Consider the following 102,547-nt stretch of genomic DNA (forward strand, 5'->3'; position numbering starts at 1 on the left):
CCTTTATATTTCACGGCCGCTTTATCAGCCAAAGGATATACTGCCGAAACTACCTCCCCACTTTCACATTGATAGGTATGTAAATTGTATTTCATCGTTTTAGAGGCTTGACCTTGTTTAAGGTTTACGCAGCCAACAAGGAGCACTGTGGGCACTAAGGTAAAAAGCAACAAAAACTTCAAAGGAACCTCAATTTAATTAAACAATGAAAATTAAACCAGTTATGAAATCTGATTTAAAAAGGGGGGTTACCCACCATTAAATTTCAATTGACTACTAGTCACTCACTACATATTTCAGAATTTCTACTACCTGTTCAGGAGTTGTTGCCCAGGCAAGCGCAGCTGCATCAACTTCTTTTAAAGGATGGATAACATCTTCGCTATGTAGAGTAATGTAGGGAGTACCTAATGCGGCGCAATACCCTGCATCAAATGCAGCGTTCCATTGTTTGTATTTATCACCAAACCTAATAATGGCGATATCGCATTGCTCAACAAAGGTTTTTGTTCGAATAGCATTAACTTTGGCAGACTTATGATCACGCCAAAAGCTTTTTTCTTCTTTACCTAATAAATCACCTGCGGCATCACTGGCTTCATGATTGGTCACTGCTGATGTGAAATGAAAGCCGCTACCTTCACAGCCTGAAATAATTTGCTCGCGCCAATCTGTATGTATTTCACCAGATAAGTAAATATTTAAACTCATGATCGTTCCAAAATTTCGAAAAGGATTCATAAACAACTATACGCATAATTCACTGTTTTTTCTCTAGCGTATTACGAACTCTAGATTTCAGCCTTGGCAAAACATCTGCCTCAAACCAGGGGTTTCGTGTTAGCCAGCGGTTATTCCTAGGGCTAGGATGCGGTAGGGGTACGATTTTTGGCCAGTATTCTTCCCAAGATTTGACATGCTCTGTAACTGAACGATTAGTATTGGGAAGGTGATAATCTAAGGCATATCTGCCAATAACAACAATGAACTCTAAAGAAGGTAATTGCGCGAGTAATTGTTCTCGCCATGCTGGAGCACATTCAGGACTAGGCGGTAAATCACCAGATGGACCGGTACCCGGAAAACAAAACCCTATTGGCAAAATAGCTATTTTAGATGGGTTGTAGAATTCGTCACTTGTTATGCCTAACCAACTACGCAGCCGATTACCACTAACATCATCAAAAGGAATGCCCGATTCATGTACTTTTCGTCCGGGTGCTTGACCAGCAATTAATATTCGAGAGTCAGGTGCTAACTGAATAATGGGTCGCGGACCAAGTGGTAGACTTTGCTTGCAAAGCTCGCATGCACGCACACGGTTAAGCAACAATTCAAAAGAACTCATAACCCCTCCCCGTTTAGCAGAGTTTGGCGAGCGATTTGGCCTTAATTTTATGTATTTTTGACCAAAGCTTGGTTTGCTTGCTCTAAATCATGCTGACTAAATACTTTTATTCCGTGCTCTCTCAAAAGTGCAGTGGTTACACCTACACCTTCTATTGTTTTTCCAGTAAAGCTTCCATCGTAAATTTTTGAACTTCCACATGAAGGGCTGCCTTCTGCAAGCACAGCTACCTTTAGATTGTGCAGCTTGCAAAGCTCTAACGCAATCTGTGCACCCTTAACAAAATAACCTGTAACGTCCTTGCCTGTGATGTCTTTGACTTGCGAAATACTATTCCAAACACCTAAGCCGTCTCCTTTAGAAATTTCTGCAGGCGCTCTAGGAATGGTCATTCCGCTATCAAACTCTGGGCATGTTGAAACCACCCTCCCCTCATTTAACCACTGTTTCAATACACTCGAATCAGATTGCAATGAACCACCATCATAGCGAACCTCTTTTCCTAATAGACACGCACTTACTAAAACTTTTTCCATTTTATTTCCATGGTCTAAGAAACCAACCCTCATACAAATAACTTTAAAGGATACATATATAGAATCTAATCAGAGGATGCATCATTTTCAAAGCTGCCTTCTAACACAACCTCAGGGGACTGAGTTATAGCTTTTGCAAGTGCTGGATATTGTTTCTTATAAGTCAGGATTATTTCTCGTAGCGGTAGATCATCAAATTCGCCGCGAACCTTAATATATTCCATATGTTTATTGCCTGCTTGATCAAACTCATGAAAAATTGAGTCAGTTCTACCGTCAAACTCCAGTGGCTTAATGCCAGCCTTATCACACAGGGATTTATTAAAAGCAGGTGTCGATTTTACCCATTTGTTATTCAGGTAAAACTCTGTATATCCATGCCAAAAAAATATGTCGGACTGCATGATTTGTTTTAATTTTTCAGAACTCAAGTGATTTCTAACATCGGCAAAACCTAAACGAGAGGGTATTCCAACTGAGCGCCCGAGGGCTACTAGTAATAAGGCTTTTGTAACACAGTAACCGTATCCTTGGTTAAGAATCGAACTGGCTTTTAAATCAATTGCTGTAAACCTAATTCGATACGGGTCGTAACGAATATTGTCACGCACCGCATAATAGAGCTTTATCGCTTGTTTGCCTTGGTCGTGCTCTTCACCAATGAACTGCTCAGCATATTCAATGATGGTTGAATTGCCAGAATCAATAAATTCCGTTGGTGTAAGGTATTTATTGATATTCATAGTCATCGCCTAACCAATTAATGATAGAAAAACCAAATTTGAAGCCACTAATAGCTATGCAATCCGATAGCGGACAAAAATATATATTTCCATGCCCATTCCAAACCTTCGTTTAATTTGACGCATAGATTAAGCAACAATGGTCGGTCCAGTAGCATGCAGCAATTCAGACTAAACCGCTCCTTTAGCTGTCAGTTTATAAAGAATAACGTTTAACCCCAGAGATTGTCTATAGTTTCGAGATCACATGACAGGTCATAAAGTTTATTGTGTTTTTTCGGGTAGGAAATTCCATTTTGTAGATATAAAAGTAACAGGCACAAAAAAGGCCACCTAATGGCAGCCTCTCTTTAACAACTTGGCAATTAGATAGCCATGATGTTTTCAGCTTGAGGTCCTTTCTGACCTTGAGTTACTACGAACTCAACTTTTTGGCCTTCAGCCAAAGTCTTGAAGCCAGAACCTTCAATTGCAGAGAAATGTGCGAAAACGTCAGGGCCAGACTCTTGCTCGATGAAGCCAAAGCCTTTAGTTTCGTTGAACCATTTAACGGTACCAGTAGTTTTGTTAGACATGATATATATCCTGTATTAATTAATTTTGCTCTAGAGAGCGTTTTTTTAGTAAAAACGAATCTCCTACTGACTTATTTGCACTACAGGACGTAATTTAACAATAAACAACGAAGTGGAGCCGATAAACAATAGACGTTCTTTTCTAACTGGCGATCACTTTATAGAGATTATTATTTATGTCAACGATTTATTTCAATTAAATGATCACAACGGAGCCGGAAATGCACATAGGCACCCTTGGATCAAAGGCATGCGGTTTTGCACTATTGCGTCATTTGAACTACACTAATTAAAATTTGCTTAAGAGGTAACTACTATGGGTGATTTTGCTCAACAACCTTCTTCAAAGTATTATTCAACACCCAGTGTAGCTGAGCTTAGTAGTGAACACGCCGCAGCTAGCATTCGATGGATGAAAAATGTCGCCATGGTGCAATTTGAGCTAAATGTCGATGAAACTTTAGATCTGCTAGGTGGTATAAAGCGACGAACTTGGTTTGAACTCGTTAAAAAAGCCGAAGCACATCAAGGTGTGTCGATAAGTCGTGATGTTATGGAACGCTTCTCACTACTTATAGGCATTTATAAAGCCATGAAGTTAAGCATTCCCGATGCACCTAGCGCTTTAGCACATTTTTTTAATAAACCTGCATCCGCCAATATCTTTCGAGGGCTATCTGTTAAGAGCTACTTGCTGGAGCACGGTTCTATGGCAGCACTCTACAATGTGAGGCGTTATTTTGATGCAAAGCGAGGCTAGTACTAGCACCCCACTCTGTCGCCCAATGTGGCAGCATTTTCGGGTCGTTCATTCACGTTTTCCGCCTAAAAACGTCTTTGATACCAATGATCACGATGCTTTTTTGTTGGCACAAGTCGAGTCCAGCACTAATGATAGGCTTTTTAACTGGTCGAGCTACATCGAGGTTGAAGACTTTCACCATGGAGATGGTTGGGGTGCGCTAATGGCTTCGTTCTGTTACCCAAGACGTGGTCGATTTAGTAGCGATGAACGAGGCGCCTACTATTGCTCAAAGAACATTGAAACAGCCATTATTGAATGGTCTTTCCATACAGCTAGGTTTTGGCAAGAGCATGGCTGGACCGATGAAGTCAGCGCAGTTGTGCGCAGTTATACCGGCAGAATAGTAGAAGACTTACTCGACGTTCGAAATGATGAATCATTACACCACCGAGATGATTACCAAAAATCTATAGCATTTGCAGATATAGCTTATAAAAATAAGGCCTATGGAATTATGTATCGGTCCGTTCGCAACTCCGGCAGTGAATGCTTGGCACTGTTACGCCCTGTCGCCTCTACTCCGGTAAAACAATCGGCACATTACACACTCATATTTAATGGCCAAAACTTCGAAAGCTACGCTAAATTAGGTGATTTAAAGAAAATTTAACGCCAAATACGTGGTTCCATCTCTAAGTGCACACCAAAATGCTCAAACACCCGCTGTTTAACCGTTTCGGCCCAGTCGAGTATTGCGTCGCCATTTGCGCGCTTCGGGTTCACGACAACTAAAGCTTGTTTTTCATAGCAACCAACACCTTGGTCATTAACTCGCCCTTTTAATCCTGCTTGATCTATTAACCAACCTGCCGCTAGCTTAACCTGATCACCCGCTGGGTAATGAACAAGATCGGGAAATAATTCCAAGACACCCTTAAACTGAGCAGTAGATAAAATCGGGTTTTTAAAGAAACTACCCGCATTAGGAATAACCTTAGGGTCGGGTAGTTTTTCAGTCCGAATGGCGATCACAGCTTCATAAATATGTTTAACTGTTAAATGTTCATTTTGTTCAAGTATTTTTAAAGGACCGTAGCTTAGGTTAGGCTTCAGCTCGCGGTTCAGTTTTAGCTCTACCGAGGTGATTACATAACGCCCTTCATGGTCTTTGAATAAGCTGTCTCTATATCGAAATTGACACTCTTCGTTTGGTATACAAATAAACTTTTCTTCTACTAAATCGTAAGCATTGACCTGTGTGACCAGGGTGGCAATTTCGACACCATAAGCACCAATATTTTGCACTGGCGCAGCACCCATTGTACCGGGTATCAATGCTAAATTTTCTAACCCGGAATAGTTTTGCGCCACACACCAGGTTACAAACTTATGCCAGTTTTCACCTGCACCTACACGCAATGTAACGTTCTTATCAGTTTTAGATAATTGTTCAATCCCTTTAATAGTATTACGAACAACAACACTATTTATTTTGGGTGTCAAAACCAAATTACTACCGCCACCTAACACCAGAAGTGGTAATCCTAATTCTTTTGTAGAGGCAACGACAAAAGGTATGTCATCTTTATAGCTGAGTTCAAAATAACACTGAGCTGTTGATGGGCAGGCTAATGTCGAGCATAAAGATAAGTCTTTATTTGGTTCTAATTTAATCATGAGCTATTTTACTGGCAATATTTTTAGTGGCTTGTACACATAAATCCAGCACCTTCTCAAACCCGTCACCTGCGCCATAATAAGGGTCAGGTACCTCAGGTACAGCTAAGCCAGCAAACTCTAGATAAAGCTCAAGCTGAGCAATGCTGTCGCTTGGCTGCATTGCCTTAAGATCTGCTAAGTTGTTACGGTCCATTGCAAAGATGTAATCAAAATTATAAAAATCTTCAATGCTGACTTGTCTTGCACGTTGATCACTAAAATCAAGGCCGCGATTTAATGCCGCAGCCAAGGTTCGGCTATCGGGTAGTTTACCAATATGATAATTAGCTGTCCCCGCAGAATCTATCAACAAACCAAGGTTTCTCTGTTCATTCTCATGTGCCATCATGCCATGAGCGGTGGGGGAACGGCAGATATTCCCAAGACAGACAAATAGAAGTTTTTTCATGAAGCTAAGTCTCTAAAAATTGAGATAACATTCTCAAGGTCTTCTTGTGTATCTACGCCAATCGGAATATTGACTAGTGCTTTTTGGGCAATAATTTTATGTCCGTTCTCTAAAAATCGCAGCTGTTCAAGTTTTTCTAACGATTCCAAACTACTTTCAGGATAACTCACAAATGCATCTAGAGCAGATTTACGATACGCATAAATCCCTACATGGCGCTTTAATTTTTCACTAGGATTTCTTTGATTGTCACGATCAAAGGGGATGTTCGCGCGCGAGAAATATAACACCTCATTTGAATAACTTTGAACGAGCTTAACCATATTTGGGTTATCTAGCCCTTGCTCAACACTGATTTCTTCATACAAGGTTGAAACCGCCATACTCGGATTATGTTCAAGCAAGTCACTAACTTGCATTAAATTTTCAGTCGGCATTAATGGCTCGTCACCTTGTAAATTTATGACGATATCTTCAGCTTCGAGTCCGAGTTTATTAGCCGCCTCTTGTAAGCGATCGGTTCCGCAAATATGATCTGACCGTGTCATAATTGCCTGAAAACCATAAGCAGTTACGACCTCGGCAATACGAACATCATCGGTTGCAACAGCCACAATATCGACATGATCACCCTGCACCGATTCACACACACGCACAATCATGGGTTTACCAAGAATGTCTTTCAACGGTTTGCCTGGCAAACGTGTTGAGCTAAATCTAGCTGGAATAATGACTGCTTTTTTCATTGATCTTTTCTCGAATCAGCGTGAGCAATTGCTCATCGAATTTTTGAGGTAACCTAAACTCTAAAGGTGCGACATAAACATTAGGGTATCGAGTTAAATCTAGTTTCACTGCGTCCTTTTCGGTGATTACAATTGGCAAATTACCACTCAACGATGTAGGTGGGATAACCGCATGGTCTGTTAAAAAGGTTGATTTTGTTACTTGATAACCTAATTGCTCGATCGAGTTCAAGAAGCTTTTACCGTAGCCTATTGCTGTCACTAACTCAATCTCATCGGTTTTTAGTAAGGTTTGATTGTGTACGTTTTTAGGTGGTTGAACCTGTAGAGTGGTTTGCGCATTAACTGTTACTTCTGTGTTCGAGACGCCCTTACTGACAATAAAGTTTACATCACTCAAGCGTGTCGCAGTTTCCCTAAGTGGACCTGCTGGCAATAAGTTGCCATTTCCTAATCCTCGCTCGCCATCCAGCATGACCAACTCGATGTCACGTGCCATATTATAATGCTGCAAACCATCATCACTAACAATAATATCGACGTCAAAATGTTCAATAAGATGATTGACTGCAGCATGTCGGTCGGGTGCGACGACAACAGGCACCTTCAAGCTATTACAAAGCAGCTTGGGTTCATCACCACAAGCCAGAGCTAAAGTCTCTGCAGTTACAATTAAGGGGTATTCATTACTTTTGCCGCCATAACCACGACTGACAATACCTATTCTGAGGTCATTTTGACCACAAAGCTTGGCAATATATTGAATCATCGGGGTTTTACCCGTGCCGCCTACGGTTATATTGCCCACAATTAAGACAGGGACTGAATAGCCTTCAAGTCTTCTTCGTTGTCGTTTTTTTTCCGTAATAATACGCACGAGTATAGAAAACGGTAGTAAGAAAAAGGTGTACCATGGTAATTTTTTACGATACCAAAATTCCATAATGCCACCCTTTTAGGTATTTATTCACTACTTTGCGCTTGCGTGGTAATGCTAACTTTATTAAAGCCCTGCTGAGCTACAGCATCTAACGCATGAATAAAGGCTTGATGAGGTGCTTGTGCATCGGCAGTGATCACAATGGCTCTATCAACATCTCCATCTGAAACCGTTTTAAGCGCTTGTTTTAACGATTCGATATCGTGCTTTATTAGTACTTGGCCGTTGACTGCATAAGTACCTGTGCGGTCAACTAACACTTCAATTAGGCTTGAGTTTTCAGCCGCAGCTTCAGACTGGCTGTCGGGAAGCGTTATTTGCAACTGAGTTTCACGCGTAAAGGTTGTAGTAACCATGAAGAAGATCAATAACAAAAACACCACATCAATCAAGGGTGTTAAGTTAACCGTTACCTCTTCTTGTCGTGATCGTCTAAATCTCATTTTTTGTCTTTCGCTGTTTCTGAATGTATGGCATCTACTAATTTAGTACTGTCTTGCTCCATTAAGACTAATAACTCATCGACCTTGCGCGTTAACGAACGATGAAAAGCAACAGCGGGTATCGCTACTGAGAGCCCAGCAGCAGTTGTAATGAGGGCCTTTGAAATACCGCCAGCCAAAACAGCTGTATTACCCGTACCTTGAAGCATGATATCTGAGAACACATCGACCATCCCCAATACTGTACCGAGCAAACCCATTAAAGGCGAAATAGCCGCGATGGTGCCTAAGGTGCTGAGAAACTTTTCCATTTCATGCGCTGCGTGATTACCTGCTTCTTGGATCGCGTCTTTCATGGCTTCACGGCCATGCTTAGAAGTGCGTAGACCCGCGGCTAAAACGAATCCAAATAAACTGCTTTGTGCGAGCTCTTTTATTTTAGATGAGTCTAATTCATGATTTTTGATCCACATCCAAACCTGAGGTAACTGGTCTTTAGGACGAACCTTTGAAACTCTTAACGTCCAGTAACGTTCAACAATTATAGCCATGGCAATAACCGAACTTAGCAAAATCGGCAGCATTAATAACCCGCCGGCCTTTATAATTTCAAACACAATGAATATCTCCTTTAAAGTGCGCCTACTTTACCATAGGAAATTTCAAAAAAAGTATAAAAATCAATAAATAAGGCGTTTTCTAAAGGCCGATTCGTAAGATTTTAGGCGAATATCTACTTGTGTCACAAAAATGTCTATTGTGCCTCGCTTTGCGGTATTTTCTAGCGCGAGCTCTTGCTGCTTAAACCACTGTGTAATCCGTTTTGATGGCCAATGACCACGAGCTATATCCGCCCCACTGTTGACAAACAAGGCATCTTTATTAAGGTTTAACCACTGACCCGAGCTGCTTGAGTCACTGCCATGGTGGCCCAATACAACAATGTCAAATGGGAATAGCTCGGGGTAAGTTTGTAATAAGTAGTATTCTAACTTTCGACTGGCATCGCCGGTGAATATCATCGAAAACTGCTCATTTCGTAACACCAAAATACAAGAATTGTCATTGTCGTTCAGTTGTAGTGTTCTGGGAATAGGGATAAAAAACATAAAGTCAGAATCAATTGAATTGGAATGGCAATTTATAGCAGGTGTCGTTAAAAGTTCAGGCTGGCCGGCATACACTATGGCTTTTGGAAACTGGCTGACCACCTCTGCAGCACCGGCCGAGTGATCTGAATCGGAGTGAGACACAATAAGTGCAGACAGGTCAGGTACTAAACCTGATAGTTTTCGCCCATAAATACTCTCTACCTTCCCTATTTTGCCCCCGGTATCGTATAAATATGCTTTATCTTGGGTTTTAATCAGGGCTGAAATGCCATGGCCTACGTCAAACAACCGGATATACAGCTCGTTCTTCTGCAATAAGGGTGAATCTGGTCGGTCTAAATACCACGAACTTGTACCAAAAAATACAAACACAAAAACCCAACCAAATAGAACCCTTCGCTGAGGAAGCCACATTAAAAATAACACCAACACGCCTGTACATAAAACAACCAACACCAATGAAACATTGCCTTCAACACCCAATTGCGCGGTGAGTTCAATTAGGGTTAAACAATATCGCGCAACCCATTCGAATAGAGCGACTAATGGATTAGGCAATAGAATTACAAGTAGTGCTAGAGGAAAAATTATAAATGTAATCACCGGACTGGCGATCAAGTTGATCACAAAACCTAAAACGTTAAACGAAAGTCCATAGAAATAGCTCCAAAACAGTGACAATAAACTCATTAGAAGTTGAAAGGCCAGCACTGCCGCAATCTTCGAAAGTCTTGAAAAAAATTGCCATCGATAGGCCATTACTATCATTAATACGGAACCAAAGCTAAGCCAATTACCGATACTTAACCAGGTCTCAGGAAAACAAAGTAAAACAACCAACGCAGAGATTAAGATAGATTTATAGGGGTGCAGTTTTAACCGAAGCAGAATGCTCAACAAGGGCACCCCAGCCATTATCAAAGCTCGTAATGCAGGGATAGGCCAACCAATAAAACCAACATAAAAAGAAGTGACTATTAATACCGCACTGTAGCGAAGTGCGATATTTAAACGGTAGATAGGCGCAAGCACCATGGCGATGCCATAAAAAATTATGTTCACCATCAACGCAATCAAACCGATATGGAACCCACTCACAACAAACATGTGAGCTAATTGGTTTTTAGCAAGCAAAGCTTTCAATTCACTACTCATGCCTGAAGACCAGCCCAATACCAGCGCTGCCCAGAGCTGCCGATGGGTCAGATGTTGAAAATAATCTGCAACAGAGCCGTAAAGTTCGAATATCAGGGTGTTTTTCGGAAATGAACTATTCAAAGAAACCAAAGTGACTTTGGCGTCTATTTGTTGGGAAAAGTAGTATTGATCAACATTGAATTGCTTTGGTAATAAGGTACCAAAGGGTTGCTTAACTCGAAACACGCCTGTTAAACACAAACCTGGAGTGTTTTCTAAATTAAATTTGTTCGGCAGTGCTGCAGATACTGCTCGCAAATTAAGTGAACTGGGCTGATCAGTTACTAATGCCGTACCTAACAGAACATCATCGTATTGCTTAAATAACGGATCAGCACAAATAGTCAGCGGGAAAAGTTGGTGTTGTAGAGAAAAAGGCAATGTATGTCGAGTTTGAAATTCAAGATAACCCAGTACAAGCAAGCCAATGAGCAATACAAACAAGAAGCGCCAATAAAGAAAAGGCGCTGCGAATAGCGACACTAAAACGATATAACTAAAAGCAATGTTAATGCCCCAAGCAAACCATAACCAGGGCACTAACAACAGGCCAGCAAATGCAAACATCCATGTTCACCTTAGCGTGTTGATTTAAACTAGGATACTTTTTCTAAGTGCCCTTTCGATAATTTAAATTGTATCGGTATATGGTTTGCCCAGTCTTGGTTGTGGGTCACAATTACAAAACTCGATTTAAACTGATAATTCAATGATTCTATAAGCTTTTGAGCTTGTTCTGAACTGTCTTCATCGAGGTTGCCGGTAGGCTCGTCCATGAGGACAACTGCAGGCTTATTGATCAACGCTCGCGCGATAGCCACGCGTTGCCGTTCTCCTCCAGATAGCTCACCTGGCCGATGGCGCATTCTGTCTCCTAAGCCCACACTGCTCAACAACGACTTACCGTATTCAATAGATTCATCAGTGACTTTCCCGACAATACGACAAGGCATAATAACGTTATCGAGCGCTGAGAACTCAGGCAATAAATGATGAAACTGAAAAACAAAACCCATGTGTTTGTTGCGTGCTCTTGCTCTATCTTTATCGGCCAGCTTGGCCAGGTTTTGGCCGGCCATCAACACATCACCTACTGTTGGTTCATCTAATCCAGCCAGTAAATTTAATAGCGTTGTTTTACCAGAACCGCTGGTGCCGACAATACTGGCCATTTCACCTACTGAGATATCAAAAGAAATATCTTTTAATACATCTATTGATTCGTGCCCCAACTTAAAAGATCGGGAGACCGATTGACAGGATAAAACTGAATTAGGATTCATAACGTAACACCTCCGCTGGTGAAATACGTGAAGCTCGCCACGCGGGATAAATTGTAGCCAAAACAGCAATAACAAATGCACTGATCGATACGGTATAGATATCAGCCCATTGTAATTGAGAGGGTATATCGCTGATGAAATAAACATTGGCGTTTAAAAATTCGATATTAAAGAAGCTCTCAATGCCAGAAATAATATCAGCAATGGTCAACGCACCTAAAACACCTAACAATGTCCCTACAAGGATACCCAGTGCACCAATTACGGTCCCTTGAACAATAAAAATACCCATCACTTGTCCACGTGTTGCACCTAAGGTTCTTAGTACGGCAATTTCACCTTGTTTATCGGTGACTAACATGACCAAGCTAGAGACAATGTTAAAGCCTGCAACGGCAATGACCATAAACAACAACAAACCAACCATTCTTTTTTCCATTTGAATGGCTTGAAACAAGTTACCTTGCGTAGCTGTCCAATCGGAAACGCTGTAAAAGCCTTCAATTGTTTGGCCTGCTTCTTTGGCAATGGTTCTCGCCATAAAAAGATCGTCTACTTTTAACTGAACACCATCTACTGCATCTCCGTACTGAAGTACCTTTCCTAGATCATTTAAATTAAACACGGCTAACGTTTGATCAACCTCTGCTCCGACTTTAAAAACACCAGTCACATTAAAGCGTTTAAAGCGCGGTTGAATACCCGCAATATTCACTGATAGTTGCGGAACAATTACAGTGATTTTATCACCGACATAAGCGCCAATTGAACGGGCGAGGATATCGCCAAGAATGACATTAAATTCACCTTCTACGAGATCGCTAATATCACCATCCAGTAAATGATTCGGTAAAATTGATACAGAAGATATTGTATCGGGGTTAACGCCACTTAAAATGGCGCCCTTGGTTTGTCTACTGCCTACTATCATGCCTTGGGTTTGCACATAGGCAGACGCCCCTAAGACCCTTGGGTGCTCTAGTACTATTGATCGCACTTCGTCAGAATTAGTCATCTCCCCTACTTTTGAAATAGTCGCGTGCGGTACCATCCCTAGTATGCGGGTTCGCAATTCACGATCGAATCCATTCATAACAGATAAGACAATAATAAGTACCGCAACCCCTAAGGTTAGCCCTATCATTGAAACAGCTGAGATAAATGAAATGAAATGATTTCGACGTTTAGCTCGAATATAGCGCAAACCTATATACAGCGGTAAGCTTTGAAACATACTGTTATCCATTATTTACGGCAAGACGCCACTATATTGACTACACTGGCATAATTAGATTCATTTTACATAACAATGACAACGGGTCCAATATGCCAAATAATACCCAAGAACGACGTGATTCATTTCGTGTTGACATGAACGCCATTGTACAACTAAAGCCAGTCACTGCCGAAGTGGTTAATGGTGCAGAGTGCTTTCCAGAGCTAAACACCTACTCCATAATGTCCGAAGCCGTAAAACTTGATGCTGAAATCGCACTGCTGAGCGATCGCATTAAAGATTTAGCGGTGCAAAAAACCTTGAAGCTACTTCAGAAGAAAATAGATTTAACACTAAAAGCCCAAGAAATTGAAAAAATACAGCAATTTAAGTTAAAAACTCAAACAATCAATATTGGTGAAGGCGGCTGCTCTTTGGTATCCGACCAAAGCGTTGCCGTTGGTGATAGAGTGGCACTCGCAGTGATACAAAGCAGCCATTATTTTACTTTTTTTCCCACAGCTCGCATTGTAGAATTAACTCCAACAGAAAACCTAACTCAAATACATCTAACCTTTGAGTCGTTAACAGAAGCTGAAAACACCACATTGATGCAGCATTTGTTTAAAATTCAAACCGCCCAAGCGCGACAAACCTAAACACCATAGGCCTCATTAATGATTCGATTTTTACCTGAATGGCATCCCCAAGATGCTATTTTGCTCACTTGGCCGCACCGTGAAAGTGCTTGGCAGCTAACTTTAAACCAAGTTGAAAATACTTATATAGATCTTGTTGCGGTTATTTCCCACCACCAGGCATGTCTGGTTCAACTGCATCCCAGTGTCGATATCACTGTTCTGGCGCGTAAACTCGCGGACGCAGGTACAAATTTAAGTCGTTGTTATTTCGTAGCGTGTGAGAGCAATGACACCTGGGCTCGCGACCATGGTCCAATTTCTATTCAAACGGGTGAAACCAGCCAGTTACTTAACTTCCAGTTTAATGGCTGGGGTAATAAATTCGAGCATGCTTTAGATAACCAATTAAATCAGTACATGTCAGACCAAGGCGTATTCACGGTTCCAATGGAATCATCTACTTGGGTCTTGGAAGGAGGTAGCCTAGAAGTTGATGAATTCGGCACCCTACTGACAACTGAACAATGCTTGCTAAATAAGAACCGTAATCCTCAGGCGAACAAAGCTAACATCGAGAGCTATTTGAAAGAAAGCTTAGGCGTTAAACGAGTTTTATGGCTATCTGAAGGTGAGCTTGACGGTGATGACACAGACGCACACATTGACACCTTAGCTCGCTTTGGGCCAAACAATCAGATAATTTTCCAAGGTTGCCAAGACGAAACTGATGTTCATTTCACATCGTTAAATGCGATGCACCAGCAGCTAGCTAGTTTTCGCAATGAGCAAGGCGAACCATACCATTTAATTGAGTTGCCCTTCCCTAAAGCAATATATGCAGAAGATGGTCATCGCCTACCCGCCACCTATGCTAACTTTCTAATTACTAATGACTTGGTCATTGTTCCTAGTTATGCAGATAGCGCCGATATTTTAGCCGTTGAAAAAGTTCAATTAGCGTTTCCGAGCCACCGAGTCGTGAGCATCGATGCTCGCCCGCTAATTGAAGAACACGGGTCAATACATTGCATTAGTATGCAACTTACCCAACACACGGTGAATTTTGACTACCCTTTCGTAAGAGCCTAGATAACTAGGCTTTTATCACTGCTGTCCCATAGTTAAAAAGCGGGCTTTTATAAATGTTTATGAGCGTTTCGGTGCTTCTATTTCCCATTTATAATTGGGTAACGACCGTATGACACTTTTGCCATAGCGCTTTTCGACAATTCGGCGATCCATAAACCAGATAGTACCTGTGTCATTCTCATTTCTGACTAATCGTCCACATGCTTGCACTAACCGGATAATAGCCGAAGGCAAGGTAACTAATTGGAACGGATTTAACCGCTTTTGTTCAAGCCATTGAGAAAGAGTAGCCGTAATCGGGTCATCGGGCGTTCCAAATGGCAACTTTGCTATTACAAGGTGAGTTAAGTAGTTACCCGGTAAATCAACTCCTTCTGCCAAGCTCGCTAAACCAAACAGCGTCGAACCCGCACCGCCTTCCATTCTGTCTTTGTGGTGACCAATTAACATAGATTTCGGCAAATCGTCCTGCAAGGTCACAATAGCTTGCCACTTTTGGCTTAAACCTTCATAGGTCTCGTACATTTGAGCACGAGATGAAAATAGCACTAAATTACCCGTTTCTTCTGGCAAATTATTTTCAATCAGCTCAATTAAGGAAGTGGTATGCTCGGATTTTTTGGCCGCATCGACAGCAAAAGCAGGTATTTTTGCGATTACAGCTTGTTGGTAATCAAAAGGACTGTCCACGCGAAGCACATCAGAATCGTGTTTGAGACCGGCTTGATTCAAGAAACGATCAAACTTTCCTTCAATGGTGAGCGTCGCTGAAGTGACGATGGCCGCACTGCACCGATTCCACAAGTAACTCCTTAATACATGGTTAGCCGAAACGGGACTAGTGTTTAAAATTAGGTCTTGTGATTCTGGCGTATCGACTCGCTCAATCCATCGAGCCATGGGCGCATAATCGGGTGAATCTTCTTGTAACCAGTTTGTCACTAACCCCTTCGCGGGTTCCATACGTTGCAACCAACGGCCAATAACTGGCAGTGCATTTTGTAAATGGTCTTTCTCTTCAATGTCTTGAGCAGAAGAGAGCCGCTTACGAACGCTTTCGTCTAAGGCAATTATCGCTAAAAACAATTGAGTGAAAGGCTGATGCAAGGGTTCCAATATGGCAGAAAACTCTTCAATTTGTTCAGGTTGCAACAAAGTTAAGGTGTTGTTGTCGCCATCTAACCTATGGTACCAAGGCTGCAACGCCTGCCAAGCAAACGACAAGTGCTGTTGAGATGCATTCAAATTATCAACAACTTGATCCATTAAATATTCAGATTTTTCGCCATAAGCTAGTTCAAGGCGTAACTTAGGTATTTGCTTCTTCCATTGTTCAAATTGATTGAGCATATACTTTGCCGTTAACTGGCTGGCAAAATGCATTAAAGCTTTATCTGGTAAGTGATGACCTTCATCGAATACGTAAATAGTATCTTCTGGGGCCGGTAAAATAGCGCCTCCACCCAGTGATAAATCGGCCATTACTAAATCGTGGTTTGCAATAATGACATTCGCTTCTTCCAGTTCATTTCTGGCTTCAAAAAACGGACAATTTTGGAAGTGAGGGCAACGCCTGTTAAGGCATTCACGATGAGTTGACGTTAAAGTCTGCCAGAGTTTATCATCGACTTTCTCAGCTAATTGATCCCTATCTCCACTCCACTCGCCCCGCCCGAAATCAGTCATCAACTCATTATAGATATTTAAAGTGGCCTCATCGGCAGCCATTGTTTCTTCAAAAAGCGACATGGCGACCACCGTACCGCTGTAAAACTGTATTAGCTGCTCTAGTTTATGGGTACATAAATATCGACCTCGACCTTTCGCCAAAACAGCTTTAAAGGTGAGATTGGTGTTTTTAATGATATCGGGGATATCTTTATTAACGACCTGTTCTTGCAGAGCAACCGTGGCAGTTGCAATAACCAATTTTTTATTGAACGCCTGAGCCATTGGGATAGCGCTTAATGCGTATCCAACAGTCTTACCCGTACCGGTACCCGCTTCAATTACTGCGATGGGCGCTTCGCCAATCTTTTTGCCTTCGTCATCTACTTGCATACGCGACAAACTGCGGGCAATTTGGGCCAGCATATGTTTTTGTCCGTATCGAGATTTTAGTTCTCTAGCGTCAAGATAGTGTGAATATGCGGATTGAATGGTCGTTTTTACGGTATCAGATAACATTTAAATTTGGTTTCGATGAGAAGGCGGCTACAATAGCCTACTTTCTAATTAAGAGGAATATTTGATGCAACAACGAGTCGTTTCAATTGGTGATATAGCCTGTGGCAATGATAAACCTTTTACCCTATTTGGTGGAATCAATGTTCTCGAAAGTCGCGATTTAGCGCTACGTGCTGCAGAATCTTACGTTAAAGTGACCGAAGCGTTAAATATACCTTACGTTTTTAAAGCCAGCTTTGATAAAGCAAACCGCAGCTCTATCAATAGTTTTCGTGGTCCTGGGTTAGAAGAAGGTCTAAAAATTCTTCAAGAGGTTAAAGAAACCTACAATGTCCCCATTATTACAGATATTCATGAGCCCTACCAAGCTGAGCCTGCAGCTGAAGTAGCTGACATTATTCAGTTGCCCGCATTTTTATCTCGCCAGACTGATTTAGTCGCGGCAATGGCAAAAACCAAAGCCATTATCAACATTAAAAAAGCACAGTTTTTAGCGCCTCATGAAATGCAACATATACTTAATAAGTTCCAAGAAGCAGGTAATGACAAGCTAATTTTATGTGAACGCGGCAGCAGTTTTGGGTATAACAACTTAGTTGTAGACATGCTGGGTTTTGGCATCATGAAAGAAACGGGCTTCCCGGTTATTTTTGATGTGACTCATTCATTGCAAAAGCCAGGCGGACGCTTGGACTCAGCTGATGGACGTCGAGGCCAAGTTACCGACTTAGCAAGAGCAGGCATTTCTCAGAAAATAGCAGGTTTATTTTTGGAAGCTCACCCTGACCCATCTAAAGCAATGTGCGATGGTCCATCGGCACTACCCTTAGATATGTTAAAGCCGTTCTTAGAGCAAATGAAGGCTGTTGATGATGTTGTTAAATCATTACCAGAAATAGTCACTGGATAATTTCTAACTTGAGCTAGATCACTGCTGTCCCATAGTTGAGAAGCGGTCCATTGCTTGGAATTCGGGTGTTTGAAACATGGATGTTTCAATCAAGCCCCCATGGAAGGGTTTACGGCGACCGAAATTTCAAGCAATGGGCCGCTGAACCTCGCGTATTCACTAAGGTATTTATGGGACAGCAGTGGAGCTATAAATAAAAACCAACGAATTTAAAGGTGGTTTTTTTGAGTTTTAGAAGAGTTACGATTGTCTATTACGCTCAAACTCTTTTTTCATGCTTCTTTCATAAGCTTTTTGATAGACATTTTGTGACTTTAGAATCAAATCGCAAACATACCGAGCAACACCCATACCGCCGCCAACTGGAACAACATGGTCGACACCTTTGCTAACATACTCGTAAGCATCGTTAGGACACATAGACACACCTACAGCTAACATGGCTGGCACATCCACCATGTCATCGCCAACAAAAACCGTTTGGGCTAAGGAAATTGACAGAGATTTTGCTAGTTTTGTGACCGTTTCTTTTTTGTCTTTGATGCCTGCATAATAATGACGAATACCAAGCTCCTGCATTCTTTTGGCAACCATTACAGAGTTTTTAGCGGTAACAATCGCCACTGCAATACCCATATCACTCAAAAGCTTTAACCCGACACCATCTCGAACATGAAACACTTTAGTTGTTTCACCCGATTCTGAATAATAAAGTTGTCCATTTGTTAAGACACCATCAACATCGAATACAACTAGCTTTGTGTTACTTAATTTTTGTTCCAAAGTTTCTAATGACTGCATAGCGTTTATCCAAATAAATCGAAATTAGGGCCATTTGAATTTGTTTCTGAGTTTAACCAATTGGCAGGCTTACTGAATGTTTGCTCTATTTGGCGTTGTAAACTAGATGTGAGTTTTTTAGAGCCCTGACAATAGGCTATCGCATGCACTTCACTAATACCCATACAATTCGCAAACTCTTCGGTGTTGATTAGGTTTTCTTTAAGTATTTGATTTAACTTTTCAGTTTGTTCGGACATTGACTGACCTCCAATGAAAAAGGCTGCATTCGCAGCCTTTTATAAACAGAAGATGTTAATGCTATCTACTGACGAATTTTAATATCAGCTGACAAACGAGCACTATTGAACACAATCTGATATTGACTGTTGCTCGACATTTGGTTTAACCATGCTTGTGCATTGCTTAAGTCTGACTCTTCGACAGAAACATCATTCACTTTAGTAACCGCTACCGCATAAGCCTGAGTATCTAAATTGCTTGACCCAACACTAACGCTAGTTGGTTTAGGCAACGCAAAAGCTGTCTTCACTACATCAGCAGGTAACGTAGACTCTGTACGGGTAATACCTTCGGCCAGTGTCCATTGTGTAATATCAGCACCGTTTACAGCCGTTTTTTCTACCGCTGCGGTCATTAACTCAATAGATTTTTCAGTTGTTAAATTTGCAACAATAAAGCTTTTCACATCATTAAGTGGTTCTACTTGCTCAGGTAAGTAATCCCTCTTTTGAACGACAACTAAGTCACCGTTTGCCATTTTAGCAACGTCGCTGTTCACACCGTCGTTAATAACTTGCTCAGAGAATGCCACTGCTTGAAATGCACTGTCTGCCATCAATGGATTCATTGTTGAACGTGTCAACCAATCTGTTGCTTGAACCTCGACAAAGAATGCTTCTGCAACATCGTTAATGCTGTCAGTTGCGTATGCTTCATCCGCTAATTGAGTCTCGATTATAATAAGTTCATCACGAGCTTTTCTATCACGAATATCAACTTCTAAATCTGCTTGCTTTAGTTCGAAAGGAACAGCTTCCTGCTTATTAATAGAATCTAAGCGGATAATATGAGTTCCATATTGAGTTTCGACTAAACCAGATATTTGCCCTACTTCAGTAAGCTCTGCGGCGGCGGTGTTAAACTCTGCAACATACACACCTTCAACTAGTTTACCTAATGATCCACCAAACTCTGCACTGCCTGGATCTTCTGAAAGCTCTTTCGCTAAAACAGCAAAGTCTTCACCGGCATTCAGTCTATCTAATGCTTTTTGCGCTGCTGCTGTATTATCTTCTTGGCTGGTAATTAAAATGTGAGATATTTCACGTTCTGAACTGGTACTAACCGAAGTAATATAAGACTCATACGCTGTTTGTAAGTCTTCTTCGGTAACGATAGCTTGCTCAGCAATTTCTTCCTTAGAAATAACAAGGTAAGACAATTTAACCTTTTCTTCACTCATAAACTGGCTACTGTTTTCATCGTAGTAAGCCTGAATTTCTTCATCAGAAACTTGTACATCTGCTTCAAAATCTGCAGCGTTGAAAGCCAAGTATGCAACATCGCGCTGCTGACTATCTAATTGAGCCAAAGTCTGAACTGACTTTTTAATATTGAAGGCACTGCCAAATATACCAGCCTGCAATTGGCTTAATGCATTTTTCTTTTTCTCACCAGCAACGAAGGTCTGGTGAGTATACCCTGCACTAGAAAGTACACGTAAATAAGTGTTTTGATCAAATACGCCATTAACTTGGAAGGCCGCAACATTTGCTATTGACTCAAGTATTTGCTGCTCTGATATTTCAAATCCCATCTCTACTGCCAATTGAGACTGAACCGCTTCATTTACTAAACTATTAACAACTTCGTTACGTAAAAAGGGTGAGTTGCTAAGCTGTAATGCCGCTTCTGCGCCATATTCTTGCGCCAATTCTTGCTGACGACGATTGAGCAGAATTTGATAGTCGTATTCTGAAATATCTTGCCCATTAACAGTTGCAGGAGATGAATTGCCTGCGATCGACATTATCGATTCGGCACCGAACAATACAAAAGTGATTACAATGAGACCGACAATAATTTTACCGGGAGTTCCCTTTGCGGAGTTACGAAAGGTATCGAGCATTTAATTTCCAACCTGGCTCTGAAGCTTGAAGTAAATAAACAAAAAAAAGCGTATCTCGCGATACGCTGCTATCCAATAATTTGGAATGGCGAGCACTGTGCTCGCCGAACAAACTTAGTTAACTGCGTCTTTTAATGCTTTACCCGCTTTGAAGCTAGGTACTGTTGCAGCAGCAATTTGGATTGGGTCCCCTGTTTGTGGGTTACGGCCAGTACGTGCAGCACGCTCTTTCACAGAAAATGTACCAAAACCAACCAAGACAACTTGATCACCTTCTTTCAACGCGCCAGTGATTGATTCAACCATCGCATCTAACGCACGACCAGCAGCAGCTTTTGAAAGATCCGCAGACGCAGCAACTGCATCAATTAATTCAGACTTATTCACACTATTCCCCTTTACTTTGTTTTATTAATATCAAAGTGATTAATAGACTAAAAATATTTCTATTTTTAGTCGTACTAACCCTTTGTAAATGTTTTTTGTAACATTGCACTAAAACCAACGTCAATTTATACCAGTCCGCAAAAACTAAAGTCAAGCCGCTTAGTGCGTACTTATACTGGTTTCGGGGTGGTTTTTGGCTTTTTGCTTAGAAATTGCCGTTGCAACCTCATCATCGGTCAATGGTTTGGGTTTAGACTCTAACGCAATGTCTAAAACTTGATCAATCCACGATACCGGTCTGATGTCTAATTCGTTCTTAATGTTATCAGGTATTTCCTTCAAATCGCGAACGTTTTCTTCAGGAATTATTACCGTGGTAATACCACCCCGATGCGCAGCTAATAGTTTTTCTTTCAAACCGCCAATAGGCAATACTTGTCCGCGTAAAGCAATCTCACCCGTCATTGCAACATCTGCACGCACAGGAATGCGTGTTAACACTGATACGAGGGCTGTACACATGCCAACCCCAGCAGAAGGCCCATCTTTTGGTGTTGCGCCCTCTGGGACGTGTATATGGATGTCTTGAGTTTCATGAAAGTTTGGTAAGATACCCAAAACTTGAGCGCGAGAACGTACTACAGTCATTGCTGCTTGGATCGATTCTTTCATAACATCACCTAAAGAACCGGTTCTTAGTACGACACCTTTACCTGAAACTGCACTTGCTTCCAGGTTTAGAAGCTCTCCACCGACTGAAGTCCAGGCTAATCCGGTTACCATACCGATCTGATTTTCCTTATCAGCCATCCCGTATTTGAATTTTATAACTCCTGAATAAGGCTCTAAAGTCTCTAACGTGATGCTCGATTTCGACTTTTTCTTATCCAATAAGTTTTCCATGACTACTTTACGACATATTTTCGCTAATTCACGTTCTAAACCACGCACCCCTGCTTCACGAGTGTAGTGCCGAATCAGCCCCAGAATGGCTTCATCGGATACTTCAAGTTCATTTTCTTTTAGTCCATTGGCTTCTACTTGCTTAGGCAATAAGTAACGCTTTGCAATATTAAGCTTTTCATCTTCTGTGTAACCAGGAATACGGATAACTTCCATCCGGTCTAACAATGGGCCAGGAATATTCATACTGTTCGAAGTACAGACGAACATGACATCAGATAAGTCGTAATCAACTTCTAAATAATGGTCGTTAAACGTATGGTTTTGCTCTGGGTCTAATACTTCTAACAAAGCCGAAGCAGGATCACCGCGATGATCCATCCCCATCTTGTCGATTTCGTCTAGTAAGAATAAAGGATTTTTTACACCCGCTTTACTCAATTTCTGAACGACTTTACCCGGCATTGAGCCGATATAAGTGCGGCGATGACCACGAATCTCAGATTCATCACGTACGCCACCTAATGCCATGCGAACATATTTACGGTTGGTTGCTTTAGCAATTGACTGCCCCAATGATGTTTTTCCAACACCCGGTGGGCCGACAAGGCACAAAACAGGGCCTTTAACCTTTTTAACGCGCTGCTGCACGGCTAGGTATTCTAATATTCGTTCTTTTACTTCTTCTAGTCCGTAATGATCGGACTCAAGTACCTCTTTTGCCTTGCTTAAATCGTGACGGACACGTGAACGCTTAGACCAAGGTACACCCAGCATCCAATCTAGATAGTTACGCACAACGGAAGCTTCTGCAGACATCGGCGACATCATTTTAAGCTTGTTTAATTCGCTTAATGTTTTGTCTTTTGCTTCTTTAGGCATACCTGACTCGTCAATTTTGCGGGTCAGATCTTCAACTTCATTGGCGTTACTTTCATCTAAGTCGCCCAATTCTTTTTGAATGGCTTTGATTTGCTCATTGAGATAGTACTCGCGCTGAGATTTTTCCATCTGCTTCTTAACGCGACCGCGAATACGCTTTTCTACTTCTAGCAAGTCTATTTCAGCTTCGAGCAACGATAACAAATGTTCGATGCGAGCCCGCTCAGAAGCGACCTCTAAAACTTTTTGCTTCTCATCAACTTTTAGCGACAAATGCGAAGCGATGGTATCGGCTAAGCGACCAGGCTCTTCAATGTTGTTCAAAGAAGTTGAGACTTCTGTGGGTACTTTTTTGCTTAGCTGTACATATTTATCAAACTGAGCAAGTAAAATACGAACCAAAGATTCTTGTTCTCGATCTGATAAGGCGTTAGTTTCGATGCTATCGGCTTTAGCCGACAAATAGGCACCATTATCATCGATATTGCTGATGGATACACGATGCTGGCCTTCGACCAAAACTTTCACCGTGCCATCAGGAAGCCTTAATAGCTGCAACACGGTTGCCAGCGTGCCAATTTCGTATAGATCGGCATTTAGGGGATCGTCGTCTTTTGCGTTTTTCTGGGCCACTAATAGAATTTTCTTGTCGGTATCCATTGCTACTTGCAATGCTTCAATCGACTTTTGGCGGCCCACAAACAATGGAATGACCATATGCGGGTACACGACAACATCGCGTAATGGCAATAATGGAAGCTCCGTTGTATCTGAAAGCTGTACGTCTTCGTGCGCCATGTAAACCTCAAACAGTTACTAGTCCACCACTGTATTGCGGCAAACCTAAATATATCAATAGCTTAGAATAAAAAAAACGGGCTTAAGCCCGTTTAATCTGCTGCACCGCTTGCAGATTTGGGTGCTTCTTGTGTTTCGTATATGAGTAAGGGTTCTGATTCACCGTTTATAACCGATTCATCAATAACCACCTTAGTTACTCCCTTCTCTGAAGGAACACGGTACATAGTGTCTAGCAAAACGTTTTCAATGATCGAACGTAAGCCACGAGCACCAGTATTGCGCTCCATTGCCTTTTGAGCAACCGCTTTTAAGGCGCTTTCACGGAAATCTAACTCAACCGACTCCATTTCGAAAAGCTTTTGATACTGCTTCACGAGTGAGTTTTTTGGCTTAGTTAAAATTTGCATCAATGCATCTTCATCAAGCTCTTTCAGTGTCGCAATAACCGGTAATCGACCGATAAACTCAGGAATTAGACCATATTTAACTAAATCTTCCGGCTCTACATCTGAAATAATCGAACCCAATTTACGCTCATCTTTGCTCTTTACCGATGCATTAAAGCCAATGCCGCCCTTTTCAGCCCGCTGACTAATAACTTTATCTAGGCCAGAGAACGCGCCACCACAAATAAACAATACATTAGAGGTGTCTACCTGTAAAAACTCCTGTTGTGGGTGCTTTCTACCACCTTGAGGAGGAACTGAAGCGACTGTACCTTCAATAAGCTTTAGCAGCGCTTGTTGTACGCCCTCGCCTGAGACATCACGTGTTATAGACGGGTTATCTGATTTACGAGAGATTTTGTCGATTTCGTCAATGTATACAATACCGCGTTGGGCTTTATCTACATCGTAATCACACTTTTGCAGTAATTTCTGAATAATATTCTCAACATCTTCACCCACATAACCCGCTTCGGTTAGCGTTGTGGCATCGGCAATGGTGAAAGGCACATTCAATAATCGCGCTAAAGTGTCTGCTAACAGTGTTTTACCGCTACCTGTTGGGCCAATCAATAAGATATTAGACTTACTGAGTTCTATCTCTGAATTACCTTCACCGTAATGCAATCGCTTGTAATGATTATAAACTGCAACTGACAAAACAACTTTTGCCCGGTCTTGACCTATCACATATTCATCTAAAGTTTCACGCAATTCAGATGGTGTTGGCAAAGTAGCGCTTTCGTTCTTAGGCGCCGCATCCTGTAGTTCTTCTCGTATAATGTCGTTGCATAAATCAACGCATTCATCACATATAAAAACCGAAGGTCCTGCAATTAACTTGCGAACTTCGTGCTGGCTTTTACCACAAAAAGAACAATACAATAATTTGCCATCATCGCCCTTTCTGGTTTTATCCTCAGCCATCTAATTACTCCAATACCTATTTCTTAAAATTAAAGATGTATTCACCTTCAAATAAAAGCAAGTTTTTCGTGACACTTTTATGTGCTCTTTCGTTAACTCGCTAGTGTTATTAATTTCTGTCTGTTATCACTTTATCAATTAAACCATAGTCAACAGCTTGGTTAGCGGTTAAAAAGTTATCACGATCGGTGTCTTTTTCAACTTCTTCCAATGGACGACCTGTATGATAGGCCATAATTTCGTTCAAACGCTGTTTCATGGATAGTATTTCTTTAGCGTGAATCTCGATATCGGTCGCTTGACCTTGATAGCCACCCAACGGCTGGTGAATCATCATACGAGAGTTAGGCAAGCAATAACGCTTACCTTTAGCTCCGCCTGCGAGCAATAACGCTCCCATACTAGCAGCTTGGCCAATACACATTGTACTGACATCGGGCTTAATAAACTGCATGGTGTCGTAAATGGCCATGCCTGCAGTCACTGAACCACCCGGTGAGTTGATATACAAATGAATATCTTTATCAGGGTTTTCGCTTTCAAGGAACAATAATTGGGCAACGATAAGATTAGCCATATAGTCTTCAACTTGGCCAACAATAAAAATAACGTTTTCTTTAAGTAAACGCGAATATATGTCAAATGAGCGTTCACCACGAGAAGTCTGCTCAATGACCATAGGCACGAGGCCACCCGCATTTTGAATCTCGCTTGCTAATCCTGTTTTAGGATCAAAAGACATTGTCTGACTCCTTGATTTTTCATTAGAACAAAAAAAAGCTGGCCTTCTTCACGAAGCGCCAACTTTAATTGTAGTCGTTAAAATCGAATACTGTTACACAATTTAACTAAAAATTAGCCTTGCGCCGCATTTGATTTAATAGCTTCTTCGTAACCGACTTTAACTTCAGTTACCTTTGATTCAGCCAATATATGGTCAATTGCAGCGTTTTCAACCACAACAGCCTTAACTTGGTTCAACATCTCTGGATTGGTATTGTAATATTCAATAACTTGCGCAGGATCTTGGTATACAGAAGCTTGCTCTTCGATATATGCCTTTACAGCGGCATCGTCAGCTTTAATTTCTGACTTAGTCACGATTTCGTTCATGATTAGGCCAACTTTAGTTCTACGCTCAGCTTGGTCTTGAAACAATTCATTAGGTAGTGTATTCGGATCCATGTCCGCACCGCCGCCAAACTGTTGCATAGCCTGCTGCTTTAGACGACCAATTTCATCGGCAACCAGTGCCTTTGGTACATCTAGCGTATTAACTTCTAATAATTTCTCGATAACGTCATTCTTCAATTTACCTTGAAGTGCGTTTTTCGCTTCACGCTCCATGTTTGAACGAACTTCCACACGGAAAGCGTCTACGTCTTTAACGTCAGCACCAAAGGCCGCAAAGAATGCTTCGTCCATTTCTGGCAGCTCAGCTTCAGCAACTTCATATACAGTAATATCGAACTTAGCTTCTTTACCCGCTAGCTCTTTATTGCCGTAATCTTCAGGGAACGTTACGTCGATTGTTTTAGTTTCGCCAGTTTTCATACCCACGATGCCTGATTCAAAACCAGGGATCATTTGACCAGAACCTAAAGTAACTGCTTGGTCTTCAGCACTGCCGCCGTCAAACAACTCGCCATCTACTTTGCCTGCGAAATCTATCTTAACTCGATCGCCGTCTTTGCTCTTGCGCTTAACTTCTTTGAAGTTTGCGCGTTGCTTTTGAAGATTCTCAAGCATGGTTTCAACATCAGCGTCGGTAATATCAGCGACTGATTTATCGAATGCAAAGCCGTCATAGCCCGCCAGTTCGATTTCTGGGAATACTTCAAATGTTGCCACAAACTCAACATCTTCACCGGCTACATCTTTAGTGAACTCGATGTTTGGGTTGCCCGCTGGCATAACTTTTTCTTCTGTAATAGCTTTAAAGTAATGGTTACGAACCACTTCTTCTAATACTTCTGCACGTATACCCGCGCCAAAACGCTGCTTTACAACAGACACAGGTACTTTACCTGGTCGAAAGCCATCGATACGAACGCGACGAGCGGTTTCATTTACTTTCGTGTTTACGGCTGTGTCGACTTCGCTCGCTGGTACACCGACGGTCATGCGGCGTTCAAGACCACTTGTCGTCTCGATAGAAACTTGCATGAGGCTTCCTCTTAACTCTAAATTAATGGTGAAAAATTGGGGCTGATACTCTAAGGATGGAACACCTTATAATCAAGCCCTAAAGCGTCTATTGATCTAATATTGGTCAAAAAACCAAAAAAAAAGGCCGTCAAGACGGCCTTTTTAAAAATATGGGGTGGACGATGGGGATCGAACCCACGACCACCGGAATCACAATCCGGGGCTCTACCAACTGAGCTACGCCCACCATATTAATACGTTGCAGGATACTGGTACGCCCGGCAGGACTCGAACCTGCAACCACTCCCTTAGAAGGGGAGTGCTCTATCCAGTTGAGCTACGAGCGCAAACCTAGCCCGCCCTACGAGCCACCTTGCGAATTGGTCGGAGCAGAGGGATTCGAACCCCCGACCCTCTGGTCCCAAACCAGATGCGCTACCAAACTGCGCTATGCTCCGTTCGCTACGTGTCCGTCAACGTGGCGCGCATATTAATGATACCCTACCAATACGTCAAACACTTTTTTAAAAAAATGTTAAAAAACAAGGCGATAGCTCACTTTATTATCAGCTTACGCTGTTTTATTAAACAAATTGAATCTATGCCTGAGTAATTAAGCTCGATTAGTTGCCGTACCACGGCTCGCATGCGAGAATTCGCGCTAATTTTACCTCTATTCTTATTATCTTAACAAAGGTGGCAACCGTGTCGGCCAAAATAATTGATGGCAAAGCCATTTCCATTGCTATTCAAGCGCAAATTAAAAAAGACGTATTGACGATGACCAGCCAAGGCCATCGGCCACCTGGCTTAGCCGTAATACTAGTCGGAACCGATTTCGCGTCGCAAAAGTACGTAGCCAGTAAAGTTAAAGCCTGTGAAGATGTTGGCTTTAAATCGATTAGCCACAACCTTGATGAGTCTGTTAAGGAAGCTGAATTGCTGGCTTTAATAGATGAACTAAATGAAGACGCCTCTATAGACGGTATTTTAGTGCAAATGCCTATTCCACAGCATATAAACGCTCATACAGTTTTAGAGCACATTAAAGTCGACAAAGATGTAGACGGCTTTCATCCGTTTAATATTGGTCGTCTTGCTCAACGTCGTCCATTACTCGAAAGCTGCACGCCAAAAGGTATTATGACACTGCTACACTCAACCGGCGAAACCATCCGTGGTAAAGACGCCGTTGTGGTCGGTGCTTCAAATCATGTTGGTCGCCCTATGTCTTTAGAGCTTCTTCTAGCGGGCTGTACAGTTACAACAACACACCGATTTACTCAAGATTTAGAAAAACATGTTCGCAACGCCGATATTGTCGTGGTCGCTGCAGGTAAGTCTGACTTAGTAAAAGGTGATTGGATTAAAAAAGGCGCAATTGTCATAGATGTCGGTATTAACCGCGATATCAACAATAAGATCGTTGGCGACGTTGAATTCGCCAAAGCCGCAGAAAATGCCAGCTGGATTACACCCGTGCCAGGCGGAGTTGGTCCGATGACCGTTGCCTCGCTGATGCAAAACACATTGATCGCAGCCAAACAGTTGCATCTTGGAATTACCAATTAATTGTAAGGAATTAAACAATGAATGTACTTATGAAAACCTCGATGGGTGACATCACCATCAAACTTAATGTAGAAAAAGCACCAAAGTCAGCTGAAAACTTTAAGAGCTATGTTGAAAAAGGCTTCTACGATGGTTTAGTTTTTCACCGTGTTATTAATGGCTTTATGGTCCAAGGTGGTGGTTTTGAGCCTGGCATGAAGCAGCGTGAAACCGATGCACCAATTGATAACGAAGCTAACAACGGCCTTAAGAACACAAAGTATACGCTAGCGATGGCTCGTACCATGGACCCTCATTCTGCAACCGGTCAGTTCTTCATTAACGTTTCTGACAATAGCTTTTTAGATCACAAATCTGAAACAGTCGATGGTTGGGGTTACGCTGTATTCGGTGAAGTTACGGAAGGCACTGACGTAGTTGAGCGTATTAAAGCGGTCCCTACTACCATGAAGAGCGGTCACCAAGATGTACCAACAGAAGACGTAATCATTGAAAAAGCGACCATGGTCGATTAATGAGAGCTTCCTATAGCAACGCTCTGTTTATATCAGACTTGCACTTAAGTGAAGAGCGCCCGGCATGCAGCCAGGCGTTTTTTTCTTTTTTAGAATCGATAACGCCCTCTTCCGAAGCCTTGTTTATTTTAGGTGATTTTTTCGATTATTGGGTAGGTGATGACATCCAAACAGATTTAGCAAAATCTGTCGCCAGCGCTTTAACGTTTTGCGCATCCAAAAACTCGTTAGATATCTATTTCTTAGCAGGCAATAGAGACTTTGCTGTCGGCCAGAAGTTTTGTCAAAGCTCAAGCATGACACTGCTTAAAGAAGAAGCCTTATTCACTATTGCCGATAAAACAGTGGCAGTCTCACATGGTGATATTTATTGTACTGATGACGTTGGTTATCAGCGATATCGACGCGTTATCCGCAACCCAATCGTTTTAAACGCCCTTTTACTACTACCAAAAAAAGCGCGCATCCGCATTGCGCAAAAGCTCCGCTTAGCGTCAAAAGAGAAATTTAACCGCTCACCTTCTTATATTGATGTCACTCAAGATGCGATTGTTCGAGCTGTCACAAAGCTAGATTGCGACATACTTATTCATGGCCATACCCACATGGCAGACATTCACTTTATTCATGAACCCGATGCCTACCCAAAACGCATTGTACTGGGTGATTGGCATAAAGTTGGCTGGTATGCTGAGTTTTCAGATCAAGGCCAGCACTTGCACAGATTTAGTATCGACAACCCTGTTTTTTCACTCAACGGCTAAGCCGCTGTGGGAACGCCACTGTGAAAACGCATTTCATCATCAGTTGACTCAATTAACACTTTCTCAGCCTGAAGAAACTCGTTCAGGCGTGCCTCTATAGGCCCATCGGCATATTTTTCAGCCAACAAAATATAGTGTTGATAATGCCTTGCTTCACTGCGCAGCAAAGAAGAGTAAAATTTAGCCAGTTCATCATCAAGATGTGGCACCAGTTTCGCGAATCTCTCGCACGATCGAGCTTCTACTATCGCGCCTAAAATGCACTTATCGATAAGTAGCTGAGGCTCTTCTTTAACGACCATTTTAAACAATTTAGCCGCATAGCGCCCTGCACTGACATGCTCATAAGCAATACCGCGGTTCTTCATAATTTTTAACACTTGATCAAAGTGGACTAACTCTTCACGGGCCAATTTACTCATTTTTGCTAAAAGTTCTGGCCGGTCGATATACTTGTACATTAACGACATAGCAGTTGATGCGGCTTTTTTCTCGCAATTAGCGTGATCTATCAACAAAGTGGGTAAATCTTGTATCGCAGCTTGAACCCAAGCGTCAGGTGTTTCGCAAGCTAGAAAGCCACGAATATCAACCAACAACTCATCAATTTCAGCTTTTTGCATTAGGCTATACCCTACTGTCTATAAAAAATTAAGACGCGGATTATAAGCAGCCAACCTCCGTGTACAATAGGCATATATCAATAATACGACTATTTTAACGGTATAAACTGGATAACCCTTAGAATATCAATACAATTCCCCGCCTGATTTTGAGCGAGATACCGAATGCCGTTTCCTTTTGCACCTGAACAATATGAAGATCAACTCACAGAAAAGTCAAATCGACTGACTGAACTGCTGACTGACTGGGAACACCCTGAACTAGAGGTGTTTCGTTCTGAAACGCATTACTACCGCATGAGAGCTGAATTTCGCTATTGGCATGAGGGCGACCGTTCTTTCTATGCCATGTTCGCACCTGAAGACCGCCGTAAACCAATAGAAGTTACAACCTTCCCTGTTGCATCAAAACTAATAAACGAGCTAATGACAAAAGTTAACGATGCCGTACACCAAGATGAAGAATTGCGTAATAAGCTATTCCAAGTTGAGTTTTTAACAACGACATCAGGCGATGCACTCATCACCCTTATTTACCATCGTCAGTTGGGTGATGAATGGCAAGAACGCGCTAAATACTGGCAGGAACAATGGGGCTTTCCGGTAATTGGCCGCGCACGTAAGCTACGCTTGGTAATGGATCGTGACTATGTTCAAGAATCTCTGACCATAGCTGGGCAGCCTTTTAAGTTTCGACAGTATGAAAATGGCTTTACTCAACCCAATGCCGGCGTTTGCCAGTATATGGTCAGCTGGGCGGTTAATCATACCCAAGGCACGTCCGATAAAGACCTAATGGAAATGTACTGCGGCAATGGTAACTTCTCTATTCCGATGGCGCAGAATTTTAGAAAAGCCTTGGGTACCGAAATCTCTCGAACATCCGTTAACAGTGCTCAAGAAAATATTGAATTAAACCAAGTTCCAAATTTGAAAATTGCCCGCATGGCCAGTGAAGATTTATCAAATTGCTGGCTAAAAGGCCAAAAAAGCCGACGCTTTGATGAGTTTGAAATAGACAGCTACGACTTTGATACGGTTTTAGTAGACCCACCGCGTGCCGGTTTAGATGACACAACCGTCGAATTACTCAAACGATTCCGTCGTATCGTTTATGTGTCATGTAACCCAGAAACCATGATTGAAAACATTGCCGCACTCAAAGATGACTACAAAATATCAGCCTGCGCATTGTTTGATCAATTCCCTTATACCCACCACATGGAAGCAGGTGTGGTTTTAGAAAGAATCGAATCATGAATTTAGATAATGCTCGTTTAAATCGCGTACCAAAAGACAATAGGTTGCAAGCGTGGAGCGCCGCTGATGCGTTAATGTTATCACGCATATCTCAATTGAATTTAGACAAAACACTTTTAGTTAACGATAGCTTTGGTGCCCTTTCACTAGGACTTTCAGAAGTTGACCATGATTGGTGGAATGATTCAGCCATGTCACTTCAAGCCTTAAAAGAAAACTGCCTCAACAACGATGTAGCCTTACCCAACATTATTGACTCTGTTAACCAAAGCTACGATGTCGTTGCGATACACATCCCTAAATCTTTAAAATTATTTGAGTGGCAGTTGCTATCGATATTTGAACATTGTCACGCTGATACGGCTTTTTATGCTGCAGGCATGGTTAAACACCTAAGCTCAGGTCATATTAAAGTGATGAACCGATTATTTGCTTCGGTAAAGCCCGGCAAAGCGGAAAAAAAGGCACGCGTTGTAGAATTACAGCAACCAAACCCCGGCCTTGTTGAGCAAATAGGTAAGTTAACCGATCAATACGATGTCGATTATCTAGACCGACCTATCGTAAATCTACCTGGTTGTTTTGCTCAGAGCACAATCGACCCAGGTGCGCGCGCCTTTTTAAATTCATTCTCAGAATTGCCCGAAGCAAACAAGGTGGTTGATCTCGGCAGTGGTAATGGCATTTTAGCCGCAGCGTATCTGCAACAATTTCCAGACACAGAAGAATTCCATTGTATCGATGACAGTCGCCAAGCCATAGAATCTTCAAAACGAAACTTAATTGGATTCAATCAAGTTCAATACTGGCACAACAACAGTTTTAATGGGTTACCTGAAGCGGCAGAGGCGAATCTAATTTTGTGCAACCCACCCTTTCATCAGAGCACCAGCATCACGGAAACCATCGCGAAAAAAATGTTTCAAGATGCAGCCCGAGCCTTAGCAGTTGGCGGAGAACTTTGGATCGTGGCAAATAGACACTTGGTCTATCAACCGATATTAAGGTCACTATTTGATCGAGTAGAAATGAAATCAAAAGACCCGAAATTCATGATCCTTCGCTGCATTAAATAATGCTTAGATGGTCGTTACACAACTACGACGGAGGCGAGGTGCTGTAAAAATAGGACGTTCATTGGCATGGATGCCAATGACGAGCCCCCAAGGACGGGTTCACGGCGCTCCTAGTTTTACAGCACCTCGCCTCAGCCCCCCTATCTCAAGTTCAACAACGCCCTTAGTCTTCTTTGTGACGAATCTCAAAACAAACATGAGGTTGCTTACGTTTGTAATCGGCAGGCACTGAATGAGCACTGATATCACGTACATCAAACTTGTTAACAACTTTGTCTGATATTTTGAACTGACGATAGTTGTTCGAAAATAGCAATAATCCACCTTCGTTTAAGTGTTTCATCGCGAACGATACTAAAAAGCTGTGATCACGCTGAATATCAAGTGTCTCACTCATTCGAGCTGAATTACTGAAAGTCGGTGGGTCCATAACGATTAAGTCGAACATTTCATCCGTTTCTTTTAACCACTTCATGACATCAGCGTGAACAAACTGATGATTTGGCCCAGCGCGGCCACCGTTTAATTCCAAGTTATCTTCAGCCCACTTCAAATAGGTTTTAGACAAATCAACACTGACTGTTTTTTTAGCCCCGCCCTTAAAAGCATGCGAGGTAAAACTGCCGGTGTAACAGAATAAGTTCAAAAACGAAATATCTTCCGCGTTTTCTTGAACCCACTGCCGTGAAGGCCGGTGATCTAAAAATAAACCAGAATCTAGGTAATCGTGTAAGTTAACCTTTAACTTTACGCCCTGTTCTAAAATGGTAAAAGAGCGATCTGTTTGGCCTTTTTTCTCATACTGGTTTGTCCCACGTTGACGTTCGCGGCGCTTAACCACCACTTGCGAGACCGGTATTTCAAAATAAGTCGCTAACGCTTCAACCGCGTTAAGAAGGCGTGCTTGTGCTTTTTCTTCAGGAATAGTTTTAGGTGGCGCATATTCTTGCACATGCAGCCAATCGCCGTATTTATCGACAGCTATGGCAAACTCAGGGATATCAGCATCGTAAACACGATAGGCTTCAAGTTGATCTTTTTTGATCAGTTTCTTTAATTGCTTTAAATTCTTAGCTACACGGTTGGTTAACGCCTGAGTTTGTTCCGACTGGTTAACATCGACGGTATTTACTGCCCGTGTTTCATTGGCTTCATACGAATAAAAGATGGCTTCAATTGGGCCATTATAAAAATTACGTTTTAAAGCCGGACGCAAGCCAATCTCACGCGCTAAAATATCATCTGAGGTCAACATACCTATAGACCACTGTGACAGCTGTGAGCGGGCTATATCGCCTACGGTGCGATAAAAGCGCATTAACGTTGGTTTGTCACCTAAACGTTCACCATAAGGTGGGTTAGAGACCCAAAGCCCGGGCTTTAGCGACCAATGTGTCGGTAATGTCCATTCATCCAGATTCTTTTGATAGCATCGAGCATGCTTACTAACACCTAAAGACACCAATGTTTCATTGGCTTTCTCAATAACACCGCCATCAGCATCGTAACCTAGAACCGAAGGCATATTTTCTAAACCAACTGTCCGCCTCTCGCGAGCCTCTTTAATTAGGTTATTCCACAATATCGCATCATGTAATAACCAACGTTCAAACGCATATTCTTGTCTTAGCAAGCCTGGCGCATAATCGGCTGCCATTAACGCGGCTTCAATCACAATAGTGCCCGAACCACACATTAAATCTAAAAACGATTCACCTTGCTTGGCACGGTCTGACCAGTCTTTACTAAACAAGAGTGCCGCAGCTAAGTTTTCTTTAATCGGTGCTGGACCTGTTGCTTGGCGATAACCTCGTTTGTGCAAAGAGTCACCGGTGAGTTCAACACCTAAAAACATGCGCTTTTTAGCAATCTGCACATAAATAGTTAAATCGGGTGTGTTATCAACACTTGGGCGCGTTCCATGTTTATCGCGAAATTGATCAACAACCCAGTCTTTTACTTTTTGTGCGCCAAAACGACTGTCGCGTATTTCCGGTAAACGACCACCAAAAGACACCTTGAGCGTACCGGTGGGACGAACATGCTCATCCCAATCGACGGCCTGTATCATTGATTGCAGAGACTCATAAGAAACATTCACCGTGTCGTTCAAACCTAGAAAAACTCGGTTAGCGAGGCGAGACCAAAGGCAAACTCGATACCCTGCTTCTAAAGGGCCAACAAATTGCACACCTTTGTTCCAATCACCTGCAACTATGCCGGTGATGGCTTCTATTTCTTTCTTCAGTAGCCCATGAACACCCTGAGGGCAAGTCATCCAGAATGTAAAAGTTTGTTCAGCAGTCATTTTTAGACGGTTTCTCTATTAAAATTCATTTTTATATAGTTATTAACTATATAGTGCGTAGATTAGATAGTATTGAACTTTGCTCTAACCCACTCGGGTGGCACGTATGCCAGTTTACCATTTTTTTAATCACATGAAGTCATATTAAAATGATTTTTAGATCATATAGATCATCGACAACCCTGCGCTTAATTAGGTACAACAGTAGCACAGGTTTTACTTCATCTTAGTAAAGTTTGTATAGCTCATAAGAGCCAAAAAGTTATGAAAAAACGAATAAGCGAGGATCAATATTAATGAAAAGACAAAAGAGAGATCGTTTAGAACGTGCATTTCAGAAAGGTTACATGGCAGGCGTCGAAGGAAAATCCAAAGATTTATGCCCTAAAGATGAAGGTCCAGAGCACCAACAATGGATGAATGGCTGGCGAGAAGGACGCGGCGACAATTGGGATGGCTATACCGGAGTGAGCGGAATACACCGCGTAAATGAAGTAGTAATTCACCACTAATTCACATTTAAACTAAATTTAGGAGAGGCTGAATATTTATTCAGCCTTTTTGCTTTCTGGCACTATTAGTTTTTCAATCAGGTCAGTTAGCTTTCTGATATCACTGTCAGAGCAAGGCTTTTGCGCTTTTTTTAGCAACATGACGAGATCTATTTGTTGCTTGGCTGATAAATTTGCCAAAAGCTGCTCTTTTTGATCTTGCTGAAGTGTCAGGACATTTCTTTGAGCATGTTGCCTCGAGTTCACCTGCTTTAAGTACGACACCGCCCTGCCAAGCAATACAAAAGCAAACTGAAGATCCGTAATAGGCCCAAACTGAAATTTCTTACCGGCAACGGGCACGCCTTTCACTTTTAAAGTATCTGGTTTCAACGTTGCCCAAGCTGCCGTCGCTGCAGATGCAATCCCGCCTACTGCTGCTCCCAACATCAACGAACTACCACCTACGCCAATGTCGATCAAAACACCCGTGGCCGCACCCGCAGAGCCTGCAAGTCCAACTAATTTAGATCGACTTAGACCAAACAGGTACCAATACTGTTCATCGAATACATCGGGGTAATCTAGCTCTAGGCCTTGCTCATTGATTTCTAAGTGAAAATGCGTATAAAGCTGCGCAATTTGAACATGAAAATTGGACTCTTGTTTACGGATATAGGTTTTATATTGCAGATCTAAGGCTTTGATTGTCGCTGCCGAAAGAGTCTCTGAGATTTCGGGCGCAGAAACCGTATAGCAAATTATATCGTTTAAATAAATCGCCATTAGCTGTGAGGATTGGATAGTCCGTTTATGGCTAAGTTGGTCCAATTTATTAGCGCTGTCTAACAATGATTCACGCCATTGAGAAAATATTTCTGCGACCGAACGGAGAATAGATTGTTGCTTCTCCTTATTATCGGTCATGGGGTTAAATACCCTGACTAAGCTGAAATATTGACCTAAGGCAGCGGTCCATTCGTCTACATACTGCTCACCACCAATAGGATTTATTAACGAAATCCGCGGTTGCCCTGTCCATTGTAATACAGACATTTCTGCTTCAAACTGCGATGAAAACGGCACTGAGCCATCTACAACGTAGATAATTGCTGCACCTGAGATGATAGGTATTAGTAGCTCTACCTCACTTTTAAAACGATTAGCCTCTTCTGTGCCTGGCGAAAACGTTTGTACGAATTGAGCGACTGTTTGTTGCCTTTTCGCAGCCGAATCGCAGTGTGATTCTAACCAATCAATTACTTGTCGGGGGCGTTGAAACCCTGGGGTATCGACAAGATGGAACAGAACTTCACCATCAATTATTAAGGAGTGCTGGCTAGATTCTAGCGTGGTGCCGGACTCTTCAGATATGCCAATGGAGTCTTGCTGAATCAACGTTGAGACAATACTCGACTTACCCTGGTTAGGGTGACCCACAATTGCGAAGATGGGCTCTTTCATTTCATGGCCTCAGAAAAGCGAGCAAAAGTTAGTTGACGATGTTTTTGGGCAAACTGTTGCCAAGTTGCATCAAAGCGCTGTTGGGTTGAGGTATCTTCTGCGCCACTATAAATGCCTAACTTTACGACTAACAATGGCTTAACCTTGTTAATTTGCTCTACTAAATCTATCAGCTCAATCACAGGTGTCTGGTACACATTAACCAAAATTAACGCATCAACACCCTCTTCTGGCCAAGTAAACTGGGCTAGCCAATCAAGATCGGTCTGCCAGGTTTGTACTCCGAAGTTGTATTCCACCTTAAGTCTCGGATGATTAAACTGCCAGCCGAGTAACAAATGGCTAGTTAGATTTGTTGTATCACCCGTAAATAGGTTCGTAGACTCAGCCTGCACTGGAACTAAAGGCGCAAACACAGATGTACGTTCTGCCTGTTTAGATTTAAACCGCTCAACCACTCTTGTTGTGCGAATATCGGCGACAATGGCGCGTTTTAGTCGATAATACTTCCATATCAATAAAATAAGTCTACTCATGAAACCATAAAGGAAAATACAAAATAAAACGTAAGGCCACCACAGTCTCAATAAAACAGCCTCTTGAGTGGGGTTATAGCGTGTTAATAGACTCGCGTTAATTAGCTCTGAAGACGGTACGCCTAGTAGCCAATGAGCAGGCCAGGTAATGGCCTTTATTAAGGGCTCCATCCATTGTTGGCTATTTGCCAAGGTAGAAGACCACCCAAAAGAGATATCCCAAAAAGCAATAATCACAAAAAAACCAATTAGAGAACCCGCAACAAAGCCAATAGAAAATAGCTGCCAGCGCCAAGACAGCCACTTTAGTATCAATTGCGTATTTGAATTGGAGGTAAATGTAGACGAAGGGAAGTTTTGGCTGCGCTTAACCCAACTTAATAAGACCTGGAGAATAATCGAAGTACGTCGGCGTTTATCTACAATAAAGCTTAAAATAGCAGTTAACAGCGGCCAACCAGCAAATAAAGCCAGTACAAACCAGATATTTGCAGGCTGTATATTTGAGTAGCCAACAATGCTCGAAACAGCGACAAAACCAAACAACAAGCCGAACATGGCTAATATTAGGCCAATGTGGCTAACCAACGTAGGTTCGGTAAACAAATTATCGACTTTAGAGGCCAACGTATCGCTGGGCTCTGAGCCACTATGTACAATAGTTTGGTCAATGGATTGGCTCAACTTGAGCCAAACTAATAAATTTGTTGTGAGATCCGCTTGAAAAAACCGCTTCTCATCTGAAGACATTCCAGCCAAAAGTAGCCCCAACCTGTTAATTATCGTTAAAGTGTAACAGCTTGTTGGGGTGGGTTCGTACTACTTTGCTAAGCGCTCAATAGACTTTTTAATGAGGCTCGGGCCTTCATAGATTAATCCAGAGTAAATCTGCACTAAATCTGCACCTAGTTGTATTTTCTCTTCGGCCTCATCGGGTGAAAAGACACCACCTACACCAATGATAGGAGTTGATTCATCAAGCTGCTCACGAAACAGCTTCAACACATGGTTAGCTTGCTCTCGAACCGGAGAACCGCTTAGCCCACCCACTTCCTTGCCATGTTTATAACCTTCAACGGCATCACGAGATACAGTGGTATTGGTTGCGACGACACCTTCAACCTTCTCTTCATTAAAGGTTTTGGCTAACTGTTTTACTTCGTCATCGCTTAAATCTGGCGCGATTTTAATCAAGATTGGGGTGTGTTCATGCTCTTTATCAAGCTCATTCTGACGCTGCTTGAGTGCCTTTATTAACTGAACCAATGGCTCACCGAATTGTAAGTTACGTAAACCCGGGGTGTTCGGAGAAGATAGATTTACAACGATGTAATCGGCTACCTCGTAGACTTTATTAAGGCAGTAAAGGTAATCATTAACGGCTTCTTCTTCTGGTGTGACTTTGTTTTTGCCAATATTAACGCCAATAAGGCCTTCGTACTTAGTACGCTTAATTCGCTCAACTAAGTAATCGACGCCTTTATTGTTGAAGCCCATTCTATTAATAATGGCGTCTTTTTCCGGGATTCTAAATAAGCGGGGTTTAGGATTACCCTCTTGTGGTTTCGGCGTCACCGTCCCTACTTCAATGAACCCAAAACCAAATGCGCCTAAGGCATCTATATAGTCACCATTTTTATCTAATCCTGCCGCAAGCCCTACTGCGTTTGGAAACTCAAGACCAAACACACTGACCGGTTTTTGAGCAGTTGGCTTTGGCATAAGTTTCATTAAACCAAGGCGAGCTAACGCACTAGACCCATCCATTGAAAGTTCATGAGCCGTTTCTGGGGTTAAACAAAACAGGGCTTTCTTAAGTATTGAGTACATTCTTGGTCCTTTGCGGGTTTAAGCGCCGGCATTATACGATAATTTGGAACTGTAACGCGAAGCCATATCAATATTTATAAGCGCTCTATGCGCTCAAACTTATGGTAGCGATCAAAGTGAATGATAAAAGAACCCTGAATTCCCGCTAAACTGACGAAAGGTTGCAATATTCGGGTAGGAAATTGAACCCGTTTGCCCTCTCGAGAAACGCAACTGACGGTATGAACAGACCCTTGATAATGCTGTAGATACTCTTCAGCAGAGATATTTAGGTCAACCGTTAATGAACTTGAATTCATAGAATAGGCTTTAATGTGAAGATCAAGCGATTATAACTATCTTGAGTTTAAAGAGAAGCGTCTAAATAATCTGCACTTAAAACCTTCGAGGTAGGTATTATTAGCCCATTCAATTCAGAAATACATGATCCACAATTAGTTCCACACTTTAAAACTTTACCGAGTTCTATCACGCTCTTTGCGCCGTTAACGATTGCTTCGTTTACTTGCTTCTCTCCAATATTAAAACACGAACAAATGATTTTTCCTTTATCGACAGAATTTGATGGCTGGCCTGCTAATAAAGCAATTCTGTCTATTTCTGTGATAACTTTACCCGCCTCAAGCATCGTGATTAGCCATTGGGTATCTGGCAATGTTGGATTAGGTGAAAAATAAAAAACGGCTTGTAACTTATGTTCCATTAAATATGAGATACGAATTGTCTGATTAATCGGATTTCTGTATTCAATGCACTCACCCAACTCAATATTTACACCATTGCTTGTTAAGGCTTTATTAACCAAGTTAATTATGCCTCCGTCATTTTGAGTTGTTGTAAGTTGGGAATCTGACATTGCAAATTCGTAGTATTTGCCTTCAGAAATAGTGATGTTACACCAGTAATCAAGCGCATCCGTTGCAATATCATTTGCCACTACTGCAAAACCATAAAGTAAATTAGTCTGCGGTATTAACTGTACACAAGTATATTTTGATTCAGGCTGACCCGATAGCGGGTCTACAGCTTGGGGAATTAAGTTGGACACTACCGCATCACTGGCGAATTGTTTTGTCCAATGTATAGGGGCAAATATCTGACCTTTTTTCTGCGCGTTACTTATTTTAACCCGCAGGTAGGCGGAACCAAGAACTGAGTCTAGCTTTATAAGTTGCTTTTCTTGCACTGCAAGCTCGATCGCATCTAGAGGTGACATTTCAACATAGGGTTGATCAATATGGCCTAGCAACTTTGCTGCTTTACCCGTTCGCGTCATGGTATGCCATTGATCACGTATACGCCCAGTATTAAGAATGAAAGGGTAATCCTTATTCGCCTTTATAGCGGGGAATCTAGGCTCAATGGCAATAAATTGTGCACGTTGGTTTTCAGTATAAAAGCGCCCATTACTGAACATACGCGCAGTACCAAATGGGTTGGTGTTGGTCACTGGCCATTGGACCGGTAAAAGGTCTTCATAACCTTGCTGATTAATTTGACTATAGAAACTAATATCAAAGTCACGTTTGCCTTCATTCTCAAAGCCAGATAGATCCGCATGCTCTGCAAAAATTTCAAATACCTGCTTATAATCAAAGCCAGTTGTAAATCCCATGGCTTTGGCAACTTCACAAATGGCTTGCCAATCATGATGCGCTTCACCAGGAGGCGGTAGTAAACCTCGTTGACGGGAAATACGTCGTTCAGAATTCGTAACCGTACCATCCTTTTCACTCCAACTTGTAGCCGGAATTAATACATCTGCAAAGACAGTGGTGTCTGTGATGGTATTGCAATCGCTAACGACAACCAGTTCGCATTTTTCTAATGCTCGTTGAACTTGAGCGGTATCCGGTAAACTTACCATCGGATTGGTCGACATTATCCAAACCGCTTTCACTGTGCCCTGCTCTATAGCCTGAAACAAATCAACGGCTTTTAGGCCATCCTTAGTGGCCATGTTCGGGGCTTGCCAAAACCGTTGTACCAAATCAATAGCGCCTTCAGTAGTAAAATCCATGTGTGCTGCAAGTTGATTGGCTAAGCCGCCAACTTCACGTCCACCCATGGCATTAGGCTGTCCAGTAATAGAGAACGGACCCATACCTTCCTTGCCAATACGACCAGTGGCAAGATGACAATTAATGATAGCGTTAGCTTTGTCTACGCCGGTAGCAGACTGATTGACGCCCTGTGAAAAGAATGAAACGGCTTTTTCTTTACTGCACCACCAATCGGCCAGTTGCTGTAAAATTGATTCGTTAATATCACAAAAGGATGCCACCTCCTTTTTACTGGCAAGGGTTGCTTGGGCCTGAAATAAGGCAGCTTCAAAACCATCGGTGTTGTTGGCAATAAAATTTTGATCTAAGCAGTTTTGTCGTACCGATTCTGTTAGTAAATAGTTAAAAATTGCAGCATCACTGCCTGGAGCAATGGCGAGATGCAAGTCGGCAATGTCACAAGTCGCGGTTCGTCTTGGATCGATCACCACAACTTTCATATTGGGTCGATTTTTCTTCGCTTCGACTATTCGTTGGTACAATATAGGATGCGTCCATGCCGCATTTGACCCGACCATGATCAATAGATCACATTTTTCGAGATCTTCGTAATTACAAGGTACGGTATCAGAACCAAAGGCACGTTTATAACCTGCCACGGCTGATGCCATACACAGGCGCGAATTAGTATCAATATTGGCAGTACCAATAAAGCCTTTCGCGAGTTTATTGGCGACATAATAATCTTCGGTTAGTATTTGCCCAGAAAGGTAAAAAGCAAATGCGTCGGGTCCATGTTCATCAATTATAGTTTTAATACGTTCGGCTACAGTCGATATCGCATCATCCCAATGGGTTTCTATTCCATCGACAACAGGTTGTAACAGCCGGCCATCTGAAGATAATGTTTCGGATAAGTGACTGCCTTTAACACAAAGTTTACCAAAGTTAGCTGGGTGATTCTCATCACCACAAACAGGCCCAATAACGCTGGTTCTATCTGGCGACAAGGGTACTTTTACCCCGCAACCTACGCCACAGTATGGGCAGGTCGTTTTTCCTGTTTGCGCTTGCATGTTAGATTCCTGTTGTCCAATTTACCGATGACTAAGTAAGCGACAACTGAACGTCACCATTCACTAATTGAGCTTGCCAGCAAGGAACCTCTACTGCCTCCTCAATACATTTTCCTGTATCGAGCTCAAAGTGTTGTTTATAGATTGGACTTGAGACCACTAATTTTTCACCAATATCACCTAGCAACCCTCTAGACATGACATTTGCCTTACTAAATGGATCCCAGTTAGAAAGTGCGTATACTTTTTTTTCTGTTTTAGGCATATAAAATAACGCTACTTGCTGACCTTCGAACATGGCAGCCACGCCAACATTCGGGATAAGGTCTGTTTCTTTACAAATGGTTTTCCACTGCATGATAATTTCCTTTTAGTTCGCTTTTGCAATTAGGTTTGATTTTTCAATGTCTGTAGCAGGCCGAATTTGATTTCGCTCTTCAATAAAGATAATATTTTCATCTTTGTCCGCGGCATTTACAAAAGGTCTAAAAGCTTTAACCGCTTCTGGATCTTCTAATGTAGTTTTCCACTCACACTGGAATGTATCCACAATAAGGTCCATTTGCGCTTCCAGTTCAGCACCTAGCCCTAAACTATCGGCAATGACGACTTCTTTTAAATATTCAAGACCACCTTCTAAGTTATCCATCCATACTGAGGTTCTTTGCAAGCGATCAGCAGTTTTTACGTAAAACATAAGTATTCGATCAATATATTGAATAAGCGTTTGATCATTTAAATCGGTTGCGAATAGATCTGCATGACGGGGCTTCATACCGCCATTTCCGCAAACGTAGAGATTCCATCCGCCTTCGGTAGCAATAACACCAATGTCTTTGCTTTGCGCTTCTGCGCATTCGCGTGTACAACCAGAAACCGCAAATTTTAATTTGTGAGGAGAACGTAATCCTTTGTATCGATTTTCAATATCAATCGCCATTTTCATACTGTCTTTAACACCGTAACGACACCATGAACTACCTACGCAAGATTTTACCGTTCTTACCGATTTACCATAGGCTTGACCCGTCTCAAAACCAGCTTCAATAAGTTTGCCCCAGATAACTGGCAACTGATCTAGAGTGGCACCAAATAGATCAATGCGCTGCCCACCAGTAATTTTAGTATAGAGCTTGTACTCTTTTGCGACTTCACCCAAGACGATTAGCTTATCTGGGGTAATTTCACCGCCAGCAATACGTGGAACAATCGAATAAGTTCCATCTTTTTGTATATTGGCCAAGAACCTATCGTTTGTGTCTTGCAAGGATACATGAGGTTTCTTCAACACAAACTCATTCCAAATACTGGCCAACATACTGCCCACTAGTGGTCGACAAACTAAGCAACCGTGGCCTTTACCATGCTTATCGAGTAGCTCATCAAACTCCTTTATTTCTCCAATCTTAATGAGGTTATAAAGATCTTGGCGGGTATAGGGAAAGTGCTCGCATATATCAGTACTGACTTCGACACCGAGCACAGTTAACTCACTGTCTACGACTTTTTTAAGTAGCGCAGCGCAACCACCACAGCCTGTACTGGCTTTAGTCGCGGTTTTCACCTCACCTACTGACATAGCACCAGCAGCAACAGCAGAAGCAATATCGCCTTTGGTTACGTTAAGACAACTACAGATTGATGCGCTTGCGGGTAATGCATCGACACCTAATACCGGTGTGGCGCCTGAACGTTCAGGCAAAATCAAACCAGCCGGTTGCTTAGGTAATGCAATAGCATTGAGGTAGTATTGCAACAAACTATCATATGTACTGTTATCGCCGACTAGAACGGCACCTAACAATTTCGTACCGTCCTCCGAGACGACTATCTTTCTGTAACTACCCTCAAAACCATCGTGATAAACAAATACTTTCGCACCAGGTGTCTTACCGTGAGCATCGCCAATTGAGCCAACGTCACAACCTAACAATTTAAGCTTGGTGCTCATGTCGGCCCCCGTAAAGGATTGACCATCGGTAGTCAAGATGTGAGCGACCGCGGCTTTAGCCATGTTGTAACCTGGCGCCACTAAACCAAATATCCGCCCATTCCATAAAACGCATTCACCAATGGCGTAGATATCTTTATCGCTAGTTACACAATGGTTATCGACTTCGATTCCGCCACGCTCACCAACATTGAGCCCAGCAGTACGAGCAAGAGCATCCTGAGGTCGGATACCAGCAGAAAACAAAATAAGATCTGTTTCAATGAATTTTTCTTCATCATTATGGCTGGCGAAATTCATTCGATGAACGCACTTACTACCATCGACAATATCGGTTGTTGTCGTTGCGGTATGAACGGTGACACCTAAATCTTCAATCATTTCTTTAAGTACGGCCCCCCCTTTCTCGTCTAATTGCACCGGCATAAGTTGCGGCGCAAATTCAACGACGCTGGTTTCCAAACCAAGATTCTTGAGTGCATTCGCTGCCTCTAGCCCTAACAGACCACCACCGATTACGGTGCCAAATTTTACTTTTTCGGCACAGGCTTTAATTTCATCTAAATCTTCTAAGGTACGATAGACGAATGTATTGGGTCTATCGTTCCCTGGAATGGGTGGTACAAATGGATATGAACCTGTTGCTAACACTAATTTGTCATAGTAAACCTTAATGCCATCCGCTGTTAAAACATGCTTACTTTTGGTATCAATATGCGTTATTCGGCTATCGGTAAAATAACGAATGCCATTTTTGTCGTATAAAGACCCATCCGTTAAGGCTAAATCAAGAGTACCTTTACCAGTAAAATATTCACTGAGATGAACACGGTCATAGGCTAAATGAGGCTCCTCTCCAAATACACTTACTTGAAAAGTTTCGTGACCTTGATTTTCAATTAACTGCTCGACAAAGTGATGGCCGACCATACCGTTTCCGACCACAACAAGCTGTGGTTTTACATTTGATGTAGTATTCATTGTTTCAATTTCTCCTCGAAACGATGTATTAAGCAACCAGAGCCATATCTTTGTTACTTGAACAATAGGCTTCGCCAAAAATAATTAGGTCTAATTTATCTGAAATATATGTTTGATTTTGTATTAGCTCGAAATACCAATTTCCATCAGATACGTCTCCATACAATATGACGGCTTTCAAAAGGCCATTTACGACAAATAGCTTTCTGTAATTTTGATGTGTTCGATCAATTAAAGTTATGCATTTAGATTCATCTTGGCTATTGATATCCCCTACCGAAAACAAATTTATACCCGATACTTTTAGCTTGGTAGGAACGGGCTTTATCGTAAAATTATTTACAGTGTCGAACGATTTACATTTAGATGTTTCTTTCAGTACAGCGACTAGCGTATCGAGCTGCTGCCAAATTGGTGCGACTAAACCAAAGGTTTTGTTTTCAAACTCGGTACATTCACCTAAGGCATAGATATGTTCATCCGAAGTTTCCATCAATGAGTTCACGATAATTGCCTTATTAACATCTAGACCCACTCGATTGGCTAGATTGACTTCTGGCGTTATCCCTGTTGCAACAATCACAAGTTCGGTCGCTATTAATAATCCTGATTCTAACTCAACAGAATTAACTGTTTTAGATTGCCTATTTAATGCACCATCCAAATAATTAAGTTTTTTCGGAGCAGAACCTAAACAGAATTGAATCCCCATCCCAGCCAATGTTTCTTCTAACATTGCTGCGGCAGTTATATCCAATTGACGATTCAAAATATGGCTAGAGCGATGAATGAGCGTAACTTTATGGCCCCGCTTAACAAGGCCTACTGCGGCTTCTAAACCTAATAAACCACCACCGATCACACAGACGTTGGTAAGCGCTGGTAAGCTATCTATTTTGCTTATGTCTTGTAAGTTACGAAAACTCATTACATTGCCGGCGTCGCTATCAATACCCGGTAAAACACTGGCACGTGAGCCCGTCGCAAAGACTAATTTATCGTAGCTGATTTTCTTCTGGCTTGTTAAGGTAAGCTGTTTAGCCTTAATGCATATATCAATTACTGCATCGCCAGTTATCAACATTAAGCCAGCTAGTTTTAGCGCATTGATGTCAACAAATTGCATTTCATTAAAAGAGAGTTCATTCGCCAATAACGATGACAACATTATGCGGTTGTATCCGGCTTGAATTTCCTCACCTATTAACGTGATGTCATAACTATTTTTAGCTTTCGCCATCAAAGTGCTTGCTAGTTTACTGCCAGCCATGCCAGCTCCAATGATCACTAGTTTTTGACGCTTCGCTGAAGAAGCCATAATTAACTCGCCTCCTTATTCACACAGATGTCTATTAGAGAAGGTTTGGCGGGTGCAATAGATTCGACCTTACGTTGTTTTTCATAAAGAAAGGTTAATACTTGTGCTCGGTAATCAATATATTCAGCGTTGTTCGCCAACGCTAGGCGATCTCGTGGCCGTTCTAAGTCAACTTTTAATATTTCACCAATTGTCGCCTCAGGTCCGTTCGTCATCATCACAATTCGATCCGATAGTAATACTGCTTCATCTACATCATGCGTAATCATAATGACTGTGTTGTTTAAACTTTTCTGTATTTCCATTAACGAATCCTGCAAGTGGGCCCTTGTCAAAGCATCAAGCGCACCAAAGGGTTCGTCCATCAACAACACGCTAGGCTCCATTGCTAAAGCCCGAGCGATACCAACCCGCTGCTTCATACCCCCCGACAATTCATCTGGTCGCTTATCTTTGGCATGACCCATATGCACTAATTCTAAGTTGTGATTAATCCATTGAGTCATCTCAGTTTTACTTTTTTTACCACCAAATACTTGTTTTACCGCTAATTCAACATTTTGATATGCGGTCAGCCAAGGCAAGAGCGAATGGTTTTGGAACACTACGGCCCGTTCAGGTCCTGGTCCGCTAATTTCCTTACCGTCGAGTATCACCCCGCCATTTGTGGCATCGTACAAACCAGCAACAATATTTAATACAGTTGACTTACCGCAACCGGAATGTCCAATCAGGGAAACAAATTCTCCTTTATTAATTTTTAATGAGACTTTATCTAAGGCTTTAAACGGTCCCTTAGGTGTTGGAAACTCAATGGAAACTTGGCTGATATCTAAATGTGCAGACACAATAATTGACCTCTTATCTAAGAACCTGAGATTTATCCCAAGAAACAAAACGTTGCAGCACCAACATAGCGCGATCTAATAGAAAACCAATAAATCCAATGACGAGCACTGCAACCATAATGCGCCCTAACGAATTGGAACTTCCATTTTGAAATTCATCCCATACAAACTTTCCTAACCCAGGATTTTGCGCCAACATCTCTGCGGCAATCAGGACCATCCATGCAATACCCAGTGAAAGTCGCAAACCGGTAAACATCATTGGAATAGAAGTTGGGATCACAATTTTAGTGATGTGAGTTAACCAATTTAGCCTTAAAACTTTTGATACATTCAGAAGGTCTTTATCAATTGCCGCTACGCCTACTGCGGTATTTATAAGCGTCGGCCACATACAACATAAGGTCACCGTAAACATCGAGGTTAGAAATGATTTCGAAAACATAGGATCATCAGATACGTAGGTAGCACTGACCACCATAGTCACTAGCGGCAACCAAGCCAGCGGAGAGACGGGCTTAAATATTTGGATAATAGGGTTTAATGCGCTATATACAGAACTATTTAGGCCAATCAAAATACCTAATGGAATTGCAATGAATGATGCCAAAGCAAAACCAGCTAACACGGTATACAGGCTGGTAAAAATTTGATCAAAGAAAGTTGGTTTACCCGTATAAGCTCGAATCTTAACTTCATAGGTTGGATCTTGCGCTAATCTTTGTTCGTTTCTATCTTCTTGACGTTGATTAAACGAGACTTCTTTTTCACGTTCTCGGCTGTGCTCTGCAATCAAACCTTGCCATTGTTCGAATACAACAATCGGCCCAGGAAACTCACCCAATGATGTTTCGACTTTCGCGGCGCCCGCCTGCCAAAAGATTAAAAATAAAAGCGTTCCTAATAGGGGAAAGATAATATTTTTTATCCAGCCGACTAACAAATTGATGCTAAAGGCGCTTAGATCTAATTTCTTAAATTGGTGAATTTTTGCAATTGCTGAGCTAATCATCGAAATATGCCTTCATGTTATGGGTCTTCTTCAAATCTCAATACAACGAGGCAAGGTAACTTAACTGATGCTAACTTGCCGTTACGTAATTAAGGTGACTCTTGTCCTTTTAGGCCTATGCTAAAACTTTCTAGATATTTATTAGGGTATCGTCCGTCGTACATTACGCTGTCAATAAACTCATTCAATGGGGGTTTGAAACCCGTTTCGATTGAAAAATCGGGAAACTCAGAAGCATCTATGCTTCCATCTGCAATGAGCGCTTGCGCTGCCAATGCGTATATATCAGGGCGATATACTTTTTTCGCTACATCCATGTACCAATCATCAGATTTATATTCGCTAATTTGTCCCCAACGACGCATTTGAGTTAGGTACCAAATCGCATCACTGTAATAGGGGTATGTTGCGTTGTGACGGAAAAATACGTTGAAGTCAGGTGCAGGACGCTTATCTCCTTTTTCGTATTCAAAGGTTCCCACCATACTATTGGCAATAACATCAAAGTCTGCACCGACATATTCACTACGAGAGAGAATTTCAACACTTTCTGCACGGTTTGCATTGTTATTTTCATCTAACCAATTAGCTGCTCGTAGAAGGGCTTTAACGACTCGGATGTGCGTGTTTGGGTATTTCTCTGCCCACTCTTCATTCACACCAAATACTTTTTCAGGATTGTTTTTCCAAATATCGTAATCGGTAATCACAGGCACACCGATTCCCTTAAAGACTGCTTGTTGATTCCACGGTTCACCAACACAGTAACCGTCGATTGTTCCGGCTTCCATTGTTGAAGGCATTTGAGGTGGAGGTGTAACGGACAACAAGACATCTGCTGACAATTGGCCGCTCGTATCACCATCTAAAGGTGCATAGTAACCAGGATGAATTCCGCCTGCTGCTAACCAATATCTCAATTCATAGTTGTGCGTAGATACAGGAAAAACCATCCCCATTTTGAAAGATTTTCCATTATCGTTAAAGCTCTCGATTACCGGCTTAAGTGCACTTGCATTGATAGGATGAATCGTTTTTCCATCTGCCGACTTAGGGATATTGGGTTTCATTTGATCCCAAACAGAATTTGAAACGGTTATCGCATTACCATTTAAATCCATACTGAATGCTGTAATTATGTCGGATTTAGTACCATAACCAATGGTGGCTGCTAGTGGTTGACCAGCTAACATATGCGCCCCATCCAATTCACCGTCAATCACTCGATCAAGTAATACTTTCCAATTGGCCTGCGCCTCTAGCGTTACATAAAGACCTTCATCTTCGAAGTAACCTTTCTCGTAAGCTATAGCAAGTGGCGCCATATCGGTTAGTTTGATAAAACCAAAAGTAAGATCTTCTTTTTCTGGATACCCTACTTCTGAATGTACTAGAGCACTTAGAGTAACAGCACTTGTAAATGCTAAGATTCGGCTTGGCTTACTCAAAAATATTTCTACTACCTGACTAACACTCATATAGCTGACTCCGTGAGGAAGTTTTTAAAATCCAAAAAAAAGGCACCTAAAGGCGAACGTTTGTTCGTCTTTAGGCGCCTTTGCCTTATTATTCAATACCAGCTTTGGTATGAACTCTGATTGTTAGCTTACGGAATTAAGTAAGCCTTGTATCAGTAATAGAGCATTTTGCGTGCCACATAGTTAATAGCTTGATTTATCTAGGGTTGTGAGCAAGTTCCATTTGAAATATTAATATTTAAGACATAAAGCGCACCAATAGAGAGAATCGATCACTATGATACGCACCAAAATAAAACAATTATTCTTTAATAAAGATACCGCTTACGATCCCATCTTTATGAATAACTATTTGTCCATTAGTTACTGCATCTAACCATACCAATTCATTAAAGTTTGTTGAGTCCATAACACAAGGAAAATGATCTGCTGTTTGACCAAGCGCTAAACAATAAACATCTTGTCGATAAACATTATTGATCAGTGCAACAATTTCTACAGGCCGAGCGAGCTGTTGCCAACGCCACATCTGACTAACGATCCACAAAGCATAGTTAGCCGATGGATAGTTGGTCATTGGACCTGAAAACACATGATTAGCACCGATAGGCCAATCGTAACCACCTTTGGGCTTAACATCACTAAAACCGTATCGCAATTGATCAACTGTGCAATTTAGATATTCTGAGTCACTTAAAATAGAGAGCAATTCATTGCGATTATCTAGATCTTGAACCCAACAACAAGCCTGGTCGAGAGCTCGTATCACCTGTTGATGAACGGCTGGGTTTTGTTCAGCCCACTTTTGATTTACGCCAAAAACTTTTTCTGGTGTATTACCCCAAACATCATAGCCAGTGACCAACATTTGGCCTATACCCTGCTCTACCGCTAAGCTATTCCAGGGTTCACCGACACAATAACCATCGATTTCCCCCTGTTGTAAATAGGTCATCATTTGAGTGGGCGGTACCACAATAATTTGAACATCTCTATCAGGATTAATGCCTGCTAAATCTAACCAATCACGTAGTAAATAGTTATGCGATGAATAAGGATAAACAATGGCAAAACGCAAAGTCCTTTTGTCATTCTGCTCAATCACACGCTTTAGCGCTTTACCACTTCGCAACTCATCGGTGTCACTTGCACAGGCTTGCATGCGCGCAAATAGATTTTTACCCACCGTTATCCCGTTACCATTGTGACTTACCGTAAAGCTGGTTTGCATTGCCGAACGTACCGTACCTAAACCTAGCGAGGCCGCGAGTGGCATTGATGCCAACATATGTGCGCCATCGAGTAAATTAAAAGCAACCTTATCTCGAATACTCGCCCAAGATGCTTCTTTATTTAGTTGAACATTAACACCCTGCTCAAGAAAAAAGCCTTTTTCTTGAGCAATAACAAAAGGAGCGCAATCAATTAGGGGTATAAAACCCAACTTTACGACTGGATTATTAGTCACCGACAGGCTATCAAACTGGCTCATTTCTTGTCTCCCATCAATTCCATTACTGATATTACATCTGTTGCGACGTCAATCATGCGTTGACTTCTGTCCATTGCTAGCTTTCGCAATGCTTTATAAGCAGCCGACTCATCACAGGACTGATGTTTCATAATTAGTCCTTTTGCTTTCTCAATGAGTTTTCGATCTTCTAACTGCAGCTTTACTGTTTCTAGTTCTGTACGTAGAGCCTGAAATTCACGAAACCTAGCCACCGCAACTTGTAGGATAGGTTTAACTCGACTCGGATGCATACCATCGACAATATAGGCGCTCACACCGGCTCTAATAGCGGCTTCAATATGTGTAGCATCATCTTCTTCAGCAAACATTACGATGGGTCTTGGATTATCTTTTGATAGCCGTGACATGTTTTCTAACATATCACGATCAGGAGATTCGATATCAATAATTACAATATCGGGCTGGCACTCATTTACGGCAACAGTTAAATGCTTTGCACTTTCTAATCGTCGAATGACCCTATAGCCATTATCTAGCATAGCTTGTTCTACAATGGCAGCCCTAGCAGGCACATTGTCTACTAACATTACCGTTAACTCGGTCAATCCATTATTCCTTCTCATTCGAATGTCTTAGAATAGGTCGTGTACATTAAAATGGTATTTTGTTTATCCACTTCAACTTAGACAAAGCAAAAGATACGTTTGATTCAAGTAAATGTTACTGAGACATAAATAACAAGGAATATTTTCCGGTCTAACTAGTCAAATATAAAGATATTCCTAGGAGCTAATTATACTTTAGGTTCTCTTCAGTCGAAAAATAAAGATCAAGTGATAGTGAGTTTAACTACTAGAATAGATTTTAGACTTGGTGATGGAGGGGTTATAACTACCTTTGTCGTAAATTATATTTGAACGTATAGATTGTTAAATGTTAACTGTGACTTTTACCTGCCATACTAATCAACACAGATCGCATATTCAGCAATGCCCGCCTCCACAGCTTGAAAGCATCCACAAGGGTTATTATCTGCGCTACAAAATCCGGAGGTTTCAGTATTGGCCTCTATAAACTGACCTTCTACCCTGCAATCACCAAGGCATTCTGAACTATCAGTACAGGTTTTCCCTGCATCGGAATAACTTTGGATGCAAAATAGTTGATTCTGCATGCATACATTTTCAACAGTACCACCCTGGGATTCGCACGTTAGTGCATCAAAATTAGTTTTATTTTTGTCTTCAATTTCTTTCGGTGCTGCTGCGTCCACTGCTTCTTCGATTAAACCCGAACAGCTAGCAAGGGAAATAGTCAATATTAATATCAACAATTTTAAAGTGTTCTTAAAAGGTCTAACTGGCTGCTTCATACCTATCTCAGTTTATTATGTTTGTCTAAACAATATTTATGTTCCGATACTAATGGTAGCCAGTCGAGATGTATGTTCGACTTGTTACCATTAGCGTTTCATCCACGTGAAGTACTTCGTTTAACCCTCAGTTTTTCGGATGGATAGGCTTAAATCGGAATGCTACTAGAACTAATGCAATTAACATTGGTAGTAGCGATAATGAACCACCAAAAGTTGGAATGATTTTGATAACTGAACGATAAGTCGCTGTTACTGTAGTATTGACTGAATTAACAGTAACAGTGGTATTCATACTCGCTTTTGAGTTGATTGTTGCCTCTCCTGCACTGACTATCCATTGGTCAAACTCCTGACCACTTGGAGGTGCATCAGCAACAATAGTTACCGATGTTTTCATTAAATAACTGCCACCGCCGGAACCCCCGATTACAGTGAGAGCTGATAAGTCAGCGTAAGTTGCTGTAATTGTAGAATCTTCTGACCCTATCCATACTCGGGTGCTTTGATCAGTTGGTGAGTCTATTGTTGCGTCACCTGAGCTCACTACCCATTGATCAAAGACTTGTCCTGCTAATGGAGAGTTGGCGATAATCTCGGCTGAGCTACCCGGTGAATAGCGTCCATCTCCGATTCCAAAATCTACCGTTAAAGTTGGTAAATCTAAGTAGGTTGCTGAAATTCTAGCATCTGATGACTCAATTAAAACAGTAGTGCTTGAACTGGTTGGTGATGCTATGGTCGCCGACCCTGAGTTCAATACCCATTTGTCAAATTCTTGGCCACTTGGAGCGGTGTCGGCAATGATACCCACCGTTGCGCCGGCTGTGTAATTGCCATCACCGGTGCCGTTTTCAATTGTTAGTTCAAAATATTTTTGGGCTGTATCTTTTATCGTGACTGATACGTCAGCGTAGGTAACATTATTCGTATCTACTATGAAATTTCCAACTGAGATAACTAGGTCTAAGTTTTCATCTTGAAAGTCAGGAATAGTATAACTTTCTCCAGAGTTAAGTTTCGCAATAAGATTAGATTCTGAATAGCCTGTAGGTTCAGCAGATTTAACGACCAACACTTGATTACCCGCCTCTTTTGTACCTTTGTTTATGCCTTCTTTCCGATTATAGCCAATGTCTATTGATCCCATATCTGAAGATTGACCATCCTCAACATGCAGAATTACTTTTTGGTCTTCAGTTGAATTGGCGTAGTCTGATAAGCCAATCAGTTTACCTTTCCAAGTGTCAGTAATGGTAATTTTTTTATCACCATACCAACCAAAACGGGAGTTTTTTGAAGCATTAAAGCACTGAACTGGGGTGTCATCTTCACTGTAGGAAAAACCCATCATTCCAGATTGATCACCGTAATTAACATTGCCTTCGTTAGAATGCGCTCTGCCTAAATTATGACCAACCTCATGCATTTGAGCACTAACGTATGTCGCCCAATTGTCGTTATACACTGACTTCCAACTGTTTATATTAGCGTAAGCTATCCAACCACCCTGGGTTCCAGCTGGCACGGCGAACATTACATAGTCATAGAGTTTACTTGCCTCAACACCGAGCTTTTGATTAACCGCGGCAATGGCTTTGTTAACAACGATGCCGTTTTCCACACCGTTTACGGTTTGATCAATGGTTACTTGGATGACACCGTCTACAATACTCGCTCCTGCTGCGGGTACAAAGGTTTGAGCATTGTATGAACAAGCAGCATACTGAGACGCAAGATTGACGGGATCACCATGGGTGCCAAATACCGAATCACTCAATCGACTTGGAGATGCAGACGTACTGAAATCGTTAGCGGTAATATGCACAATGAGAACTGAGCTAACCTTTGTACCACTATTAGCAGAGCTCATCCTAGCTGATATTGATTCGAGATCTGGTGGCGAATTGGTCATAGACCAATCGGTATCATCAGTCAGAATGATAGTATCTTGAATGCGATAATAAGATCTGGCGTTTAGAGTAATTTTGTTCTGGCTTGAGTTGGCATTTTTACCCATGACAACACGTGAGTCATTTTGATCAATATTACTTACCTTTGACTTAGCCTCGAACTGAGTTAAGAAATTAGATTGAGCACTTTCTAATGAATATACCTTTCCGCTCATATTTTCTTCAAAGCACTCATACTTTGTTTCATGTACACCAGATTCATACTGTATGGCGACTTCAACAACTGTACATTCAATGAATTCATTAGAATATTCTGCTTTTCCAAGATCAGCCGCGATAGCCATTTGGAATGCTAGAAGCATGGGTGTTAAAAAGGTTACTAAATTGAGCTTCTTCATTTAACGTAGCATCTTCGATATATTTAATTCACCACATTTTATATCAACTACGCATTTCACTAATGCGACACCGTTTGCATAACCATGAAAAACAATACTCTAGGTGAAATGGAAACAACTTAATTACCCTACTTTTGCCGAAGTACATAGCAGAAGGTCTAGCAAACTATACTTGACACAAAATTACCCACATAGCTCCTTTAATAAAAGGTGCAGTCTGTTAACACACTACCGCTTTTTAAGCAGACAAAAAAACGCACCATTAAAGGTGCGTTTTCAGTTTAATTCCCTTTATCCCTGCCTACTTGCTAGCGCGGAGGGTCAGGCACTCTAATCAGTGCTAACAGATTTTACTGCTCTGGCAAAGTTGCCTGTGATAAATCAAGTAATTCACGGGTTGCCACGCTGTACATACTGAATTCAGGCTCCCCTACTGCGCGAATTTCGTTCATCATCTTCAGCCACCGCTCGATCAGTATATTGTTATCAACCAACCATTGCTCTACCGTTGCTTCTAGCTGACCCTTTTCACCCATTTGGAAGAATAAACCTTGAGTGATGCGACGTTGCTGCCATTCTAAATCATCTCGGAAACTTTCACGGGCCATTGCTTGCCAATGAGAGAACACTTTTAAGTCGTTCACTTGGCGTGCAAACTGCTCTAAGCCGAGAGAGTCACCTACCATGAAGTAACCTTGGGCAACCTCTAGCACATCACGTTCAATACCTTGTGATACACCTACAATACCTAAGGCGGTGTAAAGTATATCGGATGAAGCTACTTTTAGTGCCAGCTCTTTTGGTACACCCGCAGCTTCCATTTTTTCAGCATCTGCCATCCAGGCTTCGTGCGCTTCCTTAGGCAACAAGGTGTCTAGTTTGCCAGACAACTGCTGCAGAGGCGCTGCATAATGGCTTACAACCTGCTCCATGTTGATGCCCATACGGTAATTTTTAATTAACCAACGGCTTGCGCGTCTTACCATGCGTAAGGACCGGCGCATCATGTTGCTTTGCAAATCACATGGAATTTTATGATCTAGCGCTTCTATGTCATCAAATATTTGGTGTAAGCCAAAAATATCACGAGCGGCAATGTATGCTTTCGCTGCTTCCACTGCTGAAGCACCCGTGCTTTCTTGTAACCGGTTGAAATAGGTAATGCCCATGTAGTTGGTCATGTCGTTAGCAACCTGCGTAGCGACAATCTCTTTTTTAAGTCGGTGCTGATGTATCGCGGCGCCAAACTTTTTCACCATCGGTTTAGGGAACTCTGTTTCAACGGCTTTAGCAATATAAAGATCATCAGCTAAGTTCATGTCTGCTAATTGTTCTTTTAAATCACCTTTCACGTACGAAATCAAAATTGCTAATTCTGGACGGGTTAAACTTAAACCATTTGCTTTGCGTTCGCTCAGCGCCTCATCGGAAGGCAGGTTTTCTAGTTCACGGTTGAGTTTTCCATCTGCTTCAAAACGGTTAATTAATCGACGGTACTCTTCAAACCGTGAGCTCGATTCGGTTATGGCTACCCCTAACGCCTGCGTTTGACGGTAGTTGTTGCGCAATACTAAAGCGGATACGTCATCGGTTAAGCCTTGCAACGTTACGTTACGTTGTTTAACTGTCATATCACCTGCGGTTACCATGTCGTCTAACAATATTTTCATGTTAACTTCATGGTCAGAACAGTCTACTCCGCCTGCGTTATCAATAAAGTCTGTAAAGCAGCGGCCGCCGTTAAGGTTATACTCAATGCGTCCTTGTTGGCTGAAGCCTAAGTTACCGCCTTCGCCTATGACTCGGGTTCGTAAATCGGCACCGTTCACACGAACGGGATCATTAGCTTTATCACCTACATCTGCATGGCTTTCTTTGCTTGATTTAACATAGGTGCCAATGCCGCCATTCCAAATTAAATCTACAGGTGCCTTTAACATGGCCGAGATTAACTCGGTTGGCGATAGTTTGGATGCTGTTATACCAAGCACTTCTTTCATCTCTTTGCTGATCGCAATAGATTTTGCACTACGACTAAAGATACCACCGCCTTTGGAAATTAAATCTGCATTGTAGTCTTCCCAAGTTGAGCGCGGCAGTTTGAACAATCGAGCGCGCTCTTTGTAGCTTGCTTCCGGGTTCGGACTAGGATCAACAAATATATGCATATGGTTAAAAGCACCTACCATTTTGATTTTTTCTGAGCGCAAGAGACCATTACCAAATACATCACCGGCCATATCACCGATTCCGATAACTGAAATGGATTCAGTCTGGACGTTGATATCTAGTTCTCGGAAGTGTCGCTGAACACTGACCCATGCGCCACGTGCGGTGATGCCCATACCTTTATGGTCGTAACCAAAAGAGCCACCAGAGGCAAACGCATCACCTAACCAAAATCCATATTCATTAGCCACTTCGTTGGCAATGTCTGAGAAGGTTGCGGTTCCTTTATCGGCAGCAACAACCATGTATGGATCATCATTGTCATGTCTTACCACTTGCTTAGGTGGCACAACGACAGAGTCTACTAAGTTATCGGTTAAATCTAACAACCCTCGAATGAAGGTCTTATAGCACGCTATGCCTTCCGCAAAAAATGCATCACGGTTTGAAGCTGGGGGTAATTGTTTGGCAACAAAACCACCCTTTGCACCCACCGGTACAATAACGGCATTCTTAACTTGCTGTGCTTTAACCAAACCTAGTACTTCGGTTCGGAAGTCTTCATTGCGATCTGACCAACGCAATCCACCACGGGCAACATTACCTCCGCGTAAATGAACACCTTCTACTTTTGGTGAGTAAACAAAAATCTCATACATTGGTTTGGGCAATGGTAAATCAGTAACCTTTGAAGGATCTAGTTTGATACTAATATATTCTTTACGTTGCCCTAGCTCATCTTCTTGATAAAAGTTAGTTCGTAATGTCGCTAAAATAAGCTCCATGTAGCGACGCATAATTTTATCTTCGTTGATGTTATTGACGTTCTCTAATAATGCTTCAATTTTCTCAACCCAGTTTTGACTAGCAGTTTTGTTCTTTTGCTTTTCAGGGTTAAAGCGTGCAGAGAACAATTCCGTTAGGTGATCGGTCAACTGGGTATATTGAATCAAGGTTTCTGCAATGTATTCTTGACTTAAGCTAAACTGAGTTTGCTTCATATATTTAGCGTAGCCACGCAACATAGCTACTTCACGCCAAGTTAGTTTTGCTCGTAGAACCAATTGGTTGTACAAGTCATTTTCAGAGCGACCATTCCAAATATTTAGGAAGGCTTTTGAGAATAAATCTCGGTATTCTGCCGGGTCTAATTCTGAGTCTGGCTCGTACACTAAATTAAAGTCATAAATCCAAGTACAGCCATTGACAGGATGAACAATATCAAATGGAAATTCATCCACCACTTTCAGGCCTAGGTTTTCTAACACAGGGATTAAATCGGACAACATTAATTCATTGCCCTTGTTGAATATTTTAAGTTTTAGAACACTACCGGTTGGCTCCATAGATCTAAAAAAGCTAAGCGCGATTTTATCGGTCTTATGTTTTTGTAGGCTTTCTATGCGTTGAATATCTGCAACGGCAACTCGCGCGCTGTATTCTTCAACATATCCTGGTGGGAATGAATTTTCATACTGTTGATATAGTCGAATACCTTTTTCTTCACCAAAGGCTTCGACTAATGCCTGTTGAAGTTCATCAGTCCAACGTCGTGCCAATTGAACAATTTTATTCTCCAGCCGCTGTATATCAGGCATCTCGTCAATTGGCTTTGCCAATTTAAATACAAAGCGAGTACGCGCTAATACGGATTCACTAAAATAAGAAGTAAAATCTGAACCCTCTACATCAAAATTTTCAGCAAGTAAGTTGTGAACTTTAATACGTAATTCTGTGTTAAAAATATCACGAGGCATGTAAACAATGGCATTTAAGAACTTTCCATACGCATCTTTACGTAAGAATAAACGAATTTGCTTGCGCTCTTGAATAGATAAAATTTCATTGGTGACATTTAATAGTTGGTCATTGCTACTCTGAATTAGTTCATCGCGAGGCAAGGTATACAGAATGGCGGAGAATTCTTTATAGGCGTGAGAGCCTTCGCTGTAGCCACTGTTTTTAATAACTTCAGAAATCTTAGTACGAACCACTGGGATATCTTTGGCTGTTTCGTTATATACAGATGAGGTGTACAACCCTAAGAAGCGGTATCCGCCAATGACCTTACCGTTTTTATCGAATTTTTTAACTAAAACATAGTCTGAATAAGCGGGACGATGTACAGAAGAACGGCGCCCTGATTTCGAGAAAATCATCAATTCTTGTTTGAAAACATGTTCTTTACGATGCTCAGTCATTTCTGAAATAACTTCTTCACGTCGCTTGCTTGTCTTCTTAAATAGCCCAAGTGCTGTTCCCTTCACTTGTTTTACTACATCACCATCAATTTCATATTCGTCGAAAGCTAAAAAACTAAAGTGGTTTTCAGCCATCCATTCCATGAACACTGTTGCTTCATCCATAACTTTTTTGTCAAACGGATAATGGTCACTCTTAAATGCTTGCTTAACCATATTTGTTTTTTCTAGCATGGCTGGAAAGTCTTCAACGACATAGCCCACATCTTCAAGCACTTCAAATAACGATGTCTCTACCTGTTGACGCTGTTCTTGTACGGTTGTACGGTCCATCTCAAGGCACAACAAGAGTTCTTTATTGCCCTGGTCTGAGAACTTAACAAAATTACCTTGTTTATCGCGCTCTATATTGAAGCTACCGTAAAAAATTGCATGAATATTGATATCTAAGCTAGTTAGAGCAAGGCGTGCTGAATCTATGACAAAAGGCGCTTCGTCGTTTAAAATGGTCACAATAGAATGAGCGCTCTGCCATTCATGCTCTTCTACACTCGGGTTTATGACTTCAACATTAGCCTTCTTGATGCTTTTATTCTGCAGCGTGCGCCACAGAGTCACTACCATTCCTGCTAAATCCGGTAGTTCATAACTGGATAAATCGCGCATCGAAGCGTGCTTAAATAGCTGCTCGATAAGCGTTTTTAAATCGACATGATGCTTCTTGGGGAAATTTGATAATAAACGCTGGTATAAAGTTTCCAATAATTCTTTACGATTGGAGGCAACCGAATTTGTCATATAGACCTCTATTGTTTTTTTTGCTGCGAAATTGGGCAGATAGTTAATATGCTAGTCCAATATCTAGTATTCTCTAGTAATAAACCAGCTCTAGCATGGTACATTTATGTAATAGAGTGAAAACTGTCGCAACTAAGGCTCTTTTGTCGCATTTTTGAAAGGTGTAAGAAATGAATGAAGTAGAAAAAGTTAACAAGCCCACAGTATGGCGTGTTTTTAAAAGCGTGCTTTCTGCTGCTATAGGGGTACAGAGTGAGAAAAACCGAATCGAAGATTTTCAAAGTACTAGTATTTGGCCATTTATAATTGGCGGGATTATATTTACGGCTGCTTTTGTAGGCGGGCTTATACTCTTGGTAACGATCGTAACTTAATATACCAGTTGCCAGACAGACAAAAGGCGGTAAAACCGCCTTTTGTTTAAACTTGATCACTTGACCACTTATTATACGGTCGCTACCCAAAACACTGCTGTAGCAACAACGGTTAGAACGACAACAACCGCTGCAATTGCATCGGCCTGTGAATCGGTAAAACGAGACTTTCCAGAAGCCATACCCTCTCCTAAATCTTTTTTGTATTGTTATTAAGTTAGTCAATCATTGACTAATCAGGACATTTAATCGGCTTTTGTGGCTGGGTGCAACCCAATGCATATAACAGTATGGAATAAAATCATGAATATATAATCATTCATAGTATAAGACACCTTAGGTATAGTGATCCTCTTATTAAAATCTCACTATTCGAGGAAGACTCATGTACGTGTATGATTCGTATGATCAGCAATTGGTTGATCAGCGTGTCGAGCAGTTTCGGGACCAAACTAACCGATTCCTTGCAGGACAGCTAAAGCCTGATGAATTCCTGCCATTAAGGTTACAAAATGGCCTATATATTCAGCGGCACGCGCCTATGTTACGAATAGCCGTACCGTATGGGCTTATTAACACAAAGCAACTGCGTAAAATTGCTCATATCACCCGTGTATACGACAAAGGCTACGCCCATTTTACTACGCGTCAGAACATTCAATTAAACTGGCCTGAGTTAAAAGACGTACCGGATATATTGGGCGAATTAGCCGAAGTACAGATGCATAATATTCAAACTTCGGGTAACTGCATTCGAAACACCACAACTGACCAATTTGCCGGAGTAGTCGCAGATGAAGTTGCCGATTCTCGTCCTTGGTGTGAACTTATTCGCCAATGGTCAACACTTCATCCTGAGTTTGCTTACTTACCCCGTAAATTTAAAATTGCCGTAAATGGCAGCCCTAATGTAGATCGTGCAACCATTCGTTTCCACGACATTGGTTTGCAGCTGGTTAAAAATGAGCTAGATGAAGTTGGTTTTCAAGTATTCGTTGGCGGCGGTCTAGGCCGTACCCCTGTGGTAGGTCAAGAGATCAAGTCATTTTTGCCAAAGCATGACTTACTGACTTACTTGAACGCAATTTTAAGGGTTTACAACTTAAAAGGCCGGCGCGATAACAAATACAAGGCTCGTATCAAAATTTTGGTCAAGGCAATGGGCGTAGAAGCTTTCCAGGCAGCGGTTGAAAACGAATGGCAGCCTATTATAGCCAGCCAAGATCGATTAACCGATGAAGAAATAGAGCGTGTTAGTCAGCATTTTATAGATCCTAGCTATGAGCAACTTCAAGACGAGACCAGCGCCCTTGCGCAATTACGCTTTGAACATAAAGAGTTCGATAACTGGCTAAGCCACAACATTGAAGCCCATAAAAAACCTGGCTATGCCGCGGTCACAGTATCAGTCAAAAAACCAGGCCATGCACCAGGTGATATCACCTCAACTCAACTAGACAGTCTTGCTGACATCGCTGATCAGTTTTCATTTGGTGAACTCAGAGTCAGTCACCAACAAAATGCTATTTTAGCCGACGTCAGACAGCAAGATTTATTCACGCTTTGGCAGCAACTTGAAGCATTAGGTTTCGCAGACCCTACTGTAGATACCCTATTAGATGTTATTTGCTGCCCAGGAGGAGACTATTGCGCTCTAGCCAATGCAAAGTCACTGCCCATTGCCGAAGCCATCAAGCGGCAGTTTGACGATTTAGATTATATTTATGATTTGGGCGATTTGGACTTAAATATTTCAGGCTGTATGAATGCTTGTGGTCACCATCATATTGGCCATATTGGTATTTTAGGCGTTGACAAAAAAGGGACTGAGTTTTATCAAGTTTCTTTAGGCGGAGATAGCGGCCAAAACGCGCGCATAGGTAAAATACTCGGGCCTTCATTTAGAGCAGATGAAGTTCCTTCGGTTATTCAAAAGATAATCGATGTTTATGTTGAAAGTCGTGAGCCTGAAGAGCCCTTTATAGATTTTGTACATCGTGTTGAAGTTGCGACTTTTAAGGAGCGCGTATATGCAGCATCTCATTAAGTTAGAACAGGCAATAAATATCAACCCCGACAACTTGATTCCTCTAGCACAATGGCTGTCTAATAACGCTGATACAAAGGTACATTCTGACCCTGTCGGTATTTTAATTAAAGAAAATGAATCAGTTTTAGAGGCGAACTTAAATTTAGACCAGCTAGATATCATTGCTTTTAACTTCTCAAAATTTACAGATGGCCGCGCTTTTTCTGAAGCGCGCAACCTGCGTGATACTTTGGGCTATAAAGGGGATATACGCGCTATGGGAGACTTCATTCCCGACCAAGTGGCCTTCCTAACTCGCTGTGGATTTAGTTCGTTCGCGTGTCGCAGTGAAGAAGACAAAGACATAGCAATGAATATAAGCGAGGCAATGACAAATAAGTATCAGTCTGATTCCATTGAAAAGCGCCCATACTTTCGTAGACGCTAGTTAAATAAAAGCCCGTTTCCAAAATTGGGCTTTTATAAATTTCACCGCTTTGACCTAGGTATTGTAGGCAAGCTTGCAACGCAAACAGTACAAACAGCCCAAATAACCAGCAACATGATTCTAAGTTTATTTATATCAACAACAAAAATTGATACAGAAAATGTAATACAAATTATGATTAAGGCGCGCAATTTTGTATTGGGTTCTATAAATCGCTCAGAATTCCAATTGTTGATTAGGGGTCCAAAAACTTTATTCGTCAAAAGCCAATAGTGAAAACGCGGGGATGATTTAGCAAAGCAAGCCGCCGCCAATATCATAAAGGGTGTCGTCGGCAAAACTGGCATAACTACTCCGATTGCACCCAATAAAACGAACAAGCAGCCCAAAATCAAAAGTAATACTTTCAACTAAATATCAACTTTTATAGCTATTTCAGGTAAACGTGACGAGCGTGTATTCGATATAGGTCTGTTTACTGCATCATGATAAGTAAAAACCATAGAAAACTTTACTTCGGTGGAACTATTACGCGAAGCTTGATGTAACAAGCGACTATCAAAGAACAATACATCACCAGCCTCCAGCTTTAATTGCTCGGCTTTATTTATCCAAAGTAAGTTCGCTTTTACCCCTGATTTAAAGAACTTGTGAGCATCAAACTGATCAGCTTCAAATATTACCCTGTGACTTCCAGGGATAACCTGAAGAGCCCCGTTATTGGCATTTTCATCACCTAGCGCAAGCCAAGCACTAATTAAATTCGGACTTTCAAAATTCCAATAGCGAACATCCTGATGCCAGTGAGTGTCGCTGCTAAAACTGGGAGCTTTAGTCATTAAACAATTATGGTGACTTTGATTCAACGAAACAGGGGTTTTACCTTCAAAAAGCTGCTCTAACGCAGCTGCGATAGCGCCACCCGTTGCCAAATGCTCAATATGAGGGTCTCTAGAAACAATAGACAGTATCCGCCGAATAGTTTGGCCTCCTTTGCTCCCTATTGACTCTGGTGCGCCAGGATAGCCAACAACCGCTTCTAACTCTAACGGCTCTGACTGCTTGGTGAACCACTCTTGACCTAACTGCTTAGCTTTTAGAAGCGCATCAGAACCGATCAATTGTTTTTTCACTACGTAACCATTAAGGCGAAATTGCTCTAACTCTTGAACACTGAGCGGGAAATTATCGTACAAAAAGAATGTCCTTTTTAAAAAAGATCTTTGACAACAAACGAAACACTGTATATAAATACACCTACTGGATAAACAAACAGTAGTAAGGTAACTATTATGACAACACAACTAGTACAAAGCCAATATCTGACGCAAATCGTTCAGGCACCTAAACCTCGCCGTGCGTTAAGGTTTTTTGACTACTGTTCGCCTCTGCTTAATCAATTTCACTATTTGGTAGAGGGTATTCGTCATGTTACAAACTCAGGCCTTTGGATTACATTAATAGATCCGCCTTTTTTACCCAATAAACACCATTTAACTAAAATTGGGCTTGGCCACTATGCCGTTCGGGTTGTGCGTCTTAATGGTAAATCGGCTGCGCTTAAACAGCAATGTATTGAACAATGTGTTCTCAATGGTAAAAGCGGCTTAGTGGCTATTTGGTCAACTCATCACACGGAAGTACCCAGTATTTTAAAAGACGATGACTTAGAGACTCCTTTATGCCAAACACTGGTGTTTGAAAAAAGAACAACCTCTAGTGAGCAATTAGAAATGAGTTTTTAGTGGGTGTTACCAGCCAATTTGGCAAAAAGGCTGGTTTGACGTGAAGCTAATTATATTTCAGCGTTGTGAAATACGTTTTGAACATCATCTAAGAAGTTCAGCATATCTATGAATTTATCAAACAGCTCCAGTTCTTCACCTTCAACCTTTGTTAACATTTGAGGTACGAATTGCACTTCTTCAACATCAAACTCAATACCTTCGTATGCATCTTTTAACGCTTGGCGTACTTTTGCGTATTCTGTATTAGGTGCAAAAACAGTTATTTTGTCGTCTTCAACTTCAATGTCAGATACATCAACATCTGCTTCCATCAGCACTTCTAGCACTGCTTCTTCATCTTCACCCGCAAACGAAAAAATAGCACTGTGGTCAAACATATGACTTACGGACCCCTGCCCGCCTAGTTTTGTTTTAGCTTTGTTAAAGCAAGTTCGAACATCACCAAAGGTGCGGTTTGGGTTGTCTGTTAGGCAATCTACAATGACCATTGTATTGCCGGGACCGAAGCCTTCGTAACGGGCTACTGCAAAGTCTTCACCGCCCCCGCCTGCGGCTTTATCTATCGCCTTATCAATAACGTGTGCTGGTACCTGTTCTTTTTTAGCTCGGTCTATTAAAGAAGCCAAGGTCAAATTGCCGGTAAGTTCAGTACCGCCCGTTTTAGCACACATATATATTTCACGACTGTAACGGCTATATATTTTAGCCTTCATATCAGACGTTTTAGCCATCGACTCTTTGCGGTTTTGGTAGGCTCTGCCCATGAAATTGCACCATAAAATAAGTTAATCGCGCGATTTTATAAAACTTAACGGCATCACACTAGCGGTTTCTACATTAAACTTAAGATTAAACTGTGCTCAGCCATAATAAAAAGGCACTTATTAGTCACTGCTGTCCCACAAATATCTTAGTGAATACGCGGAGTTCAGCGACCTATTACTTGAAATTTCGGTCGCCGTAAACCCTTCCATGGGGGCTTGATTGAAACATCCATGTTTCAAACACCCAAATTCCAAGCAATGGGCCGCTTCTCAACTATGGGACAGCAGTAACTTACTAGTCTTTCCAGCGCTCTTTAATTTCTAAAATTTCTTCTAGTTGGCTTGTAAATATATCAACTAGATGTGGGTCAAAGTGTTTGCCTTTCTCGTTGTGTATAAGCTCCATTGCCCTTTCTACCGTCCATGCTTCTTTATAGGGCCTTATGCTGGTTAGCGCATCAAATACATCCGCCAATGCAACAATTCGACCTTCAATGGGGATATTTTCACCCACTAGTTGGTTTGGATACCCTGAGCCATCGTATTTTTCATGGTGCGTCATTGAGACTATCTTTGCTAAGGCAATTAAGTCGGAATCTGACTCACCCAAGATTTCAGCTCCAATTTCAGGGTGAGTTTTCATAACTGCAAATTCTTCTTGGGTGAGCTTACCCGGTTTGAGCATTATTGCATCTGGGATACCTATTTTACCGATATCGTGCATTGGAGCAGCGTTAAACAAATTGTCCGCTGCTTCATCTGAAAAACCTAGCTTTAAAGCTATGACTTTAGCGTAATAACTCATTCGCATTACGTGCATGCCCGTTTCATTGTCTTTATATTCTGATGCTCTACCGAGGCGTTGAATAACTTGTAGACGTGTTTTTCTAAGTTCATCTGCATCGACTAATGATAGGTGCGTTTTAACCCGTGCTTTAACCACAGCAGGTGAGATGGGTTTAGAAATATAGTCAACTGCACCTAGCTCCAAGCCTTTGGCTTCATCACCTGGATCATTTAAGGCTGTAATGAATATGACCGGTATCGCTTTAAGGTCACTATCTTTCTTTAGCTGCTCACATACATCGTAGCCGGTTAGATCAGGCATCATCACATCTAGCAAAATTAAATTTGGGCGATCTTTCTCAACCAGTCGCAAAGCTTCTTTACCACTTTTGGCAAATATTAATTTATAGTGATCACTTAATAATTGATTTAGTACTCGTAGATTAGTTGGTTCATCATCAACTACTAATATTTTTTTCCTAGAGTCCTGCACTGTAAACTCCTAATTTTTCATAGCTCAGTTTGTTTTAGTCGTGTTAATAAGGCATCAACTCGTTCAGTAGCCTGTTCGAACTCAAAGTTATTACATAAATCTACAATGGCATTAATTTCAAGAGGGCTAACGGGCGCTAGGTTTTGCAACTTGTCTAAAAGTTCATCATTAAATTCATTATTACTCACAAAGCGACTCAGCATTTGTAACACATCAATCACTTCATTAACGGACGATTTACTTATATCGTCATTTTGTTCTGAATACCCAGAAATGCTCTCACTACGGGTACTTAAACAATTTTTCACAGCATTAAATTCAGAGATTACTTTATCAATATTCTCTGCGCACAATTCGAAATCTCGAGCTCTACTTGATTCGTCTAACACATTTAAGGCTTCCAGCAATCGATTTAAGGCTAAGTTCCCCGCCCCACCTTTATATTGGTGTGCGAGTTGCTCTAGCTTTTGAAAATCATTTGCCTTGAGAGCTTCATGCAAATTGAATAATTCTTTTTCCGCTTGATTCGTAAACCGGACAACCTCTGTATAAAGGCTAGTCTTGGAACCCCACAGTTGAATCCCTTGCTCAACATTCACAATCAGAGCAGTTTTATCTATTTGCTCTGGTTCAATTTGTAAATGCTCTGTCAAATTAAATACTTTTCCAATTTCATTATTCAGCTGACGCATGTCAATAGGTTTATTTGCAAAACCATCCATACCTGCCTGCTCTGCTGATACTCGGTCTTGAGGTAACACGCTAGCGGTTAACGCAATAATCGGTAATCTAGCTAATGCGTTACTTGTTTCATAAAGTCGTCTCTCCCTAGCGGCAGTCAAACCATCCATAATTGGCATTTGAATGTCCATTAAAACGAGGTCAAGGACGTGCTTTCGCATTTCAATTAACGCTTTTTTTCCATCCATTGCAGAAAAAACTGTATGTCCATCTCGTTCCAGTAGCAGTGTTAGCAAGTCTATATTTTGCTCAATATCATCTACGATTAGTATTTTCAACGCAGGCAATTGGAAAGCACTAAGGCTTGGCGTAGTTGCTTTGGTGGCTTCTACGGGTTGAAGTGGTAAATAGAATGTGAACACCGAGCCCTTAGCTTCAACACTGGTTGCATGAATATAGCCTCCCATCAACTCGACAAGCTGCTTACTAATAGTCGTACCTAAGCCAGTGCCACCAAATCGTCGACTCATGGACTCATCGGCTTGTGAAAAGGCATCAAATATCGTCTCTAATTGTGCAGGGGTCATTCCAATACCGCTGTCGCTTATTTCAAAAGAAACAAAACCATCAGGCAATACTTTTATCTCGATGCTAACCTTACCTTGCTCAGTAAACTTGATCGCGTTTCCAATTAAATTTGTTAAAACTTGGCGTATGCGGTCTGGCGCACCATTAAAATGGCCCTGAACTTCTGGGTGCATGTTTAATTCTAATTCCAAATTTTTACTGTGTGCTTGTAGCCACAATGTCGACACAACGGTATCAACTTCTTGTACCAAGAAGAAATCTCGATACTCAAGTTCAAACTTACCCTTGTCTAACTTGGCACTGTCTAATACATCATTGAGTATATGCAGTAAAGATCTTGCTGATTGATTAATCGTATTAAGATGTTTTCGTTGACTTGCACTTAGATCGTCATCTAACAAAATATCGCTGAAGCCAATAACAGCATTCATAGGAGTGCGTATTTCGTGGCTCATATTCGCTAAAAAGGATGAACGCGACTCTGCCGCTTGTTCAGCAATTTCTTTTGCCGAAACAAGTTCCACTTCCATTTGCTTTCTATCACTAATATCCATAATAAAGCCATCGAGAAAATATGTATCTGACCCTTCAGCTTTAGTCGCCCGACCATAACCTAGCATCCACTTAACATTTTTGAATCGATCAATCAGTCTAAACTCTATCTGATAACCTTCTGGATGACGTAAGTCTGTAGCTTCTATAATATGAACGTCTTCAGGATGTACGAACTCGTTAATACTGCGTATGGGGTTGGGTAATAAAAAATCTTCTTTGGGGTAACCAATAATATTTTCTACTTCATCATTTATAAAAATATTCGGCCATCCAGGGCTATCAATACACCGATAGGCGATACCAGGGATATTGGTTAGTAAAGCATTAATTTGAGTTTCATTTTTTCTGATTTCAGCTTCCATTTTTCGACGTTCTCGAAGGTCAGATAAAAATGCAACGAATAAAAGCTCCTCATTCAGTTCAACCTGACCGATACTCAGTCTCACGGGGATTCTATCACCTGACTTTGCTAACGCTTCAACTTCTCTACCTGTTCCAATAATTTTAGGAACACGGGAGTCAACGTAATTTTTAATATATTGGTCATGACCGTGATGGTATGGATCTGGAACAATCATATTTACATTGCAACCTAGCAACTCATTTTCTTGCCAGTCCAGAATATCGGTTACGGCCTTATTCACACTAATAATAATGCCATTTACATCAATGGTAATTATTCCATCAGCTGCAGTATCCATTGTTGCAGTAAGTCGTTTTTCATTTCGTCGAGCAATAGCAGACTTATCTTTATAACCAAAGACCATATTTGCCGCTAAAACTAAACCAATTATTGATACCGTTAAAGCAGTAATACCTAAGGCTAAATACAGTGATATCTGGCTTGTTTGCTGCGAAAGCTCAAGCCCTGGAGGTAAAACGAACCGTGCCGCAACCATGCCTGTATAATGCATGCCTGAAATAGCGGCGCCCATAACAACGCTTGATATTAAAATTTTGGTACTTCGGCGAAGGCTTATATTTCCGAATTTATCTAACCCAAAGCTTATCCAAAGTGCCAAGATCGCTAAAATGACTGCAACTAAAATAGAGGCAAGAAACATGAGTAGGTTGTATCTCAAATATACCGCCATTTCCATTGCAGCCATACCCACGTAATGCATAGTGCCTATTCCTGCACCAACCAATACGCCACCAATGACAAGCTGAAATAGTTTAATATTATCTTTAGTAATTATATTTAAGGCGACCCATGATGCAGCGATGGCCGGGAATACCGATATAACAGTAATATCGAATCGATAAGACACATCTGTACAAATATCTAGGGCTAACATACCGATAAAGTGCATTGACCAAACACCACCGCCCAGTGCAAAACTACCTACTAAAAGTGAGATATGCTTACGAAACCCATTCGCAGCAGCAGCCTGACTGGCAACTTGAAAACCCATGAATGAAGCTAAGATGGCTATTGAAATTGAAAGTATCACTAGCCATGGATCATATGTTGAGACTGCAAATAAACTACTGTTTGAATATTTGAATAACTCGATAAATTGGTTAATCATTCTACCTCTGCACCTGAAATATACATTTTAAATCGAGCTATAAGCAATTAGCCATAAGCTGAATATCTAGAATAGTCTTAAAACAATGCACCAGAAATAAAGTAGCAAAATTTTCGCTGACACAATGAGTACTCTTTAATCTAAAGCATAGTTAAAGAATGCTCATAATGTCAGAAACATCATCAATTCTTGCTAATATTCACCGGGATTGACTTAAACGCGGGGGTTTTACTACGTGGGTCATTCGCAATACTGATCAAAGGGTTTACTTCTGGGTAGTATCCTAATACCCCTCCTTCAGCGACCTCAAACGCTTGAACTTTAAACTTCTCAAGTTCGCCAACAGCCGATTCTAATTTAATTTCATCATTTGCTTTCAAGCCAAGTTTTTGCATATCTAATTGATTCATTAAAATAGTGTAACGGTCTGCGTTATTTCGATAACTGTCCGTATCTTCATAAATAATACTGTTAAATTGGCCTTCACTGCGAACACTGGATAGCAAGAACTCGAACCCATTTGGTGAGAAATCTGGCAACTCACACACAACAAAGTTAGCTTTTTTATTATTGGTATAGAATTCTGGCTGGTGTTTTATTCTATTTTCTATATGAAACTCTACTTTGCTGTTGCCTATATCGGCAATGCTCTTCATACCAGGAACAGTTAGGGACATATCTTGGCGAATTTTATTGTTATCTTCGTAGCCTTTCCATTGCTCAACATCTAACAGTTGCTGAGCGAAGCGAGCCAGCACCTCAACTTCTGCTAACGGACCGTCTAAACGGGATATCCCGCCATCACTCAAACGCACATAGTTAAACATAGACTCTTGTGTGGTGGCTTGCGGCTCTTCATCTCTAGCCAACACAGGTAAAACTAAGCATTCACTGTCTTCAACACCGTAAATATGGCCTTGATTTAATGTAGTCGTTAAATAGACCTTAAAGCCAATACGGTTCATGGCTGTTTGTGTCCATACAGAATTAGGCGATGCTGAGAATAGGTTCCCGCCCATTAACATTGCGCAATCCATTTTACCTTTATGCGCAGCTTCTAGTGTTGCCACGGTGTCTAACCCTGGAGGTAGATCAAATTTCCTGCCCATATTTTCTTCAAGCGCACTCAACATCTCTGCTGGCAAATAGGGTTTTACGCCAACAGTACCAATTCCTTGAACGTTGCTATGGCCCCGAAGAGGCAATAAACCTGCGCCTTGTTTACCTACCATTCCTCGCAGTATGGCTAAATTGGCAATATATTCTACATTGTCGCTACCGTTTTTATGGTGAGTAATACCCATACCCCATGCAAAAACCGCCTTCTCTGAAACACCATAAATTTCTGCGCACTCGATGATTTTAGTTTTTGCCAAACCCGTTTGGGTTTCTATGGTTTGCCAGGATGTATTATTTATATCGCTCAAAAACTCAGTGTAATTCTCACAATACTCTTTAATAAATGCACTGTCTTCAAACCCAAGTTCAATGGTCGCTTTAGCAAGCCCTTTAAGTAAAGCCAAATCAGAGCCCACTTTCGGCTGTAGGTAGAAAGAAGCAATGTCAGTTCCTCCTGCCATCATTGATTTAGGGCTCTTCGGTACTGCAAACTTGACCAAACCAGGCTCTTTCGCTGGGTTAATGATGATCACTTTACCGCCTCGATCACGAATACCCTTAAGTTGATGAATTAATCGCGGGTGATTAGAAGATGGGTTTGCGCCTATGATAAAAATGGTATCGCATAAACTCAGGTCGTTAAGTTCAACAGTTGAAGTGCCTGTGCCTATTGTTGATGCTAAGCCAACGCCGGTTGCCTGGTGGCAATAATAGGAGCAGTTTGTAATGTTATTGGTACCATAACTTCGAGCTACAAGCTGTAGTAAATAACCCGCTTCCATAGAAGAGCGCCCTGATGTATAAAAGAAGGACTTTTCAGGCTGAGCTTGCTTAAACTTCTCTGCACAATGATCAATAGCCCATTGCCAAGTCACTTCAGTATATTTGTTGCTGTTTTCCGCTTTGTAAATTGGTTTTGATAAACGACCTAAACGCTCTACTTCTTGAGCACTCAGTTCTTTTAAGTCGGCTAAGGTGTGGTTGAATACTTCAGAGGGGATCGGCAGCTGAATGTCGGTTGATTGTGCTTGGATACTTTTATTACATACCGATGGAAACTCACCTTTTTCGTTGGTCATTCCGCCTTGCTGTCCACCCATACCTAATCCACAGGCTTTACAGGCATTTTTTGCCATCAACGCTTTTGCCGAATCTTTTAGACCAATGCGGCGTACCGTATTTAATGTGTACAAAACCTTTTTAGGTCCACCACCAACAATCTGTTTCATTCTTATAATTTCCTAACCAAATGGTTCAATTCAACTCTAAATAGAGTCTAGCTAATTAAAATGACACTAACAATTAGACGAAGGCATAATTTAATACAAAAACCAAGCTAGAAATTCAACTTTAAATGCTTAATCTGTATAAAAACACACTAACTCTTTAGGTCACCAACCAGTAGAATATCGCCTCTTTTTACGGCTTCTACTAATAGGATAAATTCATGGGTTTTTCGACCGATCGGTCTAATAATGTCGTTATTGTCAGTAACTCTTCAGATAATCCATTCGCCATTGATGTAGCTTACGCAATGGGCCAGCATGAAGATATTGCTGACTTGATCAGTATGAAACATTTTATGAATTCTGAGTTTTGCCCACGTTTTATTTCAGATGAAAATGATATGGAAAACATCGGTCGAAACTTAAAAGACAAAACCGTGGTTATTGTCAGCACCAGTAGCCATGTAAAGTCTCGCCAAGAATTAGCCATGTCTAACCTAGTTATTGCGCGCTCTGCCAAAGAAAATGGCGCTGATCGAGTGGTATTAGTCGAACCTGACCTGTTTTTTAGTGCACAAGACCGCGGCCCAAGCGATGACTTAGGTGAAACCTTATTCGAACGTGATATTCATGACATCAAGAAATTCGATGGTCAGGCTTTTACTTCTAAGCTATATGCTCAACTACTCAAAGTTTCCGGTGTAGATGCCGTTTTAACCATACACAACCACTCGTATTCCGTACAAAAGATATTCTCTGATGTCTTTGAAGGTGATTTCCATAACTTAATCCCTTATGAAATATATTCTCACTATCTTCTGAACTCAAACATACTGAACTATGGCCCTCAAGGCGAAGGCTTGGTTTTATGTGCTCCCGATAAAGGTGCTCGTGACTTTGTTAAAGTCATGTTTGACACCATTGGCCTCACGAAAGCTAAGTTCATCATGCTTGATAAAGTGCGCACCAATGAGCGTAAAGTAGAAATCACGCTGCATAAAGAAAGTGAACATACCTTTGAAGGCCTAGACGGTTGCAGTATTGTTTTATTCGACGATATGGTTAGAACCGGCTCAACCGTAGTTCGTTCTTGTCAGTTCTTAAAACAGATTAACCCAGAGCGCATGGTTTTTGCGGTATCGCACTTTTATGCAAGTGATGAAGGTCGCGAGCGTATGGCACACCCCGCCATTGGTGAAATATTAACCTTAAATACCCTACCAACCATCTTAAACCGTGACGAGCAAGGCCGCCTTCGTAAGAAGATGGTCGTGTTAAAGGTAGAAAAGTGGATCGCTCAAGAGCTCAGTAACATTTTAGGCTTGCCACAAAGCGATGATGATAGCCCGTACAAAATTGATATGTCATCTAAAAACCCACGCTTTAAACGCAAAATTTGGTTCAGTGATCAACTCGTTGATTTAAACGAAGAAACGTAACTTCTGGATTAATTACAAAAAGGCGCTTTTAAAGCGCCTTTTTTGATATTGTAAACTGACTATAGATTACTACTTTATTGAGCAACTATAGTTGCAACATTGTTAAAAGTAATGGTCATCTGAGTGCAGGAATCATAAGTTACAAGCAGTACATCGGTACTAGAACTGTCTCGTACGGTTATGCTTCCGCTGCTAAAACCACCATCGTTACATTGAACAAGGTTAGAGCCAATAATCTCAACATAACCATATGTTTCATGATAGATCTTAGCCGATACATTATATCCCGTCGATGAATTACCTGTAACGGACACATCAGCAACTCGATAACTTACACCACCATATGAAAAATCATTGTTATAGCTGCAATTAAGTTCTGCGTCACAAGCATAGGTGCCAGTAACGGAGTAGCTATCTGCTCCATAAGATACGGACAAATTATATGTGTATGAGAATGAACCGTCTTCGCTAGTAACCCAAGTTGACTCTCCATCAATAATTGTTGTCTCGCCCTCATAGGTATATTTACAGTTATCATAGGTGATGGAAAATGTACCGTAACCAGAAGTGTTATTTTCATCGTAATTGTATCCCGCAGTGCCGCCTGCATTGCAAACACTACTTGATAAATCTATATATGTTCGGCTTCCAACACGCAGCTGTCTTTGAGCTATTATCGCTTCTGAGCTTTTCTCTAGTAAATACGTAATAGGATCGTCAGCACGTTGTCCTAATGCTCTTGGTGCTGAACTCGACTCGATAGATTTTTGAGCACCAATAGAGGCAGCTATGGACAACTCGTCCTTATTCTCTTCATCTACAGTAGCGGCAAACTTACTACCACTATAACCACTCTTTTTTGATTCATCCCCGCCTCCATCGCACCCGGCTAGAGCAAGGCAAGTAATCGCAACGATAAGAATATTTTTAAGTTCCATTTTGTACCTCCTTTTTTTCTTATTTTGCATTATAGACGTTGATGTAGTCGATAAATAATCAACAATTTATGCTTACATGTGATTGACTTTACCGCCATTGTGAGGCAAGCATCACAATTTAAAAATAAAGTTTAGCTTGATCCTATAAACTCTCCCAAACTTCGTTTAATTATGAGCGTTACTTTTGTTAGATAGTCGCAACATAAAAACAACTCACCAAGGCTGGCAAACTAACCAATGCCTAATCAACTGTCGAATGGATTAACTTTTAGCTAACTGTGGAAACTGGAAGCTCATTCGGTAGCCCCGTTTTATTGGTAAATATACGCGAAAATTCACTAAGATTTGCCACCTTCACGGACCCAAAACGCTCCCACTTGCTAGCATCAGCCAATAGCCAGTTTTGGCGGGCGTTGGTTATAATGGCTTTAGAAATTTCTGCTTCTTGGGGTTCATGTTCCATGGCCGTGTGGTTAGAGGTTACGGAACTACAGCCTACCAACCCAATATCAGCTTCAAAATCTGCAAAAAACTTGAGTGTAGTTTGCCCTACTACGTCTTGATGGTCGCAGCGGACAAGCCCACCCGATAAATAGACTTCTATATTTGGTGAGTTTTCTAGGGTTTTCGCTACTTGTAGATTATTGGTAATCACCCGTAACTCTGTAAAGCCAGCAAGGAAATGGGCTACATAAGCCATTGACGTGCCAATGCCCATCATGACAGTTGAACCCACAGGGATTTGTCTAGCAACCGCTTGGGCAATGGCCATTTTGGCATCACATTCAATTTCTCGACGAAACTGATAGGACGAATTCGTTAAATTCGCAGGCAAACTTAAACCGCCGTGAATACGACGAGCTAAACCTTGCTCGCAGAGCAGGTTTACATCACGCCGTATCGTTTGTGTGGTAACTTCAAACAAAGTCGCTAAATGTTCAATCTGAACTTCGCTGTGCTCTTTAAGGTAGCTGATAATGGCTAGATTACGCGGACTTAGCTCCATTGTAGTTCCTTGTGGCAAAAAGACATGAGCCTACCTATATTGATAACGTTTACCTTCATGACAGTTTTTAGCTAGCATTGACATGTTGTTGTCACAATTCGCTAGCATAATTACTCAAATTGGAGATATCATCAAAATGTTCAAATGAATATCTGGATATTCATATGAATCTTCAATAGATTTAGTATATGGTAAATTGGCCAAAGAACAAAACATGAACAATCGTTCAACTACGAGCATTAATAACAAGAAAACAACCCAACTAACAAAAGGTTAATATAATGAAGAAGCTACTCTTAGGCTCCGTATTAACGGCAGCGACTATGTTCGGATTTGCAGCTACAGCAAGTGCAGATAAGGTAAACATCAACATGAGCTTAGTTTTCACTCAAAACGAGCTATTAACGCAAGAATTAATAAAAGTAACCGACAAAATCCGCACCCGAACCGATGGCGATGTAAACATTAAGGTTTTCCCAGGCGGCCAGTTACCCGTATACAAAGATAACCTAGAGCAAGTTGTTAACGGCGCAGATTGGATTGCCGTAGAAGATTTAAGTTACCTAGGTGATTTTGTACCAGATTTCGCAGCATTGGCAGGCCCGAGCCTATATAACTCTTACGATGAGTATTTGGCATTAATGAAGTCGGATATGGTTGCCGATTTAACGGCGCAAGTAGAGAAGAAAGGCATTAAAGTACTAACGGCTGACTATGTTTTCGGTTTCCGTCACATGATAACCAACAAAGAAATTAAGACGCCAGCCGATATGAAAGGCATGCGTATTCGCGTTCCTGGAAGCCAGTTGTTCATTAGCACCCTACAAGCAATGGGCGCTTCTCCAGCCGCTATCCCATTTCCTGAAACCTACTCTGGTGTTCAGCAAGGCGTTGTAGACGGTTTTGAAGGTTCAATCTTAACCATGTACGGAACAAAAATGTACGAAGTGACTAAGAATATGTCTTTTACTAAGCATTTCTTAGGCTCTGTTGGTTTATACATCTCTCCTAAGGTTTGGGATAAGTTAAGTGCCGATCAACAGAAAATAGTCATGGAAGAACTTGAAGCCGGTGCCATTTCTAACACCAATGAAGTGGTTAAGTTAGACGCGGAGTACAAGCAAAAGCTTGAAGAGCTTGGTGTTACTTTCAACGAAGTAGACAACGCTGCTTTTGGTAAATTGACTGCTGAAGTTTACAACCAGTTCCCTGCCTGGAGCGAAGGTATTCACGGCAAGATCAATGCTGAATTGGATAAAATCCGCGCAGCTATGTAAATAGAAGTTAGACGTCTAGCGGTACCTACACTTGCTATAGTGTGGGTGCCGCGATTAGCGTTTTGAACGCAGAATTATGGAGTCCTTATGCGTTTTATAAAAAACTTTGAAGAGATCTTTGCCTCCCTCGCTATTTCAGTGACGGTTTTAATGGTCATCATTAACGTTATTCTACGTTACGTCTTCGGTTTTGTTGTTCCCTGGAGTGAAGAGCTTTCTGTTATTTGTTTTATCTGGGCCACCTACTTTGGTATTAGCTCATGTTACAAACATAAGTTACATATGGGCGTAGACGTCATCATCACGTTATTGCCAGAACATGCAAAGCGTATATTCCGTTTAGTAATTTTCACCTTTTTACTCATACTAAACGTTGTTTTAGCTTACCTAAGTTTCGATTACACCATGTTATCAACCAAAGTAACCCCAGTTATGGGCATGTCTTATTTTACAATTAACGGCGTATTGGTTGTATGTTTTTCATTAATGGCGATTCATACCCTCATATTTATCAAAGATGAATATAAAAACACTAATGAAAATTCATTAACGCAAACTCACTAGGAAACCGAAGTGGAAATTTATATACCGATTATCCTGCTATTTGTTTTATTTCTTGTGAATGTACCGATCGCATTTTCACTCATTGCGTCTTCTTTGGTGTACTTCCTTTTTATCAATAACTCTATTCCGGTTAGTTTGGTGATGCAGCGATTTATTTCTTCTGCCTCTTCCTTCCCACTATTAGCCATACCCTTTTTTATTATGGTCGGGTCCATAATGAATTACGCCGGGATAAGTCGAAGTTTATTGTCCTTCGCTGATTCAATTATTGGTCACAAAATTGGTGGCCTTGCACATGTAAACGTACTCCTAAGTACGCTCATGGGTGGTATCTCTGGTTCGGCCAATGCCGATGCGGCAATGCAGTCGAAAATTTTAGCACCAGAAATGACTAAACGTGGCTATGACCTGCCCTTTACCGCCGCAGTAACAGCATCCTCATCTACAATTAGTCCAATAATCCCCCCTGGCATTAACCTTATTATTTTTGCATTACTAGCAAATGTATCAGTTCATTCGATGTTTATTGCGGGTTATGTTCCTGCATTGCTAATGGCGGTTGCGTTAATGATCACCATTTCATTTATTTCAAAAAAACGCGGCTACAAACCTTCACGTTCAGAACCTGCGCCAGCTAAAGAGCGAGTTCACTTTTTTGTTAAAGCGATTCCCGCCTTGTTTATACCCTTTGGAATTATCTTAGGTATGCGCTTTGGTCTGTTTACCCCTACCGAGGCTGGCGCAATAGCGGTGCTACTTTGTACCATCATTGGGGCGTTTATTTATCGCGAATTAAAGCTAAAACATGCTGCGATTATTTTGCGAGAAACTATTCAAGGCACCAGCGCGGTTATGTTTATCATTATCGGCGCGATGGTATTTGGTTATTATATGACGTTAGAGCAAATACCACATCAAGTTGCTGCCGCTCTAATTGACCTTACCGATAATAAACTAGCCTTGTTACTTCTAATCAACCTACTACTACTGGTAGTCGGTATGTTTATCGAAGGTGGTGCAGCGATGATTATATTAACACCCTTGTTGCTGCCAGCCGTTCTTAATTTAGGTATCAACCCTGTACACTTTGGTGTCATCGTTATTGTGAACATTATGATTGGGGGTGTAACTCCGCCATTTGGTTCGATGATGTTTACAGTATGCTCTATCTTGAAAGTACGAATGGTCGATTTTGTCCGTGAAGTTGCCCCGCTTTTGGGCGCACTTTTAGCCGTACTAATGTTGCTGACCTACTCTGAAGGGTTAGTGATGTTCTTGCCGAATTTGTTAAAGTAAATTGAGATACTAAACATGATATCGGTACCGAACAAACTAACGGAAGATTGGAAATCAGTTGACTGGGTGTTAACAGACGTAGATGACACTCTAACTTGGAATGGCAAATTGCCTCCTGAGAGCCTCATTGCTTTAAATGATTTACAGCAGGCTGGAATTAAAGTTGTCGCTGTAACCGGCGCCTGTGCGGGCTGGTGTGATCATATTGCTCAGCTATGGCCGGTTGATGCCGTACTCGGTGAGAATGGCGCCTTCATTCTAGAGAAAAAAGATGGCTACCTCACTCTTCAAGCAAATTTACCACTTGATAGTTTAAAACAACAGCAAGACAAGCTTAAACTAGAAGTGTTGGAAATATTAGAAGACTACCCTGATCTGAAATTAACACTTGATCAATCGTATCGCCTTTGTGAAGTTTCTATTGATATTGGTCAGAATCGCCCAAAAGTAAATGACGATATTGTTGACGAAATAACCAACAAGATACAAGAGTTAGGCGCTCACGCCACAGCCAGCTCAATACATATAAATGCTTGGTACGGAGAGCACTCCAAAAAGGCAACCTCCTTGCGCTACCTTAAAGAGAATGGGCTTACAGATGCAGAAATTGTAACTCGTTGCTGTTACGTTGGTGATTCGTTGAATGATCAATATATGTTTGCAACATTGCCTAAAAGCGTCGGTGTCGCCAACATTGCACATTACTGGGAAAAACTAAGCACTCCTCCCCCGTTTGTTATGTCCAAACCCGGCGGTTATGGTTTTTCAGAGTTTGCGAAACAATTGTTACAAATTAAAGGTCGCAATTAAAAAATATTATTTTGTGGTAGTATTGGAACTTTTTTTCTCTTTAACAGAGTTTATTAAAGAGTAATTCCTGTAATTCAAGCGTTTATATATTTCAATCGGAGAGAATAAATGGTCCATTTTCGACTACTCGATAAATTTCATTTTGAAATTGAATCAAAAATTAGTCGGCAAAGTTCAGATTCAAACCTGCAAATATATTTTTTCTTGCCAGATCAATTAGGTGTTAACTCGTATACCTATTCAAAAGACATGTTCTACCAAAGCATGGTAACAGAACAAGGTTATTTTTATGGTAATCCAAACTTAACCAAATCGCACTTGCAGCTTGTTAAATTAGGCCGCATACCAACTGATAACAAAGACAATCATCAAGCCTACTGGAAACAAGTAAGTTTGCTTAGCGTACAGTGGCGCAAGGCCATAAAAGCAACATTTCGAGATATTAAAAAAAATGAAGATATCACCCTACTTAATGACAGCTTTCAATTAATTCAAGACCTATTTAAATCGTTACGTGAAATTGAACCAAAAAAGGAACATGCTCGATTTTTTCGTACATTCCAGTTTTTAGATAGCCACTTAAGCTGGTATTTACAACAAAAACTATTGTTGCTATCGACGGAACTTAAAAAATCTGAAACGCTGACTAAAGACGACTGGCATGACCGTTTATTCGAACTTCTCAACTTTGAGAAAGCATATTACAAATCTAGAAGCTTTCGCGAATATGAGCCAACAGAAGAAGGTGCAGATAAGCTGCTTTGGCGTATGAAGCAAGTACAACGCTACTTAGACCTCCCCATTCTACTTAACACCAGTAGAAAACCTGTTGGCATAATAACTGAGCAAATGGTCTTTGGTCTTGCGGCGGCTGCATCTATGTCATTTGCTACTGGCATCGCCTTTTATATGCAAAAGCAATATGGAAATTTTAGTACGACATTTTTTTATGCCCTAGTTGTTTCCTATATTTTGAAAGACCGGCTAAAAGACCTCAGTCGAAATTTTATTTACGGTGTATTAAGCAGAAAGTTTTATACATTTAGCTATGCGGTACGCACTAAAGACAACAACACACGTATCGCGATGATTAGAGATACGTGCGAGTTCCTTAAAAAAGACACAATTCCAGAAAATATACGGGAAATTAGAGAAAAGAACATGCTCACCAGCCGTAAGGCAGATGAACCGCATGTATTTGTATATAAAAAGTCATTCAAGCTTTCGTCGTCTTCTTTTACCTCTGAACATGACAAAATGTACGACAATATCAAAATAAACTTATCTCGAATGATTCGTAACTTCCCAGACGAACGTAAAGATATTTATTTTTATGAAGATGGGAAAACCAAAAAACTAGTGGGCCGGCAACGCTTCTCTATCAACGTTTGTATACGCTTTTCATCAAGTACGAATGACATATTAAAGTATTATCGATTGCTGATTAACAAGAAAGGTGTTTATCGAGTTGAAGAAATCAAGTAAGCGGTATAAGAATTAGAATGCCTCATCATCGCTAAATACACTCACTGTAAGGTCACCATCCATTGTTTCGGTAACTACAAAATTAATCGGTTTACAGCAAACCTGGCAATCTTCAATATATTGTTGCCCTGCATCAACAGGGTCAATTAGAACCTCCAGTGTTTCACCACAATATGGGCACTCTATCGTTTTTTCGGATAATTGGTTCAAAACATGATCCTTGACTAAATATTTAACAAGCTAGATTCATAATCAAAAAGGCATGGGCTCAATTCTTTCAATTTCATAATCAAACAACTGAAACTCATTGTCGAGTGAAACCAGTATCCCATCACCACCTGAACTCATATCTTTAGGCCCAATATAAATTTGATAACCCGTTTCTAGTTTAGTAATGGTTACGGTGCTGTATCTTATATCAATATTTTCGCTAACCAATCCGTTAGGTAGGCTATATATCCACCCTATTGAGTCTATGTGCTCTTTAAAATCATACAGCTCTATATCCATTCCAATTCCTTATAAAACTGTTTTGCTCTCACCGCTAATGATCTGCTTAATCAGCATCACTGCTGTATAAATTGATAACTCGTTCATGATTTCTAATTTTTAAACGCTTATCAATTATTTTTTTAAATTTAGACGGAACCCCGGGGGAGTCTAGTGCTAACTTGTCCATCATACTTTTAAATTCAATCAGCTTTTCTGACATTTCTTCGCTTGTGACAGGAGGAATGGTTTTTAAAAGTTCAAGATCACGTCTTAATGCTCCATACAGAGCCCCCGTATTCTTATGGTTTGCAGTTTTTTCGGCGTAATTTAGAAAAGTTTGCAGGGCTGCTAATGTCGCAGCGGTGACGCTCAACATACCTAGCAATATTCTTACACTTTCCGAATTAGCTGAGGACTCCCAATAACTGAAAACGGCTGTACCCACAATGGTTGAAAACACCATAGATAAACAGCCAAATGTAATATGTCTTTTGCTTAATTTACTGGCATATTCATAATGTACCATCTGACTTTCTCTACAGCGTCTAAACCAGTCTTTCACTAACGAATCAATCTCATCTGTATAGGTTGTCATGATATTTTCTCCGATGCCTATAAATTAAGTAAAGTGGCTAACTTAGCTTGAGCACTATTTACTTATTTTGATTACTTACTATTTGGAGCTAGTCATCTAGCTAGAACTTTCTTAAGCGTATCGACAAAGTAATCAATTTCTTCATCCGTATTAAAATAATGGACAGAAGCCCTGACGACCTCTTTAATTCCCCTATCCTGAAACGAGACTAAACTACCCGAACCTTTAGAGGTGGATATGTTAATTTTCAAAGCAGATAATGCTTGTTTGATCGCCGCAGGGTTCAATTGTTCTGCCGTAAAAGTAATGATGCCGCACTTCTCAATGCCTTCATCAGTTGAATGAATGCCGTCTATTGTTGATAACTTGGCTCTGAAATGATCAGCAAGTGAATATACCCTTTGCTGTATTTCATGTAAGCCCCAGGACATTGCATAATCAATCGCGACTCCCAATGCAAATTTACCAGCGCAGTACTGCTCCCAGTTTTCAAAGCGCTTACTGTCTGGGCGAATTAAAAACTCAGAGGGGGATATTAATTCAGCAGCATGTTGGTCAAGCATTGGTGGTTCTAAATGCGGTAACAGAGAGCTTCTAACATACAATAAGCCAGTTCCCCGTGGGCCTCTTAGGAATTTTCTACCCGTAATACAAAGTATATCGCAACCAATGTCCTCAACATCAATCGGCATTTGCCCTACACTCTGACAAGAATCTAAGATGTAAGGTATTCCAGCGGCATTAGCGACCTTCCCTACTGCTTTAGCAGGGTTAACAAGGCCTCCCCCTGTAGGAATATGGGTGATCGAAATAAGCTTTACTTTATCATCAATCAAATTAGACAAAGCATTAACGTCTATTTGACCAAATTCATCATTCGGTACAAATACAATTTCAACACCAAAGCGTTTAGCTTGCTGAAGGTAAGCAACAACATTGCTGCCGTATTCAGCGAAGGTAGTTAATATTTTGTCACCCGGGTTAAACTTAAATGAATAGAAAGCCATATCCCATGCACGCGTAGCATTTTCAACAAAAGCAATTTCATCTGGCGAACAATTCAGCAGCTTAGCAGCAGATTTATAAATACCATTTAACGACTCTTTGTATAACGCTTCCGTTTCATAGCCACCTATTCGCTCTTCTTTATTTAGGTATTCATGCAGAGCCCTACTGACCGGCGTAGGCATTAACGATGCACCCGCATTATTGAAATGGATAAGGTCCTTGCAAGCTAACGTTTCTTGTCTAGCACGCTTAATATCGTAAGTACTATTCATAGCTATTGGGTGCTCTGTTAGGGTTTGACTATTACGCTTACAACATTAACGAGTTTACGGGCTCAAAGCCCGCATGTGAACCTAGTTTTTGGCGGCCTTGAACATAATTTGTTCTATAAAAAATACTCAAAGCGTAAAAAATTACATTTAGAGGCATCGATGGGCTTGGTAGTTATATTTTCTCTACGATTGAGTACAAGCGCCTGCTATTAATTTTTCGAAGGAACGCAAAAAATCCTGACAATCAAATGATTTCAGAATAAAACGTTATAAAACAAGGAGTTAGAAATGGTGCGGGTGGCCGGACTTGAACCGGCACGACCGTTAAGTCGCAAGATTTTAAGAAAAACGCGCTCTTCTTTGACATTCTTTTACAAACTTTTATTTTCTTTTAAAATCAATAGGTTAATTACCATATTACTCATATTGACTTGTACACTTATTGCCCTTCTATTCCATTTTTGGACATAATCTGCCTACTATACGCCTACTATGGGAAATCGCAGGATTTTTTACCTCATTTGATTTTGGCAAAAATAGGCCTGCCTACTATAGATTGGGATAGATCAAAACGAATCGCTTTTGGCCTATATCAAACCAAAAATGAGTTTAACGCTCTTAAGCAGGTTTATTTAGACTCAAAAGAATGTACGTCGATGTAATCCTGAATTAATAAAGGATGCCTACTATAAGCCGGTCGACGAAATCGAAAGATATTTTCAGGGCGATTCGATCACAAAATGGCAGGCTGCCTACTATGAGGAAAACTAGGCAATTATGGATAAACTGACTAAAACCTTTGTAGACCGGATATCTCCGCCATCAACTAAGCCGGACGGTAGCGCTACACAGACATTTTATCGGGACTCAGCCCTACTCGGCTTTGGGCTTCGAGTGGGTTCTGGTGGCACAAAAACCTTTTTTGTCGAAAAACGCGTCAATGGTCGAAATATTCGTTCGACTATCGGCAAGTATGGCCAACTAACCCCAGAACAAGCCCGTCGCGAAGCAACTCGACGTTTGGGTGAAATGTCGACGGGTGCAGAACCCAATCTAGAAAAGCGTCAACGGCAATTAAAACAAATTACACTGAAAGAAGTGTTTGCCGATTTCCTAAATACCCGTAAAGACCTTAAGCCAGGAACGGTCAAAACTTACGAGATTCTATTCAAAGGCAGTATTTCAGATTGGATGAATAAACGCATGATCGATATAACGAAGGATATGATCGAAAAGCGTCATCGTGAAATCGGTCAAAAAACACCCGCTCAAGCCAATAATGTCATGCGCACGCTTAGAGCCATTTTTAACTATGCCATTGAGGTTTACGAAGATCCAAACGGCAACCCGATCATTAGCCAGAACCCGATTGATCGACTCTCTCGCTCGAAAGCTTGGTATCACGTTGGCCGAAGACAATCGATCCTTAAGCCCCATCAAATCAAGGCTTGGTGGCAAGCCACTTTAGAACTGAATACAGAAGTTACTCGCGATTACCTTCAATTCTTATTGTTTACCGGTCTTAGAAAAATGGAAGCCGCGACCTTATCGTGGGACAACGTCGATTTTCAGGATGATACGTTTCTAATACCCGATACAAAAAACAAGCTACCGCACGTTTTACCAATCACCCCTATGACTAAGGAAATTTTGTTGAGGCGGCAAACTCAATCTACAACAAACTGGGTATTTCGGGGCAAACGTCCAGAAGACCACATAAAGGAACCTAGAACCGCAGTAAAAGTAGTTGGTGAGAAAAGTGGAGTGCCCTTTTCACTTCACGATCTACGCCGTACTTTTATCACTACCGCTGAAGGCCTAGATATACCGGCTTATGCATTAAAAAAGCTGTTGAATCACAAAGATCCCAATGATGTAACGCAGGGGTACATTATTAACGATGCTGGGAGATTACGAATCCCAATGAAACGAATTGAACAAGCACTAATAACGGTAATACATCATGACTCAACTTTATAACCCAAAATTATTTTCTCAAATTACGGATGATATTCACACTTCATTAAAACTAGGGAATGAGGCTCTAGTCTGCCAAAAAGCCTTAATTGATTGGATTGATCGACCAAGCGAAATGAACTGCCTTTTAAAAGACTTGGTGAAATATTTACTTGATCAATTCTACCCAACCGAAAAGTTCGGTATTCAGGACTTTATAAATAAGCCAGATCTGTTAATGCCAACTCTATTAACCGGTTTTTACTTAGTTGAGAATACAGAAACCGACCTTTCAAAGGTGACACAACTACCGATTGATTTGGTTACAATGTATGGTGCTTTGCTGTATCTGTATTTAAGTCAGGCCAATGCATTACAAACCAATCAGGGCGACTACACAGATTATAAAACGGCAATGATGTTTTTATGTACAGTCATTTGGTATGAAAACAATGAAATAACCACGCTTTATTCCAAGTCACTCCGTAGCAAAAGAGTGGCAGCAGCAAATCAAAAGAATGCAGCATCTAATGAATTTAAAGAAGAGTTCATCCGATGGTATCTTGAAAATGAAGATAAAGGAGTGTTTACCAGTCGAAATCAAGCAGCAGGCAAATTTATGAAACTCAAAAGTATCGAACATCCCCGTTTACCAGTCAGTACGCCGGCTACTCTGTTGAATGCACTGAGGAAATATTTGCAAAATAAAAATTAATTTCAGTTTGAAGCATGAGAATAGCGATAATACCATTCTACTTTTTCCCTTTGGTTTGCCATCTCTTTGCACTCAAATTCGCTGTATGTTAACAGAAGATCTTTTAGATTTTTGACGTTACGATCAATCATAAGTTCATCGAGCAATTTAGAATTTAACTGGCGAAGCGCTCTTCCAGCTAAACTCAAAGGAACCCAATTGTCTAACTCTATACTTCCTAATGAGAGCTCAGCCAAATGTACGAGCGGTTCATTAAATAGCGCCGACTTAATAAATGTATCGAGCATACGTTTGTCTTGAAAAAAAGACTTCCAGCTAGAAGTTACAATATCAATGTATTCACTCAATTCTCTATTTACTTTATCGATTCGCGTAAATTGCTCATCCAGCATGCTCAGTAGCGATTTAGTATTTCCTGATAGCTCTATTAACTCAGGAATAAAGTGATGAACAAGCCCATTGCGTTCGTCCACCAACGTTTTCATGTCTCTTATTAAAGCGGGTCGTTTCTCTTGCAATTCAGACGAATCACCAACCGAAATAGTAAAAAAGAACTCGGCGGGTTCGTCTTTACTTTCAAACCTATCAATAAACGAATTAACAAGCATACCCAATGTGCTCATTTGAATTTGTCCTGCTTTATCAAAAACGGCCAAAGTTTCCATACTTTTACCATGTAAGCATAGTGAGTAGCGCCCTAAATATGTTTTTAGGTTGCGTTCCATCATTTGAAATCGCAACACATTACGACCGTATCTAGCCTCAATCTCGTGGTCTATCTCTAGTTTTGCCAAATCCAACCCCCTCTATGGCTTAAAAAGTGTCAGCTACAAAGTTACTTCTGCACTGCAGACGCAATAGTTCAGCACTGCAGAAGTAACGATTTTATTAGAATAACACGGCAAAGTTTATCCATCGAAAATTTATGAGGACGTTACAGATGAATACACAATTGCTAACCACCAAACAAGCAGCCGAATACCTTGGGCTTAGTGCAGCCTTTCTCGAAAAAGATCGCTGGGCAGGCGCCAAAGTACCATTCGTTAAACTGGGTAGCCGTTCAATACGATACCGCATAGCAGATTTAGAAACATACATAGAAAGCCGTGTATTTTTATCAACTTCTCAATACAAGGGGGCTTGATATGTGTACCAAGCGACAAAAACAAAAACTTTTGAGCCAACCTATCACCAAATCTAATTCCTTTTGGGTTGGGGTTATGTACGTGATATTGCTGGGGTTTACTGTCACAAACACAATCTGTTCAATCATTTTGCTCTTCGTACCCTTGGTTTCTTCAGGGGTACAGGGTTTAGAGGCTAGTACCTCGTACATCTATTTTTTGCAATTACTTCCTCATAATCCCTTGGTTTAAAGTATGAATAATTCAGAACTAAAAGATTTCCACAACCGGCAAGAGCCGGTTTTTTTGGTTTCGGGTTTACGAGGGCAAAGCCCCGAGGAAGCCCATAGGCTAGTCAAGGCGCCGAAACCTGCGACACGGCTACCAGCCCCAGATTTAGCCGCTCTGGAACTAGAACAAAAGAAATTAGAATCCATTTTTCAACGTCACTTCGTTTCGGTTGGTGGTATTGAAAATCAAACCAAAATGCTAACTGAAGCGCAGAATGCTCGCGCGGTATACGAAGCGAGCAAACCAAGTCCACTAGAAAAAGCTTTTCTGGAACAAGAACGAGCAGATGCACAATTCTACAAAAACCATGCTTCTAATTTCGGATCTGTGAAAGAACCAATTGGTGAGCCACTAACCGAATACGAAATTCAAAACAGAGTTAAGACTAACGATAGCTTTCAATGCACCCAAACTGAAAATCATATGGGCGCTGGGCGCTATGCAATTATCGAGAACCGTTGGTGGTCGGATGAGTTTCGTATAAGAACACAAGCAGACAAACTATCTTCAATGCCAACACCAGAAAACACTGGTGACCGAGTGACTAAAACGCTTTCATTGCGTGGCGCTCGTACTATTTCAGATTCATGTGAATTCATGGCGGCACAACACGGTGGCTATACGACATTCCTCACCCTCACCTTTTCAGATGACGCGCGAGCAAGGGTTGCCGCTGGAGAAGTCACTATTCAGAAAGAAGTAAAGCGCTTCTTTGATGGTCTTAACCAAGTTTTTAAACGCGGTTTTCAGTACGTAAACGATAAAGGTATCAAGGTCGAAGTAGAACCTTTCCACGGAGCCCCAAAAAACTGGAAAGACGACAATGACCAACACATGCCCCTCCCCTATTGTTGGGTAGTAGAAATTCCAAAAAACGAAAACGGTGATGACAACCCACACCTTCATGTGCTCTTGGGTTGGCGTGTTGCTTTCCGTCATTTTGATGCATGGTCTAAACGAGTAGAAAGCTTATGGGGTCAAGGTTTTGCACACCTTGAGAAAATAAAAGAAGCTGAACATGCCGGTGCATATCTGGCAAAGGCAGCAGGTTACCTCAGCAAAGCCCAAGGAGCCGAAGATCAAGGAGAAGTACATGGAAATCGATATTGGATCAGCAAACCAAGTCGAGCTGATGGCTGGGAGTGTATAGGTAAACACCAAGCTGGCGAAATGGGCGGTCTAATCCGTGACGTTTATCGATTTATGCAATTCAAATATGGCTACGTTTTTCAAAAGCGAGCGGTATTCAGCAACAAATTGGCAGCGATACGTAAAGCAGAAAAGAACGGTAATGTTATTCCTACCGGCAGAAAGAAAGCAATTGGTAATGCGCTGACTAAATGTCGCTCATTCATAAAAGAGCTACCAGCACGAGCAACAAAGTACAGCTTAATTATTAAAGGTGAACACAATTTAGGTACCTTTCTAAATTGGTCTGCGCGTCCATATGACAAAAACGTTGCGCCTATGAGATTACATAATGATGGTGAACTGAAAGCCTTTTGGCTCCCTGTTACCTTTGGGAAACGACGCGGCTGGCAATGCGAAGATGCTCCCGAGACCGCTTACTACAAAAACCTTAAACAAGAGCGGGCTTACCATAAACGGGTAAGAAATCGCCCTAATAATCTGTTTGATATGAATATCGGCGGAATCAAATCCATTCTGAAAAGCGAAACAAAACAATCAGCTTATGCTGAAGCACTTGCCAGCAGCTAGAAACTGGTGAAAATTTTTAATTGAAATAGGAAGAAAGATTATGGCAAAAGTAAACAGAGGTGTAATTGGAACAATGCACTGTGTCTTCTGCGGTGGATTACGAACTGTTCACGAAACAGCAAAAGGACCACGTAAAGGTTATTTGTATACCCGTTGCATAAGCTGCACTGAGACTCGATTTAAGTGCATTCAAAAAGCAGACCCTCAGTCTCAGGCAGATATACGAAACCAGACTGACTTTAGAGATAGTTTTGAACTGGATAATGGCCCTGCTAAACCATTAATAAACGAGCCCAAACCTCAAGAAACCCTAAATACCCCAAAAACCTCAGTGAATTCAAGAGGTTCAAGCAAGTCAGCACCCCAAAATGAAACCCCAATACGGTCAGGGTCTCGACCTATTAGGTCGGGGTTGATAATTGTCACTGGATTTATTGGAACCTTATTATTGATTACTGGGGCTATAATGAAATGAATAAAATTGCATGGGAACCGCGACTAGGTTATCGACTGCATCAAAGGTGGCTATCTCTTCGCCACCCTTGAAATAATGGCAATATGTGTAAAAACTAATAAGAAATACAGTGAATTCTGTGTTTCCAAATTAATTTTGACCATATATAAATATGATAAGTACGGTTCTTGGTTAGTTAACTTTTACAATTGCCCGGCATTTAGGGAAAGTGGAACAACCCCAAAACTGATCCCCTGCATTAGAACCTTTTTTAGCAACTTTTAGTAACATTTCTGAGCCGCATTTAGGGCATAAACTCTCACTCAAATCACTCTCCTTTGCTTCTACAATAGCTTTAACATGAGCGGTATGCCTAATATTTGTTTTTAAACCCCGTTGAAGTCTACCCGATTCAATTTTTTCTATTACCTCTAGAACTTCTTGATGAGAAAGCCGCTCATCCTTTAGAGACTTAATGTACCGTATACAACCCCCTGCATAAGTTACATTTTTAGGTACTTTGGTTTTAAAAGTACTATCACCAATAAAAACAATTACAGAAAATATAGACTCCGGATCTATACCTAAACAATCCTCTAAGGTTTTAGTATGTTTGTAGTTTTGGTGCAATGGGTTTTGAAACTTGTAAGACCGCTTAAATATTTTTTGTGTCCATTGCTTTTGATTTTGTGAGCCGAATATCCAACCTTTCATGTTCTTTGTTTCAACGACAAAAATTCCATACGTTGATACAACTATATGGTCAATTTGCGTGGTACCATCCGCCGTTGGAATAGTTGCATTTTTTATCAGATGATATTTTTCTTTTGAAAGGAATAGCTTTAGTAATAGATTGACTTTAAATTCACCTACAACACCTTTAAACCAAGAGCTTTTCAATATTCCAGCCAATACAAAAATCGGCAGTAAATACCATAGTGAGCCAATAAATTGGTCAATTATTGGTGAGTAATCCATAACCTAATGTTACCTTTTTCACTAATTGTTTTAAAATACTTCAGGCGCTTTGCATCGACAGCAATATTTGACTTATTACATACCGTTTTCTTGATTGTCTTTGAATGTTTTTCCATGCTCATCAAGCCATCTAATTGGCCCGGGAGATTGAGCGCCTAATATTGTTGACGAAGCCGCACTAGGAGAAGAAAAAAGAACATCCTCTAGAAATACACCAATCTCTCCTGTTGTATCAACTAACCCTTCGTCCATCAACTTCGCTCTAAGTTTTTTCCAACCTTCTGCGATTGAGTCAGTTTCCTCGAGAGAAAATTGGCTGCCAGACCGAACTAAATAGCCCTCGGAAACTTCAACCATAGTTGCTTCCAGCCTGTTGCTCTTTAAACTATATAACGTTCCAGCTTCTGATTTCGATTTAGTTTCCTGGCTTGCCACAGAGCTTATTAGTGACCTAACCCCTGCGACGGGAAGAACTAATGTAATCTGATCGATAAAATACTCCATATCCGAAATATCTGCTTCAGACAACTTTGAAAGTGTTGGTTGATTTGAGTTTAAAACTTCAGAGCTTTTTGCTTCTTTTGCAATCGTTACGAGTCTCGATTCAAGGTACTTTATGTGTGCCTTTGTAAGCATATCGTCTTTCGAGAAAAAGCAGATAAAAGAATCAAAATCTTTTTCGCCTGATAAATGCTGTTTGATCCTTACTCCCAATGATTCAGCCTCACCTATATAGATTGCATCGTCATAATCTGAAGACCCCGCTGTAGAACGAAGTATATAAATACCAGCGTTTTCAAATTCTTCTCGAAGAAGTATCGTTTTAGCATTAGAGCGCGGACATGAAATCGCTTTACCAGACCAATTTCCAATCTCATAGGTTTTAGCGCCTTCAGGTACTCCATCAACCATATAAATTGTGATTTTTTTACCCACACTTAATCCTCGTATATATTTAGCAGCGAATGAAACTACGAATCGCTAATTATTAGAAGTTTTAATGCTTTCTCCCTTGTAAATAACTTGTTTGCTATTTATGAATATTAGAGGTCGTAATTTTTTACCATATTTAAGTCGGTTGTTTTCCATCACCTTTAGAATACCCTTTTAGGTCAATTAATTTTCTGAAAAAATTAAAAATCTAGGAATACTGGAAAAAAGTACGGAAAAACAATCACCATTTAGGATTCGCTATAAGTTGGAAGGTGCCGGCCAAAATACCCGATACAAATAGTGTGTGTACTATAATTTGGTAATATATGCATTCTCTTATAGTTTTCAAAATTTTTAACATGTAACTCAAAAACCTCAAGACCTGATTCAGGATGTAAGAACTCCCTTTTACGCGCAAACTTTTTTTTCGTCATAGTCATTGTGCTTTCACCGGAAATAGTCAGACCGGCAGTTGAAATGAGATCGATATTAGAATTAGCATGTTCAATTGCAGAATCAAGTTTCGACAGCACATTTAATACTTGAGAGGATTCCGATGGAGTATTTATATAATTCTGAAAGTCCCTTAGAACTGATTCACAAAATACCAATCGAGGAAAATCAACATTCCCGGAAACGTTTAGTTTAGAAAGAAAGTCAATTTCAGACCTTTTGGAGCTAGAGAATTCAGAAATCACATGACCTAAACCAACTAAATCAAAAACATTCCTCGCTTCTATTGTTAAATCACTTTCGCTAACCTTGGTTACTAGAATTGTGTCTTTCTTCCACATTTCACTACTAGAAAAACTTACACCAACAGAGCCTGATTCTGCTGCTAACCCTAACCCCTTTGTCTCTATATCTTGATTCTCACCTAAACAATATATGGATTCAGATTCAATAGCTGCTAGATTTTTGTCCACAGACAAAATACTTGGGCATTTACAGTCTCTAAGTACAGCTTTTACTACCTGTCGAAGTTCGTTATTCTCCATATGTGCAAGCCATTCGCCCAAGGAAAAACCAAGAGAAAACTCTAACTCACTCCATTTTTCATCTTCAGATGAATAGAACGCATTATTCGTTTTGTGTATTTTTGAAATCATTCTAAAAAATACTGGTAGTAATTTATGGCAGTCAGTTACAGTGTTAAATGGTAATGATGCCTCATTTAAAATAAATGCATGCCCCACTTATAAATCGCCATCAAGTAGACTATCTAAACTTTTTTCCCACTGATCAAAAAAGAAATCAGGCCAATGATCAATTCTCCCTAACTTATCAATTCTGATTTCCTGAATATTAACTCCTGAGTCTCTGGATTTTGGTCGTCCTAAAAAATAAACACAAACATCTTCAGGTTTTATATGCTGCTTCCTGACAGCAATTCTGACTCCATTTAGGAAATGATCACTGTGAGTTTCGACAATTATTTGTACTCCAGCACTGGAAGCAAGGGCAACAAGGTTTGCTAATGCAGCTTGTCCCGCTGGATGTAGGTGAGACTCTGGGTTTTCCACAATAATCAGGTCACCTACTTTTGAGCTCAATATGGCAGTCAGAACCGGAAGGACATAAGTGAGTCCGAAACCAGTATTCTGGGGTCGAATTTGAGGGGTTAACCCATTGTCTTCTTCAAACTGGTAATGAAGACTGGCTTGGTTTATTTCGGGAATTAACTTTGCAACAACACGAGCCCCAGGAGAAATATTCGACATCCAAGCATTTACATTATCTATTAAGCTCTTGCTCTTAGATTCTGGATGAACCAAGCTCGTAACTTCAATTAAAATATCACCATGTTCAGCAAGGAAATGCGCGGTATACTCTCCACTTTTTCCAAGGGAACGCCTCTGATTTACTGCAAAATCAGATACTTCATAAGAACTTTTAGGGGATATTCTGTCAGCAGATAGATATTGAAATGATTCGGTGAACAACGACTCTAAATAAACATTTTTAGAATCTAATTGATCTCCAAATACTATCGATTTCTTAGGCAATAAATCTGAACGTTCACGATATTCAAATATACCCTCAAACCTAGATTCCTCCCACTCCACATTTATTTCGATTTCGTCCAGTTCACTATTACTATACAAAACATCACGACCTACACCTAAATTTGAATATTCACCAGTAAGTGAAAGGCCTTCAGCTTCTAAAATATGCTTTTCTTTTGATTGGCGCAAAAGAAGTAGGGATTGAAGAACTGAGGATTTCCCCACTCCATTTAGACCGCTAAATAGTGTTAATGGTTCTACATTAAATTCAGCATATCCTATCGATTTAAAATTCCTTAATAAAATAAACTCAATCATATAAATCCTTATAGGTACCAATCAACGATTTTTTGAAACTCTTTAAACCTAAGTAATACTCTGTCCGTATTAGAAGTTGAACGGCTAATTGAATCGTTAAAATTTTGATCCAACAATAATTCTCTAAAATCTGAAACAAATGACTCTGTATTTTCATATAGAGTATCAATATGATCATCCCTTATATTCGAAAAAACTACAGAAATACAATCAAACAAAGGCTTATTGACTACCTTTTTATGATCTGGCTCGATCAGAGATTTTTTGAATGCGTGATCACCAAATAGATGCAACGCAAGCTCTAGAGACTTTAAGAGCTCAGTTTTATAAAAATTACGTTCGTCTTCGGTAATTTTTCCTAGTTTATTCATCGTCAAGTCGAGAAAATTAGGGAGTGAAGATTTATACTCATTTGGACCATATATTTTAAAAGCCATATGCCGTAGAGCTAGCTCTTCATGGGACATTCGATTGTTCTTGTTGCCTACTACCTGTGAAAATATCTCGGTATTCACAATTCCACTTAAAAACTTACTTGCAGCCCCTTTATTTACAGACTGACTCAATGCGTGTCTCATTTCTTGAGGTTTAAGCTTTAGTCCACCTGTATTAATTCGATTAAAGAGAGAGTATTTAAGTAAAAGAGGAGTACCTGGTTTTATGAGGTATACGGAAGTTTGAAACTCATCTATGCGCCGCGTAAGTGGACGAGGTAGATCGTCATAGTAGCATCCCTCATATTCCTTCAAAAACTCAAGTTTTGTAAGAGGAAGCTTCTTCTCGATAACGAAATTTTTAATCGCCGTGAGGCGCTGAAGACCATCAACAACCTGCCACTTCTCATCAGATATAGCATCGAAATAAAATGCTGGAATCGGTAGCCGTATGAGCAGTGATTCAATCAGTCTACTTTGTGCCTGCTTACTCCATAAATCTTTAGATCTTTGAAAGTCAGGAAAAAGATCTATTTCGCCATGTTCAAGCCTCTTTATCAATGCTCCCATGTTTGGAGTATTAATGCTTACATCTACTTTCCTAGGATCAAAAGGTTTTTCCTGAGTAAATTCATGACTTTCCTCATTGTCAGATTCTAGCTCAAAGCCATCATCTCCAATTTCCAGAATATGGGAAGAAATGTGTGTCATCACGCAGCCTGCCTTTAAAGTTAACCCAATGATATAGCTAAATTGCCCTACTCTTCCATATTTGTTTATCTTAATTACGGATCAGCACTCTAATATATAATCGATAAGCTTAAATAGGAGTATAACCATCGCATGCAGAAGGTTTGATAGTACTAGATAGACGCAAAGTGGGCTTGTGAGTCTATTAAGTGGCATGTGGTAATTTGTCGAAGGTGTCCCTACAAATTACAAATATTTTTAATACCTAATATTTTTCACAGCCTGCCTACTATATGCCTACTATGGCTTTTCGACGCAACGCAAAAAAATCCTGAGAATCAAATGATTTCAGAATAAAACGTTATAAAACAAGGGGTTAGAAATGGTGCGGGTGGCCGGACTTGAACCGGCACGACCGTTAAGTCGCAAGATTTTAAGTCTTGTGTGTCTACCGATTCCACCACACCCGCTAAAAGACTCGGACGTCTCCGTCCTTTACTGCTGTACATCTACTCTAATTAGCCACTGAGTAAGTAGTGGAGGCGCGGGTCGGAATTGAACCGGCGTACACGGAGTTGCAGTCCGCTGCATGACCCCTCTGCCACCGCGCCTAATTGCATAGTTTTAACAGCTTGCCGCTGATGTTTCTTGTCGTGCTAAATAAGTGCGCAACCACTCATTTCTTAAAATTTGGAGCGGGAAAGGAGGCTCGAACTCCCGACCCCAACCTTGGCAAGGTTGTGCTCTACCACTGAGCTATTCCCGCTAATCGTTGTTGGCTGTATGCCTTTCAACGGGGACGCATTTTAAACATCCCCAACTTGTTGTCAAACATTATTTTATAACTTTATGATTTTTAAGGTCTTTTTTGTAAAAATCAGTCAAAAAATAATCAATCTCACCAATATTTAGCCTATTTTAATAAATTGGGCTAAAAGTTTAAGTGATCTTACTGCGGCTTTAAATCGGACCAAGCGGCTCTTAGATACACAATCATCGACCACAAGGTTAATGCGGCAGCAACTTGTAAGGCAACTAAGCCAACATTCGATACAAAGTTTTCAGTGCCTGGTGCTTGGGCCAGCAAGACGATAATTGACACCATTTGCATGGTGGTTTTTAGCTTACCGAGCATATTGACGGCAACGCTTGCACGTTTACCTGCTTCTGCCATCCATTCACGTAAAGCTGAGATAACAATTTCACGACCAATAATAATAACCGCGGGTATTGTCATAAATGGGCTGGCGTGGGCTTCAACCAATACGACTAAGGCGGCGGCCACGATGAGCTTATCTGCCACTGGGTCTAAAAAGGCACCAAAGGGCGTCATTTGCCCTAGCTTTCTGGCCAAATAGCCATCGAACCAATCGGTTACGGCTGCCACAATAAAGAGAATTGATGTTACCAAGTAGACCCATTGAAAAGGCAAGTAATAAACAACAACAATGACCGGTATGAGTATTAGCCGGAACATTGTTAATAAATTTGGAATATTCATAACTATCCTTGAATTTTAATGCGGGCATTATAACGACTTTCATCACAAATGGGGCATTTGGCTCAATTAGTGTGTAAAAAAGTATAAATCTCTTGTGCTAAGGCGGTTGAAATCCCCTGTACTTTCGCTATTTCGTCAACACTGGCTGACTTAACGGCCTGTGCACTGCCAAAGTGGCGAATAAGCGCCCTTCTTCGGGTACTACCGATCTTTGGAATGTCATCGAGTACCGAGCCCAGTCTTTGCTTGCCGCGGCGCGCTCTATGTCCAGTAATGGCAAAACGGTGCGCCTCATCGCGTATATGTTGAATAAGATGCAATGCTTGCGAGTGGTTCGGTAAGGTGATGGTTTGATCTGGCGTTTCAAAAAACAACGTTTCTAGCCCTGGTTTGCGAGTTTCACCTTTGGCTACGCCCAATAATGGGATGGCGACTCCAAGCTCTATCATCACTTCTCGCGCCATACTCATTTGGCCTTTCCCGCCATCTACAATGAGTAAATCGGGCAATTTTGTGTCTTCTTTTTGCAATCTTGAATAACGCCGGTGAATGGCCTGCTGCATTGCGGCGTAATCATCCCCTGGGGTGACCCCTTCAATATTAAACTTACGATACATACTCTTGTTGGGGCCGTCCCTATCATAAACCACACAGGAGGCCGTGGTCGCCTCACCACTGGAGTGTGAGATATCGAAACACTCTATGCGCTCTGGAATTTGTTCTAGCTCTAGGGCTTCTTGCAGGGCTTCTAGGCGCTGAGTCACTTGCTTACCGTGAGACATTCGCAAGCTAAGCTGCTCGGTGGCGTTGGTTTTAGCCAACTCTAACCATTTGGCGTTGGTCGAACGCACGGCATGGCTAATAGAGACATTGTGGTTGAATTGCTCTTTAAGCGCCCGTTCTAACCAGCCTACTTCGTGAATGGGCACGTTAGAAAATATTTGTGTTGGGCAATCGGTATTGGCTCGGGCTAAATAATACTGAGCTAAAAAGCCAGTCATAATCAAGCTTTCGTCTTCTTCAATACCGGGCTTTGGAAAGAAGCTGCGGCTGCCAATCATTCGGCCATCACGCACCATTAAGAAATGAATACAAACACCTGATGCTTCTTTGACCACAGCAAATACATCAACATTGCCTTTGCCACCAGATACAAACTGCTGCTCTTGTACTTTCCGTAAAAACAGAAGCTGATCGCGTAGGTCAGCGGCTCGCTCGTATTCATATTTTTCGGCGGCGGCGTCCATGTCGGCTTCGATAGATTTCACTAGCTCTTGGCTTTTGCCCTGTAAAAAGGCTCGGGTTTTATTCAGGTCTTCTTGATATTCTTCTGCGTCGACCAACCCTACACAGGGTGCTTTGCAGCGCTTAATTTGGTATTGCAAACAAGGTTTTTGGCGATTGCTAAATACACTGTCTTCGCACTGTCGAATACGAAATGCCTTTTGTAGCAGTAAAAGACTCTCTCTTACCGCGTGCGCACTAGGAAACGGACCAAAAAACTCATCTTTATCACCTTTTGAACCACGATGAATATATAAGCCTGGCGATTCATGCGACGTGGACAGCTTTAAATAGGGGTAGGACTTGTCATCCATCAACAAAATATTATAAGGCGGACGGTGTTTTTTAATCAGTGTTTGTTCTAACAGCAGAGCTTCAGTCTCGCTGTGCGTTACGGTAATTTCAATCGAATCAATATGTGAAACAAGCGCAACTGTTTTGTTGGTGAGCCCACGTGAACGGAAATAACTCGACACTCGGTTTTTTAGGTTTTTGGCTTTCCCGACATAGAGTAGATTTTTGTCGGCATCGAACATTCTATACACGCCTGGGCGTACAGTGAGGTTGCGAAGAAAAGATTTTGCGTCGAAGCCGCTGTCCTTAGCTTCAGGGGTTGTTTCAGACATAGTTGATGCGTTTACACCATTTCTTGAGGTTCTAGTAGTCCATGACGAATGGCCAAATGGGTGAGCTCTACATCGCTCGATAAGCCTAGTTTTTCAAAAACTCGATAACGATAAGTATTCACCGTTTTCGGGCTTAAACAAAGTTTATCGGAAATTTCTTGAACTTTTTTGCAAGAGCATATTAATGTCGCTATTTGCATTTCACGGTCTGACAATTCGTTAAACGGGTTGTCTGAAGCACCTAAACTGTTAAGCGCTAGTTTTTGCGCTATCGCTGCGGTTAAGTATTTTTGACCGGCCATGACCGTTTTAATCGCTTTGACCATTTCTTCTGCAGAAGCACCTTTAGTTAGGTATCCAGAAGCTCCTGCCTGCAATAGCCTTGACGGGAATGGATCATCATCACAGGCGGTAACGGCGATCACTTTAATATCGGGCAATATGCGTACTATTTTACGGGTCGCTTCTATGCCATCAACACCGGGCATCCGAACATCCATCAAAATAACATCCGGTTCATGCTTTTTGGCTAGTGCAATGGCTTCTTCGCCGCTGCTGCCCTCGCCGACCACGCGTAAACCTTCTACATCAGACAGGAGTTTAACTAAGCCTAATCGGACTAGGTCGTGATCATCTACAACAATGATTTCTACCAATTCATGCATCTCCTCAAGGAACCCAAGCCATAATACGTTGGCTTGGGCTCTGTTTAAAGCAATTTCGCCACCCTACACTTTATAGGTGTGTTTCAGCATAAGCAGCTAAGCGGCTTCGAGCGACACCTTGCAGGGTTATTGAGCCAGCATGCGCAAACCCTTTAAAGCGCTCACTCATATAGGTTAAACCGCTACTGGTCGGCCCTAAATAAGGTGTGTCTATTTGTGCCAGGTTACCCAAACAAATAACTTTAGTACCCTCACCTGCGCGAGTTACAATGGTTTTCACCTGATGGGGTGTTAAGTTTTGTGCTTCGTCGACGATCAAAAAGGTATGCTGAAAACTACGTCCACGGACGAAATTCAAACTTTTAAACTGTATCGGTGCTTTGGCGCCTATGTAGTCTTCACTGCTAGCTGGGTCAAAGTCTTCAGCATGCAATACTTCAAGGTTATCGGTAAACGCACCTAGCCAAGGCTGCATTTTTTCTGCTTCGGTACCGGGTAAGAAGCCGATATCTTCGTCGAGCCCTCGGGTGCTGCGCGTAGCCAGGATACGCTTGTAGTTATTCTTTTCAACGGTGAGTTCTAAGGCGCAAGCTAAGGCTAAGATAGTTTTACCACTGCCTGCTGCGCCGTTTAAACAGACTAGGTCAACATTGGGGTCGAGCAATAAGTGCATAGCCATCGCTTGATGAATATCACGTGGCACTAGTCCCCATGCTTTTTGGCGCATCATACTGCCATGATTAAGTAACTCTATGGCTATATTTTCACCGTCATCTTGATAAGTTCTACAGACAAAGTCGTTATCGTCATAAATAAACTGATTTAAAAAAACTTGCCCATCAACGACCTGTTGCAGTACATCTCTGCTCATAACATGATATTTATCGCCACTTGGATTTTGCGCTGCGATGGCTTCAGCTTTTTCCCAAAAACTGCCGTCAACATGGTGGTAGCCTTTGGTAAGCGATTGAAGATCAGTGATGAGTTGATCATTGTGGTAGTCTTCAGATTGCAAACCACAACCACGCGCCTTGAGGCGCATGTTGATATCTTTGGTGACCAAGACGACTTCTGCGTCTAAGGTGGTTTTTTGCAATTCGAGTAAGTCGTTGATTATTTTATTATCGTTAGAATGTTCCGACAAGCTGTGCTCAACGGTCGTTTGACGCGGCATTAGAATTGATATGCTGCCTAACGTAGAGCCATCTGGGCGCTCTATCGCGACTCCCGCCATCACTTCTTGTACTGACGCCTGACCAAGCACACCATCTAGTGTGCGCACGGCTTGGCGAGCATCGGCGGCTACAGAGGTTGGGCCAACCTTTAGTTTGTCGAGTTCTTCCAAAACCACCATCGGTATTTTCACCCGATGCTCTTCGAACTTAAATATCGCACTTGGATCATGTATCACGACGTTGGTGTCTAATACATATACGCGTAAATCTGAATCGTAATCTTGTGTCATTGATTGCAACCTTAGACTCAATTGTCGACTAATTTAGTTCGCTGATTGTTAGTTTAAATTCCCTTTAAAAAAGTAACAGTTATATACACTTAACGTAGCCCTATTTCGCCTGATCGGCCAGCCATTTTTTCAATGCTTGAGAAAATTCAGCCGCATTTTGATACCGATCAACCAAGTCTTTATTTAATGCCTTATTAACAATTCGCACTAAAGAAACCGGCACATCTTTATTTATAGATCGTGGACTTGCTTGCTTCCCTTGGGTAATGGCGTAGGCCAACGTTGGCAAGGTATCACCTGCAAAGGGTAGCTGCTGTGTAAGTGCTTGATAAAGCGTTACCCCTAAGCTAAATACGTCGGTTTGGCCGGTTAATTTATCACCACGAATTTGTTCGGGCGACATATATGAAGGACTGCCTAAAACTATTCCCGTTTGAGTTTGTTGCGCGCCCGCTATTCGGGCAACACCAAAATCGGTTAATTTTAATTGCATGGTTTTACTATCAATTATCATATTCGCTGGTTTAACGTCTCGATGTATGACTTCGTGGTCATGCGCATAGCTTAATGCATCTGCAGCTTGTGCGATCCAATGAACATTTTGCGTAATGTCGATACTGGGCGATTGATTAATGTGAGTAGAAAGTGGTTCGCCGACCAATAAATCCATGGCGATGTAGGCGACGTCATGCTCTTCGCCAACATCATATACAGTCACAATATTAGGGTGATTTAACTTACCTGCGGCTTGGGCCTCACGGAAAAACCGTTGTTTGACTGAGTCCATTTCATCAAAGCCTAAGCTCTTTAAATGAACTACTTTTAATGCGACATTGCGATTAATTTTTGGATCAATAGCTTCGTAAACAATACCCATGGCACCGCGGCCTATTTCTCGGGTAATGTTATAGCGACCAAGAGATAAGTTATTAATGTGCCCTACGGGTAGCTCACTACGCGTTTGTCCAATGACCATGGTTTTAGAGCCATCTATAACATCATTAAGCTGTTTTAGACCTTTTTTAGCTTCTGAGCAGTTGGGGTCAAAATCCAGTAATTCTTGGTAACACAATTGAGCTTTATCTAACTGACGATTTCGTTGATAGCCATTAGCGACATCTAGCCATAACGGCGCATAGGCTAAGGTTGTTTTTTGCTCCAGCAAGA

The 102,547-nt window shown here is 41.2% G+C and carries 89 protein-coding genes and 6 tRNA genes; 25 read left to right on the forward strand and 70 right to left on the reverse strand.

The window, feature by feature from the left end; genetic code table 11:
• Nucleotides 1–276: 276 nt before the first annotated feature.
• The 5 genes from ACI882_RS10880 to ACI882_RS10900 form a co-directional block, all read right to left on the reverse strand.
• Nucleotides 277–711 carry a YtoQ family protein gene (locus ACI882_RS10880; protein ID WP_411743243.1) on the reverse strand — a complete coding sequence of 145 codons (435 nt, stop codon included), beginning with the start codon at nucleotides 709–711 and terminating at the stop codon, nucleotides 277–279.
• A 49-nt stretch (nucleotides 712–760) separates the two neighbouring features.
• On the reverse strand, nucleotides 761–1,348 hold the full coding sequence (locus tag ACI882_RS10885) for a uracil-DNA glycosylase family protein (RefSeq protein WP_411743244.1): 588 nt from the start codon (nucleotides 1,346–1,348) through the stop codon (nucleotides 761–763).
• Between the two features lie 47 nt (nucleotides 1,349–1,395).
• Nucleotides 1,396–1,884: a DUF523 domain-containing protein gene (locus ACI882_RS10890; RefSeq protein ID WP_411743245.1), complete on the reverse strand. Its 489-nt coding sequence runs from the start codon at nucleotides 1,882–1,884 to the stop codon at nucleotides 1,396–1,398.
• A gap of 65 nt (nucleotides 1,885–1,949) precedes the next feature.
• Complete coding sequence (locus ACI882_RS10895) at nucleotides 1,950–2,627, reverse strand: transglutaminase-like domain-containing protein (RefSeq protein WP_411743246.1); 678 nt, start codon at nucleotides 2,625–2,627, stop codon at nucleotides 1,950–1,952.
• A 365-nt stretch (nucleotides 2,628–2,992) separates the two neighbouring features.
• Entirely contained in the window at nucleotides 2,993–3,202 is a 210-nt protein-coding gene (locus ACI882_RS10900; RefSeq protein WP_411743247.1) for a cold-shock protein, read from the reverse strand.
• Nucleotides 3,203–3,518: 316 nt separating this feature from the next.
• Here ACI882_RS10900 and ACI882_RS10905 point away from each other — a divergent pair, with 316 nt between their 5' ends.
• Both ACI882_RS10905 and ACI882_RS10910 read left to right on the forward strand, forming a co-directional pair.
• Nucleotides 3,519–3,962 carry a hypothetical protein gene (locus tag ACI882_RS10905; RefSeq protein WP_411743248.1) on the forward strand — a complete coding sequence of 148 codons (444 nt, stop codon included), beginning with the start codon at nucleotides 3,519–3,521 and terminating at the stop codon, nucleotides 3,960–3,962.
• A complete protein-coding gene (locus ACI882_RS10910; protein ID WP_411743249.1) occupies nucleotides 3,946–4,617 on the forward strand; it encodes an RES family NAD+ phosphorylase in 672 nt (223 codons plus the stop codon). The genes ACI882_RS10905 and ACI882_RS10910 overlap by 17 nt, the downstream gene beginning before the upstream one ends.
• On the opposite strand, the gene murB is transcribed toward ACI882_RS10910, so the two are convergent.
• The 9 genes from murB to ACI882_RS10955 all read right to left on the reverse strand — a co-directional run bounded on the left by murB (nucleotide 4,614) and on the right by ACI882_RS10955 (nucleotide 13,030).
• Entirely contained in the window at nucleotides 4,614–5,624 is a 1,011-nt protein-coding gene (murB, locus tag ACI882_RS10915) for a UDP-N-acetylmuramate dehydrogenase (RefSeq protein ID WP_411743250.1), read from the reverse strand. The two genes, ACI882_RS10910 and murB, sit on opposite strands and share 4 nt — an antisense overlap.
• The gene (locus ACI882_RS10920) at nucleotides 5,617–6,075 is read right to left on the reverse strand and encodes a low molecular weight protein-tyrosine-phosphatase (RefSeq protein WP_411743251.1); all 459 of its coding nucleotides are present in this window, start codon (nucleotides 6,073–6,075) and stop codon (nucleotides 5,617–5,619) included. Before ACI882_RS10920 ends, murB begins: the two co-directional genes overlap by 8 nt.
• Nucleotides 6,072–6,821: a 3-deoxy-manno-octulosonate cytidylyltransferase gene (kdsB, locus tag ACI882_RS10925; RefSeq protein WP_411743252.1), complete on the reverse strand. Its 750-nt coding sequence runs from the start codon at nucleotides 6,819–6,821 to the stop codon at nucleotides 6,072–6,074. The genes ACI882_RS10920 and kdsB overlap by 4 nt, the downstream gene beginning before the upstream one ends.
• Nucleotides 6,793–7,764 carry a tetraacyldisaccharide 4'-kinase gene (gene lpxK / locus ACI882_RS10930; protein WP_411743253.1) on the reverse strand — a complete coding sequence of 324 codons (972 nt, stop codon included), beginning with the start codon at nucleotides 7,762–7,764 and terminating at the stop codon, nucleotides 6,793–6,795. The genes kdsB and lpxK overlap by 29 nt, the downstream gene beginning before the upstream one ends.
• 20 nt (nucleotides 7,765–7,784) lie before the next feature.
• Nucleotides 7,785–8,204 (reverse strand): ExbD/TolR family protein, encoded by a 420-nt coding sequence (locus ACI882_RS10935; protein WP_411743254.1) that lies wholly within the window; start codon nucleotides 8,202–8,204, stop codon nucleotides 7,785–7,787.
• Nucleotides 8,201–8,821 (reverse strand): MotA/TolQ/ExbB proton channel family protein, encoded by a 621-nt coding sequence (locus ACI882_RS10940; RefSeq protein ID WP_411743255.1) that lies wholly within the window; start codon nucleotides 8,819–8,821, stop codon nucleotides 8,201–8,203. The genes ACI882_RS10935 and ACI882_RS10940 overlap by 4 nt, the downstream gene beginning before the upstream one ends.
• Before the next feature lie 63 nt (nucleotides 8,822–8,884).
• On the reverse strand, nucleotides 8,885–11,080 hold the full coding sequence (locus ACI882_RS10945; protein ID WP_411743256.1) for a ComEC/Rec2 family competence protein: 2,196 nt from the start codon (nucleotides 11,078–11,080) through the stop codon (nucleotides 8,885–8,887).
• 29 nt (nucleotides 11,081–11,109) lie between these two features.
• Nucleotides 11,110–11,796, reverse strand: coding sequence for an ABC transporter ATP-binding protein (locus tag ACI882_RS10950; protein ID WP_411743257.1), 687 nt, complete (start codon nucleotides 11,794–11,796; stop codon nucleotides 11,110–11,112).
• Entirely contained in the window at nucleotides 11,786–13,030 is a 1,245-nt protein-coding gene (locus tag ACI882_RS10955) for a lipoprotein-releasing ABC transporter permease subunit (RefSeq protein WP_411743258.1), read from the reverse strand. Before ACI882_RS10955 ends, ACI882_RS10950 begins: the two co-directional genes overlap by 11 nt.
• A 92-nt stretch (nucleotides 13,031–13,122) precedes the next feature.
• Here ACI882_RS10955 and ACI882_RS10960 point away from each other — a divergent pair, with 92 nt between their 5' ends.
• Nucleotides 13,123–13,671, forward strand: coding sequence for a PilZ domain-containing protein (locus tag ACI882_RS10960; RefSeq protein WP_411743259.1), 549 nt, complete (start codon nucleotides 13,123–13,125; stop codon nucleotides 13,669–13,671).
• Between the two features lie 18 nt (nucleotides 13,672–13,689).
• A complete protein-coding gene (locus ACI882_RS10965; protein ID WP_411743260.1) occupies nucleotides 13,690–14,742 on the forward strand; it encodes an agmatine/peptidylarginine deiminase in 1,053 nt (350 codons plus the stop codon).
• A 57-nt stretch (nucleotides 14,743–14,799) separates the two neighbouring features.
• On the opposite strand, the gene dinG is transcribed toward ACI882_RS10965, so the two are convergent.
• A complete protein-coding gene (dinG, locus tag ACI882_RS10970) occupies nucleotides 14,800–16,929 on the reverse strand; it encodes an ATP-dependent DNA helicase DinG (protein WP_411746923.1) in 2,130 nt (709 codons plus the stop codon).
• 64 nt (nucleotides 16,930–16,993) lie between these two features.
• Here dinG and kdsA point away from each other — a divergent pair, with 64 nt between their 5' ends.
• On the forward strand, nucleotides 16,994–17,839 hold the full coding sequence (gene kdsA, locus ACI882_RS10975) for a 3-deoxy-8-phosphooctulonate synthase (RefSeq protein WP_411745594.1): 846 nt from the start codon (nucleotides 16,994–16,996) through the stop codon (nucleotides 17,837–17,839).
• A gap of 240 nt (nucleotides 17,840–18,079) precedes the next feature.
• Here kdsA and ACI882_RS10980 read toward each other — a convergent pair whose 3' ends face one another.
• From ACI882_RS10980 to ACI882_RS11030, 11 genes are all read right to left on the reverse strand, one after another.
• Nucleotides 18,080–18,640 carry a KdsC family phosphatase gene (locus tag ACI882_RS10980; protein WP_411745593.1) on the reverse strand — a complete coding sequence of 187 codons (561 nt, stop codon included), beginning with the start codon at nucleotides 18,638–18,640 and terminating at the stop codon, nucleotides 18,080–18,082.
• A gap of 5 nt (nucleotides 18,641–18,645) precedes the next feature.
• Complete coding sequence (locus ACI882_RS10985; protein ID WP_411745592.1) at nucleotides 18,646–18,879, reverse strand: hypothetical protein; 234 nt, start codon at nucleotides 18,877–18,879, stop codon at nucleotides 18,646–18,648.
• Between the two features lie 65 nt (nucleotides 18,880–18,944).
• Nucleotides 18,945–20,771, reverse strand: coding sequence for a SurA N-terminal domain-containing protein (locus ACI882_RS10990; protein WP_411745591.1), 1,827 nt, complete (start codon nucleotides 20,769–20,771; stop codon nucleotides 18,945–18,947).
• Nucleotides 20,772–20,885: 114 nt separating this feature from the next.
• Nucleotides 20,886–21,158 carry an HU family DNA-binding protein gene (locus ACI882_RS10995; RefSeq protein WP_216001651.1) on the reverse strand — a complete coding sequence of 91 codons (273 nt, stop codon included), beginning with the start codon at nucleotides 21,156–21,158 and terminating at the stop codon, nucleotides 20,886–20,888.
• A gap of 159 nt (nucleotides 21,159–21,317) precedes the next feature.
• Nucleotides 21,318–23,741, reverse strand: coding sequence for an endopeptidase La (lon, locus tag ACI882_RS11000; protein ID WP_411748477.1), 2,424 nt, complete (start codon nucleotides 23,739–23,741; stop codon nucleotides 21,318–21,320).
• Between the two features lie 92 nt (nucleotides 23,742–23,833).
• On the reverse strand, nucleotides 23,834–25,117 hold the full coding sequence (clpX, locus tag ACI882_RS11005; RefSeq protein WP_411744163.1) for an ATP-dependent Clp protease ATP-binding subunit ClpX: 1,284 nt from the start codon (nucleotides 25,115–25,117) through the stop codon (nucleotides 23,834–23,836).
• A 109-nt stretch (nucleotides 25,118–25,226) separates the two neighbouring features.
• Nucleotides 25,227–25,859 carry an ATP-dependent Clp endopeptidase proteolytic subunit ClpP gene (clpP, locus tag ACI882_RS11010; protein ID WP_411744162.1) on the reverse strand — a complete coding sequence of 211 codons (633 nt, stop codon included), beginning with the start codon at nucleotides 25,857–25,859 and terminating at the stop codon, nucleotides 25,227–25,229.
• Nucleotides 25,860–25,972: 113 nt separating this feature from the next.
• Nucleotides 25,973–27,283 (reverse strand): trigger factor, encoded by a 1,311-nt coding sequence (gene tig, locus ACI882_RS11015; RefSeq protein ID WP_411744161.1) that lies wholly within the window; start codon nucleotides 27,281–27,283, stop codon nucleotides 25,973–25,975.
• Nucleotides 27,284–27,436: 153 nt separating this feature from the next.
• Nucleotides 27,437–27,512: transfer RNA gene (locus ACI882_RS11020), tRNA-His, on the reverse strand.
• A 23-nt stretch (nucleotides 27,513–27,535) separates the two neighbouring features.
• Nucleotides 27,536–27,612, reverse strand: a tRNA-Arg gene (locus tag ACI882_RS11025).
• A 34-nt stretch (nucleotides 27,613–27,646) separates the two neighbouring features.
• Nucleotides 27,647–27,723 (reverse strand) — tRNA-Pro (locus tag ACI882_RS11030).
• A gap of 247 nt (nucleotides 27,724–27,970) precedes the next feature.
• Between ACI882_RS11030 and folD the strand changes: the two genes are divergently transcribed.
• Genes folD through ACI882_RS11045 form a run of 3 tightly spaced genes read left to right on the forward strand, consistent with a single transcriptional unit; the run spans nucleotide 27,971 to nucleotide 30,116 of the window.
• Nucleotides 27,971–28,837 carry a bifunctional methylenetetrahydrofolate dehydrogenase/methenyltetrahydrofolate cyclohydrolase FolD gene (folD, locus tag ACI882_RS11035; RefSeq protein ID WP_411744160.1) on the forward strand — a complete coding sequence of 289 codons (867 nt, stop codon included), beginning with the start codon at nucleotides 27,971–27,973 and terminating at the stop codon, nucleotides 28,835–28,837.
• Between the two features lie 17 nt (nucleotides 28,838–28,854).
• Nucleotides 28,855–29,352, forward strand: coding sequence for a peptidylprolyl isomerase (locus ACI882_RS11040; RefSeq protein WP_411744159.1), 498 nt, complete (start codon nucleotides 28,855–28,857; stop codon nucleotides 29,350–29,352).
• Nucleotides 29,352–30,116, forward strand: a complete 765-nt coding sequence (locus ACI882_RS11045; protein WP_411744158.1) for a UDP-2,3-diacylglucosamine diphosphatase — start codon at nucleotides 29,352–29,354, stop codon at nucleotides 30,114–30,116. Before ACI882_RS11040 ends, ACI882_RS11045 begins: the two co-directional genes overlap by 1 nt.
• Here the strand turns inward: ACI882_RS11045 and ACI882_RS11050 are convergent.
• Nucleotides 30,113–30,739, reverse strand: a complete 627-nt coding sequence (locus tag ACI882_RS11050) for a tRNA-(ms[2]io[6]A)-hydroxylase (RefSeq protein WP_411744157.1) — start codon at nucleotides 30,737–30,739, stop codon at nucleotides 30,113–30,115. The two genes, ACI882_RS11045 and ACI882_RS11050, sit on opposite strands and share 4 nt — an antisense overlap.
• A gap of 165 nt (nucleotides 30,740–30,904) precedes the next feature.
• On the opposite strand from ACI882_RS11050, the gene trmA reads away from it, so the two are divergent.
• Nucleotides 30,905–31,999, forward strand: a complete 1,095-nt coding sequence (gene trmA, locus ACI882_RS11055) for a tRNA (uridine(54)-C5)-methyltransferase TrmA (protein ID WP_411744156.1) — start codon at nucleotides 30,905–30,907, stop codon at nucleotides 31,997–31,999.
• Nucleotides 31,996–33,075 (forward strand): class I SAM-dependent methyltransferase, encoded by a 1,080-nt coding sequence (locus ACI882_RS11060; RefSeq protein WP_411744155.1) that lies wholly within the window; start codon nucleotides 31,996–31,998, stop codon nucleotides 33,073–33,075. The genes trmA and ACI882_RS11060 overlap by 4 nt, the downstream gene beginning before the upstream one ends.
• A 163-nt stretch (nucleotides 33,076–33,238) precedes the next feature.
• On the opposite strand, the gene rlmKL is transcribed toward ACI882_RS11060, so the two are convergent.
• Entirely contained in the window at nucleotides 33,239–35,383 is a 2,145-nt protein-coding gene (gene rlmKL, locus ACI882_RS11065) for a bifunctional 23S rRNA (guanine(2069)-N(7))-methyltransferase RlmK/23S rRNA (guanine(2445)-N(2))-methyltransferase RlmL (RefSeq protein WP_411744154.1), read from the reverse strand.
• A 296-nt stretch (nucleotides 35,384–35,679) separates the two neighbouring features.
• Here rlmKL and rmf point away from each other — a divergent pair, with 296 nt between their 5' ends.
• Nucleotides 35,680–35,895, forward strand: a complete 216-nt coding sequence (gene rmf / locus ACI882_RS11070; protein WP_411744153.1) for a ribosome modulation factor — start codon at nucleotides 35,680–35,682, stop codon at nucleotides 35,893–35,895.
• Nucleotides 35,896–35,931: 36 nt separating this feature from the next.
• On the opposite strand, the gene ACI882_RS11075 is transcribed toward rmf, so the two are convergent.
• From ACI882_RS11075 to ACI882_RS11150, 16 genes are all read right to left on the reverse strand, one after another.
• Nucleotides 35,932–37,338 carry a GTPase/DUF3482 domain-containing protein gene (locus tag ACI882_RS11075; protein WP_411744152.1) on the reverse strand — a complete coding sequence of 469 codons (1,407 nt, stop codon included), beginning with the start codon at nucleotides 37,336–37,338 and terminating at the stop codon, nucleotides 35,932–35,934.
• Entirely contained in the window at nucleotides 37,335–38,624 is a 1,290-nt protein-coding gene (locus tag ACI882_RS11080) for a DUF2868 domain-containing protein (RefSeq protein ID WP_411744165.1), read from the reverse strand. Before ACI882_RS11080 ends, ACI882_RS11075 begins: the two co-directional genes overlap by 4 nt.
• A gap of 69 nt (nucleotides 38,625–38,693) precedes the next feature.
• Nucleotides 38,694–39,704: a quinone-dependent dihydroorotate dehydrogenase gene (locus ACI882_RS11085; protein WP_411744151.1), complete on the reverse strand. Its 1,011-nt coding sequence runs from the start codon at nucleotides 39,702–39,704 to the stop codon at nucleotides 38,694–38,696.
• A 74-nt stretch (nucleotides 39,705–39,778) separates the two neighbouring features.
• Nucleotides 39,779–40,003: a DUF2835 domain-containing protein gene (locus tag ACI882_RS11090; protein ID WP_411744150.1), complete on the reverse strand. Its 225-nt coding sequence runs from the start codon at nucleotides 40,001–40,003 to the stop codon at nucleotides 39,779–39,781.
• A 47-nt stretch (nucleotides 40,004–40,050) separates the two neighbouring features.
• Nucleotides 40,051–42,783, reverse strand: a complete 2,733-nt coding sequence (locus tag ACI882_RS11095) for a molybdopterin-dependent oxidoreductase (RefSeq protein WP_411748478.1) — start codon at nucleotides 42,781–42,783, stop codon at nucleotides 40,051–40,053.
• A gap of 31 nt (nucleotides 42,784–42,814) precedes the next feature.
• The gene (nirD, locus tag ACI882_RS11100; protein WP_411748479.1) at nucleotides 42,815–43,141 is read right to left on the reverse strand and encodes a nitrite reductase small subunit NirD; all 327 of its coding nucleotides are present in this window, start codon (nucleotides 43,139–43,141) and stop codon (nucleotides 42,815–42,817) included.
• Between the two features lie 12 nt (nucleotides 43,142–43,153).
• On the reverse strand, nucleotides 43,154–45,715 hold the full coding sequence (nirB, locus tag ACI882_RS11105; RefSeq protein ID WP_411748480.1) for a nitrite reductase large subunit NirB: 2,562 nt from the start codon (nucleotides 45,713–45,715) through the stop codon (nucleotides 43,154–43,156).
• 28 nt (nucleotides 45,716–45,743) lie between these two features.
• Entirely contained in the window at nucleotides 45,744–47,033 is a 1,290-nt protein-coding gene (locus tag ACI882_RS11110) for an NAD(P)/FAD-dependent oxidoreductase (RefSeq protein WP_411748481.1), read from the reverse strand.
• A gap of 2 nt (nucleotides 47,034–47,035) precedes the next feature.
• A complete protein-coding gene (locus tag ACI882_RS11115; RefSeq protein ID WP_411746701.1) occupies nucleotides 47,036–47,881 on the reverse strand; it encodes an ABC transporter ATP-binding protein in 846 nt (281 codons plus the stop codon).
• Nucleotides 47,882–47,894: 13 nt separating this feature from the next.
• Nucleotides 47,895–48,893, reverse strand: coding sequence for an ABC transporter permease (locus ACI882_RS11120; protein WP_411746702.1), 999 nt, complete (start codon nucleotides 48,891–48,893; stop codon nucleotides 47,895–47,897).
• An 89-nt stretch (nucleotides 48,894–48,982) separates the two neighbouring features.
• Nucleotides 48,983–50,371 (reverse strand): CmpA/NrtA family ABC transporter substrate-binding protein, encoded by a 1,389-nt coding sequence (locus tag ACI882_RS11125; protein WP_411745635.1) that lies wholly within the window; start codon nucleotides 50,369–50,371, stop codon nucleotides 48,983–48,985.
• Nucleotides 50,372–50,672: 301 nt separating this feature from the next.
• The gene (locus ACI882_RS11130) at nucleotides 50,673–51,863 is read right to left on the reverse strand and encodes a CmpA/NrtA family ABC transporter substrate-binding protein (protein WP_411745636.1); all 1,191 of its coding nucleotides are present in this window, start codon (nucleotides 51,861–51,863) and stop codon (nucleotides 50,673–50,675) included.
• Nucleotides 51,860–52,450 carry an ANTAR domain-containing response regulator gene (locus ACI882_RS11135; RefSeq protein ID WP_411748482.1) on the reverse strand — a complete coding sequence of 197 codons (591 nt, stop codon included), beginning with the start codon at nucleotides 52,448–52,450 and terminating at the stop codon, nucleotides 51,860–51,862. The genes ACI882_RS11130 and ACI882_RS11135 overlap by 4 nt, the downstream gene beginning before the upstream one ends.
• A gap of 356 nt (nucleotides 52,451–52,806) precedes the next feature.
• Nucleotides 52,807–53,217, reverse strand: coding sequence for a hypothetical protein (locus ACI882_RS11140; RefSeq protein ID WP_411745638.1), 411 nt, complete (start codon nucleotides 53,215–53,217; stop codon nucleotides 52,807–52,809).
• 127 nt (nucleotides 53,218–53,344) lie between these two features.
• Nucleotides 53,345–55,528 (reverse strand): InlB B-repeat-containing protein, encoded by a 2,184-nt coding sequence (locus ACI882_RS11145; protein WP_411745639.1) that lies wholly within the window; start codon nucleotides 55,526–55,528, stop codon nucleotides 53,345–53,347.
• 350 nt (nucleotides 55,529–55,878) lie between these two features.
• Complete coding sequence (locus tag ACI882_RS11150) at nucleotides 55,879–60,696, reverse strand: NAD-glutamate dehydrogenase (protein ID WP_411746703.1); 4,818 nt, start codon at nucleotides 60,694–60,696, stop codon at nucleotides 55,879–55,881.
• Nucleotides 60,697–60,866: 170 nt separating this feature from the next.
• On the opposite strand from ACI882_RS11150, the gene ACI882_RS11155 reads away from it, so the two are divergent.
• The 3 genes from ACI882_RS11155 to ACI882_RS11165 all read left to right on the forward strand — a co-directional run bounded on the left by ACI882_RS11155 (nucleotide 60,867) and on the right by ACI882_RS11165 (nucleotide 63,547).
• A complete protein-coding gene (locus tag ACI882_RS11155) occupies nucleotides 60,867–61,070 on the forward strand; it encodes a DUF2970 domain-containing protein (RefSeq protein WP_411746704.1) in 204 nt (67 codons plus the stop codon).
• A 385-nt stretch (nucleotides 61,071–61,455) separates the two neighbouring features.
• Nucleotides 61,456–63,117, forward strand: coding sequence for a nitrite/sulfite reductase (locus ACI882_RS11160; RefSeq protein ID WP_411746705.1), 1,662 nt, complete (start codon nucleotides 61,456–61,458; stop codon nucleotides 63,115–63,117).
• Nucleotides 63,101–63,547 carry a DUF934 domain-containing protein gene (locus ACI882_RS11165; protein ID WP_411746706.1) on the forward strand — a complete coding sequence of 149 codons (447 nt, stop codon included), beginning with the start codon at nucleotides 63,101–63,103 and terminating at the stop codon, nucleotides 63,545–63,547. Before ACI882_RS11160 ends, ACI882_RS11165 begins: the two co-directional genes overlap by 17 nt.
• A 41-nt stretch (nucleotides 63,548–63,588) precedes the next feature.
• Here ACI882_RS11165 and ACI882_RS11170 read toward each other — a convergent pair whose 3' ends face one another.
• Nucleotides 63,589–63,957, reverse strand: coding sequence for a YbaN family protein (locus ACI882_RS11170; RefSeq protein WP_411746707.1), 369 nt, complete (start codon nucleotides 63,955–63,957; stop codon nucleotides 63,589–63,591).
• A complete protein-coding gene (locus tag ACI882_RS11175; protein WP_411748483.1) occupies nucleotides 63,958–64,743 on the reverse strand; it encodes a phytanoyl-CoA dioxygenase family protein in 786 nt (261 codons plus the stop codon).
• A 96-nt stretch (nucleotides 64,744–64,839) separates the two neighbouring features.
• Here ACI882_RS11175 and ACI882_RS11180 point away from each other — a divergent pair, with 96 nt between their 5' ends.
• The gene (locus ACI882_RS11180; RefSeq protein WP_411746823.1) at nucleotides 64,840–65,292 is read left to right on the forward strand and encodes a hypothetical protein; all 453 of its coding nucleotides are present in this window, start codon (nucleotides 64,840–64,842) and stop codon (nucleotides 65,290–65,292) included.
• A gap of 50 nt (nucleotides 65,293–65,342) precedes the next feature.
• Here ACI882_RS11180 and ACI882_RS11185 read toward each other — a convergent pair whose 3' ends face one another.
• The 4 genes from ACI882_RS11185 to ACI882_RS11200 all read right to left on the reverse strand — a co-directional run bounded on the left by ACI882_RS11185 (nucleotide 65,343) and on the right by ACI882_RS11200 (nucleotide 73,042).
• Nucleotides 65,343–66,059, reverse strand: a complete 717-nt coding sequence (locus ACI882_RS11185; protein ID WP_411746824.1) for a YebC/PmpR family DNA-binding transcriptional regulator — start codon at nucleotides 66,057–66,059, stop codon at nucleotides 65,343–65,345.
• Nucleotides 66,060–66,354: 295 nt separating this feature from the next.
• Complete coding sequence (locus tag ACI882_RS11190; RefSeq protein ID WP_411746825.1) at nucleotides 66,355–67,338, reverse strand: two-component system response regulator; 984 nt, start codon at nucleotides 67,336–67,338, stop codon at nucleotides 66,355–66,357.
• 17 nt (nucleotides 67,339–67,355) lie between these two features.
• Entirely contained in the window at nucleotides 67,356–70,694 is a 3,339-nt protein-coding gene (locus ACI882_RS11195; protein ID WP_411746826.1) for an MHYT domain-containing protein, read from the reverse strand.
• 182 nt (nucleotides 70,695–70,876) lie between these two features.
• Complete coding sequence (locus ACI882_RS11200) at nucleotides 70,877–73,042, reverse strand: FdhF/YdeP family oxidoreductase (RefSeq protein WP_411746827.1); 2,166 nt, start codon at nucleotides 73,040–73,042, stop codon at nucleotides 70,877–70,879.
• Nucleotides 73,043–73,260: 218 nt separating this feature from the next.
• On the opposite strand from ACI882_RS11200, the gene ACI882_RS11205 reads away from it, so the two are divergent.
• Nucleotides 73,261–74,478 (forward strand): phosphoribosyltransferase family protein, encoded by a 1,218-nt coding sequence (locus ACI882_RS11205; protein WP_411746199.1) that lies wholly within the window; start codon nucleotides 73,261–73,263, stop codon nucleotides 74,476–74,478.
• Between the two features lie 74 nt (nucleotides 74,479–74,552).
• Here ACI882_RS11205 and ACI882_RS11210 read toward each other — a convergent pair whose 3' ends face one another.
• The gene (locus tag ACI882_RS11210) at nucleotides 74,553–75,416 is read right to left on the reverse strand and encodes a hypothetical protein (RefSeq protein ID WP_411746828.1); all 864 of its coding nucleotides are present in this window, start codon (nucleotides 75,414–75,416) and stop codon (nucleotides 74,553–74,555) included.
• A gap of 268 nt (nucleotides 75,417–75,684) precedes the next feature.
• Nucleotides 75,685–76,422 carry a DeoR/GlpR family DNA-binding transcription regulator gene (locus tag ACI882_RS11215; RefSeq protein ID WP_411746829.1) on the reverse strand — a complete coding sequence of 246 codons (738 nt, stop codon included), beginning with the start codon at nucleotides 76,420–76,422 and terminating at the stop codon, nucleotides 75,685–75,687.
• A gap of 281 nt (nucleotides 76,423–76,703) precedes the next feature.
• Here ACI882_RS11215 and ACI882_RS11220 point away from each other — a divergent pair, with 281 nt between their 5' ends.
• The 5 genes from ACI882_RS11220 to ACI882_RS11240 all read left to right on the forward strand — a co-directional run bounded on the left by ACI882_RS11220 (nucleotide 76,704) and on the right by ACI882_RS11240 (nucleotide 81,854).
• Nucleotides 76,704–77,699, forward strand: coding sequence for a C4-dicarboxylate TRAP transporter substrate-binding protein (locus tag ACI882_RS11220; protein ID WP_411748484.1), 996 nt, complete (start codon nucleotides 76,704–76,706; stop codon nucleotides 77,697–77,699).
• Between the two features lie 87 nt (nucleotides 77,700–77,786).
• Complete coding sequence (locus ACI882_RS11225) at nucleotides 77,787–78,263, forward strand: TRAP transporter small permease (RefSeq protein ID WP_411746873.1); 477 nt, start codon at nucleotides 77,787–77,789, stop codon at nucleotides 78,261–78,263.
• 9 nt (nucleotides 78,264–78,272) lie between these two features.
• Nucleotides 78,273–79,559 (forward strand): TRAP transporter large permease, encoded by a 1,287-nt coding sequence (locus ACI882_RS11230; protein ID WP_411746874.1) that lies wholly within the window; start codon nucleotides 78,273–78,275, stop codon nucleotides 79,557–79,559.
• 15 nt (nucleotides 79,560–79,574) lie between these two features.
• Nucleotides 79,575–80,369, forward strand: a complete 795-nt coding sequence (locus ACI882_RS11235) for an HAD-IIB family hydrolase (RefSeq protein ID WP_411746875.1) — start codon at nucleotides 79,575–79,577, stop codon at nucleotides 80,367–80,369.
• Between the two features lie 108 nt (nucleotides 80,370–80,477).
• Nucleotides 80,478–81,854, forward strand: coding sequence for a hypothetical protein (locus ACI882_RS11240; RefSeq protein WP_411746876.1), 1,377 nt, complete (start codon nucleotides 80,478–80,480; stop codon nucleotides 81,852–81,854).
• 12 nt (nucleotides 81,855–81,866) lie between these two features.
• On the opposite strand, the gene ACI882_RS11245 is transcribed toward ACI882_RS11240, so the two are convergent.
• The 4 genes from ACI882_RS11245 to ACI882_RS11260 form a co-directional block, all read right to left on the reverse strand.
• Nucleotides 81,867–82,064, reverse strand: a complete 198-nt coding sequence (locus tag ACI882_RS11245) for a CPXCG motif-containing cysteine-rich protein (protein WP_411746877.1) — start codon at nucleotides 82,062–82,064, stop codon at nucleotides 81,867–81,869.
• 42 nt (nucleotides 82,065–82,106) lie between these two features.
• Nucleotides 82,107–82,364: a hypothetical protein gene (locus ACI882_RS11250; RefSeq protein WP_411746878.1), complete on the reverse strand. Its 258-nt coding sequence runs from the start codon at nucleotides 82,362–82,364 to the stop codon at nucleotides 82,107–82,109.
• Nucleotides 82,365–82,410: 46 nt separating this feature from the next.
• Nucleotides 82,411–82,941: an SLATT domain-containing protein gene (locus tag ACI882_RS11255; protein ID WP_411748485.1), complete on the reverse strand. Its 531-nt coding sequence runs from the start codon at nucleotides 82,939–82,941 to the stop codon at nucleotides 82,411–82,413.
• A 92-nt stretch (nucleotides 82,942–83,033) separates the two neighbouring features.
• On the reverse strand, nucleotides 83,034–84,221 hold the full coding sequence (locus ACI882_RS11260; protein ID WP_411746880.1) for an aminotransferase class V-fold PLP-dependent enzyme: 1,188 nt from the start codon (nucleotides 84,219–84,221) through the stop codon (nucleotides 83,034–83,036).
• 777 nt (nucleotides 84,222–84,998) lie between these two features.
• On the opposite strand from ACI882_RS11260, the gene ACI882_RS11265 reads away from it, so the two are divergent.
• Together ACI882_RS11265 and ACI882_RS11270 are read left to right on the forward strand one after the other, a co-directional pair.
• On the forward strand, nucleotides 84,999–86,201 hold the full coding sequence (locus ACI882_RS11265; RefSeq protein ID WP_411746881.1) for a tyrosine-type recombinase/integrase: 1,203 nt from the start codon (nucleotides 84,999–85,001) through the stop codon (nucleotides 86,199–86,201).
• On the forward strand, nucleotides 86,185–86,892 hold the full coding sequence (locus ACI882_RS11270; protein ID WP_411746882.1) for a hypothetical protein: 708 nt from the start codon (nucleotides 86,185–86,187) through the stop codon (nucleotides 86,890–86,892). The genes ACI882_RS11265 and ACI882_RS11270 overlap by 17 nt, the downstream gene beginning before the upstream one ends.
• Before the next feature lie 2 nt (nucleotides 86,893–86,894).
• On the opposite strand, the gene ACI882_RS11275 is transcribed toward ACI882_RS11270, so the two are convergent.
• Complete coding sequence (locus ACI882_RS11275) at nucleotides 86,895–87,686, reverse strand: hypothetical protein (RefSeq protein WP_411748486.1); 792 nt, start codon at nucleotides 87,684–87,686, stop codon at nucleotides 86,895–86,897.
• A 146-nt stretch (nucleotides 87,687–87,832) separates the two neighbouring features.
• Here ACI882_RS11275 and ACI882_RS11280 point away from each other — a divergent pair, with 146 nt between their 5' ends.
• Both ACI882_RS11280 and ACI882_RS11285 read left to right on the forward strand, forming a co-directional pair.
• Nucleotides 87,833–88,036 (forward strand): helix-turn-helix transcriptional regulator, encoded by a 204-nt coding sequence (locus ACI882_RS11280; protein WP_411748487.1) that lies wholly within the window; start codon nucleotides 87,833–87,835, stop codon nucleotides 88,034–88,036.
• 235 nt (nucleotides 88,037–88,271) lie between these two features.
• A complete protein-coding gene (locus ACI882_RS11285) occupies nucleotides 88,272–90,026 on the forward strand; it encodes a hypothetical protein (RefSeq protein ID WP_411748488.1) in 1,755 nt (584 codons plus the stop codon).
• A gap of 646 nt (nucleotides 90,027–90,672) precedes the next feature.
• On the opposite strand, the gene ACI882_RS11290 is transcribed toward ACI882_RS11285, so the two are convergent.
• The 13 genes from ACI882_RS11290 to ACI882_RS11350 form a co-directional block, all read right to left on the reverse strand.
• Complete coding sequence (locus ACI882_RS11290; RefSeq protein WP_411748489.1) at nucleotides 90,673–91,458, reverse strand: NERD domain-containing protein; 786 nt, start codon at nucleotides 91,456–91,458, stop codon at nucleotides 90,673–90,675.
• 75 nt (nucleotides 91,459–91,533) lie between these two features.
• Entirely contained in the window at nucleotides 91,534–92,394 is an 861-nt protein-coding gene (locus tag ACI882_RS11295) for a GIY-YIG nuclease family protein (protein ID WP_411748490.1), read from the reverse strand.
• A 245-nt stretch (nucleotides 92,395–92,639) separates the two neighbouring features.
• Complete coding sequence (locus tag ACI882_RS11300; protein WP_411748491.1) at nucleotides 92,640–93,587, reverse strand: hypothetical protein; 948 nt, start codon at nucleotides 93,585–93,587, stop codon at nucleotides 92,640–92,642.
• On the reverse strand, nucleotides 93,588–94,715 hold the full coding sequence (locus tag ACI882_RS11305; RefSeq protein WP_411748492.1) for an AAA family ATPase: 1,128 nt from the start codon (nucleotides 94,713–94,715) through the stop codon (nucleotides 93,588–93,590).
• 8 nt (nucleotides 94,716–94,723) lie between these two features.
• On the reverse strand, nucleotides 94,724–95,860 hold the full coding sequence (locus ACI882_RS11310) for a DUF262 domain-containing protein (protein WP_411748494.1): 1,137 nt from the start codon (nucleotides 95,858–95,860) through the stop codon (nucleotides 94,724–94,726).
• 362 nt (nucleotides 95,861–96,222) lie between these two features.
• A tRNA-Leu gene (locus ACI882_RS11315) sits at nucleotides 96,223–96,309 on the reverse strand.
• A 67-nt stretch (nucleotides 96,310–96,376) separates the two neighbouring features.
• Nucleotides 96,377–96,450 (reverse strand) — tRNA-Cys (locus ACI882_RS11320).
• 80 nt (nucleotides 96,451–96,530) lie between these two features.
• Nucleotides 96,531–96,605, reverse strand: a tRNA-Gly gene (locus tag ACI882_RS11325).
• Nucleotides 96,606–96,788: 183 nt separating this feature from the next.
• On the reverse strand, nucleotides 96,789–97,340 hold the full coding sequence (gene pgsA, locus ACI882_RS11330; protein WP_411745261.1) for a CDP-diacylglycerol--glycerol-3-phosphate 3-phosphatidyltransferase: 552 nt from the start codon (nucleotides 97,338–97,340) through the stop codon (nucleotides 96,789–96,791).
• 62 nt (nucleotides 97,341–97,402) lie between these two features.
• Entirely contained in the window at nucleotides 97,403–99,250 is a 1,848-nt protein-coding gene (gene uvrC / locus ACI882_RS11335) for an excinuclease ABC subunit UvrC (protein WP_411745262.1), read from the reverse strand.
• A gap of 11 nt (nucleotides 99,251–99,261) precedes the next feature.
• Nucleotides 99,262–99,906 carry a UvrY/SirA/GacA family response regulator transcription factor gene (gene uvrY, locus ACI882_RS11340; protein ID WP_411745263.1) on the reverse strand — a complete coding sequence of 215 codons (645 nt, stop codon included), beginning with the start codon at nucleotides 99,904–99,906 and terminating at the stop codon, nucleotides 99,262–99,264.
• Between the two features lie 79 nt (nucleotides 99,907–99,985).
• Nucleotides 99,986–101,380, reverse strand: a complete 1,395-nt coding sequence (locus ACI882_RS11345) for a PhoH family protein (protein ID WP_411745264.1) — start codon at nucleotides 101,378–101,380, stop codon at nucleotides 99,986–99,988.
• 100 nt (nucleotides 101,381–101,480) lie between these two features.
• A partial coding sequence (locus tag ACI882_RS11350; protein WP_411748493.1) for a serine/threonine protein kinase occupies nucleotides 101,481–102,547 on the reverse strand: 1,067 nt, incomplete at its 5' end.

The sequence above is a fragment of the Reinekea sp. genome, assembly GCF_046710285.1.
GTDB lineage: Bacteria > Pseudomonadota > Gammaproteobacteria > Pseudomonadales > Natronospirillaceae > Reinekea.

Coding starts and splice junctions, on each gene's coding strand:
- ACI882_RS10880 (WP_411743243.1), bottom strand. CDS start 711: ATGAGTTTAAATATTTACTTATCTGGTGAAATACATACAGATTGGCGC.
- ACI882_RS10885 (WP_411743244.1), bottom strand. CDS start 1,348: ATGAGTTCTTTTGAATTGTTGCTTAACCGTGTGCGTGCATGCGAGCTT.
- ACI882_RS10890 (WP_411743245.1), bottom strand. CDS start 1,884: ATGGAAAAAGTTTTAGTAAGTGCGTGTCTATTAGGAAAAGAGGTTCGC.
- ACI882_RS10895 (WP_411743246.1), bottom strand. CDS start 2,627: ATGAATATCAATAAATACCTTACACCAACGGAATTTATTGATTCTGGC.
- ACI882_RS10900 (WP_411743247.1), bottom strand. CDS start 3,202: ATGTCTAACAAAACTACTGGTACCGTTAAATGGTTCAACGAAACTAAA.
- ACI882_RS10905 (WP_411743248.1), top strand. CDS start 3,519: ATGGGTGATTTTGCTCAACAACCTTCTTCAAAGTATTATTCAACACCC.
- ACI882_RS10910 (WP_411743249.1), top strand. CDS start 3,946: ATGCAAAGCGAGGCTAGTACTAGCACCCCACTCTGTCGCCCAATGTGG.
- murB (WP_411743250.1), bottom strand. CDS start 5,624: ATGATTAAATTAGAACCAAATAAAGACTTATCTTTATGCTCGACATTA.
- ACI882_RS10920 (WP_411743251.1), bottom strand. CDS start 6,075: ATGAAAAAACTTCTATTTGTCTGTCTTGGGAATATCTGCCGTTCCCCC.
- kdsB (WP_411743252.1), bottom strand. CDS start 6,821: ATGAAAAAAGCAGTCATTATTCCAGCTAGATTTAGCTCAACACGTTTG.
- lpxK (WP_411743253.1), bottom strand. CDS start 7,764: ATGGAATTTTGGTATCGTAAAAAATTACCATGGTACACCTTTTTCTTA.
- ACI882_RS10935 (WP_411743254.1), bottom strand. CDS start 8,204: ATGAGATTTAGACGATCACGACAAGAAGAGGTAACGGTTAACTTAACA.
- ACI882_RS10945 (WP_411743256.1), bottom strand. CDS start 11,080: ATGTTTGCATTTGCTGGCCTGTTGTTAGTGCCCTGGTTATGGTTTGCT.
- ACI882_RS10950 (WP_411743257.1), bottom strand. CDS start 11,796: ATGAATCCTAATTCAGTTTTATCCTGTCAATCGGTCTCCCGATCTTTT.
- ACI882_RS10955 (WP_411743258.1), bottom strand. CDS start 13,030: ATGTTTCAAAGCTTACCGCTGTATATAGGTTTGCGCTATATTCGAGCT.
- ACI882_RS10960 (WP_411743259.1), top strand. CDS start 13,123: ATGCCAAATAATACCCAAGAACGACGTGATTCATTTCGTGTTGACATG.
- ACI882_RS10965 (WP_411743260.1), top strand. CDS start 13,690: ATGATTCGATTTTTACCTGAATGGCATCCCCAAGATGCTATTTTGCTC.
- dinG (WP_411746923.1), bottom strand. CDS start 16,929: ATGTTATCTGATACCGTAAAAACGACCATTCAATCCGCATATTCACAC.
- kdsA (WP_411745594.1), top strand. CDS start 16,994: ATGCAACAACGAGTCGTTTCAATTGGTGATATAGCCTGTGGCAATGAT.
- ACI882_RS10980 (WP_411745593.1), bottom strand. CDS start 18,640: ATGCAGTCATTAGAAACTTTGGAACAAAAATTAAGTAACACAAAGCTA.
- ACI882_RS10985 (WP_411745592.1), bottom strand. CDS start 18,879: ATGTCCGAACAAACTGAAAAGTTAAATCAAATACTTAAAGAAAACCTA.
- ACI882_RS10990 (WP_411745591.1), bottom strand. CDS start 20,771: ATGCTCGATACCTTTCGTAACTCCGCAAAGGGAACTCCCGGTAAAATT.
- lon (WP_411748477.1), bottom strand. CDS start 23,741: ATGGCGCACGAAGACGTACAGCTTTCAGATACAACGGAGCTTCCATTA.
- clpX (WP_411744163.1), bottom strand. CDS start 25,117: ATGGCTGAGGATAAAACCAGAAAGGGCGATGATGGCAAATTATTGTAT.
- clpP (WP_411744162.1), bottom strand. CDS start 25,859: ATGTCTTTTGATCCTAAAACAGGATTAGCAAGCGAGATTCAAAATGCG.
- tig (WP_411744161.1), bottom strand. CDS start 27,283: ATGCAAGTTTCTATCGAGACGACAAGTGGTCTTGAACGCCGCATGACC.
- ACI882_RS11040 (WP_411744159.1), top strand. CDS start 28,855: ATGAATGTACTTATGAAAACCTCGATGGGTGACATCACCATCAAACTT.
- ACI882_RS11045 (WP_411744158.1), top strand. CDS start 29,352: ATGAGAGCTTCCTATAGCAACGCTCTGTTTATATCAGACTTGCACTTA.
- ACI882_RS11050 (WP_411744157.1), bottom strand. CDS start 30,739: ATGCAAAAAGCTGAAATTGATGAGTTGTTGGTTGATATTCGTGGCTTT.
- trmA (WP_411744156.1), top strand. CDS start 30,905: ATGCCGTTTCCTTTTGCACCTGAACAATATGAAGATCAACTCACAGAA.
- ACI882_RS11060 (WP_411744155.1), top strand. CDS start 31,996: ATGAATTTAGATAATGCTCGTTTAAATCGCGTACCAAAAGACAATAGG.
- rlmKL (WP_411744154.1), bottom strand. CDS start 35,383: ATGACTGCTGAACAAACTTTTACATTCTGGATGACTTGCCCTCAGGGT.
- rmf (WP_411744153.1), top strand. CDS start 35,680: ATGAAAAGACAAAAGAGAGATCGTTTAGAACGTGCATTTCAGAAAGGT.
- ACI882_RS11075 (WP_411744152.1), bottom strand. CDS start 37,338: ATGAAAGAGCCCATCTTCGCAATTGTGGGTCACCCTAACCAGGGTAAG.
- ACI882_RS11080 (WP_411744165.1), bottom strand. CDS start 38,624: ATGTCTTCAGATGAGAAGCGGTTTTTTCAAGCGGATCTCACAACAAAT.
- ACI882_RS11085 (WP_411744151.1), bottom strand. CDS start 39,704: ATGTACTCAATACTTAAGAAAGCCCTGTTTTGTTTAACCCCAGAAACG.
- ACI882_RS11090 (WP_411744150.1), bottom strand. CDS start 40,003: ATGAATTCAAGTTCATTAACGGTTGACCTAAATATCTCTGCTGAAGAG.
- ACI882_RS11095 (WP_411748478.1), bottom strand. CDS start 42,783: ATGCAAGCGCAAACAGGAAAAACGACCTGCCCATACTGTGGCGTAGGT.
- nirD (WP_411748479.1), bottom strand. CDS start 43,141: ATGCAGTGGAAAACCATTTGTAAAGAAACAGACCTTATCCCGAATGTT.
- nirB (WP_411748480.1), bottom strand. CDS start 45,715: ATGAATACTACATCAAATGTAAAACCACAGCTTGTTGTGGTCGGAAAC.
- ACI882_RS11110 (WP_411748481.1), bottom strand. CDS start 47,033: ATGGCTTCTTCAGCGAAGCGTCAAAAACTAGTGATCATTGGAGCTGGC.
- ACI882_RS11120 (WP_411746702.1), bottom strand. CDS start 48,893: ATGATTAGCTCAGCAATTGCAAAAATTCACCAATTTAAGAAATTAGAT.
- ACI882_RS11125 (WP_411745635.1), bottom strand. CDS start 50,371: ATGAGTGTTAGTCAGGTAGTAGAAATATTTTTGAGTAAGCCAAGCCGA.
- ACI882_RS11130 (WP_411745636.1), bottom strand. CDS start 51,863: ATGAGCCAGTTTGATAGCCTGTCGGTGACTAATAATCCAGTCGTAAAG.
- ACI882_RS11140 (WP_411745638.1), bottom strand. CDS start 53,217: ATGAAGCAGCCAGTTAGACCTTTTAAGAACACTTTAAAATTGTTGATA.
- ACI882_RS11145 (WP_411745639.1), bottom strand. CDS start 55,528: ATGAAGAAGCTCAATTTAGTAACCTTTTTAACACCCATGCTTCTAGCA.
- ACI882_RS11150 (WP_411746703.1), bottom strand. CDS start 60,696: ATGACAAATTCGGTTGCCTCCAATCGTAAAGAATTATTGGAAACTTTA.
- ACI882_RS11155 (WP_411746704.1), top strand. CDS start 60,867: ATGAATGAAGTAGAAAAAGTTAACAAGCCCACAGTATGGCGTGTTTTT.
- ACI882_RS11160 (WP_411746705.1), top strand. CDS start 61,456: ATGTACGTGTATGATTCGTATGATCAGCAATTGGTTGATCAGCGTGTC.
- ACI882_RS11165 (WP_411746706.1), top strand. CDS start 63,101: ATGCAGCATCTCATTAAGTTAGAACAGGCAATAAATATCAACCCCGAC.
- ACI882_RS11180 (WP_411746823.1), top strand. CDS start 64,840: ATGACAACACAACTAGTACAAAGCCAATATCTGACGCAAATCGTTCAG.
- ACI882_RS11185 (WP_411746824.1), bottom strand. CDS start 66,059: ATGGGCAGAGCCTACCAAAACCGCAAAGAGTCGATGGCTAAAACGTCT.
- ACI882_RS11195 (WP_411746826.1), bottom strand. CDS start 70,694: ATGATTAACCAATTTATCGAGTTATTCAAATATTCAAACAGTAGTTTA.
- ACI882_RS11200 (WP_411746827.1), bottom strand. CDS start 73,042: ATGAAACAGATTGTTGGTGGTGGACCTAAAAAGGTTTTGTACACATTA.
- ACI882_RS11205 (WP_411746199.1), top strand. CDS start 73,261: ATGGGTTTTTCGACCGATCGGTCTAATAATGTCGTTATTGTCAGTAAC.
- ACI882_RS11210 (WP_411746828.1), bottom strand. CDS start 75,416: ATGGAACTTAAAAATATTCTTATCGTTGCGATTACTTGCCTTGCTCTA.
- ACI882_RS11215 (WP_411746829.1), bottom strand. CDS start 76,422: ATGGAGCTAAGTCCGCGTAATCTAGCCATTATCAGCTACCTTAAAGAG.
- ACI882_RS11220 (WP_411748484.1), top strand. CDS start 76,704: ATGAAGAAGCTACTCTTAGGCTCCGTATTAACGGCAGCGACTATGTTC.
- ACI882_RS11225 (WP_411746873.1), top strand. CDS start 77,787: ATGCGTTTTATAAAAAACTTTGAAGAGATCTTTGCCTCCCTCGCTATT.
- ACI882_RS11235 (WP_411746875.1), top strand. CDS start 79,575: ATGATATCGGTACCGAACAAACTAACGGAAGATTGGAAATCAGTTGAC.
- ACI882_RS11240 (WP_411746876.1), top strand. CDS start 80,478: ATGGTCCATTTTCGACTACTCGATAAATTTCATTTTGAAATTGAATCA.
- ACI882_RS11250 (WP_411746878.1), bottom strand. CDS start 82,364: ATGGATATAGAGCTGTATGATTTTAAAGAGCACATAGACTCAATAGGG.
- ACI882_RS11255 (WP_411748485.1), bottom strand. CDS start 82,941: ATGACAACCTATACAGATGAGATTGATTCGTTAGTGAAAGACTGGTTT.
- ACI882_RS11260 (WP_411746880.1), bottom strand. CDS start 84,221: ATGAATAGTACTTACGATATTAAGCGTGCTAGACAAGAAACGTTAGCT.
- ACI882_RS11265 (WP_411746881.1), top strand. CDS start 84,999: ATGGATAAACTGACTAAAACCTTTGTAGACCGGATATCTCCGCCATCA.
- ACI882_RS11270 (WP_411746882.1), top strand. CDS start 86,185: ATGACTCAACTTTATAACCCAAAATTATTTTCTCAAATTACGGATGAT.
- ACI882_RS11280 (WP_411748487.1), top strand. CDS start 87,833: ATGAATACACAATTGCTAACCACCAAACAAGCAGCCGAATACCTTGGG.
- ACI882_RS11285 (WP_411748488.1), top strand. CDS start 88,272: ATGAATAATTCAGAACTAAAAGATTTCCACAACCGGCAAGAGCCGGTT.
- ACI882_RS11290 (WP_411748489.1), bottom strand. CDS start 91,458: ATGGATTACTCACCAATAATTGACCAATTTATTGGCTCACTATGGTAT.
- ACI882_RS11305 (WP_411748492.1), bottom strand. CDS start 94,715: ATGATTGAGTTTATTTTATTAAGGAATTTTAAATCGATAGGATATGCT.
- ACI882_RS11310 (WP_411748494.1), bottom strand. CDS start 95,860: ATGACACACATTTCTTCCCATATTCTGGAAATTGGAGATGATGGCTTT.
- pgsA (WP_411745261.1), bottom strand. CDS start 97,340: ATGAATATTCCAAATTTATTAACAATGTTCCGGCTAATACTCATACCG.
- uvrC (WP_411745262.1), bottom strand. CDS start 99,250: ATGTCTGAAACAACCCCTGAAGCTAAGGACAGCGGCTTCGACGCAAAA.
- ACI882_RS11345 (WP_411745264.1), bottom strand. CDS start 101,380: ATGACACAAGATTACGATTCAGATTTACGCGTATATGTATTAGACACC.